This window comes from Pseudomonas sp. FP453 (assembly GCF_030687495.1).
Taxonomy (GTDB): domain Bacteria; phylum Pseudomonadota; class Gammaproteobacteria; order Pseudomonadales; family Pseudomonadaceae; genus Aquipseudomonas.
In genome coordinates this window covers 5,147,581-5,258,892 of the sequence record NZ_CP117435.1, presented here as the reverse complement: position 1 = coordinate 5,258,892, position 111,312 = coordinate 5,147,581, and the positions used below count along the sequence as shown (strand labels likewise).

General features: G+C 61.5%; 108 protein-coding genes and 5 pseudogenes (2 of these 113 cut by a window edge). 62 read left to right on the top strand and 51 right to left on the bottom strand.

Translation table 11 applies throughout. The features are described 5' to 3' along the window. From recC to PSH87_RS23910, 6 genes and pseudogenes are all read left to right on the top strand, one after another. A pseudogene (gene recC / locus PSH87_RS23935) lies at window positions 1-1,735 on the top strand (exodeoxyribonuclease V subunit gamma); it begins 1,719 nt to the left of the window's first position. Then, window positions 1,732-5,406 carry an exodeoxyribonuclease V subunit beta gene (recB, locus tag PSH87_RS23930; RefSeq protein ID WP_305431381.1) on the top strand — a complete coding sequence of 1,225 codons (3,675 nt, stop codon included), beginning with the start codon at window positions 1,732-1,734 and terminating at the stop codon, window positions 5,404-5,406. The pseudogene recC and the gene recB overlap by 4 nt, the downstream one beginning before the upstream one ends. Beyond that, the gene (gene recD / locus PSH87_RS23925; RefSeq protein ID WP_305431380.1) at window positions 5,403-7,475 is read left to right on the top strand and encodes an exodeoxyribonuclease V subunit alpha; all 2,073 of its coding nucleotides are present in this window, start codon (window positions 5,403-5,405) and stop codon (window positions 7,473-7,475) included. The genes recB and recD overlap by 4 nt, the downstream gene beginning before the upstream one ends. A gap of 89 nt (window positions 7,476-7,564) precedes the next feature. Next, entirely contained in the window at window positions 7,565-8,131 is a 567-nt protein-coding gene (locus PSH87_RS23920; protein WP_026137000.1) for a YfiR family protein, read from the top strand. Further along, complete coding sequence (locus tag PSH87_RS23915) at window positions 8,128-9,390, top strand: diguanylate cyclase domain-containing protein (protein ID WP_305431379.1); 1,263 nt, start codon at window positions 8,128-8,130, stop codon at window positions 9,388-9,390. The genes PSH87_RS23920 and PSH87_RS23915 overlap by 4 nt, the downstream gene beginning before the upstream one ends. A gap of 4 nt (window positions 9,391-9,394) precedes the next feature. Further along, window positions 9,395-9,886 carry an OmpA family protein gene (locus PSH87_RS23910; RefSeq protein ID WP_305431378.1) on the top strand — a complete coding sequence of 164 codons (492 nt, stop codon included), beginning with the start codon at window positions 9,395-9,397 and terminating at the stop codon, window positions 9,884-9,886. A gap of 65 nt (window positions 9,887-9,951) precedes the next feature. Here PSH87_RS23910 and PSH87_RS23905 read toward each other — a convergent pair whose 3' ends face one another. After that, window positions 9,952-10,908: a LysR family transcriptional regulator gene (locus PSH87_RS23905; RefSeq protein WP_305431376.1), complete on the bottom strand. Its 957-nt coding sequence runs from the start codon at window positions 10,906-10,908 to the stop codon at window positions 9,952-9,954. Between the two features lie 132 nt (window positions 10,909-11,040). Between PSH87_RS23905 and PSH87_RS23900 the strand changes: the two genes are divergently transcribed. The 4 genes from PSH87_RS23900 (at window position 11,041) to PSH87_RS23885 (ending at window position 14,283) form a co-directional block, all read left to right on the top strand. Next, window positions 11,041-12,558, top strand: coding sequence for a CoA-acylating methylmalonate-semialdehyde dehydrogenase (locus tag PSH87_RS23900; protein ID WP_305431374.1), 1,518 nt, complete (start codon window positions 11,041-11,043; stop codon window positions 12,556-12,558). 15 nt (window positions 12,559-12,573) lie between these two features. Further along, window positions 12,574-13,467 (top strand): 3-hydroxyisobutyrate dehydrogenase, encoded by an 894-nt coding sequence (gene mmsB / locus PSH87_RS23895; RefSeq protein WP_017738405.1) that lies wholly within the window; start codon window positions 12,574-12,576, stop codon window positions 13,465-13,467. Between the two features lie 69 nt (window positions 13,468-13,536). Next, a complete protein-coding gene (locus PSH87_RS23890) occupies window positions 13,537-14,073 on the top strand; it encodes a hypothetical protein (protein ID WP_017738406.1) in 537 nt (178 codons plus the stop codon). A gap of 39 nt (window positions 14,074-14,112) precedes the next feature. Then, entirely contained in the window at window positions 14,113-14,283 is a 171-nt protein-coding gene (locus PSH87_RS23885; RefSeq protein WP_177325351.1) for a hypothetical protein, read from the top strand. 65 nt (window positions 14,284-14,348) lie between these two features. On the opposite strand, the gene PSH87_RS23880 is transcribed toward PSH87_RS23885, so the two are convergent. Then, window positions 14,349-14,693 carry a cupin domain-containing protein gene (locus PSH87_RS23880; RefSeq protein WP_015885872.1) on the bottom strand — a complete coding sequence of 115 codons (345 nt, stop codon included), beginning with the start codon at window positions 14,691-14,693 and terminating at the stop codon, window positions 14,349-14,351. Between the two features lie 375 nt (window positions 14,694-15,068). Here PSH87_RS23880 and kynB point away from each other — a divergent pair, with 375 nt between their 5' ends. Continuing rightward, window positions 15,069-15,719: an arylformamidase gene (gene kynB / locus PSH87_RS23875; protein WP_026137001.1), complete on the top strand. Its 651-nt coding sequence runs from the start codon at window positions 15,069-15,071 to the stop codon at window positions 15,717-15,719. Then, on the top strand, window positions 15,716-16,573 hold the full coding sequence (gene kynA / locus PSH87_RS23870) for a tryptophan 2,3-dioxygenase (protein ID WP_017738408.1): 858 nt from the start codon (window positions 15,716-15,718) through the stop codon (window positions 16,571-16,573). Before kynB ends, kynA begins: the two co-directional genes overlap by 4 nt. 147 nt (window positions 16,574-16,720) lie before the next feature. Here kynA and PSH87_RS23865 read toward each other — a convergent pair whose 3' ends face one another. From PSH87_RS23865 to antA, 4 genes are all read right to left on the bottom strand, one after another. Next, window positions 16,721-18,121 carry an amino acid permease gene (locus PSH87_RS23865; protein ID WP_017738409.1) on the bottom strand — a complete coding sequence of 467 codons (1,401 nt, stop codon included), beginning with the start codon at window positions 18,119-18,121 and terminating at the stop codon, window positions 16,721-16,723. 71 nt (window positions 18,122-18,192) lie between these two features. Next, window positions 18,193-19,200, bottom strand: coding sequence for an anthranilate 1,2-dioxygenase electron transfer component AntC (gene antC / locus PSH87_RS23860; RefSeq protein ID WP_305431372.1), 1,008 nt, complete (start codon window positions 19,198-19,200; stop codon window positions 18,193-18,195). Window positions 19,201-19,218: 18 nt separating this feature from the next. Further along, window positions 19,219-19,710 carry an anthranilate 1,2-dioxygenase small subunit gene (gene antB / locus PSH87_RS23855; protein WP_305431371.1) on the bottom strand — a complete coding sequence of 164 codons (492 nt, stop codon included), beginning with the start codon at window positions 19,708-19,710 and terminating at the stop codon, window positions 19,219-19,221. Beyond that, window positions 19,710-21,101: an anthranilate 1,2-dioxygenase large subunit gene (gene antA, locus PSH87_RS23850; RefSeq protein WP_305431370.1), complete on the bottom strand. Its 1,392-nt coding sequence runs from the start codon at window positions 21,099-21,101 to the stop codon at window positions 19,710-19,712. Before antA ends, antB begins: the two co-directional genes overlap by 1 nt. Before the next feature lie 316 nt (window positions 21,102-21,417). On the opposite strand from antA, the gene PSH87_RS23845 reads away from it, so the two are divergent. Further along, window positions 21,418-22,398, top strand: a complete 981-nt coding sequence (locus PSH87_RS23845; protein WP_305431369.1) for a helix-turn-helix domain-containing protein — start codon at window positions 21,418-21,420, stop codon at window positions 22,396-22,398. 148 nt (window positions 22,399-22,546) lie between these two features. On the opposite strand, the gene PSH87_RS23840 is transcribed toward PSH87_RS23845, so the two are convergent. After that, window positions 22,547-23,422 carry a LysR family transcriptional regulator gene (locus PSH87_RS23840; RefSeq protein ID WP_305431368.1) on the bottom strand — a complete coding sequence of 292 codons (876 nt, stop codon included), beginning with the start codon at window positions 23,420-23,422 and terminating at the stop codon, window positions 22,547-22,549. Between the two features lie 114 nt (window positions 23,423-23,536). Here PSH87_RS23840 and PSH87_RS23835 point away from each other — a divergent pair, with 114 nt between their 5' ends. The 3 genes and pseudogenes from PSH87_RS23835 (at window position 23,537) to catA (ending at window position 25,941) form a co-directional block, all read left to right on the top strand. Further along, complete coding sequence (locus PSH87_RS23835; protein WP_305431367.1) at window positions 23,537-24,664, top strand: muconate cycloisomerase family protein; 1,128 nt, start codon at window positions 23,537-23,539, stop codon at window positions 24,662-24,664. Window positions 24,665-24,676: 12 nt separating this feature from the next. Continuing rightward, window positions 24,677-24,969, top strand: a pseudogene (gene catC / locus PSH87_RS23830) (muconolactone Delta-isomerase). A gap of 42 nt (window positions 24,970-25,011) precedes the next feature. Next, on the top strand, window positions 25,012-25,941 hold the full coding sequence (gene catA, locus PSH87_RS23825) for a catechol 1,2-dioxygenase (protein WP_305431366.1): 930 nt from the start codon (window positions 25,012-25,014) through the stop codon (window positions 25,939-25,941). 141 nt (window positions 25,942-26,082) lie between these two features. Here catA and PSH87_RS23820 read toward each other — a convergent pair whose 3' ends face one another. Next, complete coding sequence (locus PSH87_RS23820; RefSeq protein WP_058420006.1) at window positions 26,083-26,556, bottom strand: Lrp/AsnC family transcriptional regulator; 474 nt, start codon at window positions 26,554-26,556, stop codon at window positions 26,083-26,085. A 144-nt stretch (window positions 26,557-26,700) separates the two neighbouring features. Between PSH87_RS23820 and kynU the strand changes: the two genes are divergently transcribed. Together kynU and PSH87_RS23810 are read left to right on the top strand one after the other, a co-directional pair. Then, on the top strand, window positions 26,701-27,951 hold the full coding sequence (gene kynU, locus PSH87_RS23815; protein ID WP_305431365.1) for a kynureninase: 1,251 nt from the start codon (window positions 26,701-26,703) through the stop codon (window positions 27,949-27,951). A 137-nt stretch (window positions 27,952-28,088) separates the two neighbouring features. Further along, entirely contained in the window at window positions 28,089-29,495 is a 1,407-nt protein-coding gene (locus PSH87_RS23810) for an amino acid permease (protein ID WP_305431364.1), read from the top strand. On the opposite strand, the gene PSH87_RS23805 is transcribed toward PSH87_RS23810, so the two are convergent. Then, window positions 29,441-30,337: a LysR substrate-binding domain-containing protein gene (locus PSH87_RS23805; protein ID WP_017735008.1), complete on the bottom strand. Its 897-nt coding sequence runs from the start codon at window positions 30,335-30,337 to the stop codon at window positions 29,441-29,443. The two genes, PSH87_RS23810 and PSH87_RS23805, sit on opposite strands and share 55 nt — an antisense overlap. Before the next feature lie 190 nt (window positions 30,338-30,527). On the opposite strand from PSH87_RS23805, the gene PSH87_RS23800 reads away from it, so the two are divergent. From PSH87_RS23800 to PSH87_RS23780, 5 genes are all read left to right on the top strand, one after another. Then, window positions 30,528-31,292, top strand: coding sequence for a sulfite exporter TauE/SafE family protein (locus PSH87_RS23800; RefSeq protein ID WP_305431363.1), 765 nt, complete (start codon window positions 30,528-30,530; stop codon window positions 31,290-31,292). A 118-nt stretch (window positions 31,293-31,410) separates the two neighbouring features. Next, the gene (locus PSH87_RS23795) at window positions 31,411-32,001 is read left to right on the top strand and encodes an NAD(P)H-dependent oxidoreductase (protein ID WP_305431361.1); all 591 of its coding nucleotides are present in this window, start codon (window positions 31,411-31,413) and stop codon (window positions 31,999-32,001) included. Between the two features lie 30 nt (window positions 32,002-32,031). After that, on the top strand, window positions 32,032-32,928 hold the full coding sequence (locus PSH87_RS23790) for a LysR family transcriptional regulator (protein ID WP_017735011.1): 897 nt from the start codon (window positions 32,032-32,034) through the stop codon (window positions 32,926-32,928). Window positions 32,929-33,031: 103 nt separating this feature from the next. Further along, window positions 33,032-33,925: an NAD-dependent epimerase/dehydratase family protein gene (locus PSH87_RS23785; RefSeq protein ID WP_305431360.1), complete on the top strand. Its 894-nt coding sequence runs from the start codon at window positions 33,032-33,034 to the stop codon at window positions 33,923-33,925. A gap of 200 nt (window positions 33,926-34,125) precedes the next feature. Next, the gene (locus tag PSH87_RS23780) at window positions 34,126-35,571 is read left to right on the top strand and encodes a SulP family inorganic anion transporter (RefSeq protein WP_305431358.1); all 1,446 of its coding nucleotides are present in this window, start codon (window positions 34,126-34,128) and stop codon (window positions 35,569-35,571) included. Window positions 35,572-35,700: 129 nt separating this feature from the next. Here PSH87_RS23780 and PSH87_RS23775 read toward each other — a convergent pair whose 3' ends face one another. Next, on the bottom strand, window positions 35,701-36,081 hold the full coding sequence (locus PSH87_RS23775; protein WP_305431356.1) for a lysozyme inhibitor LprI family protein: 381 nt from the start codon (window positions 36,079-36,081) through the stop codon (window positions 35,701-35,703). Between the two features lie 249 nt (window positions 36,082-36,330). On the opposite strand from PSH87_RS23775, the gene PSH87_RS23770 reads away from it, so the two are divergent. From PSH87_RS23770 to PSH87_RS23755, 4 genes are read left to right on the top strand one after another with little or no spacing between them, the layout of a single operon-like run. Then, a complete protein-coding gene (locus PSH87_RS23770) occupies window positions 36,331-37,680 on the top strand; it encodes a gluconate:H+ symporter (protein WP_256204094.1) in 1,350 nt (449 codons plus the stop codon). Window positions 37,681-37,692: 12 nt separating this feature from the next. Next, window positions 37,693-38,553 carry a MurR/RpiR family transcriptional regulator gene (locus PSH87_RS23765; RefSeq protein WP_305431354.1) on the top strand — a complete coding sequence of 287 codons (861 nt, stop codon included), beginning with the start codon at window positions 37,693-37,695 and terminating at the stop codon, window positions 38,551-38,553. 1 nt (window position 38,554) lies between these two features. Continuing rightward, a complete protein-coding gene (locus PSH87_RS23760) occupies window positions 38,555-40,018 on the top strand; it encodes an amidohydrolase family protein (RefSeq protein WP_017735017.1) in 1,464 nt (487 codons plus the stop codon). A 30-nt stretch (window positions 40,019-40,048) separates the two neighbouring features. Beyond that, window positions 40,049-40,417 carry a glyoxalase superfamily protein gene (locus PSH87_RS23755; protein ID WP_305431352.1) on the top strand — a complete coding sequence of 123 codons (369 nt, stop codon included), beginning with the start codon at window positions 40,049-40,051 and terminating at the stop codon, window positions 40,415-40,417. 599 nt (window positions 40,418-41,016) lie between these two features. Here the strand turns inward: PSH87_RS23755 and PSH87_RS28940 are convergent. The 3 genes from PSH87_RS28940 to PSH87_RS28930 are packed head-to-tail and all read right to left on the bottom strand — an operon-like array spanning window position 41,017 to window position 42,938. Beyond that, the gene (locus PSH87_RS28940; RefSeq protein WP_370695284.1) at window positions 41,017-41,655 is read right to left on the bottom strand and encodes a methyl-accepting chemotaxis protein; all 639 of its coding nucleotides are present in this window, start codon (window positions 41,653-41,655) and stop codon (window positions 41,017-41,019) included. Further along, complete coding sequence (locus tag PSH87_RS28935; protein ID WP_370695283.1) at window positions 41,585-41,974, bottom strand: methyl-accepting chemotaxis protein; 390 nt, start codon at window positions 41,972-41,974, stop codon at window positions 41,585-41,587. The genes PSH87_RS28940 and PSH87_RS28935 overlap by 71 nt, the downstream gene beginning before the upstream one ends. Further along, window positions 41,916-42,938, bottom strand: coding sequence for a methyl-accepting chemotaxis protein (locus PSH87_RS28930; protein ID WP_370695282.1), 1,023 nt, complete (start codon window positions 42,936-42,938; stop codon window positions 41,916-41,918). The genes PSH87_RS28935 and PSH87_RS28930 overlap by 59 nt, the downstream gene beginning before the upstream one ends. 311 nt (window positions 42,939-43,249) lie before the next feature. Between PSH87_RS28930 and PSH87_RS23745 the strand changes: the two genes are divergently transcribed. Next, window positions 43,250-43,867 (top strand): FKBP-type peptidyl-prolyl cis-trans isomerase, encoded by a 618-nt coding sequence (locus PSH87_RS23745; protein ID WP_017477811.1) that lies wholly within the window; start codon window positions 43,250-43,252, stop codon window positions 43,865-43,867. A gap of 141 nt (window positions 43,868-44,008) precedes the next feature. Here the strand turns inward: PSH87_RS23745 and PSH87_RS23740 are convergent, their stop codons facing one another. The 3 genes from PSH87_RS23740 to PSH87_RS23730 form a co-directional block, all read right to left on the bottom strand. Further along, window positions 44,009-44,266: a hypothetical protein gene (locus tag PSH87_RS23740; protein WP_017735021.1), complete on the bottom strand. Its 258-nt coding sequence runs from the start codon at window positions 44,264-44,266 to the stop codon at window positions 44,009-44,011. A 159-nt stretch (window positions 44,267-44,425) separates the two neighbouring features. Further along, a complete protein-coding gene (locus PSH87_RS23735) occupies window positions 44,426-44,767 on the bottom strand; it encodes a zinc ribbon domain-containing protein YjdM (RefSeq protein ID WP_017735022.1) in 342 nt (113 codons plus the stop codon). Between the two features lie 118 nt (window positions 44,768-44,885). After that, window positions 44,886-45,854 (bottom strand): polyprenyl synthetase family protein, encoded by a 969-nt coding sequence (locus PSH87_RS23730; protein WP_305431349.1) that lies wholly within the window; start codon window positions 45,852-45,854, stop codon window positions 44,886-44,888. 239 nt (window positions 45,855-46,093) lie between these two features. Here PSH87_RS23730 and rplU point away from each other — a divergent pair, with 239 nt between their 5' ends. From rplU to PSH87_RS23695, 7 genes are all read left to right on the top strand, one after another. Further along, window positions 46,094-46,408: a 50S ribosomal protein L21 gene (gene rplU / locus PSH87_RS23725; RefSeq protein WP_003176051.1), complete on the top strand. Its 315-nt coding sequence runs from the start codon at window positions 46,094-46,096 to the stop codon at window positions 46,406-46,408. Window positions 46,409-46,442: 34 nt separating this feature from the next. Further along, entirely contained in the window at window positions 46,443-46,700 is a 258-nt protein-coding gene (rpmA, locus tag PSH87_RS23720; protein ID WP_003176049.1) for a 50S ribosomal protein L27, read from the top strand. A gap of 193 nt (window positions 46,701-46,893) precedes the next feature. Continuing rightward, window positions 46,894-48,117: an Obg family GTPase CgtA gene (gene cgtA, locus PSH87_RS23715; protein WP_017735024.1), complete on the top strand. Its 1,224-nt coding sequence runs from the start codon at window positions 46,894-46,896 to the stop codon at window positions 48,115-48,117. A gap of 111 nt (window positions 48,118-48,228) precedes the next feature. Beyond that, the gene (gene proB / locus PSH87_RS23710) at window positions 48,229-49,347 is read left to right on the top strand and encodes a glutamate 5-kinase (RefSeq protein WP_017735025.1); all 1,119 of its coding nucleotides are present in this window, start codon (window positions 48,229-48,231) and stop codon (window positions 49,345-49,347) included. A 15-nt stretch (window positions 49,348-49,362) separates the two neighbouring features. Beyond that, window positions 49,363-49,827 (top strand): CreA family protein, encoded by a 465-nt coding sequence (locus tag PSH87_RS23705; RefSeq protein ID WP_015885841.1) that lies wholly within the window; start codon window positions 49,363-49,365, stop codon window positions 49,825-49,827. 101 nt (window positions 49,828-49,928) lie between these two features. Next, window positions 49,929-50,411, top strand: a complete 483-nt coding sequence (locus tag PSH87_RS23700; RefSeq protein WP_017735027.1) for a glutathione peroxidase — start codon at window positions 49,929-49,931, stop codon at window positions 50,409-50,411. A 215-nt stretch (window positions 50,412-50,626) separates the two neighbouring features. Further along, window positions 50,627-51,730 (top strand): NADH:flavin oxidoreductase, encoded by a 1,104-nt coding sequence (locus PSH87_RS23695; protein WP_305431346.1) that lies wholly within the window; start codon window positions 50,627-50,629, stop codon window positions 51,728-51,730. A gap of 110 nt (window positions 51,731-51,840) precedes the next feature. Here the strand turns inward: PSH87_RS23695 and PSH87_RS23690 are convergent, their stop codons facing one another. The 3 genes from PSH87_RS23690 to cysZ form a co-directional block, all read right to left on the bottom strand. Continuing rightward, a complete protein-coding gene (locus tag PSH87_RS23690) occupies window positions 51,841-52,557 on the bottom strand; it encodes a hypothetical protein (protein ID WP_305431344.1) in 717 nt (238 codons plus the stop codon). A 265-nt stretch (window positions 52,558-52,822) separates the two neighbouring features. After that, a complete protein-coding gene (locus PSH87_RS23685; RefSeq protein ID WP_305431342.1) occupies window positions 52,823-54,001 on the bottom strand; it encodes a glycosyltransferase family 1 protein in 1,179 nt (392 codons plus the stop codon). 54 nt (window positions 54,002-54,055) lie between these two features. Next, window positions 54,056-54,805, bottom strand: a complete 750-nt coding sequence (gene cysZ / locus PSH87_RS23680) for a sulfate transporter CysZ (RefSeq protein WP_017735030.1) — start codon at window positions 54,803-54,805, stop codon at window positions 54,056-54,058. Here cysZ and PSH87_RS23675 point away from each other — a divergent pair. Together PSH87_RS23675 and trxB are read left to right on the top strand one after the other, a co-directional pair. Beyond that, the gene (locus PSH87_RS23675) at window positions 54,804-54,959 is read left to right on the top strand and encodes a hypothetical protein (protein ID WP_305431339.1); all 156 of its coding nucleotides are present in this window, start codon (window positions 54,804-54,806) and stop codon (window positions 54,957-54,959) included. The genes cysZ and PSH87_RS23675 overlap by 2 nt on opposite strands. 128 nt (window positions 54,960-55,087) lie before the next feature. Further along, window positions 55,088-56,032, top strand: coding sequence for a thioredoxin-disulfide reductase (gene trxB / locus PSH87_RS23670; protein ID WP_017735032.1), 945 nt, complete (start codon window positions 55,088-55,090; stop codon window positions 56,030-56,032). A gap of 190 nt (window positions 56,033-56,222) precedes the next feature. Here trxB and PSH87_RS23665 read toward each other — a convergent pair whose 3' ends face one another. From PSH87_RS23665 to PSH87_RS23640, 6 genes are read right to left on the bottom strand one after another with little or no spacing between them, the layout of a single operon-like run. Beyond that, the gene (locus tag PSH87_RS23665) at window positions 56,223-56,561 is read right to left on the bottom strand and encodes a HopJ type III effector protein (protein WP_017735033.1); all 339 of its coding nucleotides are present in this window, start codon (window positions 56,559-56,561) and stop codon (window positions 56,223-56,225) included. Then, entirely contained in the window at window positions 56,554-56,850 is a 297-nt protein-coding gene (locus PSH87_RS23660) for a DUF1244 domain-containing protein (RefSeq protein ID WP_010206472.1), read from the bottom strand. Before PSH87_RS23660 ends, PSH87_RS23665 begins: the two co-directional genes overlap by 8 nt. Window positions 56,851-56,873: 23 nt before the next feature. Further along, window positions 56,874-57,245, bottom strand: a complete 372-nt coding sequence (folX, locus tag PSH87_RS23655; protein WP_003176029.1) for a dihydroneopterin triphosphate 2'-epimerase — start codon at window positions 57,243-57,245, stop codon at window positions 56,874-56,876. 2 nt (window positions 57,246-57,247) lie between these two features. Continuing rightward, entirely contained in the window at window positions 57,248-57,808 is a 561-nt protein-coding gene (folE, locus tag PSH87_RS23650) for a GTP cyclohydrolase I FolE (protein WP_017735035.1), read from the bottom strand. 20 nt (window positions 57,809-57,828) lie between these two features. After that, window positions 57,829-58,539: a dihydromonapterin reductase gene (folM, locus tag PSH87_RS23645; RefSeq protein ID WP_017735036.1), complete on the bottom strand. Its 711-nt coding sequence runs from the start codon at window positions 58,537-58,539 to the stop codon at window positions 57,829-57,831. Between the two features lie 57 nt (window positions 58,540-58,596). Continuing rightward, the gene (locus tag PSH87_RS23640) at window positions 58,597-59,157 is read right to left on the bottom strand and encodes an antibiotic biosynthesis monooxygenase (protein WP_017735037.1); all 561 of its coding nucleotides are present in this window, start codon (window positions 59,155-59,157) and stop codon (window positions 58,597-58,599) included. A 212-nt stretch (window positions 59,158-59,369) separates the two neighbouring features. On the opposite strand from PSH87_RS23640, the gene PSH87_RS23635 reads away from it, so the two are divergent. Further along, on the top strand, window positions 59,370-60,329 hold the full coding sequence (locus tag PSH87_RS23635; RefSeq protein WP_305431334.1) for a MerR family transcriptional regulator: 960 nt from the start codon (window positions 59,370-59,372) through the stop codon (window positions 60,327-60,329). Window positions 60,330-60,331: 2 nt separating this feature from the next. On the opposite strand, the gene PSH87_RS23630 is transcribed toward PSH87_RS23635, so the two are convergent. Together PSH87_RS23630 and PSH87_RS23625 are read right to left on the bottom strand one after the other, a co-directional pair. Next, window positions 60,332-60,937 carry a hypothetical protein gene (locus PSH87_RS23630; protein ID WP_017735039.1) on the bottom strand — a complete coding sequence of 202 codons (606 nt, stop codon included), beginning with the start codon at window positions 60,935-60,937 and terminating at the stop codon, window positions 60,332-60,334. A 60-nt stretch (window positions 60,938-60,997) separates the two neighbouring features. After that, complete coding sequence (locus tag PSH87_RS23625; RefSeq protein WP_017735040.1) at window positions 60,998-61,465, bottom strand: PAS domain-containing protein; 468 nt, start codon at window positions 61,463-61,465, stop codon at window positions 60,998-61,000. A gap of 129 nt (window positions 61,466-61,594) precedes the next feature. On the opposite strand from PSH87_RS23625, the gene PSH87_RS23620 reads away from it, so the two are divergent. The 7 genes and pseudogenes from PSH87_RS23620 (at window position 61,595) to PSH87_RS23590 (ending at window position 71,503) form a co-directional block, all read left to right on the top strand. Continuing rightward, window positions 61,595-62,050 (top strand): flavodoxin, encoded by a 456-nt coding sequence (locus tag PSH87_RS23620; RefSeq protein WP_257782556.1) that lies wholly within the window; start codon window positions 61,595-61,597, stop codon window positions 62,048-62,050. A gap of 214 nt (window positions 62,051-62,264) precedes the next feature. Then, window positions 62,265-63,047, top strand: coding sequence for a class II aldolase/adducin family protein (locus tag PSH87_RS23615; protein ID WP_305431332.1), 783 nt, complete (start codon window positions 62,265-62,267; stop codon window positions 63,045-63,047). Further along, window positions 63,047-63,949, top strand: coding sequence for an alpha/beta fold hydrolase (locus PSH87_RS23610; protein ID WP_305431330.1), 903 nt, complete (start codon window positions 63,047-63,049; stop codon window positions 63,947-63,949). The genes PSH87_RS23615 and PSH87_RS23610 overlap by 1 nt, the downstream gene beginning before the upstream one ends. Before the next feature lie 129 nt (window positions 63,950-64,078). Then, window positions 64,079-64,990 (top strand): annotated as a pseudogene (locus PSH87_RS23605) (SDR family oxidoreductase). A gap of 546 nt (window positions 64,991-65,536) precedes the next feature. Further along, window positions 65,537-67,330, top strand: a complete 1,794-nt coding sequence (locus tag PSH87_RS23600) for a DUF1302 domain-containing protein (RefSeq protein WP_305431328.1) — start codon at window positions 65,537-65,539, stop codon at window positions 67,328-67,330. A 26-nt stretch (window positions 67,331-67,356) separates the two neighbouring features. Further along, window positions 67,357-68,715 carry a DUF1329 domain-containing protein gene (locus tag PSH87_RS23595; RefSeq protein ID WP_026136567.1) on the top strand — a complete coding sequence of 453 codons (1,359 nt, stop codon included), beginning with the start codon at window positions 67,357-67,359 and terminating at the stop codon, window positions 68,713-68,715. 286 nt (window positions 68,716-69,001) lie between these two features. Then, window positions 69,002-71,503: a LuxR C-terminal-related transcriptional regulator gene (locus PSH87_RS23590; RefSeq protein WP_305431327.1), complete on the top strand. Its 2,502-nt coding sequence runs from the start codon at window positions 69,002-69,004 to the stop codon at window positions 71,501-71,503. Here PSH87_RS23590 and PSH87_RS23585 read toward each other — a convergent pair. Further along, a complete protein-coding gene (locus PSH87_RS23585) occupies window positions 71,500-72,375 on the bottom strand; it encodes a helix-turn-helix domain-containing protein (protein WP_305431326.1) in 876 nt (291 codons plus the stop codon). The two genes, PSH87_RS23590 and PSH87_RS23585, sit on opposite strands and share 4 nt — an antisense overlap. Before the next feature lie 138 nt (window positions 72,376-72,513). Here PSH87_RS23585 and PSH87_RS23580 point away from each other — a divergent pair, with 138 nt between their 5' ends. Beyond that, window positions 72,514-73,416, top strand: a complete 903-nt coding sequence (locus tag PSH87_RS23580; RefSeq protein WP_305431324.1) for a DMT family transporter — start codon at window positions 72,514-72,516, stop codon at window positions 73,414-73,416. Between the two features lie 132 nt (window positions 73,417-73,548). Here PSH87_RS23580 and norR read toward each other — a convergent pair whose 3' ends face one another. Continuing rightward, complete coding sequence (gene norR, locus PSH87_RS23575; protein WP_305431322.1) at window positions 73,549-75,072, bottom strand: nitric oxide reductase transcriptional regulator NorR; 1,524 nt, start codon at window positions 75,070-75,072, stop codon at window positions 73,549-73,551. Window positions 75,073-75,219: 147 nt separating this feature from the next. On the opposite strand from norR, the gene hmpA reads away from it, so the two are divergent. The 8 genes from hmpA (at window position 75,220) to PSH87_RS23535 (ending at window position 84,004) form a co-directional block, all read left to right on the top strand. Then, window positions 75,220-76,401 carry an NO-inducible flavohemoprotein gene (hmpA, locus tag PSH87_RS23570; RefSeq protein WP_305431320.1) on the top strand — a complete coding sequence of 394 codons (1,182 nt, stop codon included), beginning with the start codon at window positions 75,220-75,222 and terminating at the stop codon, window positions 76,399-76,401. 228 nt (window positions 76,402-76,629) lie between these two features. Beyond that, the gene (locus PSH87_RS23565; RefSeq protein WP_305431319.1) at window positions 76,630-77,136 is read left to right on the top strand and encodes a disulfide bond formation protein B; all 507 of its coding nucleotides are present in this window, start codon (window positions 76,630-76,632) and stop codon (window positions 77,134-77,136) included. A gap of 794 nt (window positions 77,137-77,930) precedes the next feature. Beyond that, window positions 77,931-78,872, top strand: coding sequence for a ubiquinol oxidase subunit II (cyoA, locus tag PSH87_RS23560; protein WP_026136523.1), 942 nt, complete (start codon window positions 77,931-77,933; stop codon window positions 78,870-78,872). A 3-nt stretch (window positions 78,873-78,875) separates the two neighbouring features. Beyond that, window positions 78,876-80,894, top strand: coding sequence for a cytochrome o ubiquinol oxidase subunit I (cyoB, locus tag PSH87_RS23555; RefSeq protein ID WP_017734787.1), 2,019 nt, complete (start codon window positions 78,876-78,878; stop codon window positions 80,892-80,894). A gap of 3 nt (window positions 80,895-80,897) precedes the next feature. Then, window positions 80,898-81,524 carry a cytochrome o ubiquinol oxidase subunit III gene (locus PSH87_RS23550; protein WP_017734786.1) on the top strand — a complete coding sequence of 209 codons (627 nt, stop codon included), beginning with the start codon at window positions 80,898-80,900 and terminating at the stop codon, window positions 81,522-81,524. Continuing rightward, window positions 81,524-81,865, top strand: a complete 342-nt coding sequence (gene cyoD, locus PSH87_RS23545; protein ID WP_017734785.1) for a cytochrome o ubiquinol oxidase subunit IV — start codon at window positions 81,524-81,526, stop codon at window positions 81,863-81,865. Before PSH87_RS23550 ends, cyoD begins: the two co-directional genes overlap by 1 nt. An 11-nt stretch (window positions 81,866-81,876) precedes the next feature. Next, window positions 81,877-82,764, top strand: coding sequence for a heme o synthase (gene cyoE / locus PSH87_RS23540; RefSeq protein ID WP_003194050.1), 888 nt, complete (start codon window positions 81,877-81,879; stop codon window positions 82,762-82,764). Window positions 82,765-82,909: 145 nt separating this feature from the next. Then, entirely contained in the window at window positions 82,910-84,004 is a 1,095-nt protein-coding gene (locus tag PSH87_RS23535) for a pyridoxal phosphate-dependent aminotransferase (RefSeq protein WP_305431318.1), read from the top strand. A 164-nt stretch (window positions 84,005-84,168) separates the two neighbouring features. On the opposite strand, the gene PSH87_RS23530 is transcribed toward PSH87_RS23535, so the two are convergent. Beyond that, a complete protein-coding gene (locus tag PSH87_RS23530) occupies window positions 84,169-84,873 on the bottom strand; it encodes a hypothetical protein (protein WP_017734783.1) in 705 nt (234 codons plus the stop codon). A gap of 71 nt (window positions 84,874-84,944) precedes the next feature. Then, window positions 84,945-85,448 (bottom strand): DUF6622 family protein, encoded by a 504-nt coding sequence (locus PSH87_RS23525; RefSeq protein WP_305431316.1) that lies wholly within the window; start codon window positions 85,446-85,448, stop codon window positions 84,945-84,947. 202 nt (window positions 85,449-85,650) lie between these two features. On the opposite strand from PSH87_RS23525, the pseudogene PSH87_RS23520 reads away from it, so the two are divergent. After that, window positions 85,651-87,673: pseudogene (locus PSH87_RS23520) on the top strand (c-type cytochrome). Here the strand turns inward: PSH87_RS23520 and PSH87_RS23515 are convergent. Beyond that, window positions 87,670-88,920: an aspartate aminotransferase family protein gene (locus PSH87_RS23515; protein ID WP_305431315.1), complete on the bottom strand. Its 1,251-nt coding sequence runs from the start codon at window positions 88,918-88,920 to the stop codon at window positions 87,670-87,672. The pseudogene PSH87_RS23520 and the gene PSH87_RS23515 overlap by 4 nt on opposite strands. A 186-nt stretch (window positions 88,921-89,106) precedes the next feature. On the opposite strand from PSH87_RS23515, the pseudogene PSH87_RS23510 reads away from it, so the two are divergent. Further along, window positions 89,107-90,134: pseudogene (locus PSH87_RS23510) on the top strand (amino acid ABC transporter substrate-binding protein). Between the two features lie 124 nt (window positions 90,135-90,258). On the opposite strand, the gene PSH87_RS23505 reads toward PSH87_RS23510, so the two are convergent. The 8 genes from PSH87_RS23505 to PSH87_RS23470 form a co-directional block, all read right to left on the bottom strand. Continuing rightward, on the bottom strand, window positions 90,259-91,272 hold the full coding sequence (locus PSH87_RS23505) for a diguanylate cyclase domain-containing protein (protein WP_017734778.1): 1,014 nt from the start codon (window positions 91,270-91,272) through the stop codon (window positions 90,259-90,261). Window positions 91,273-91,388: 116 nt separating this feature from the next. Beyond that, window positions 91,389-91,712, bottom strand: a complete 324-nt coding sequence (locus PSH87_RS23500; RefSeq protein ID WP_017734777.1) for an XRE family transcriptional regulator — start codon at window positions 91,710-91,712, stop codon at window positions 91,389-91,391. 10 nt (window positions 91,713-91,722) lie between these two features. Continuing rightward, complete coding sequence (locus tag PSH87_RS23495) at window positions 91,723-92,064, bottom strand: type II toxin-antitoxin system RelE/ParE family toxin (RefSeq protein ID WP_017734776.1); 342 nt, start codon at window positions 92,062-92,064, stop codon at window positions 91,723-91,725. Window positions 92,065-92,255: 191 nt separating this feature from the next. Then, entirely contained in the window at window positions 92,256-94,133 is a 1,878-nt protein-coding gene (locus tag PSH87_RS23490; protein WP_305431313.1) for an alkaline phosphatase D family protein, read from the bottom strand. Between the two features lie 114 nt (window positions 94,134-94,247). After that, window positions 94,248-94,433 (bottom strand): hypothetical protein, encoded by a 186-nt coding sequence (locus PSH87_RS23485; protein WP_305431312.1) that lies wholly within the window; start codon window positions 94,431-94,433, stop codon window positions 94,248-94,250. A 122-nt stretch (window positions 94,434-94,555) separates the two neighbouring features. Beyond that, entirely contained in the window at window positions 94,556-96,799 is a 2,244-nt protein-coding gene (locus tag PSH87_RS23480; RefSeq protein ID WP_305431311.1) for an ATP-binding protein, read from the bottom strand. Next, entirely contained in the window at window positions 96,796-97,410 is a 615-nt protein-coding gene (locus tag PSH87_RS23475; RefSeq protein WP_305431310.1) for a biliverdin-producing heme oxygenase, read from the bottom strand. The genes PSH87_RS23480 and PSH87_RS23475 overlap by 4 nt, the downstream gene beginning before the upstream one ends. Window positions 97,411-97,605: 195 nt before the next feature. Further along, window positions 97,606-97,986, bottom strand: a complete 381-nt coding sequence (locus PSH87_RS23470; protein ID WP_207041663.1) for a response regulator — start codon at window positions 97,984-97,986, stop codon at window positions 97,606-97,608. A gap of 210 nt (window positions 97,987-98,196) precedes the next feature. Between PSH87_RS23470 and PSH87_RS23465 the strand changes: the two genes are divergently transcribed. Beyond that, window positions 98,197-98,571: a cytochrome c family protein gene (locus PSH87_RS23465; protein WP_305431309.1), complete on the top strand. Its 375-nt coding sequence runs from the start codon at window positions 98,197-98,199 to the stop codon at window positions 98,569-98,571. On the opposite strand, the gene PSH87_RS23460 is transcribed toward PSH87_RS23465, so the two are convergent. The 5 genes from PSH87_RS23460 to PSH87_RS23440 all read right to left on the bottom strand — a co-directional run bounded on the left by PSH87_RS23460 (window position 98,572) and on the right by PSH87_RS23440 (window position 103,375). Next, entirely contained in the window at window positions 98,572-100,593 is a 2,022-nt protein-coding gene (locus PSH87_RS23460; protein WP_305431308.1) for an LTA synthase family protein, read from the bottom strand. It abuts the gene before it with no gap. Between the two features lie 98 nt (window positions 100,594-100,691). Beyond that, a complete protein-coding gene (locus tag PSH87_RS23455; RefSeq protein WP_017736860.1) occupies window positions 100,692-101,273 on the bottom strand; it encodes a hypothetical protein in 582 nt (193 codons plus the stop codon). Beyond that, a complete protein-coding gene (locus PSH87_RS23450) occupies window positions 101,273-102,541 on the bottom strand; it encodes an exo-alpha-sialidase (RefSeq protein ID WP_017736859.1) in 1,269 nt (422 codons plus the stop codon). Before PSH87_RS23450 ends, PSH87_RS23455 begins: the two co-directional genes overlap by 1 nt. A 22-nt stretch (window positions 102,542-102,563) precedes the next feature. Next, entirely contained in the window at window positions 102,564-103,109 is a 546-nt protein-coding gene (locus tag PSH87_RS23445) for a cytochrome b/b6 domain-containing protein (RefSeq protein WP_305431306.1), read from the bottom strand. Next, window positions 103,109-103,375 (bottom strand): PepSY domain-containing protein, encoded by a 267-nt coding sequence (locus PSH87_RS23440; protein ID WP_017736857.1) that lies wholly within the window; start codon window positions 103,373-103,375, stop codon window positions 103,109-103,111. The genes PSH87_RS23445 and PSH87_RS23440 overlap by 1 nt, the downstream gene beginning before the upstream one ends. Before the next feature lie 146 nt (window positions 103,376-103,521). Between PSH87_RS23440 and PSH87_RS23435 the strand changes: the two genes are divergently transcribed. Further along, a complete protein-coding gene (locus PSH87_RS23435; protein WP_305431305.1) occupies window positions 103,522-104,184 on the top strand; it encodes a response regulator in 663 nt (220 codons plus the stop codon). Further along, a complete protein-coding gene (locus PSH87_RS23430) occupies window positions 104,181-105,524 on the top strand; it encodes a sensor histidine kinase (protein ID WP_305431304.1) in 1,344 nt (447 codons plus the stop codon). Before PSH87_RS23435 ends, PSH87_RS23430 begins: the two co-directional genes overlap by 4 nt. 147 nt (window positions 105,525-105,671) lie before the next feature. Here PSH87_RS23430 and PSH87_RS23425 read toward each other — a convergent pair whose 3' ends face one another. Genes PSH87_RS23425 through PSH87_RS23415 form a run of 3 tightly spaced genes read right to left on the bottom strand, consistent with a single transcriptional unit; the run spans window position 105,672 to window position 107,696 of the window. Then, window positions 105,672-106,316, bottom strand: coding sequence for a DUF3916 domain-containing protein (locus tag PSH87_RS23425; RefSeq protein ID WP_305431302.1), 645 nt, complete (start codon window positions 106,314-106,316; stop codon window positions 105,672-105,674). A 25-nt stretch (window positions 106,317-106,341) separates the two neighbouring features. Beyond that, entirely contained in the window at window positions 106,342-106,566 is a 225-nt protein-coding gene (locus PSH87_RS23420; protein WP_017736853.1) for a pyocin S6 family toxin immunity protein, read from the bottom strand. After that, entirely contained in the window at window positions 106,563-107,696 is a 1,134-nt protein-coding gene (locus PSH87_RS23415) for a colicin E3/pyocin S6 family cytotoxin (RefSeq protein WP_305431301.1), read from the bottom strand. Before PSH87_RS23415 ends, PSH87_RS23420 begins: the two co-directional genes overlap by 4 nt. A 332-nt stretch (window positions 107,697-108,028) precedes the next feature. Here PSH87_RS23415 and PSH87_RS23410 point away from each other — a divergent pair, with 332 nt between their 5' ends. Continuing rightward, on the top strand, window positions 108,029-108,244 hold the full coding sequence (locus tag PSH87_RS23410; RefSeq protein WP_305431300.1) for a hypothetical protein: 216 nt from the start codon (window positions 108,029-108,031) through the stop codon (window positions 108,242-108,244). A 575-nt stretch (window positions 108,245-108,819) separates the two neighbouring features. Beyond that, complete coding sequence (locus PSH87_RS23405) at window positions 108,820-109,125, top strand: DUF3077 domain-containing protein (protein WP_305431298.1); 306 nt, start codon at window positions 108,820-108,822, stop codon at window positions 109,123-109,125. 137 nt (window positions 109,126-109,262) lie between these two features. On the opposite strand, the gene PSH87_RS23400 is transcribed toward PSH87_RS23405, so the two are convergent. Together PSH87_RS23400 and PSH87_RS23395 are read right to left on the bottom strand one after the other, a co-directional pair. After that, the gene (locus PSH87_RS23400) at window positions 109,263-109,634 is read right to left on the bottom strand and encodes a PH domain-containing protein (RefSeq protein WP_017736847.1); all 372 of its coding nucleotides are present in this window, start codon (window positions 109,632-109,634) and stop codon (window positions 109,263-109,265) included. A 26-nt stretch (window positions 109,635-109,660) separates the two neighbouring features. Continuing rightward, complete coding sequence (locus PSH87_RS23395) at window positions 109,661-110,377, bottom strand: NBR1-Ig-like domain-containing protein (protein ID WP_305431296.1); 717 nt, start codon at window positions 110,375-110,377, stop codon at window positions 109,661-109,663. A 116-nt stretch (window positions 110,378-110,493) separates the two neighbouring features. On the opposite strand from PSH87_RS23395, the gene PSH87_RS23390 reads away from it, so the two are divergent. Further along, complete coding sequence (locus PSH87_RS23390) at window positions 110,494-111,141, top strand: LysE/ArgO family amino acid transporter (protein WP_305431294.1); 648 nt, start codon at window positions 110,494-110,496, stop codon at window positions 111,139-111,141. On the opposite strand, the gene PSH87_RS23385 is transcribed toward PSH87_RS23390, so the two are convergent. Continuing rightward, window positions 111,091-111,312: the 3' portion of a hypothetical protein gene (locus PSH87_RS23385; protein ID WP_305431293.1), read on the bottom strand. The gene runs 108 nt beyond the window's last position; 222 of the gene's 330 nt are visible here — the last part of the coding sequence; the start codon falls outside the window, past its right edge; its stop codon occupies window positions 111,091-111,093. The two genes, PSH87_RS23390 and PSH87_RS23385, sit on opposite strands and share 51 nt — an antisense overlap.

The window sequence follows — 111,312 nt, the reverse complement described above, 5'->3', positions numbered from 1 at the left end:
CGCTGCGCTGATCGGCCCGTTGGTTGCGTTGCTCGATGCACTGCATGACGCCCACCAGACCCTGTCCCAGCCGGCCGCTCCGCAAGCGTGGGGCGAGCGCCTGCAACGCCTGATGCAACTGTTCTTCCTGCCCAGCAGTGAACACGACGACTACCTGCTCGGCCAACTCGAACAACTGCGCGAAACCTGGCTGGAAACCTGCGAGTCCGTCGGCCTGCAAGACGAGTTACCGCTCACCGTCGTCCGTGAAGCCTGGCTCGCCGGCCTGGACCAAGGCCGCCTGTCCCAGCGCTTCCTCGCCGGAGCTGTCAATTTTTGCACCCTGATGCCCATGCGCGCGATCCCGTTCAAGCTCGTCTGCCTGCTCGGCATGAACGACGGCGACTACCCACGCGCCCAGCCACCGCTGGACTTCGACCTGATGGGCAGCGACTACCGCCCCGGCGACCGTTCACGCCGTGAAGACGACCGCTACCTGCTGCTCGAAGCCTTGCTCTCAGCCCGCGATCAGCTCTATATCAGCTGGGTTGGCCGCAGCATCCGCGACAACAGCGAGCGCCCGGCCTCGGTCCTGATCGGCCAATTACGCGATCATCTCGCCAGCGGCTGGCACCACGCCCAAAGCGAGGAGCCGCTCCTCGAAGCGATGACCCAAGAGCATCCACTGCAACCCTTCAGTGCCCGCTACTTCCACGAAGGCGACCCGCTGTTCAGTTACGCCCGCGAATGGCAGTTGCTGCACGAAGCATCCGATGCCGAACCCACAGCAGACGAGCTGCCAGAGCACCAACAAGAAGAGCCCCTGAGCCTTGGCCAGCTCCAAGATTTCCTACGCAACCCGGTCAAACACTTCTTCAGCCAGCGCCTGAAAGTGTTCTTTGAAGCGGCCGAAGTGCCCCTGGCCGATGAAGAACCCTTCGTCCTCGACGCGCTGCAACGCTACGGCCTCAGCGACAGCCTGTTGAACGCGGCGCTGGCCCAACCCGAACATCTCGACCAGGCCCTCAACGCCCAGGCCTTGCGCCTGCAAGGCAGCGGCCTGCTGCCGATGGTCGGTTTCGGCGAATGCCTGCGCAACGAATTGATCGAACCCTTGCCGGACCTGCTGCAACGCTACCAACAGTTGCTGGCCCTTTGGCCGACGCCACACACCGGTGCCGAACCGATCAGTTTTGAGCATCAAGGTATTCAGCTGGAAGGCTGGATCAGCGGCCTGCACCGGCGCAGTGATGGCGGTTTGCTTAGCGTGACCACCATCCCCAACAGCATCGGTTCGATCAAGACACGTAAATGGCATCGCCTGATCCGGCCTTGGGTCAATCATGTGGTCGCGTGTGCCTGCGGGCTTTCGTTGAGCACCGGCTTGGTGGCCAGCGATGACACCTTGCTACTGCCGCCTCTGGAAACAAGCACCGCTCAGGAAATCCTCGGTAATCTGCTGCTGGCTTGGCACTCAGGTATGAAAAAGCCACTCCCCGTGGCAGTCAAAACCGCGTTCGCTTGGTTGAGCCAGATCGATCCCGACAAGGCCAACGCCGCCGCCAGCAAAGCCTACGAAGGCGACGGCGTAAACACCGACGGCGAGCGCCGCGAAACTCCCGCGCTCACCCGCCAATTCCCCGACTACGCCACGCTCGTCGCCAGCGAAGAGTTCGACGGCTGGTGCGAAACCCTGTATCGCCCGCTGATCAACGCCCCGTGGCGCTCACTCACCAGCGAGGAGGCCCGCGCATGAGCAGCAAACCCTTGGCCCTGGCCTTCCCGCTAAAAGGCAGCCAGCTGATTGAAGCCAGCGCCGGCACGGGCAAAACCTTCACCATCTCGGCGCTCTACTTGCGCCTGGTACTGGGTAACGGTGGCGATGAATCCGGTTTTGGCCGCGAACTGCTACCGCCACAAATCCTCGTGGTGACGTTTACCGACGCCGCGACCAAGGAACTGCGTGAGCGCATTCGCATCCGGCTGGCCGAAGCGGCGCGTTTCTTCCGCAGTGAAATCGACAAACTTGACCCACTGATCACCGAACTGCGCGACCAATACGCAGCGGAGCAATGGCCCGCCTGCGCCAACCGCCTGGACATCGCCGCGCAGTGGATGGACGAGGCGGCCGTCTCGACCATCCACAGTTGGTGCCAGCGCATGCTGCGCGAACACGCCTTCGATAGCGGCAGCCTGTTCACCCAGACCCTGGAAACCGACCACAGCGACCTGCTTGGCGAAGTCCTGCGCGATTACTGGCGGCTGTTCTGCTACCCGATGCACGACGACGCGCTCACCTGGGTGCGCAACAACTGGGGTGGCCCCGCCGCGTTGATGCCACGGGTGCGCGCCCTGTTCGGCAGCGAACGCCCCAGCGGGGAAACCCGCGACCCTGCCGAACTGATCAACACCTGCCTGCAAGAGCGCCGCGAAGCGCTGAGGGAGCTCAAGGCACCCTGGCAGCAATGGGCCGTCGAGTTACGCGACATCTGCCTACAAGCCGTGGCCGCCAAAACCGTCGACGGCCGTAAGATGCAGGCGCGTTACTTCGAGCCCTGGTTCGAAAAGATCAGCGCCTGGGCCGCTGACGAAACCCTTGAACAACTCGACATCGGCACCGGCTTTACCCGCCTGACCCCCGATGGCATGGCCGAAGCCTGGAAGGGCGACCCGCCGCATCACCCCGGTATCGATGCCATGGCCGGCCTCAAGGCCGCGCTAGACGCACTGCCCACTCCCGACGCCGCCGTGCTGCAACACGCCGCCGGCTGGGTCGGCAAACGCTTCGAAGAAGAAAAGCGTCGCCGCGCTGAAATGGGCTTCGACGACATGCTCACCCGCCTCAACACCGCCCTCCAGGCCGACGGCGGCGAGCGCTTGGCGAGTGTGATCCGTGAGCAGTTCCCCGTCGCGCTGATCGACGAATTCCAAGACACGGACCCGGTGCAATACAGCATCTTCGACCGCATCTACCGCATCGAAGAAAACCACCCCGACAGTGGCCTGTTCCTGATCGGCGACCCCAAGCAGGCGATCTATGCCTTCCGTGGCGCCGACATCTACACCTACCTGCGCGCACGCGCGGCTACCACCGGGCGCCATCACACCCTGGGCACCAACTTCCGCTCCAGCCATGCGATGGTCGAGGCGGTCAACCATGTGTTCCAACGTGCCGAAACCGGGCGTGGCGCGTTCCTGTTCCGCAAGCCGGACGGTGACAACCCGGTGCCGTTCCAGCCGGTATTGTCCCAGGGCCGCAAAGAGCAATTGCAAGTCGATGGCCAAACGCTGCCGGCGATGAACCTGTGGCACCTGCCCACCGACCAGCCGATTTCCAATCTGGTGTACCGCCAACAACTGGCCGCCGCCTGTGCCACGCAGATTGTTGATTTGCTCAACGGCGGGCAGCAGGGCACTGCGGGTTTCCTGCAAGCGGATGACAGTTTCATCGGCGTGCTGCCGTCAGACATTGCCATCCTCGTACGCGACGGCAAGGAAGCCCAAGCCGTACGCGCCGAACTGGCCGCCCGTGGCGTGCGCAGCGTGTACCTGTCGGACAAGGATTCGGTGTTCGCCGCCCAGGAAGCCCACGACCTGCTGGCCTGGCTCAAGGCCTGCGCCGAGCCGGACGTCGAACGCCCACTGCGCGCCGCCTTGGCCTGCGTGACCCTGAACCTGTCACTGCCGGAACTGGAGCGTCTGAACCAGGACGAACTGGCGTGGGAAACCCGCGTGATGCAGTTCCGTGGCTACCGCGCGATCTGGCGCAACCAAGGCGTGCTGCCGATGCTGCGCCGCCTGCTCCATGACTTCAAACTGCCGCAAACCCTGATCGCCCGCAGCGATGGCGAGCGTGTGTTGACCAACCTGCTGCACCTCAGCGAGTTGCTGCAACAGGCCGCCTCGGAGCTGGAAGGCGAGCAAGCGCTGATCCGTCACCTGGCCGAACACCTGGCACTGTCAGGGCAGGCCGGTGAAGAACAGATCCTGCGCCTGGAAAGTGATGAGCAACTGGTCAAGGTCGTAACGATCCACAAGTCCAAGGGCCTGGAATACGACCTGGTCTTCCTGCCCTTCATCTGCTCGGCCAAACCGGTGGATGGCAGCCGCTTGCCGCTGCACTACCACGATGAAATCGGCAAACCCCAAGTCAGCCTGCGCCCCACCGCCGAGCTGATCGCCCAGGCCGACGACGAGCGTTTGGCCGAAGACCTGCGCCTGTTCTATGTCGCCCTGACCCGCGCCAAGCACGCCTGCTGGCTGGGCATTGCCGACCTCAAGCGCGGCAATAGCAGCAGTTCCGTGCTGCACTTGTCTGCACTGGGCTACCTGCTCGGCGCCGGCGCTTCGTTGGGCGAGTCCGCCGCCCAGGCGCGCTGGCTACTGGACTTGCAGGACGGCTGCCCCGCCATGCATTACAGCCACGTGCCCGGGGCGCAAGACATCCTCTTCCACCCGCCGCGCAACGAAGCCACGCTGCTCGCGCCGCTGCTGCCCAAGCGCAAGGCTGCGGAGAACTGGTGGATCGCCTCCTACAGCGCCTTGCGCATTGGCGACAGCATGAGCGTGGCCACGCCGGAAGCGCCGGAAAGCCCACAAGCGCAAAAGCTGTTCGATGACGAGCGTCTCGATCCCGACGCACCGCGCGAAGTGGCGGCGTCCGGCGGTGATATTCACCGTTTCCCACGCGGCCCGAATCCGGGGACCTTCCTCCATGGCCTGTTGGAGTGGGCCGGCGAAGACGGCTTCAACGTCACGGCTGAAGCCATCGAAAAAGCTGTCGGCGCGCGCTGCAACCGCCGTAACTGGGAAGGCTGGATCACCACCCTCAGCGGTTGGCTCGGCCAGTTGCTGCAAACGCCGCTGCCGGTGGATAACGGCCAGGTCACCCTCAGCAGCTTGCAGCAGTACCAGATCGAGATGGAGTTCTGGTTCGCCAGCCACAAGGTCGACGTGCTCGCCCTCGATAAACTGGTGTGCCAGCACACCCACAACGGCGTGTCGCGGGTTGCCGCCGAACCGGTGTTGCTCAACGGTATGTTCAAGGGCTTTATCGACCTGACGTTTGAACACGACGGCCGCTATTACGTGGCGGACTACAAATCCAACTGGCTTGGCCCCGACGATTCTGCTTACACACTGGAAGCCATGGAACAGTCGATCCTCGATCATCGGTACGACCTGCAATACGTCCTTTACCTGCTGGCCCTGCACCGCCAACTGAAGGCGCGCCTGCCGGACTATGACTACGACCGCCACGTCGGCGGCGCGCTGTACGTGTTCCTGCGCGGCGTGCAATCCGCCAGCCGGGGCGCGTACTTCACACGCCCGCCCCGTGAACTGATCGAAAGCCTGGACCTGCTGTTCCAGGGCAAGCCCATCCCGCCCAAGGTTGAGCCCGCCTGGGAACAAGGAGTCCTGTTATGAGCCTGTCGCCCCCGCCGCTTGAGGCGTTGGAACCCCTCAGCCATGCCGCCGACCTCGTGCAACTGCTGGAGCGCTGGGTCGACCGTGGCTGGCTGCGCGCCCTGGACAAGGCTTTCGTCGGCTTCCTCCACGAACTCGACCCCCAGGCCGACCCCGTGGTGCTGCTGGCCGCCGCCTTGACCAGTCACCAACTGGGTCACGGTCACGTGTGCCTAGACCTGGTCGAAACCCTCAAGGCGCCGGACTTCGCCCTGTCCTTGCCGCCCGAAGGCGACCTGCAAACCGGCGCGATGTTGCTGCCGTCGCAACTGCTCAACGGCCTCGACGGCGCCCGCTGGTGCGCGGCCCTGGCCGCCAGTCGCCTGGTTGCGCTGGGCGGCGATGACAGCGAGTCGGCCCACAGCCGTTCGCTGGTGTTGTCCGGCACGCGCCTGTACCTGCGCCGCTACTGGACCTACGAGCGGCGCATCGACAGCGCCTTGCGCCGCCGCCTCGCTACCGAGGAAAGCGTCGCCGCCGACTTGCCCCAGCGCCTCAACGGCCTGTTCGACCAGCCGCCGCCCGATGGCGTGATCGACTGGCAAAAACTTGCCTGCGCCCTGGCCACACGCAGCGCATTCAGCATCGTCACCGGCGGCCCCGGCACCGGCAAGACCACCACCGTGGTGCGCTTGCTCGCACTGTTGCAGGCCCCAGCGGTGGAAGCCGGCAGCCCGTTGCGCATCCGCCTCGCCGCACCCACCGGCAAAGCCGCCGCACGCCTCACCGAGTCCATCAGCCAGCAAGTGCAGTCGCTGACGGTGCCCGACACTGTGCGCGAAAAAATCCCGACCCAGGTCACCACCGTTCACCGCCTGCTGGGCAGCCGTCCGGGCACGCGCCACTTCCGCCATCACCTGGGCAACCCCTTGCCCCTGGATGTGCTGGTGGTGGATGAAGCCTCGATGATCGACCTGGAAATGATGGCCAACCTGCTGGACGCCTTGCCGCCGCACGCGCGCCTGGTGCTGCTGGGCGACAAGGACCAACTCGCCTCGGTCGAGGCCGGCGCCGTACTCGGCGACCTGTGCCGCGACGCCGAAGCCGGCTGGTACAGCGCCGAGACCCGGCAATGGCTGCAAGCGGTCAGCGGCGAAGACCTCAGCACCAGTGGCTTGCAAGAAGACCTCGATGGCAGCCACCCGCTGGCCCAGCAAGTGGTGATGCTGCGCTACTCGCGGCGGTTTGGCGAAGGCAGCGGCATCGGCCAACTGGCGCGTCTGGTCAACCAGCAAAACGCCGAGCAAGCCCGGCAACTGTTGAACGCCGGCAGTCACAAAGACCTGGCCTGCGTCCGGCTCAAGGGTGAACACGACCACGCCCTGGAGCGCCTGGTGCTGGACGGGCAGGGCAGCGACGGTGCCCAGGGTTATCGCTACTACCTCGACCTGCTGCGCAGCGCGCGTCCGGCCCTCGACACCCCGCGCGAAGACGCGGCCTGGACCCACTGGGCGCAACAACTGCTGCAAGCCTTCGACGCGTTCCAACTGCTCTGCGCGGTGCGCAAAGGCCCGTGGGGCGTGGAAGGGCTGAACCTGCGCATCACTGCCGCCTTGCGCAAAGTGCGGCTGATCGACGGCGATGAGCAATGGTACGAAGGCCGCCCGGTGCTGATGACCCGCAACGACTACGGCCTGGGCTTGATGAACGGCGATATCGGCATCGCCCTCAAATTGCCGGAAAGCGACGGCGGGCCCCACGTGCTGCGGGTAGCTTTCCCACGTAACGATGGCCAGGGCGGTGTGCGCTTTGTACTGCCTAGCCGTCTGAATGATGTGGAAACCGTGTACGCCATGACCGTGCACAAATCCCAGGGCTCGGAATTCACCCACACCGCGTTGATCCTGCCGGACGCGCTGAACCCCGTGCTGACCAAAGAACTGATCTACACCGGCATCACCCGGGCCAAGCAATGGTTCAGCCTGATCGAGCCCCGTGGCGGGGTGTTTGAAGAGGCCGTGGCGCGCAAGGTCAAGCGCTTGAGCGGGCTGATGCTGGAGTTGGAGCATGACGCGGAAAAATCTGACTGATAGGTCATTTTTGGCGCCATATCGCGGGGGTTTCCGTCGCTGTGCTATCGTTGCGGCATCATCTTGAAAAGACCTGAGAGAATCGCTGCATGAAGGTGGCTGGCTCGTCCACAGAGCGTAGTTTGAGCTGGAGACGCATGTTACTGGTGGCGGTTCTTGGCCTGCTCGCGCCCCGCGTTTTTGCCCAGGCGCCGAGCCCGGCAGATCACCGTGCCCAGGCGGTGACCCAGGTGGTCCTCGGCATCCTCAGTTATGCCCGTTGGCCGGTGGAACCGGCGCAATTGCGCCTGTGCATCGTCGGGCCGACCCAGTACACCGACGACCTGATCAAAGGCACCACCCAGGCCACCGGTCGGCCGGTGCTGGTGCAGCGGTTGCTGGCGGACCACCCGGATATCGTCAATGCCTGCAACGCCGTGTATATCGGCAAGCTCAGCGGCGATGAGCGCAGCAAACTGTTTGCCTCGCTGATCGGTCACCCGGTGCTCAGCATCAGTGAAGGCGGCGACCAATGCACGGTGGGCAGCCTGTTCTGCCTGCGCGTGGGGGATGAGCAAGTGTCGTTCGAGGTCAATCTCGACTCCGTGGCGCGCAGCGGCGTGCGCATTCATCCGAGCGTGCTGCAACTGTCGCGCCGCCGAGCGCCTGAGCCATGAGCGCGCTGAACGTGCGCCCGACCCTGCGCTCGGTGATCGGGCGTGGGCACATGATCCTGGCGCTGGTGGCGGTGAGCCTGGCCAGCGTGTCCCTGACCCTGCTCGGCGTGCTGGCGCTGCGGGTCTACGCCGAGCACAACCTGCACCTGATCGCGCGCTCGATCAACTACACCGTGGAAGCGGCGGTGGTGTTCAACGACAGCGCCGCCGCCACCGAAGCCCTGAGCCTGATCGCCTCCACCGAAGAAGTGGCCCGGGCCGAAGTCTTCGACGCCAACGGCAAGCTGCTGGCGCAGTGGGTACGCCCGGACACCGGCATGCTCTCGCGGGTTGAACTGGAACTGGCGCATACCCTGCTCGAACAGCCCATCAGCCAGCCGATCCTCCATCAAGGGCGCACCGTGGGCAGCATCCACCTGACCGGTCACGGCGCCAGCCTGCTGCGCTTTTTGCTCAGCGGCCTGGCCGGCATCCTGATTTGTACCGCCCTCAGCGCCTGGGTCGCCCTGCACCTGGCGCAGCGCCTGCTGCGCGGCATCACCGGCCCGCTGCAAAGCCTCGCCGCCGTGGCCCACGCCGCACGCAGCGAGCGTGATTTCGACCGGCGCGTGCCACCGGCGCGAATCGCCGAACTCGACAGCCTGGGCAGCGACTTCAATGCCTTGCTCGGCGAGATGGAAGCCTGGCAAAGCCACCTGCAAAGCGAAAACGAAACCCTCGCGCACCAGGCCAACCACGACAGCCTCACCGGCCTGCCCAACCGTGCCTTTTTCGAAGGCCGCCTGATCCGTGCCCTGCGCAGCGCCGCCAAACTCAACGAGCGGGTCGCCGTGTTGTTCCTCGACAGCGACCGCTTCAAGGACATCAACGACAACTTCGGCCACGCTGCCGGCGATGCCGTCCTGGTCGCCGTGGCCGAGCGCGTGCGTGCGCAATTGCGCGAAGATGACTTGGTCGCGCGTTTGGGGGGCGATGAGTTCGCCATCCTGCTGGCGCCCCTGCACAAGCTGGAAGATGCCCAGCGCATCGCCGACAAAATCATCGCCAGCATGGACCAGCCGATCCCGGTGCCGGGCAACACCCAGGTGTTGACTTCACTCAGTATCGGCATCGCCATCTACCCCGATCATGGCGCCACCCCTGGCACCTTGCTCAACGCCGCCGACGCAGCGATGTACCAGGCCAAGCGCCTGTCGCTCGGCGGCCAGCAAACGGCGGAGCCGGAGAGCCCCGTCGTCAATGTTCAACACAGGAGTTGACCCCTTGTTCTCGACCGCACGTTTCATGTTTATCACCCTGCTGGTGGCACTGCTCGCCCTCGGCGGCTGCCAGACGGCCCCACCCAAAGGCCTGACCCCGGCGCAAGTCGCCGTGCTCAAGCAACAGGGTTTTGAACTCACCGACGAAGGCTGGGCGTTTGGCTTGTCCGGCAAAGTGCTGTTTGGCAGTGACGTCGAAGCGCTCAACCAACCCAGCACCGATATCGTCGAACGCATCGGCAAGGCCTTGCTGGGTGTCGGCATCGAACGCGTGCGCGTGGACGGCCACACCGATGCCTCGGGTAAAGAAGCCTACAACCAGCAACTGTCCCTGCGCCGCGCCAAGAGCGTGGCCAAAGTGTTGACAGGCGTAGGAATGAAGGAAGAAAACATCCTGCTGCGTGGCCTGGGCAGCAGCGAACCGGTGGCGCCGAACACCACGGTGGCAGGGCGTACGGAGAATCGGCGGGTGTCGATTGTAGTGATCGCGGACTGAGTCAGTCCCCCCTTTCAATTTGAAACCCAATCAACTGTGGGAGCAGGCAAGCCAGCTCCCACACTTTACTTGGGGTGAGCTTTAAATCGCATCTCCCGCGTCTGCCCCATCAACAACCCCTGGTTCTGCTCCGTCACCTCGCGGATGTAATCCCACAACAACGTAATCCGCTTCAACTTGCGCAAATCCTCCCGGCAATACATCCAGAACTGCCGCGTAATCGTTATCTCCTCCCCCAGCACCGGCAACAGCCGTGGGTCCTGCGCCGCCAAAAAGCACGGCAATATCGCCATCGACCGGCCTTGCTGCGCCGCCACGTACTGCGCAATCACGCTGGTGCTGCGCAAACTGGCGCTGGCGCCGGGCACCACATTCGCCAGGTACAGCAGCTCCGAGCTGAAGGCCAGATCATCCACATAACTGATAAACGGATGCTCGGCCAAATCCGCGGGCTTGCGGATCGGCGGGTGTTGGTCGAGGTAGTCCTGGGTCGCGTACAGCTGCAGTTTGTAGTCGCACAGTTTGCAGCACACGTAGGGCCCGTGTTCCGGGCGTTCCAGGGCGATGACGATGTCGGCTTCGCGCTTGGACAGGCTGATGAAGTGGGGCAGGGGCAGGATGTCCACCGAGATCGCCGGGTAGGTGTCGACAAAATGGCTCAACTGCGGGGTGACGAAGAAACTGCCGAAGCCTTCGGTGCAGCCCATGCGTACATGGCCGGACAGCGCCACACCGGAGCCGGAGACTTGCTCGCAGGCCATATGCAAGGTGCTTTCGATGGACTCCGCGTAACCCAGCAAACGCTGGCCCTCGGGGGTGAGGACGAAACCGCTGGTGCGGGATTTTTCGAACAACAGCGTGCCGAGGGAGACCTCCAGCGAACTGATGCGCCGCGACACCGTGGTGTAGTCCACCGCCAGGCGCTTGGCGGCGACGCTGGCCTTGCGGGTGCGGGCCACTTCGAGGAAAAACTTCAGGTCATCCCAGTTCAGGGAGCCCAGTGACGTGATGTTTTTTTGCATATTGGACCGGCTTTTATGTGCGTTCTTATTAGAAGTTTGCACATCTATACTCCAAAAACAGTCCGAACGCCTCATTCTTCAAGGCGGTTCAACGCCTTGGTTCTCTGCATATCAATAAGAATTGGAGACCCTATGAACGCATCTGCCGATATTTCCGCACAACAGGTCAAGTTGCTGATCAACGGTGAATGGGTCGAGTCCAAGACCACCGAATGGCACGACATCGTCAACCCGGCCACCCAAGAGGTGCTGGCCAAAGTCCCGTTCGCCACGGCCGATGAAGTCAATGCCGCCATCGACGCCGCCCACCGCGCCTTCCAGACCTGGAAGCTGACCCCGATCGGCGCGCGCATGCGCATCATGCTCAAGCTGCAAGCGCTGATCCGCGAACATTCCAAACGCATCGCCGTCGTCCTCAGCGCCGAGCAGGGCAAGACCATTGCCGATGCCGAAGGCGATATTTTCCGTGGCCTGGAAGTGGTCGAGCACGCGTGCTCCATCGGCACCTTGCAGATGGGCGAATTCGCCGAAAACGTCGCCGGTGGCGTAGATACCTACACCCTGCGCCAACCCATCGGCGTGTGCGCCGGGATTACGCCGTTCAACTTCCCGGCGATGATTCCGCTGTGGATGTTCCCGATGGCGATTGCCTGCGGTAACACCTTCGTGCTCAAACCGTCCGAACAGGACCCGCTGTCCACCGTGCTGCTGGTGGAGCTGGCGCTCGAAGCGGGTGTTCCGCCTGGCGTGCTCAACGTGGTCCACGGCGGCAAGGATGTGGTGGATGCGCTGTGCACCCATAAAGACATCAAGGCCGTGTCCTTCGTCGGTTCGACCGCCGTCGGTACCCACGTCTACGACCTGGCCGGCAAACACGGCAAGCGCGTGCAATCGATGATGGGCGCGAAAAACCACGCCGTGGTGCTGCCCGATGCCAACCGCGAACACACCCTCAACGCCCTGGTCGGTGCCGGTTTTGGCGCGGCAGGCCAGCGCTGCATGGCCACCTCGGTGGTGGTGCTGGTGGGCGCGGCCAAGCAATGGCTGCCGGACCTCAAGGCGCTGGCGCAGAAACTCAAGGTCAATGCCGGCAGCGAAGCCGGCACGGATGTCGGCCCAGTGATCTCCAAGCGCGCCAAGGCACGCATCCTGGACTTGATCGAAAGCGGCGTGAAAGAAGGCGCCAAGCTGGAGCTGGACGGTCGCGATATCAAGGTGCCGGGCTACGAGCACGGCAACTTCGTCGGCCCGACCCTGTTCTCGGGCGTGACCACCGATATGCAGATCTACACCCAGGAAATCTTCGGCCCGGTGCTGGTGGTGCTCGAAGTTGCGACCCTCGATGAAGCCATCGCGCTGGTCAACGCCAACCCGTTCGGCAACGGCACCGGCCTGTTCACCCAAAGCGGTGCGGCGGCGCGTAAGTTCCAGAGTGAAATCGATGTAGGCCAAGTCGGCATCAACATCCCGATCCCGGTGCCGGTGCCGTTCTTCAGCTTCACCGGTTCCCGGGGTTCAAAGCTCGGCGACCTCGGCCCGTACGGCAAGCAAGTGGTGCAGTTCTACACCCAGACCAAGACCGTCACCAGCCGCTGGTTCGATGACGACACGGTCAACGATGGCGTCAACACCACCATCAACCTGCGCTGATTCCGGGAGACGACCATGAAGATTGCATTTATCGGCCTGGGCAACATGGGCGCGCCCATGGCCCGCAACCTGATCAAGGCCGGGCACGCGCTGAGCCTGTTCGACCTGAACCAGACGGTCCTCAAGGAACTGGCCGAACTGGGCGGCAGCATCAGCGCTTCACCGCGTGATGCCGCAAGCGGCGCGGAACTGGTGATCACCATGCTGCCGGCGGCGGCCCATGTGCGCAGCGTCTGGCTCGGTGAAGACGGCGTATTGGCCGGCATCGGCCAAGGTGTGCCGGCTGTGGATTGCAGCACCATCGATCCGCAGACCATCCGCGATGTCGCCGCTGCGGCGGCCAAGCATAGCGTTGCAGTCGCCGACGCACCGGTCTCCGGCGGCACTGGCGGCGCCGCAGCAGGGACGCTGACCTTCATGGTCGGCGCCAACCCGGAACTGTTCGCCACCCTGCAACCGGTGCTGGCGCAGATGGGCCGCAACATCGTGCACTGCGGCGACGTCGGCACCGGCCAGATCGCCAAGATCTGCAACAACCTGCTGCTGGGCATCAGCATGGTCGGCGTCAGCGAAGCCATGGCTTTGGGCGATGCACTGGGCATCGACACCCAGGTGCTGGCGGGGATCATCAACAGCTCCACCGGGCGTTGCTGGAGTTCTGATACCTACAACCCATGGCCGGGCGTGATTGAAACCGCGCCGTCGTCCCGTGGTTATACCGGTGGGTTTGGTGCTGATCTGATGCTCAAGGATCTGGGGCTGGCGACTGAAGCGGCACGCCAGGCTAAGCAACCTGTGATTCTGGGCGCGGTGGCGCAGCAGTTGTATCAAGCGATGAGCCAGCGTGGGGAAGGGGGCAAGGACTTCTCGGCGATTATCAACAGCTATCGCAAACCTGAAAAACCTTGAATTCATACTGAACTCAAGGCAACGCTCGATCTTGGTATCGTTTCCGCCGTTTCCAAGAATCTGATCGTTATGGCACGCCGATACTCGAACGCCCTCAAGTATTTGATCTTCCAATCGCAGTCGAAAAAATCGGCGCTGGCCGCATTCGCTGACCAATGGACTGAGTTGGGAGATCAATCACTCGATGCTTCAAAAGTCCGCCTTGATGTCATTGATGCTTGTGCCATTGAGGCCTTCAACCGTTGGGGAGGAGATGCTCAGTTTCCCTGGGAGGATGTACCTGACTGGAAGGCCCTGGATGTCAAAGGATTTGATTTGTCCATCTGGCATGATGAGCAGCTATGTGGCCTTTGTTACGCCACACCTCGCGACAGCAAAGTCACCATTAAAATTGTGCTTCTGGAAGGGAGCCCGGATAGCCAACATCCTTTGAAGGGCCTGATTGCCGCGCTTGCCCTGGCTGCCATCGACGCATATGCGCGTGTCATTGGTTGCTCGTGTATCGAGATTCAGGAACCGCTGCCAGATGCCATGGCTACTTATGCGCGGCTTGGCTTCGAATATGACGATAAGCAGCGCCTTGTGATTTCAGTCGAGCGCTCCTAGTATTGGGCACACATACAAGGCTTGCAGAGGCTTGGTTTGATGAAAACGACTACCCGGAAAACAAATGCGCAATTGGTCGCAGATTTTTCTGCCGAGGCAAAAAAGCTCGGTGGATTGATGTCAGCCAATCAAAAGAGATTTTTCAGCATTGCGATTGAACATGGCAAAGACATGGAGCCAGCAGGCCCCTTGGCTGGCAAGAGTCGCTGAGCCTTATGAAAGAAAACCGCCATTCACGGCGGTTTTTTTGTTTGTGAACTCGACTGACGATTCAATCAAGCAAACACAAAATACTTACGCACCGTCTCAACCACTTCCCACGTCCCCTTCATCCCCGGCTCCACCACAAAGATATCCCCAGCCCGCAGGTGAATCGGCTCCATCCCTTCTGGGGTGATGATGCAGTAGCCTTCCTGGAAGTGGCAGTATTCCCACTTCACATAGTCCACGTACCACTTGCCCGGTGTGCAGATCCAGGTGCCCATGATCTTGCTGCCGTCTTCGCTGGTGTAGGCGTTGAGGTTGACGGTGTGCGGGTCGCCTTCGAGCTTTTCCCATTTGCAGGCATCCAGGACCGGCAAGGGATGGGTGTCACGCAGTACGGTGATGGGCTTGGACATGATGTCTCCGAGGCAGGGAATGGAAAGGTCCACCCTAAGGCCTTGGGCGCAGGGCCAGTGGTCTGAACTCGACATCGGGATGTCCAGAAGCGCAGCCCGATGGTGATCCCACCAACACCACAGATCTCTGTGGGAGCCGGGCTTGCCCGCGATGGCGGCGGCCCATCTTGCATCTTTATTGCCTGATACACCGCTATTGAGGGCAAGCCCGGCTCCCACAGGGGATTGGGGTGTGCCCGAGCGATAGGTTTGTGCGTAAATCAGCCATTTCCTCGCAGTAAGTGCGAAAGATTTCCCACTCCACGCCAGAATTCGCAAGAAAATTCGCAGCAGGCCCTCGTATCATTCACTCCAGTAACCGCCGAGAGCCTTGAAATGAACCCAATAAAAACGTGGTGGGATATCAGCCCGCCCTTGAGTACGGCGACCCCGACCTGGCCGGGTGACACGCCGTTCCAGGAAGAGCGCGTGTGGCAGTTTGGCCCGGAGTGCCCGGTGAATGTCGGGCGCATTACCCTGTCGCCGCATACTGGCGCCCATGTGGATGCGCCGCTGCATTACAGCGCGGACGGTGCGCCGATCGGCGAGGTGTCGCTGGACGTGTACATGGGCCCGTGCCGCGTGTTGCATTGCCTGGACAGCGGCGCGCTGGTGCAGCCGCATCAGCTCGAAGGCCGTGTGGATAACGTGCCCGAGCGTGTGCTGCTGCGCACTTATCCACAAGCGCCGCTCACCGAATGGGATGTGAACTTCACCGCCATCGCCCCGCAAACCATCGAGTTGCTGGCCAGCCTGGGTGTGCGTTTGATCGGCATCGACACACCCTCCCTGGACCCGCAACAGTCGAAGACCATGGATTCCCACAACGCCGTGGCGCGTCATGGCATGGCGATTCTCGAAGGCATCGTGCTCGACGACGTGCCGGAGGGCGACTATGAACTGATCGCCCTGCCGCTGCGCTTTGCCAACCTCGACGCGAGCCCGGTCCGCGCCATTCTCCGCCCGCTCAAGGAGCCCACGCGATGAGCCAATGTCCCTTCTCTGCCGATTACCAACCGCCCGAAGAATGGCACAACGCCGAACTGAATTTTTCCGAGTCCATGAGCTACGGCGACTACCTGGACCTGGGCAAAGTCCTCAGCGCCCAGCACCCGCTGTCGCCGGACCACAACGAAATGCTCTTCATCATCCAGCACCAGACCTCTGAGCTGTGGATGAAACTGATGCTCCACGAACTCAAGGCCGCCCGCGAACACGTGCGCCTGGGGGAATTGCCGCCGGCGTTCAAGATGCTCGCGCGGGTGTCGCGCATCTTTGATCAACTGGTGCATGCCTGGGCGGTGCTGGCGACGATGACCCCGTCGGAATACAAGGCGATCCGCCCGTTCCTCGGGCAGTCGTCGGGGTTCCAGTCGTTCCAGTACCGGGAGATCGAATTTATCCTCGGCAATAAAAGCGCGGCGCTGCTTCGGCCCCACGCGCATCGGCCAGAACTGCTGAACGAGTTGAAAGTGGCGATTGCCACGCCGTCGCTGTATGACGAGGCGATCAATCTGATGCTCAAGGCCGGCCTGGCGATTGATCCAAAACGCGCCGAGCGCGACCCGACGGCCGCGACGGTGCACGATGAATCGGTGGAAGCGGCATGGCGCGAGGTGTATCGCGATCCGAGCCGGTATTGGGATTTGTATCAGTTGGCCGAGAAGTTTATCGACCTGGAGGATTCGTTCCGCCAGTGGCGTTTCCGCCATGTGACCACGGTGGAGCGGATCATTGGCTTCCAGCCGGGGACCGGCGGCACTGAAGGTGTGGGGTATTTGCGCAAGATGCTCGACACGGTGCTGTTCCCCGAGTTGTGGCGAGTACGCTCAACCCTCTAAACAAAAAAGCCCCGGATTACCGGGGCTTCTTCATTTTGGAATGCGATCAACACTGTGGGAGCTGGCTTGCCTGCGATAGCGGTACATCAGCCAGCACATCGGGTGACTGACACACCGCTATCGCGGGCAAGCCCGCTCCCACAGGGGTTACTGGGTCACTGCTACTTTCGTGTTGCGCACCCGCAACCGATAGGCAATGAAGATAATCCCCACCCACACCGGCATCGCAAACACCGAATTGCGAATCCCCGGAATCGCCAGCATCACGCTGATGATCACCACCATGAACGCCAGGCACAGGTAGTTGCTGAACGGGAACCAGAAGGTCTTGAACGACGGCGTCACGCCTTGCTCGCCCATGGCCTTGCGGAACTTGATGTGGGTGAGGCTGATCAGTGCCCAGTTGATCATCAGCGAGGCAACCACCAGCGCAAACAACAACTCCAGCGCACTGTGGGGTGCCACGTAGTTGACCACCACGCACAGCATCGTCACCAGGGCCGAAATCGCCAGGGCGCGCAGCGGTACGCCTTGTTTGTTCAGCTTCATCAGCGCTTTCGGCGCATCGCCTTGCTCGGCCAGGCCGAACAGCATGCGGCTGTTGCAGTACACGCCGCTGTTGTACACCGACAACGCCGCGGTCAGCACCACGAAGTTGAGGATGTGCGCTGCGGTGTCATTGCCGATCAGCGAGAAGATCTGCACAAACGGGCTGCCGCTGTAGGCATCGCCCGACGCGCCGAGGGTTTGCAGCAGTTGGTCCCATGGGTACAGCGACAGCAGCACGGTGAGGGCGCCGACGTAGAAAATCAGGATCCGGTACACCACCTGGTTGATCGCTTTCGGGATCACCTTGCGTGGCTCGCTGGCCTCGGCGGCAGTGATGCCCACCAGTTCCAGGCCACCAAACGAGAACATGATGAACGCCATCGACATCAACAGCCCCATGCCGCCGTTCGGGAAGAACCCGCCGTGGCTCCACAGGTTGCTGATGGACGCCTGCGGGCCGCCGGTGCCGCTGAACAGCAGGTAGCAGCCGAGCACGATCATGCCGACAATCGCCACCACCTTGATGATCGCGAACCAGAACTCGGCTTCACCAAAGAACTTCACGTTCAGGGTGTTTATCAGGTTCACCGCGACAAAAAACACCAGCGCACTGACCCAGGTCGGAATCTCCGGCCACCAGAACTGGATGTACTTGCCCACCGCCGTCAGTTCGGCCATGCCCACCAGGACGTAGAGCACCCAGTAGTTCCAGCCCGCGAGGAAGCCTGCGTAACCGCCCCAGTATTTGTGGGCGAAGTGGCTGAAGGAGCCGGCGACCGGTTCTTCGACAATCATCTCGCCGAGCTGGCGCATGATCAAAAACGCGATGAATCCCGCGATTGCGTAGCCGAGGATCATCGACGGGCCCGCCGACTTGAGCACCCCGGCCGAGCCGAGGAACAACCCCGTGCCAATCGCCCCTCCCAAGGCGATCAGCTGAATGTGCCGGTTCTTCAGGCCTCGCTTGAGGCCTACCGGGTTAACCATGTCATCCGCCATTAACATTCCCTTCTACTTGTTTTTCTCAGGGTTGAGTGCACGCCGCATCAGCCCCTCAGAAGTGCTGAGGGTCAGATATTACTCTGCGTAAACTTTTCGTAATACAACTGAACGCCAACAAGTGCCTGATCCGCCAGCCATTGTTGGATGGATTCGACCATTGGCGGGGGGCCGCACAGGTACATATCGGCCGAACTGTCCCGCAATTCGGCCAGGTCGAAATGGTCGGTGAGGTAGCCGCGTTTGCCGAGCCATTGCGGCGCGGGCGCGCTGAGGACCTCGGTGTAGCGAAACCCCGGGATTTTTTCGGCATAGGCCTGGATGCGCGGCCCTTCGCACAAGTCCTCGGCACCGCGTACGCCGTAATACAGATGCACCGGTTGGTCGCAACCGTTGGCGGCCAGCTCATCCAGCATGCCGAGCAAGGCCGACAACCCGGTGCCGCCGGCCACCAGCACCAGCGGCTTGGTCACGTGGCGCAGGTAAAAGGCCCCCAGCGGCGCTTCCATCACCAGTTCATCGCCCACTTGGCAACGCTCGCGCAAATAGTTGCTCATCACCCCGTCGGGCAGCAGGCGCACTAGAAATTGCAGCTGGGTGCCCGGCCGGTTGGCAAACGAGTACGAGCGCCAACTGTCCGTGCCCGGCACCGCAATACGCGCATATTGGCCGGGCAGGAAATCCAGCGCCTGGTCCAGCTGCACGTGCAGGATCGCCGTGCTGGCCGAGACCTGCTCCACCGCGCTCACCGTCCCGCGTACCTGCACCGGCCCCGGCGCGTTGCACAGGCTCGAATCGAAGTCGAAGTAGAAGGTCGCGTCGGACTGCACCCGCGTCTGGCAACTGAGCATCTTGCGCTGTTGCAGGTCGAGGCTGGACAAGGCTTCTTCGTCCACATAGTCCTGGCTGTAATCGCCGGATTCGCAGCGGCCCTGGCAGGTGCCGCACACGCCTTCGCGGCAATCCAGGGGGATCTTGATGCCATTGCGCAATGCCGCATCCAGCAGGATTTCATGGCTGCCCACGGGAAAGAACAGGGTCTTGCCGTCGGCAAAACTGAACGCCACTTTGTGATTCATCAACAACACTCCCGGTGCCTAGAGGTGATAGAAATCCAGCACCGAATTGATCGTGTCGTTGAGCAACAACGCATGCTTGCGCGTGATCAACCAACTGCCGCCATGGGGCTTGAGGCTATAAGTGGCATGGCCGTAGAACTGCTCCGAGGTGGCCAGGCGATAAAACAGCGTGTGCCAGTTCAACTTCACTTGCAGCGTGCCGTCGGCCTGTTCGGCAATGCGCACGTTGTTGATCAGGTGCAAGGTGCGCGGCATCGGTGTCGCCGACGCGGCCTTGCCGGTGCGCAGGCGGAACACGCGGTCTTCCAGGCCCGAGCGGTTGGCGTAGTAGATCAGCGACATCTCGCGCTTGGGGTCGCGGGTGTAGACGTGTTCCGAGTCCCACTGCGGCAGATGGAATTCACTGTGGGGGTCGAACAGTTGCACGTAGGCGTCCCAGTCCTGGGCGTCGCACAGCTCGGACTTGCGGTAGAAGAACTGCTCGATCTGGTACTGCAATGCGGCATTCATCATTCCACCTCCCGCAGTGTCAGCGCTTGTTTGTCGAGGCCATTGAGGAGGAAGCGTTGCCAGTTGCGGTGCTGGTTCACGTACAGGCCTTCGTGGGTGAATTCGGTGCCGGTCATCGCCGGTTGGATGCCAATGGCTTCGCTGTTGGGCGTGGGCCCGGTCTCCCAGCGGTGGCTGCCGCGGGAGATATCGCTCCAGCGTTCCAGCCGGCCCTGGAAGCCGCGCTGGGCTTCGCGGAACTCCACGAGGTCGTCCGGCGTGCCCATGCCGGAGACGTTGAAGAAATCTTCAAACTGGCGGATGCGGTTTTCGCGATCGGCATCGGACTCGCCCTTGACCCCCAGGCATTGGCTGATGATCTCGGTCTTGTTCCACGCCACCGGGCGGATGATGCGCAGTTGCGAGCTGATCTGGTCGAGAAAGAACAGGCTCGGGTAGATGTTCAGGTTGCGCAGGCGGTGCATCATCCACTCGGCTTTTTGCTGGCCGTGTTCCGCGACGAGACGCGGCATGATGGTGGCGTAGCCGGAGCGCACGCTCGGGTTGGGCATGTCGCTGAACAGCACGCTGTGGCCGTTGTTGAAGGCAAACCAGCCGTCATCGGTATTCGCATCGCCGGCGCCGAGTTTGCTGTAGTCCAGCGTGCTGCCGGAGCCGGTGCCGTTTTCCGTATTCACCTGCTGGCGATGCTGCACCGTGGCCACGTAGTTGTAGTGCACGGTGCTGACGTGATAACCGTCCAGGCCGTTTTCGTTTTGCAGCTTCCAGTTGCCGTCGTAGGTGTAGGCGGACTTGCCCGGCAGCACTTCCAGCTCACCGCTGGCGGACTGGGCGACCATCATGTCGAAGAACACCTTGGCGTCGCCGAGGAAGTCTTCCAGGCGGTCGGTGCCATTCACATCGAGGCTGATGAATACAAAACCCTTGTAGCTGTCGATACGGGCTTTTTTCAGGCCGCGCGTCGCCTTGTCGAAACCTTCCGGGTATTCCCCCGGCGCCTTGACCTTTACCAGCCGGCCATCGCTCTTGTAGCACCAGGCGTGGAACGGGCAGGTAAAGGTCGACTGGTTGCCCTTGCCAACCCGCGTCAACGTGGTGCCGCGATGCTGGCAGGCGTTGATCAGCGCATTCAGCTGGCCCTCGCCGTCGCGGGTGATGATCATCGGCTGGCGTCCGGCGCGCATCGTCACGAAGTCGTGGTTGTTGGCGAGTTCGCTTTCGTGGCAGGCGTAGATCCAGTTTTTCTCGAAGATCAGTTCCATCTCCAGGTCGAACAGCTGCGGCTCGGTGAACATGTCGCGGGCGATGCGGAACACCTCATCGGCCGGGCGAAAATCCAGGCAACCTTCGATAAACGTTTTCCACTGCTCGACGCTTCTTGCACCACTCATGGGAGGCACCTTTTTTGATAGGGGCTAATCGGTGGTTTATTAGAGGCAGCGGGGCAGGGCGCGGGCTATCCGCTTAATCGGGGAAGGTGCGCCGGATAATTGGGCAGCAAATACCCACGGCGGTGCAGGGCGGTGACGCAATGCGCTACTGTCTTGGCGGGCAATTGCCGGAATAGTCCTACGTTTATCCACATAGTCCGCCGGTGCTATCCACTCAGTGGCAATGCCCCCGGCGTGGCGTGGAACTTGCTGTCGAACACTAACAATGACGCGCCGCCAGAGCGCGCGAACGCCTAACCGCCGTGGGTGCATCCTGATGAGCAGCCAAACGATTCAACGTTTCGACCTGGAGGGCGCCCGCAGCTGGATGTCCGGTATCTGCGGGCCCCATCGCCTGACCACCGCCACACCCGAGCGCTTGCGCTTCCACCACAGCGCCAATGTGCTCAAGTCCCGCGCCACCACCTTGGGCGTGATCGAATATGGCACCGACGTGACCATCGACATTGAAGACGCCGAGCACTTCAGCAGCTACAGCCTGAGCCTGCCGCTGGAAGGCGAGCAGGAACTGAGCAAGAACGGCGAGCGCCTGAGTTCCAACCGTGACCAAGGCGTGATCATCTCGCCCAACGAACACCAGGTGCTGGCGATTTCCGGCGACTGCCGCAAGTTGCAGGTGGTGATCACGCGGGCGGCGATGAGTGAGTCCCTGGAGGGTTTGCTGCAACGCCCGATTGACACGCCGCTGCGCTTTGAATCGGTGATGGATGCGGTGGAAGGCGCGTCGGCGTCGTGGTGGCGCATGGCGCGCTACTTTATTGCCGAGTTGGAATGCAGCAGCGAACTGTATGAACAGGCGGCGTTTACCCGCGACCTGGAAAGCTCGCTGATCAAGGGCTTGATCCTCGCGCAGCCGAACAACTATTCAGAGGAACTGCGCGATGTGCTGGGGGTGAAACTGCCGCACTACCTGATCCGGGCGCGGCAGTTTATCCACGACAACGCCCGCGAAGCGGTGCACCTGGAAGACCTGGAAGCTGCGGCTGGGGTGTCGCGGTTCAAGTTGTTTGATGCGTTTCGCAAGTATTTTGCCTTGTCGCCCATGGTCTATTTGAAGAAGTACCGGTTGAGTGCGGTGCGCCAGGAGATTCTTGAGCTTGGTGCGACGCGGACCATTTCCGAGATTGCCTTGGGGTGGGGGTTTACGCACTTGGGGCGGTTCTCGGCGGAGTACCGCAAGTTGTTTGACGAGTCCCCCAGCCAGACGCTGCAACGCAAGCGCTTGCGCGGTACCTGAAAACTATGGAGATCAAACTGTGGGAGCTGGCTTGCCTGCGATGGCGGTGGATCAGCTTGCATATGTGTTTCTGACCCGCCGCCATCGCAGGCAAGCCAGCTCCCACACAAGCCAGGTCCCACATTGGATTTGGGGTGTTTTTGAAAGCTCAGATCAGCTCCTCTACCAACTGCAAACAATGCCTCAGCCCCAGCGACTGATCATTCACCCGTCGGCTGAGGATAATCGGCGACGTCGCCGTGGCCTCCACCACCGGCGTATAGCCAATATCCGCCCGGTGCAGCACCTGCACCGACGCCGGCACCAGCGTCACGCCCATCCCGGCGCCGACCAGGCCGATGGCGGTCTGCAACTCGTTGGTCCACTGCGCCACCTGGAGGCTCAAGCCATGGGCGTCAAACAAGGCAATCACGTGGTCGGCATAGCTGGGGCGCGGGTTGCCGGGGTAGAGCACAAACGGCTCGGCGGCCAACTGCGCCAGCGTGGCGGGCGCGGCGAGCAACGGGTGACCGGCGGGGAGCACAGCCACCAGGCGGTCTTCCACCAACACGCGCTGGACGATGGCCGGGTCGTCGATGCGAATCCGCCCGAAGCCCACATCGATGCGCCCGGCCTTGAGTGCTTCGACCTGCTGCAAGGTGGTCATCTCCGACAGCCCCAGCTCCAGCTCCAGCGCCTCGTGGTTGCGCAGGCGGCGGATCAACTCCGGCAGCACGCCGTACAGCGTCGAGGGTGCGAAACCGATGCCCAGCCAGGTCTTCTCGCCCTGGCCAATGCGGCGGGTGTTGTCGCACACCTTGTGCAGTTGCTCCAGCAACACATTGGCGTGTTCATAGAAAAACCGCCCGGCCTCGGTCAGCCGCAGCGGGCGGCCGCGCTCCAGCAGGATCACGCCCAGTTCCTCTTCCAATTGCTGGATCTGCCGGCTCAGCGGCGGTTGGGCGATGTGCAGGCGTTCGGCGGCGCGGGTGAAGTTGAGGGTTTCGCCCAGCACCTGGAAATAGCGCAGGTGACGCAGTTCCATGTCAGCTCCCTTCATACCTTGAGAGTATTGTTTGAGACTAATTCTATATTGGAACCCAGAAAAAATGCGGGACAGAATCGACGCAAATCTATAAAGAACCCAGCGGGTATTGCCATGCCGATTTGCGCCATCGAGTCGATCGAGACGATTATTGTCGATCTGCCTACCATCCGCCCGCACAAGCTGGCGATGCACACCCTGCAAAACCAGACGCTGGTGATCATCCGCCTGCGCTGCGCCGATGGCCTCGAAGGCATCGGCGAAGCCACCACCATCGGCGGCTTGAGCTATGGCAACGAAAGCCCGGACAGCATCAAGGTCAACATCGACCGCCACTTCGCCCCGCTGTTGATCGGCCAGGATGCGAGCAATATCAACGCCGCCATGTTGCGCCTGGAGCGCAGCATCCGAGGCAACACCTTTGCCAAGTCCGGCATTGAAAGCGCCTTGCTCGACGCCTTGGGCAAACGCCTGAACCTGCCGGTCAGCGAACTGCTCGGCGGCCGTGTGCGCGATGCGCTGCCGGTGGCCTGGACGCTGGCCAGCGGTAACACCGAAAAGGACATCGCCGAGGCTGAGAAGATGCTCGACTTGCGCCGTCACCGCATCTTCAAACTGAAGATCGGTGCTGGTGAAGTCAGCCAGGATCTGGCCCATGTGATCGCGATCAAAAAAGCCCTGGGCGACCGCGCCAGTGTGCGCGTGGACGTCAATCAGGCCTGGGATGAAGCCGTCGCCCTGCGCGCTTGCAAGGTGTTGGGCGACAACGGTATTGACCTGATCGAGCAGCCGATTTCGCGCAACAACCGGGGCGGCATGGCCCGGCTCAACCTGTCCAGCCCGGCGCCGATCATGGCGGATGAGTCCATCGAGTGCGTGGAAGACGCTTTCAACCTGGCCCGCGAAGGCGCGGCCTCGGTGTTCGCCCTCAAGATCGCCAAGAACGGCGGCCCGCGCGCCGTGTTGCGCACCGCCGCGATTGCCGAAGCGGCCGGCATCGGCCTGTACGGCGGCACCATGCTCGAAGGCGGCATCGGCACCCTGGCCTCGGCCCATGCGTTCCTGACGTTGAACAAACTGGCGTGGGACACCGAGCTGTTCGGCCCGCTGCTGCTGACCGAAGACATCCTCGCCGAGCCGCTGGTGTATCGCGATTTCCACTTGCATGTCTCCACTGCCCCGGGCCTGGGCCTGGCCATTGATGAAGAGCGCCTGGCGTTCTTCCGTCGTGACACACACTAAGAGGCGCCTGACATGTTGTTCCACGTAAAAATGACCGTGAACCTGCCATTGGACATGCACCCCGAGCGTGCCCGCCGCCCTCAAGGCCTGAAGAGAAGGCGTTGGCCCAGCGCCTGCAACACGAGGGCAAATGGCGTCACCTGTGGCGCATCGCCGGGCTCTACGCCAACTACAGCGTGTTCGATGTCGACAGCGTGCAAGAACTGCACGACCTGCTGATGCAACTGCCGCTTTACCCCTACATGGCCATCGAAGTGAACGCGCTGTGCCGGCACCCTTCGTCGATCCATGAGGACGACCGTTAAGCCCGTTTTCAACACTAATAATGACAAGATGAGGATTGCACCATGTCCATCCGAATTTCCCAGACTGCCCATGCCCAACGGTTTCTCGAAGAAGTCAGCGGCAACCTCAACGACGGCGGCAACCCACGCACCAAGGCGCTGATCTACCGAATCCTGCGGGACACGGTGAATATCATCGAAGACCTGGAAGTGACCCCGGAAGAGTTCTGGACGGCGGTCAACTACCTCAACGAATTGGGCAAGCACCAGGAAGCCGGTCTGCTCGCCGCCGGATTGGGCCTGGAGCACTACCTGGACTTGCTGATGGACGCCGCCGACGAAGAAGCCGGCAAATCCGGCGGCACGCCGCGCACCATCGAAGGCCCGCTGTACGTGGCCGGCGCGCCGCTCTCCAAGTTCGAGGCGCGGCTGGACGATGGCACCGACGCGGCGGCGCCGCTGTTTATGCGCGGCCAGGTGCGCGACACCGACGGCAAGCCGTTGGCCGGGGCGATTGTCGATGTGTGGCAGGCCAATTCGGGTGGGACTTACTCGTGGTTTGACCCTTCCCAGTCCGCGTTCAACCTGCGCCGCCGCATCGAGACCGATGCCCAGGGCAACTACCGGTTCCGCAGCATTGTGCCGTCGGGCTACGGTTGCCCGCCGACCGGGCCGACCCAGCAGTTGCTCGATCAACTGGGCCGCCACGGGCAGCGGCCGGCGCATATTCACTTCTTTATCTCGGCGCCGGGCCATCGGCACCTGACCACGCAGATCAACCTGTCGGATGATCCGTACCTGCATGATGACTTTGCCTATGCGACGCGGGATGAGTTGATTGCCGAGATTCGTTTCAGTGACGATCAGCAACTGGCGCGGGAGTTTGGGGTAGAAGGGCGGTTTGCGCAGATTGATTTTGACTTTGAGTTGCAGTCGTCGGCTGCGCCGGTAGAGCAAAAGCGCATGCAGCGCGTGCGTGCCCTGGAAGACTGAATAACACGGTCCAAAATGTCGGAACTGGACCCTGTGGGAGCTGGCTTGCCTGCGATAGCTATGTAACATTCACCACCGCTATCGCAGGCAAGCCAGCTCCCACAGGGTCCAGTTTTTGCAGGTTTTTTTGTGGTGTTGCGACTATTTGCGGATGACCAGGTCCAACACCTCATCCCGATCCTTGATCTTCTGCAACACAATCTCCGAACGGATATCCATCACCCCCGCCGTGCGGTTCAGGTGGTTCACGATGAAGTCCGAAAAGTGCTTGAGGTTGCGCGCCTGCACCCGCAGCACATAGTTGCTCGCGCCGGTGATCACATAGGCACTGGCCACTTCCGGCCAGCCTTGCACCTTCTTGATAAACGTCTCATGCCAATCCTCCACATCCTGGCGCAGGGACAGGTGCACGATGGCCTCCAACTCGATGCCCAACTGCTCGGCATTCAGCACGGCGCGGTAGCCACTGATCACGCCTTCGCTTTCCAGCAGGCGCAAGCGGCGCAGGCACGCGGACGGTGACAGCGCGACTTTCTCTGCCAGTTCCTGGTTGCTGATACGCCCATCCTGTTGCAGGAAATGCAGGAGGCGCAGGTCGGTGGCGTCGAGAATCATGCTTAGAATAAATCCGCGTGTTTAGAGGTTTAATTCGAATTTCCTACAGCTTAATTAGCTTGTTACCCGTCACTTTGCACGAAAATTCTCTAAATCTTCGTTCATTATTTGGTCCATCTTCACTTATAAAAACCAGGACAGACCATGACCACCCGAAGCCATTGCCAAACCCTCGACGATCAAGACCTGCTGGCGCCGCTGCGCCAGCAGTTCGCCTTGCCCGACGGCGTCATCTACCTCGACGGCAACTCCCTCGGCGCCCGCCCGGTAGCGGCGCTGGCGCGGGCGCAACAGGTGATCAGCGAGGAGTGGGGCAATGGCTTGATCCGCAGCTGGAACAGCGCCGGCTGGGCGGAGTTGTCCCAGCGCCTGGGCAATCGCCTGGCCCCGCTGATCGGTGCGCGCGATGGCGAAGTGGTGATCACCGATACCACCTCGATCAACCTGTTCAAGGTGCTCAGCGCCGCGTTGACGGTACAGCGCCAGCGCCAACCGCAGCGCAAGGTGATCGTCAGCGAAGCGAGCAACTTTCCCACCGACTTGTACATCGCCGAAGGCCTGGCCGAGCTGCTGCAACAGGGTTATTCCCTGCGGCTGGTCAACAGCCCGGACGAGTTGCCGCACGCCATCGACGCCGACGTGGCGGTGGTGATGCTCACCCACGTCAACTACAAGACCGGCTACATGTACGACATGCAGGCGCTGACCGCGTTGAGCCACGAATGCGGTGCGCTGAGTATCTGGGACTTGGCGCATTCGGCGGGCGCGGTGCCCATCGACCTGCACCAGGCCGAGGCGGATTACGCGATTGGTTGCACCTACAAATACCTCAATGGCGGCCCCGGCTCCCAGGCGTTTGTGTGGGTCAACCCGGCGCTGGTGGACCTGGTGCGCCAGCCGTTGTCGGGCTGGTTTGGGCACACGCGCCAGTTCGCCATGGAGTCGACCTATGCGCCGAGCGCCGGGATTGCCCGTTACCTGTGCGGCACCCAGCCGATCACCTCGCTGGCCATGGTGGAATGCGGCCTGGAGATTTTTGCGCAGACCGATATGGCCAGCTTGCGCACAAAGTCCCTGGCGTTGACCGACTTGTTTATCGCGTTGGTCGAAGCGCGTTGCGCCGCCCATGGCCTGGCGCTGATCACCCCGCGTGAACACGCCAAGCGCGGCAGTCATGTGAGTTTTGAACATCCCGAAGGGTACGCGGTGATCCAGGCGCTGATCGCCCGGGGCGTGATCGGTGACTACCGCGAGCCGCGCATCATGCGGTTTGGGTTTACGCCGTTGTACACCAGCTTTACCGAGGTATTCGATGCCGTGGAAATCCTCGGTGAAATCCTCGACAACAACACCTGGAACCAGCCGCAATTCAAAGTCCGCAACAGCGTGACCTGACACAACACCGATCAAACTGTGGGAGCTGGCTTGCCTGCGATAGCGGTGGAACATTCACCACCGCTATCGCAGGCAAGCCAGCTCCCACAGGGTTCAGCGCCAGCAACAACAATCACAATAATAAAGGGGCACACCACGTGACCACGCCAGACACCGGCTTTGCAGAAATCACCCAACGCGAACTGGGCCTCAGGCGCCAGCTCACTTCCGGCCAGATGAGCATGATCGCCATCGGCGGCGCCATTGGCACCGGGCTGTTCATGGGCAGCGCCTACGCCATCGGCTACGCCGGGCCCAGCGTACTGGTGAGCTACGCCATCGGCGCGTTGATCACCTTGCTGTTGATGGGCTGCCTGGCGGAGATGACGGTGGCCCATTCCACCTCCGGCTCCTTTGGCGCGTATGCCGAGTTCTATATCAGCCCACTGGCCGGGTTCCTGGTGCGCTACGCCTACTGGGCGGCGATTGTGCTGGCGGTGGGCGCCGAGGTCACGGCGGTGGCGATGTACATGAAGTACTGGTTCGCCAACGTGCCGGAGTGGGTGTGGATCGTGTCGTTTTCCAGCGTGCTGATCGTGCTCAACGCCATCAGCGTGAAGACCTTCGGCAACTTCGAATACTGGTTCTCGACGATCAAGATCAGCGCCATTGTCGGTTTCATCATCCTCGGGGTGTACGTGGTGTTCGGTTCCGGCAACCCGGAATACGGCGTGCAGAACTACACGGCCCACGACGGCTTTTTCCCCCATGGCCTGAGCGGCATGTGGATGGCGGTGATCGTGTCGATCTTCAGCTACCTGAGCGTGGAGATGATCGCCGTGGCGGCCGGTGAAGCGGCCGACCCGGAGCAGGCGGTGAAAAAAGCCTTCCGCGCCACCATCGTGCGGCTGGTGGTGTTTTACCTGCTGACCCTGGCGCTGATGCTCGCCATCGTGCCGTGGAACCAGGCCGGGCAGACCCAGAGCCCGTTCGTCACGGTGATGCAGACCATCGGCATTCCCGGTGCCACCGGGGTGATGAACTTCGTGATCCTCATCGCAGCGCTGTCGGCGATGAACAGCCAGCTGTATATCACCACGCGCATGATGTTCAGCCTGTCCCGCGCTGGCTTCGCACCCAAATCCATGGGCGCGTTGAGCAAGAGCGGCATCCCGTTGAACGCGCTGTTGCTGTCCAGCTCGGGCATTGCCCTGGCGACCCTGCTCAACGTGGTGTACCCGGAAAGCTCGTTCACCCTGATGATGGCCATCTCGATGTTTGGCGCGATCTTCACCTGGTTCATGATCTTTCTCACGCACCTGTTCTTCCGCCGCTATCGCAAGCGCCATGGCGGGCCGAAGCTGTCGTTCCAGCTGCGCCTGTTTCCCTACAGCACGCTGCTGGGCCTGGTGCTGATGGGCGCGGTGATGATCACCACGTACTTCACCGAGGCGTTCAAGATGACCCTGGTGTTTGGCGTGCCGTTCCTGCTGATTCTGTCGGCGGTGTATTACGGGTTCTTCCGCAAGGGCCGGGCCAAGGCGGCAGACAAGGCTCTGGCGTAACCGGGCAATTGTTCGAACGAGCGTGCGGCTAACAGCAAGCGGCGACGGGCCCAGGCCTCATTGAGCGGCTGGGCCTTGAAACGCTGCGCCGCCGGCCAACGCTGCAGGGCGGCCTGGGGCACGATGCCCAGGCCGACGCCGCCGGCGACCATGCGGATCACCCCGTCAAACCCTTCGGCGCGAATTCGGGTTTGCAGGCGAAACCCCGCGTGCAGCGCCTGTTCCTCCAGGTACACCGCCAGTGCGCTGCTGGCGGCCAGGCCGACGTAGTCGTGTTGCAGGCTGTCGATAAAACTCACGCTGCCCGTGGCCAGGGGATGGTCCAGCGGCATGATCAACACCAGCGGGTCGTCGCGAAAGGGCTGGGTCTGCAAACCGTGGGTGTCGACGGCGTCGGAAATGATCCCGAGGTCCGCCGTGCCCTGGCGCAACGCCTGGGTGATGCGCAGGCTGGGCAGCTCTTGCAGGTCGATATCGAGGTTGGGGTGTTCGCGCAGAAAGTCTGCGAGCAATTCTGGCAGGTATTCGCTGAGGGCCGTGGTGTTGCACAGCAGGCGCACCTGGCCTTTGCTGCCGTTGGCGTATTCCGCGAGGTCCTGTTGCAGGTGTTCGGCCTGTTGCAGCAGCAGGCGGGCGTGACGGGCGAGGGCAATGCCGGCGGGTGTCGGGGTGACGCCCCGGCGACCGCGTTCGAGGAATTCGATGCCCAGCGAGGCTTCCATGGCGCGGATGCGCGCGCTCGAGGCGGCCAGGGATAAATGGCTGCGGGCGGCGCCGGCGGTGATGTTGCCGGTGTCGAGGATGTGCAGGTAGAGGCGTAGGTCGATCAGGTCAAAGTGCATGGCTTGGGGTTCTCGGGTGATTGGGCTGGCCTCATCGCGGGCAAGCCCGCTCCCACATTTTGATTTGTGAATACTTTCAAAGGTGGGAGCTGGCTTGCCTGCGATAGCGATCTCAGCCTCACACAAAACAAGAGGCTGCCTCAGTATATGGCGAATTCCCAACCCCGCCCCAACCCCGCACAATCGCCCCATGAATACCTTCCTCGCGTTCTACCAAGACATCGGCCCCGCCCTGACCCTGCTGGTGTTCGCCACCTTCCTGCTGGCCGGCACGGTCAAGGGCGTGATCGGCCTGGGCCTGCCCACCGTCGCCATGGGCCTGCTCGGTCTGGCTATGCTGCCGGCGCAGGCTGCGGCGCTGCTGATCATTCCCTCGACGGTCACCAACCTCTGGCAACTGGCTTTCGGCGGTCACTTGAGTGCCTTGCTCAAACGCCTGTGGCCGATGCTGTTGCTGATTTCGCTCGGCACCGGGTTTGGCACGGTGTGGCTGGGGATGGACGGCGGCGGTTGGGTCGTTCACGCATTGGGCGGGGCATTGCTGATGTATGCGTTGAGCGGGTTGTTCTTGCCCACGTTCAGGATCAAGCCCGCCAATGAGCGCTGGCTGGGCCCGTTATGTGGTGTGATCACCGGCGTCATTACCTCGGCCACTGGCGTGTTTGTGATTCCGGCGGTGCCGTATCTGCAAGCGCTGGGCTTGAATCGCGATCAGTTGGTGCAGGCGCTGGGGTTGTCATTCACCGTCTCGACCTTGGCGCTGGCCGCCGGGTTGGCCTGGCGCGGTACGTTGGGCGGCGGTGAGATCAACGCCTCACTGCTGGCGCTGGTCCCGGCTTTGTTGGGCATGTGGCTCGGCCAGGTGGTGCGTCAGCGCATCAGCGCGCAGTTGTTCAAGCGTGTTTTTTTTATCGGCATGGCGCTGTTGGGCGCTCATCTGCTGATCAGTGGTTAACAATCGCCAAGGGATTCGTGCATTTCAGTCAAATGTATTTTGCGGCGCGGCCGCTTATTCCGAGGGGCCGAGGTCGTTAGTCTGCGTCCAGACATTTTCAACCTCTGGACACCCTCCCATGAAAAAAGTACTCCTGCTCAACGGCGGCAAACAGTTCGCCCACTCCGATGGCCGCTACAACACCACCCTGCATGACACCGCCCTGGCCGTGCTGGACCGTGGCGGTATCGACGTCAAGGTCACCCATATCGACGCCGGCTACGACGTGGCTGAAGAGGTCGCCAAGTTTCTCTGGGCCGACGTAATCGTCTACCAGATGCCCGGCTGGTGGATGGGCGCGCCGTGGATCGTGAAGAAGTACATCGACGAAGTCTTCACCGAAGGCCACGGCAGCCTGTATGCCAGCGACGGTCGCACCCGTTCCGATGCGTCGCAGAAATACGGCAGCGGCGGCCTGATCCAGGGCAAGCAGTACATGCTGTCGCTGACCTGGAACGCACCGCAGCAAGCCTTCGACGACCCGAGCGACTTCTTCGAAGCCAAGGGCGTGGACGCCGTGTACTTCCCGTTCCACAAGGCCAACGAATTCCTCGGCATGACCGCCTTGCCGACCTTCCTCTGTGTGGACGTGATGAAACGCCCGGCCATCGACGCCGATGTGGCGCGCTACGAGCAGCACTTGGCGCAGGTGTTCAACCTCTCGGTGTAAGCTGCGGCGAACCGATAACGAGGACCGCCCGTGAAAGCCCGATCCGACGAGCTACAAATCTTTGTCAGCGTGATTGAGTGCGGCTCGATTTCCGCGGCGGCGGAGCAGGTCGGGCAGACGCCGTCGGCGGTCAGCCGCACGCTGTCGCGCCTGGAGGCCAAGCTCGACACCACGCTGATCAACCGCACCACGCGGCGCATGGACCTGACCGAAGAGGGCAAGTACTTCTTCGAGCAGGCCAAGGTGATCCTGGCGCAGATGGATGAGCTGGAAGAACGCCTGTCGTCGCGCCAGAAAAACCCGGCCGGGCGCCTGCGTATCAACGCGGCGGTGCCGTTCATGCTGCATGGGATCGTGCCGTACATCGCCGAATTTCGCCGTTTGTACCCGGACATCCAGCTGGAGCTGAACAGCGATGACTTGATCATCGACCTGCTGGAACAGAGCACCGACATTGCGATCCGTATCGGTGTGTTGGCCGACTCCACCCTGCATGCCCGTTCCCTCGGCTGTACGCCGCTGCATATCCTTGCCAGCCCCGACTACCTCGCGCAATTCGGCGCGCCGACCACGGTGGCCGAGCTGGCCGATCACACCCTGCTCGGCTTCACCCAGACCGAAACCCTCAACCATTGGCCGCTGCGCCATGTGGAAGGCGACCGCTGGCTGATCCAGCCGAGCGTTTCTGCCTCCAGCGGCGAAACCGTGCGCCAGTTGGCGCTGGAAGGGCAGGGCATTTGCTGCCTGTCGAACTTCATGACCAGCGCCGACATCGACGCCGGGCGCCTGGTGCCGGTGCTGGAGGCGTTCAACAGCGGTTATCGCCAGCCGATCCACGCGGTGTATTACCGTAACTCGCAGTTGGCGCTGCGTATCCAGTGCTTCCTCGACTTTATCCAGGCCAAACTGGCGCGGTATGCCTGCTGATTCGTGACCGCCGCGCAAGAGTGAATTGGGCGGCAGGGGCTTATTCGTCAAGGATCGGCCCTTGATACTGGGCTCATCACTTACTCAGTCAGGAGAACGCTCCATGAACGTATTCGTTACCGGCGCCGCAGGTTTTATCGGTGGCTCCATCGCCACTGGCCTGGTCAAGGCTGGCCACACCGTCACCGGCCTGGTGCGCAGCGCCGAGCAGGCGGCGGAAATGACCGCCTTGGGCATCACCCCGGTGATCGGCAGCCTGGACGACGCGGCCGTATTGACCGAGCAGGCGCAGAAGGCTGACGCGGTGATCAACGCCGCGAGCAGCGACCATCGCGCAGCAGTGGAAACCTTGCTGGCGGCGCTGAAAGGGTCGAACAAACCGTTCCTGCACACCAGCGGTTCGAGCATCGTCGGTGATGCGTCGGGCGGCAAAGCCAGCGAGGTCATCTACTTCGAAGACAACTTGCCGGAACCAACGGTGGATAAAGCCGCCCGCGTCGCCATCGACAACCTGATCCTGGCCGCCGCCCACGACGGCGTGAATTCGGCGGTGATCTGCAACACCCTGATCTACGGCCACAGCCTGGGCGTGAAGCGCGACAGCGTGCAATTGCCGCGCTTGCTCAAGCAGGCGCGCAAGAGTGGGGTGGTGCGCCATGTGGGGACGGGGCAGAACATCTGGTCCAACGTGCATATTGAAGACGTGGTGGCCTTGTATTTGCTGGCGCTGACCAAGAATGTGCCGGGCACGTTCTACTTTGTCGAAAGCAGCGAGGCGTCGTTTATCGACATGACCACGGCGATTGCGGAAGCCTTGAACCTGGGTCAACCGCAGGATTGGCCGTTGGCCGAGGCTGAGGCTGAGTGGGGGTATGAAATGGCCAACTATGGCTTGGGTTCCAACAGCCGGGTGCGCGGCCAGCGGGCGCGGGAGGTGTTGGGGTGGGTGCCGAAGCGCACGTCGGTGGTTGAGTGGATTCGGGGTGAGATGGTTTGATGTTCGCTTGAGACCGAGTCGCGGCCATCGCAGGCAAGCCAGCTCCCACACAAGCCAGCGCCCACATTTTGATTTGTGAATACACTCAAAGGTGGGAGCTGGCTTGCCTGCGATGAAGGCCACTCGGTCTCCAGACTAGCCCCACCCCGCTCAATTCCGTACCATCCCCCGCCTTATCCCCCGCATTACCCTGGTACCTCATGAACCTCACCCGTCTGCGCGCCGATGCCCTGGCCGGCCTCACCACGTCTTTTGCGCTGCTGCCCGAATGCATCGCCTTTGCCCTGGTGGCCCACCTCAACCCGCTGATGGGGCTCTACGGCGCCTTTATCATCTGCACCCTCACCGCGCTGTTCGGTGGTCGGCCCGGCATGGTCTCGGGTGCGGCGGGCTCGATGGCGGTGGTGATCGTCGCGCTGGTGGTGCAACACGGCGTCGAATACCTGCTGGCCACGGTGCTGCTGGGCGGGTTGATCATGATCGCGTTCGGCCTGTTGCGCCTGGGCAAGCTGGTGCGCATGGTGCCGCACCCGGTGATGCTCGGGTTTGTGAATGGCTTGGCGATCATCATTGCGCTGGCGCAACTGGAGCATTTCAAGAGCGGTGAGCACTGGCTCAGCGGCACGCCGTTGTACGTGATGATCGGCCTGGTGCTGGTGACCATGGCCATTGTCTACCTGCTGCCGCGCATCACCCGTGCGGTGCCGCCGGCGCTGGTGGCGATCCTCGGCGTCGGCCTCGCGGTGTACCTGCTCGGCCTGCCGACCCGCACGTTGGGCGACATGGCCCACATCGCCGGCGGCCTGCCCACCTTTGCCCTGCCGCAAATCCCCTGGACCCTGGAAACCCTCGGCATCATCGCGCCATACGCGTTCCTGATGGCCATGGTCGGCCTGCTGGAAACCCTGCTCACCCTCAACCTCACCGACGAAATCACCGAGACCCGTGGCTACCCCGACCGCGAAAGCGTGGCCCTGGGCGCGGCGAACATGGTCTCTGGCGTGTTTGGCGGCATGGGCGGTTGCGCGATGATCGGGCAAACCGTGATCAACTTGAGCTCCGGTGGGCGCGGGCGGTTCTCCGGGGTGTTTGCCGGGGTGATGATCCTGTTGTTTATCTTGTTTCTGTCGCCGTTTATCGAGCGGATTCCGCTGGCGGCGCTGGTCGGGGTGATGTTTGTGGTATCCCAGCAGACGTTCGCCTGGGCGTCGTTGCGGGTGATCAACAAGGTGCCGTTCAACGATGTGCTGGTGATTATCGCGGTGACGGTGATCACGGTATTCACCGACCTGGCCACGGCGGTGTTGTGCGGGATTGTGATTGCGGCGCTGAACTTCGCCTGGCAGCAGGCGCGGGAGCTGTATGCCGATGAGCACCTGGAGGCCGATGGCAGCAAGCTCTATCGCCTGCATGGCACGTTGTTCTTTGCCTCGACCACGCCGTTCCTGAACCAGTTCGACCCGGCCAACGACCCGGCCCAGGTGACGCTGGATTGCCGTCACCTGAGCTTTGTCGATTACTCGGCGATTGCCGCGCTGATGACCCTGCGCGAGCGCTACGCCAAGGCCGGCAAGCATCTGCGGGTGCTGCATTTGTCGGAGCGCTGCAAGAAGCTGCTCAAGCGCGCCAAGGTTCACCCCGACTGATTGAGTGGTGAGCTGGATTGGAATACTTGTGGCGAGGGAGCTTGCTCCCGCTGGGCTGCGTAGCGGCCCCAAAAAACTTGGGAGCGCTGCGCACTACAGCGGGAGCAAGCTCCCTCGCCACAAATAGTTTCATGGCCCGACCAGGTCTTCCAGCTCCTGGGCGCGGGTCTGGGTCATGTCCAGCACGCAGCCGGAGCCGTTGACCTGATCGATGCTGCCACCGGTGGCGCTGCCGGCAAAGGCGCAGTTGGCATCGCGGTACTTTATCCACAGGCGCTGCACGTCTTGCAGTTGCTGCTTGCGCGCCCCTTCCTGAGCGGCGAGGGCGGTCTTGTAGGCCGTGTTCAGGCGCTTGTCCTGCACCTTGGTTTCCCGGGTGTTGCAATTGACCATGTCGGCGGTGGTGTTGGCGCCGTCCATGCATTTTTTCAGCGCCGCGTTATCGGCGGCCGAGGCGCTGCCACACAGGGCGAGCAGTAGGGCGCTGGCGGCGAGGGATGTGCGAATCATGGGCGGTTTTCCTGGCTGTTGGGTGGTTGCGCATTCTATGACTGGATGGCGCCGCTTGAGTTTCCGCCATCCTCTGATCTTCATGTAAGAACACCCCCCGAATTTTCATCAGTGGCCGTCGGGCATATCCCAACGCGACAGCGCGTGTCTGTGGGCGAAAATTACTTTCATAAAAATTGAAAATACTCATCGGTAATGATTTATGAGTTTCACAACCAATTCGACGTGACCCTTTCCGAGGAGTACCGCATGGCCGCATCACTGGGCTTCGGGCTGTTGGCATACGCTGCCATCGCCATCATTGCTTTGATCGTGCTGATTGCACGTTACCGGCTCAACCCGTTTATCGTCATCACCCTGGTGTCCATCGGCCTGGCGCTGGTGGCCGGGATGCCGGCAGACACCATCATGGGCTCCTACGAAGCGGGCGTCGGCAAGACCCTGGGGCATATCGCCCTGGTCGTCGCGTTGGGCACCATGCTCGGCAAGATGATGGCCGAGTCCGGCGGCGCCGAGCAGGTGGCGCGCACCCTGATCAACCGCTTTGGCGAGCGCAACGCGCACTGGGCGATGGTGTGCATCGCGTTCCTGGTGGGTTTGCCGCTGTTTTTCGAGGTCGGTTTTGTGTTGCTGGTGCCGATTGCCTTTACCGTGGCGCGGCGTGTGGGCGTGTCGATCCTGATGGTCGGCTTGCCCATGGTGGCCGGCTTGTCGGTGGTGCATGCGCTGGTGCCGCCACACCCGGCGGCGATGATGGCGGTGCTGGCGTATAACGCGTCGGTGGGGCAGACCGTGCTGTATGCGATTTTGATCGGCATCCCGACGGCGATCATCGCCGGCCCGGTGTACGCCAAATTCATCGTGCCGCGCATTCACCTGCCGGCGGAAAACCCGCTGGAACGCCAGTTCATCGAGCGTGAACCGCGCACCCGCCTGCCGAGCTTTGCGCTGACCATGGGCACCATCCTGTTGCCGGTGGTGCTGATGATGATCGGCGGTTGGGCCAACGTGCTTTCCACGCCGGGCAGCGGTTTCAACCAGTTCCTGTTGTTTATCGGCAACTCGGTGATCGCGCTGCTGCTGGCGACCTTGGTGAGTTTCTGGACCTTGGGCATCGCCCAGGGCTTCAACCGCGAGTCGATCCTCAAGTTCACCAACGAATGCCTGGCGCCGACCGCCAGCATCACCTTGCTGGTGGGCGCGGGCGGTGGCTTGAACCGGATTCTGGTGGATGCCGGCGTCACCAACGAAATCCTCGGCCTGGCCCACGCCTTCCAGCTGTCGCCGTTGGTGATGGGCTGGCTGTTCGCCGCACTAATGCGTATCGCCACGGGTTCGGCGACGGTGGCCATGACCACCGCCTCCGGCGTGGTCGCGCCAGTGGCCATGGGCCTGGGTTATCCCCACCCGGAACTGTTGGTGCTGGCCACTGGTGCGGGCTCGGTGATCTTTTCCCACGTCAACGACGGCGGCTTCTGGCTGATCAAGGAATACTTCAATATGACGGTGATCCAGACCTTCAAGACCTGGACCGTGCTGGAAACCCTGATTTCAGTGGTGGCGTTCGGTCTTACCTATGGTCTGTCCTGCATTCTGTAACCCGGAGACCCCATGGACATCCTCTACCAGATCCGCGCCCGCCAGGATTCCTTCAGCGCTGGCGAAGGCCGTATCGCCAAGCTGATGCTCGATGACGTGGGTTTTGCCGCGTCGGCCAGCCTGGAAGAGTTGTCCCAGCGGGCCGAGGTCAGCACCGCCACGCTGTCGCGGTTTGCCCGCAGTGTTGGCTGCCGCGATTTACGCGACCTGCGCCTGCAACTGGCCCAGGCGAGTGGCGTGGGCAGCCGCTTCCTCGACCCGGCGGGCAAGCCGGAACAGTCGGCGTTTCATCGGCAGATTCTCTGCGATATCGAGGCGACGTTGCGTCAGCACCTGTCCGGCTTCAATCAGGCGGGGTTTGTCGATGCAGTGAGCCTGCTGGGCCAGGCGCGGATGATCCACGCGTTTGGCATGGGCGGCCCGTCGAGCCTGTGCAGCGATGAGTTGCAGGTGCGCCTGGTGCGCCTGGGCTATCCGATAGCGGCCTGCCATGACCCGGTGATGATGCGCGTCACGGCGGCAACCCTGGGCGCGGCGCATGTGTTGATCGTGTGCTCCCTGACCGGCCGCACCCCCGAGTTGCTCGACGTGGTGGCGCTGGCGCGCAACTACGACGCGCGCATCATCGCCATCACCCTGGCCGATTCACCCCTGGCGGAGTTGGCCGACGTGCTGCTGCCGCTGCAACCGGCCGAAACCAGTTTTATCTACAAACCCACGGCGGCGCGCTACGGCATGCTGCTGGCCATCGACCTGCTCGCCACCGAGCTGGCGCTGGCCATGCCGGACGACAACCGGGAACGCCTGCGCCGGATCAAGCTGGCCCTCGACGATTACCGCGGCGGCCCTGACAGCCTGCCGCTTGGAGACTGAAATGAAGTACGACACGTTGATTCGCCAGGCGCTGATCATTGATGGCAGCAACACCCCCGGCTACCTCGCCGATGTGGGGCTGCGTGCGGGGCGCATCGCGGCGATCGGCGACCTCTCGGCAGCGACGGCCGAGCATGAGGTCGACGCCAGCGGCCGCGTGTTGGCGCCGGGTTTTATCGACGTGCACACCCACGATGACACGGTGGTGATCCGCCAACCGCAGATGCTGCCCAAGCTGAGCCAGGGCGTGACCACGGTGATTGTCGGCAATTGCGGCATTAGCGCCTCGCCGGTGAGTTTGCGCAGTGATCCGCCGGACCCGATGAATTTGCTCGGCAGCGCTTCGGCGTTTGTTTATCCGCGTTTCAGCGACTATCGAGCGGCCGTCGAACGCGCCCATCCGGCGGTCAACGTCGCCGCCCTGATCGGCCATACGGCGCTGCGCAGCAACCACATGGACGACCTGCACCGCACGGCCACGCCGGATGAAATCGCTGCCATGCGCGTGCAGCTGCAAGAAAGCCTCGAAGCCGGCGCGCTCGGGTTATCCACAGGGCTGGCGTACGCCAGCGCGTTCAATGCCGAGACCGATGAGGTGCTGCAACTCACTGAAGAACTGACGGCGTTCGGTGCGGTGTACACCACCCATTTGCGCAGTGAATTCGAACCGGTGCTGGAGGCCATGGATGAAGCGTTCCTGATCGGCCGGCATGCCAAGGTGCCGGTGATCATTTCCCACCTTAAATGTGCCGGCGCGGGGAACTGGGGGCGTAGTCCGCAGCTGTTGGCGGCGTTGGAATTGGCGGCGAAAACCCACCCGGTGGGGTGTGATTGTTATCCCTATGCGGCCAGCTCTTCGACCCTGGACCTCAAGCAGGTCACCGATGCGTTTCGTATCACCATTACCTGGTCAACACCGCACCCTGAACTGGGCGGGCGCGACTTGCAGGACATCGCCGCCGAGTGGGACGTTTCGCTGATGGACGCGGCGCGTCGCCTGCAACCGGCGGGGGCGGTGTACTACGGGATGGATGAGGCGGATGTGCGACGTATCCTCGCGCATCCGCTGTCGATGGTGGGCTCGGATGGGTTGCCGGAAGATCCGTTCCCCCACCCGCGCTTGTGGGGCGCGTTTCCACGGGTGTTGGGGCATTTCAGCCGGGATGTGGGCTTGTTCCCGTTGCACACGGCGGTGCACAAGATGACCGGGTTGTCGGCGGCGCGGTTTGGCTTGGCCGAGCGGGGTGAGATTCGCGAGGGGCATTGGGCCGACCTGGTGTTGTTTGATCCCATGCGTGTGCGTGACGTGGCCGACTTCAAGGATCCGCAGCGCGCGGCGGAAGGGATCGACGGGGTGTGGATCAATGGTGTGTTGAGCTACTGCGACGGCCAGGCCAATGGCCAACGGCCGGGTCGGTTCCTGGCGCGTAGCGGGGATTTGCGCAAGGGGTTTTCGTCTCTATAGTGGGTGCTTTTCATACACGGAGCGGTTGCCATGCACTTAGGAAAAGTCACCCCCATCTTGCGGATTTTCGACGAGGCCAAGGCGCTGGAATTTTACGTCGACTTCCTGGGGTTCACGGTGGATTGGCAGCATCGCTTCGAGGCGAATTTCCCGCTGTATTTGCAGGTGTCGTTGGGTGAGTGCGTGCTGCATTTGTCCGAGCATCATGGCGATGCGTCGCCGGGGGCGGCGGTGCGGATTCAGGCGCAAGGGGTGGACGGTTACCAGCAGCAGTTGGCGGGCAAGGATTACCGTTATGCCAAGCCTGAGGTTGAACAGACGCCTTGGGGCTCGCGGGAGATGAGCATCAAGGACCCGTTTGGGAATCGGCTGGTGTTTGTTGAAGAAGGTGAGGGCTGAGGAGTAAATCGCAGGCAATAAAAAACCGCCTTCGTTAAGGCGGTTTTTTATTGCAATCCCAGTTTGCGGTTGGGTTGCTGTTTCACAGGACCACTGACCTGTTGGTGATATTACTGCTGCTCGAAGGTGCTAAGCAAGCCTTGACGATGGGCGGTTTTCATTTCTACAAGCCAAGCTAACTTGGTAAATATGCATGTAAAAAACGGCAACAATTTTAAGGATAATCTGGCGTTGCTTGTCACACCTTGGCTTGGAGGGCTGAGTTAGTATCGCCCTCGTTCCGTGTTCGTCGTGATGGAGATTGGCTGGGTTAGCGCGCAGATATTTGGACCGACCGCCACGGGTTTTGCACCCCGTGCCGGATTCATGCGGAAGGCCCATAAACCCAGCCACCTCACAGGACCATTGACCTGCGTCCGAAGGCCCACATGTTCCGGTAAGTGCGCTGGAGGTAAGGCCCAACTCACGGAGGGCCGAGTATGTCTAAGTTTGCCTGTGGCGAGGGAGCTTGCTCCCGCTGGAGTGCGAAGCGCTCCCAATATTGTTGGGGCCGCTGCGCGACCCAGCGGGAGCAAGCTCCCTCGCCACAATGATGTTGCTTACACCCGGAAGTGACTGACCATCTGCTGCAACTGGCTGCCCAAACGCGCCAATTCAACACTCGACTTGGCGGTCTCGTCACTCGCCGTAGCCGTCTGCTCCGACACATCCCGCACATTCACGATACTGCGGCTGATCTCTTCCGCCACGGCACTCTGCTGCTCGGCTGCGGCGGCGATCTGCTGGTTCATCGACTGGATATTCGACACCGTGCGGGTGATGTTTTCCAGGGACACACCGGCCTTGCGCGTCAGCTCGACGCTGCTGTCCGTGAGGCTGCGGCTGTTGTTCATCACCGTGGCCACTTGCTGGGTGCCATTTTGCAGGCCGGCCACCAGGCCTTCGATTTCCTCGGTGGATTTCTGTGTGCGCTGGGCCAGGCCACGCACTTCGTCGGCGACCACGGCAAAGCCGCGACCGGCCTCACCGGCACGTGCGGCTTCAATGGCCGCGTTGAGCGCCAACAGGTTGGTCTGCTCGGCCACGGCCTTGATCACGTCCATCACGCTGCCGATCTTGTTGCTCTCTTGTTGCAGGTGCGCCATGGCGTCGGTGGAGCGTGCCACTTCAGCGGCGAGGCGTTCGATCTGGGCGATGGCTTCGGCCACCACCTTGTCGCCCTTCGCGGGCTTGGCCATCGGCGTCGGAAGCGGCTTGGGAGGCCTGTTCGGCGTTGCGCGCGACTTCCTGCACGGTGGCGGTCATCTCGTGCATGGCGGTGGCGACCTGATCGGTTTCGATCTTCTGGCTGTTCACCCCGGCGCTGGTCTGCTCGGTCACGGCCGACAACTCTTCGGCGGCGCTGGCGATTTGCGTCACACCGTCACGGATCCCGCTGATCAATTCGCGCAGGGTCGTGCCCATGCGCTGGATGCCTTGTTGCAGCACGCCCAGTTCATCACGACGGGTGACCTGGATGTTGTGGCTCAAATCGCCGGAAGCAATGCGTTCCACCACGGCCAGGGTTTCTTGCAGTGGGCGGGTGATCTGGCGGGTGATGACCAGGGCCGCGATGATTCCGACCAGCAGGGCCAGCAACGTGCTGATCAATTGCAGGCTGCGGGCCTGGGGCGCTTTCGGCGTCACGGCGGTCCAGCTGGATGTCGTAGAGCTTGTCGCTGATGGTGACGATATCGGCGCCTTGGGTGGTCATTTCGGCACGGGCGCTGACGATGTTGGCGTTGGCGGCCTTGTAGCTTTGTACCGCCGTGCGGTAGGCGCCGAGGGCGGTTTCCAGCGCGGTCAGCGCGGTTTGCTGGTCGGCGCCAAAAACTGCGCTGAGTTTTTTCAGGCCACCGAGGGCTTTTTCGATCTGTGCGGCGGCGCGGGCTTCGGTGTCGGCGTTGACGTTATTGGTGTAGCCGCGTACTTCGTAACGAGCCAGCTGGAAGTCTTCCTTGGCCTGGGTCACGGCCTGGAACTGGGTGAAGCGCTCCGGGCTGTCGGCCATTTGCTGCACGCTGGTGTCGAGTGCATTGATCTGGGCATTGGCGATGTCGGCCTTGTCGCCCATGACCTGACGTGCGGCGTTGCCGTTACGGTAGGCCTCGCGCATTTTGCTCAGGGACTGCTGGTAGGCGGTGATGACGGCTTTCTGCTCGTTGAGCAGCTTGAGGTTTTCCGGGCTCTTGAAGCTGTCCAGCAGTTTCTGCTGCTGGGCGGCGAAGGCATCCAGGCTGGTCTGGACGTTTTGTGCCACGGTTTCGTCGCCGTTGGCCAGCATGTATTGCAGGCGCACGATGCGCAGCTTGGTCAGCGAAGCGTTGAGCTGGGTGATGTCGCTCATCCAATTGCTGCGGTCAATCAGACCGCTCAGGCTGGTCCAGCCGGTAAGGGCCAGGATCGAGGTGAGGACCAGCACCAGACCAAAGCCCAGGCCCAGTTTGAGATTGACGCTAATGTTGCCGAACCAGCTATTCATCGAATGCTCCGCAAAGGTGATATCTGTTTGCTGGACGGTATTGTTGTTTGAGCCAGCCAAAGTATGTAGGTGGGTATCGGCGGCGCGACGTGAATCTGAAATGGCTTTTTCGCCGTTAGGCGCAAACAGCGGATCTGCCCGATGAATGGGCAGGGTGGGGGGCACGTGTCTGGTTGTAGATAGGTACGCCGGGGCGCTCATCAAGGCCGGGTGTTGTGTGCTAGTCTGCTGGCCCTTTTAGTTTTGGGCGACAGGAAAAGTGCGGCCTTCGTGCGGCTTTTTTGTGTGTCGTCCTACAGCGGAGCACCTTCATGTCCGAAGTCAATCTGTCCACCGATGAAACCCGCGTCAGCTACGGCATCGGCCGTCAACTGGGCGACCAACTGCGCGACAACCCGCCGCCGGGCGTGAGCCTGGACGCAATCCTGGCCGGCCTGACTGACGCCTTCGCCGGCAAGCCAAGCCGTGTTGACCAAGAGCAAATGGCTGCCAGCTTCAAGGTTATCCGTGAAATCATGCAAGCCGAAGCCGCTGCCAAGGCAGAAGCTGCGGCGGGCGAAGGCCTGGCTTTCCTGGCTGAAAACGCCAAGCGTGATGGCATCACCACCCTGGCTTCGGGCCTGCAATTTGAAGTGCTGACTGCCGGTGATGGCGCCAAGCCAACCCGTGAAGATCAAGTGCGCACTCACTACCACGGAACCCTGATCGACGGCACTGTGTTCGACAGCTCCTACGAGCGTGGCCAGCCTGCAGAATTCCCGGTTGGCGGCGTGATCGCTGGCTGGACCGAAGCCCTGCAACTGATGAATGCCGGCAGCAAATGGCGTCTGTACGTGCCGAGCGAACTGGCTTACGGCGCTCAAGGCGTTGGCAGCATCCCGCCGCACAGCGTTCTGGTGTTCGACGTCGAGCTGCTCGACGTTCTGTAAGACCCGGTAGCATTGGCTTTATGTGGGAGCTGGCTTGCCTGCGATAGCATCACCTCGGTAGCAGGGTTGACCGAGTCGTCTGCATCGCGGGCAAGCCCGGCTCCCACATAAAGCCGGTGCATTCAGGCTTTGCGGGTATTTTCATGGATGAAACTTGCCATGCAGCTCCGTGGCCGGGCGCAACGCTCGGGCATAGCAGAACAGAAACAGATTGCGCACCACCTCCTTCAACACCCCCGGTTCACTCGAACTCAAGCCATTTACGTCCAGGTCGCCCTGGTCTTGTAGCTCGTTGAGCGCTTCTTCTTCCAGCACCGCACAGACTTCGCCGGTTTCCCGGTGCAGGATGCGCAGGTAAGGGTGTGGGCGGTCGAGCCAGGCATCGATCAAATAAGTCATGGTGGTTCTCCTTGATAAGTTTCAATGAGAATAATTCTTATTCGTAGAATAGCAAGTGCCTATTGGCGGTTTGTGGTTTTTTCTGTGTGGATATTGCGCGGAGTCAAACGGGAGGGCAAAACGCCATCCCGCGGCGGGCGCGGGATGGAAGCAGCAGGTTCAGACCTTGCGTACGAACTCGGACTTGAGTTTCATCGGGCCGATACCGTCGATCTTGCAATCGATATCGTGGTCGCCGTCGCACAGGCGGATGTTCTTGACCTTGGTGCCGACCTTGACCACCAGGGAGGTACCCTTGACCTTGAGGTCCTTGATCACGGTGATGGTGTCGCCGTCCTGCAGGACGTTGCCCACAGAGTCTTTCTTCACGGTTTCATCGCCGGCTGCTTCGGTCTCGCCATTGGCGGACCACTCATGGGCGCATTCCGGGCAGATCAGCTGGGCGCCGTCTTCGTAGGTGTATTCGGAATTGCATTTCGGGCAGGGTGGCAACGTGCTCACTAAAGCTCCTTGAGAGTCAGGGATGGCTAAAAGTCGCACATTATATAGGGTTTTAGCGGTGGGTGGAGCTTGACTGGGTCTAATGTGGGAGCTGGCTCCCACATTGATCAGTGTGCAATCAGTGGGTACGCGCGACCGCAAACTCGCTCAGCTCAACCAGGGCATCCCGGTATTCGCTGGCCGGCAGGGCTTCCAGGCATTTGATCGCACGGGCCACGTAGTCACGTGCCAACTGCGCGGTGTAGTCCAGCGAGCCCGAGGCTTCCACGGCTTCGCGGATGCTTTCCAGGTCTTCGATCCCGCCTTTCTGGATCGCCTTGCGCACCAGGGTCGCCTGTTCCGGCGTGCCTTCGCGCATGGTGTAGATCAGCGGCAAGGTCGGCTTGCCCTCGGCCAGGTCGTCACCGACGTTCTTGCCCAGGGTTTCGGCGTCGCCACGGTAGTCGAGCAGGTCGTCGACCAATTGGAACGCCACGCCCAGGTGGTCGCCAAAGGTGCGTAGGGCTTCGGCCTGTTCGGCGGTCGCGCCACACAGTGCGGCGGCGCTGTGGGTGGAGGCTTCGAAGAGCATCGCGGTTTTGCCGCGAATCACTTCCATGTAGGTTTCTTCGGTGGTGCTGGCGTCGCGCACCTTGGACAGCTGCAACACTTCGCCTTCGGCGATGATGCGCGTGGCCTGGGACAGAATCTTCATCACCGGCATCGAGCCCAGTTCGACCATCATCTCGAACGAGCGCGAATACAGGAAGTCGCCCACCAATACGCTCGGGGCGTTGCCCCACATGGCGTTGGCGGTCTCACGGCCACGGCGCATGCCGGACATGTCGACCACGTCGTCATGCAGCAGGGTGGCGGTGTGCAGGAATTCGATGGTGGCGGCCAGCAGGCGCAGGTCATCGCCTTCGCGGCCCAGGGCCTTGCCACACAGCAACACTAATAAAGGACGCAGACGTTTGCCGCCGGCCGACGTAATGTAGTCGCCAATTTTGGAGACCAGCGGCACTTTAGAAGTCAGCTGCTTCTTGATGATGCCATCGACGGCGCTAAAATCGTCCGCGACCGCGCGGTAGAAGGCTTGGGGTTGCATCAGCGACAGTCGCTCCAGAAGGGTTGCGCGGCATGCTAGGACCCTCACCCCCGGGTGTCAAGGCGCGATGGGCGGCCACTTGCAACAGCCATTTACCTTGCGTACAATCGCGCACCCTGAACTTCCTGGGCAGCACCTGCCTTACGCAATTGCATTCGGGACGTCCATCCCATGCAGCCATGCCAGCCAATACCTCTTCTTATAAAGAGCTGGGTGAGCAGGATTATCGGAGAAATACCATGTCGTACGCAGTAATTGTTACTGGTGGCAAGCAATACAAGGTCGCCCCAGGTGAATACCTGAAGATCGAAAAACTGGAAATCGCTACCGGCGAATCCGTTACTTTTGATCGCGTTCTGTTGGTCGCCAATGGCGATGACGTGAACATCGGCGCTCCAGTTGTTGCTGGCGCTACCGTTGTGGCTGAAGTGATCTCCCAAGGTCGTCACGATAAAGTCCGCATCATCAAGTTCCGTCGTCGTAAGCACCACATGAAGCGTATGGGCCACCGCCAGTGGTACACCGAGATCAAAATCACCGGTATTCAGGCTTAATTTCAGCCTAATTCCTCACTAGGAGAATTGACTCATGGCACACAAAAAAGCTGGTGGTAGTACCCGTAACGGTCGCGATTCAGAAGCCAAACGCCTTGGCGTCAAGATGTATGGCGGCCAGAAAATCATTCCGGGCAACATCATCGTGCGTCAGCGCGGCACCCAATTCCACGCCGGTTACGGTGTAGGCATGGGTAAAGATCACACCCTCTTCGCGAAAATCGAAGGCGTGATCAAGTTTGAAGTAAAAGGCGCGTTCAACCGCCGTTACGTGAGCGTTGTCGCAGCTTAATTGCGAGATCGCTGGAAAAGCCCTGTCTTGCGACGGGGCTTTTTCGTTTGTGGAGTGAGTCTCTTGCAAAGCTGTTTGTAATGAGCTCAAGCGCTGGATATGCGGTCGCTGATTGAGGTCGCTGCGCTCATTTTTGCAAGAGTCTTATGTCTTGGTTTCTTAAGCTCGTCCGTGCGGCGAGAGGCGTTTTGTTATGAAGTTCGTTGATGAAGTTTCCATCCGAGTAAAAGCAGGCGACGGCGGTAACGGTTGCATGAGTTTCCGTCGCGAAAAGTTCATCGAAAACGGTGGCCCGAACGGCGGTGACGGCGGTGACGGCGGTTCCATCTACATGATGGCCGACGAAAACCTCAACACCCTGGTCGACTACCGTTACACCCGGCACTTCGATGCCGAGCGTGGTTCCAACGGCGGCAGCACCGACTGCACCGGTAAAAAAGGCGAAGACCTGGTACTGCGTGTACCGGTCGGCACCACCATTATCGACTCCGCTACCCAGGAAGTGATTGGCGACCTGACCAAGGCCGGCCAGAAGCTGATGGTTGTGCAGGGCGGCTGGCACGGTCTGGGTAACACCCGATTCAAGTCCAGTACCAACCGTGCGCCACGCCAGACCACGCCAGGCAAGCCGGGCGAGCAGCGTGACCTCAAGCTGGAAATGAAAGTACTGGCCGACGTTGGCCTGCTGGGCTTGCCGAACGCCGGTAAAAGTACCTTCATCCGCTCGGTGTCGGCCGCCAAGCCGAAAGTCGCCGATTACCCGTTCACCACCCTGGTGCCAAACCTGGGCGTGGTCAGCGTGGATCGCTGGAAAAGCTTCGTGGTCGCCGACATTCCCGGCCTGATCGAAGGTGCTTCCGACGGCGCTGGCCTGGGCATTCGCTTCCTCAAGCACTTGTCCCGCACCCGTTTGCTGCTGCACCTCGTGGACATGGCGCCGCTGGATGACACCAGCGCACCGGACGCCGCTGAAGTGATCGTCAGCGAGCTGACCAAGTTCAGCCCGGCCCTGGCCGAGCGTGATCGCTGGTTGGTCCTGAACAAGTGCGACCAGATCCTCGAAGAAGAGCACGAAGAGCGCGTCAAGGAAATCGTCGATCGCCTGGAGTGGGAAGGTCCGGTCTACGTGATCTCGGCCATCGCCAAAGAAGGCACCGAGCGCCTGACCCGCGACATCATGCGCTACCTCGAAGACCGCGCCGACCGCCTGGCGGCCGACCCTGTGTTCAAGGCCGAGCTGGCTGAACTCGATCAGCAGATCGAAGACGAAGCCCGCGCCCAGTTGCAGGCCCTGGATGACCAGCGTGCCCTGCGCCGCAGCGGCGTGAAGTCGGTCCATGACATCGGCGACGACGATTGGGACGAAGAAGACGTGGATGATGAAGACGGTCCGGAAATCATTTACGTGCGCGACTGATCCGTTGCGATAAACTTGAACGCCGCTCCCTTTAGAGCGGCGTTTTAGTATCCGGGTTTAACGTTATGGGCCGCGCTGGGTCGCGCAGCCCTCAATCTAAGGTTGAAGATGATGCGGAGCAAAGTGACAGGTGCGCAGCGCTGGGTCGTAAAGATCGGAAGTGCGCTGCTGACGGCGGATGGCAAGGGGCTCGATCGCGCAGCCATGAGCGTCTGGGTCGAGCAGATGGTGGCCTTGCATGAGGCTGGCGTCGAGTTGGTGTTGGTCTCGTCCGGGGCCGTTGCCGCCGGGATGAGCCGCCTCGGCTGGACCGCGCGACCCAGCGCGATGCACGAACTGCAAGCCGCCGCCGCCATCGGCCAGATGGGCCTGGTGCAAGCCTGGGAATCCAGCTTTGCCGAGCATGGCCGCCACACGGCGCAGATCCTGCTGACCCACGACGACCTGTCCGACCGCAAGCGCTACCTCAACGCCCGCAGCACCTTGCGCGCGCTGGTGGAGCTGAAAGTCATCCCGGTGATCAACGAAAACGACACCGTGGTCACCGACGAAATCCGCTTCGGCGACAACGACACCCTGGCCGCCCTCGTCGCCAACCTGGTGGAAGCCGACCTGTTGGTGATCCTCACCGACCGCGACGGCATGTTCGACGCCGACCCGCGCAACAACCCAGACGCCCAGCTGATCTACGAGGCGCGCGCCGATGACCCGGCGCTGGACGCCGTGGCCGGCAGCGTCGGCGGTGCCCTCGGTCGTGGCGGCATGCAGACCAAGTTGCGCGCTGCGCGCCTGGCCGCGCGTTCCGGCGCCCACACCATCATCGTCGGCGGGCGCATCGAGCGCGTGCTGGACCGGCTCAAGGCGGGCGAGCGCATCGGTACGCTGCTGTCGCCAGAACGCGGCATGCTGGCGGCGCGCAAGCAGTGGCTGGCCGGGCACCTGCAAACCCGTGGCACCCTGGTGCTGGACGAGGGCGCGGTATCGGCGCTGTCCCAAGGCAACAAGAGCTTGCTGCCGGTGGGCGTCAAGTTGGTGCAAGGCAGCTTCCGCCGTGGCGAGATGGTGGTGTGCGTCGCGCCGGACGGTCGTGAGATCGCCCGTGGCCTGGCCAACTACAGCGCCCTGGAAGCGCAGAAAATCATTGGACAATCTTCTGATGCGATTGTCGGACTATTGGGTTACATGGCGGAACCGGAGCTGGTTCACCGCGACAACCTGATACTGGTCTAACCAAAGGAATACACGATGCGCGTAATGAAGGGATTGCTCGGCCTGCTGCTGGCCATGCCACTGCTGGCCTCGGCCGAAGAAATCGGCCAGGTGTCGACCGTGTTCAAGTTCGTCGGCCCCAACGACCGGATCGTCGTCGAAGCCTTTGACGACCCCAAGGTCGATGGCGTGACCTGCTACCTGTCGCGCGCCAAGACCGGCGGCGTCAAAGGCGGCCTGGGCCTGGCCGAAGACCGCGCCGAAGCCTCGATCGCCTGCCGCCAGGTCGGCCCGATCCGCTTCAAGGGCGAGCTCAAGGACGGCGACGAAGTGTTCAAGGAACGCACCTCGCTGGTGTTCAAGACCATGCAGGTGGTGCGCTTCCTCGACAAGAAGCGCAATACCCTGGTTTACCTGGTGTACAGCGACCGCCTGATCGAAGGCAGCCCGCAGAACGCCGTGACCGCGATTCCGATTTTGCCGTGGCCGACCGCTCAGTAACCCGCAGGCGGGTTTTGTAATCGGCGTCTATGATTGCAGGCTTGCGGGTTGTAATCTCGACGAGCCGCTTTGCCAAGAACATGGGATATCTGGAGTTCGTCATGAGTGCTTTCCACGACCTGAAACTCAAAGCTTTGGACGGACAAGAGCTGCCACTGGCGCCCTTCAAGGGCCAGGTGGTGCTGGTGGTCAACGTGGCCTCCAAGTGTGGCTTGACCCCGCAATACGCGGCGCTGGAAAACCTCTACCAGCAATACAAGGACCAGGGTTTCACCGTGCTTGGCCTGCCGTGCAATCAGTTTGCGGGGCAGGAGCCGGGCAGCGAAGAGGAAATCCGCGAGTTCTGCAGCCTCAACTACGGCGTGACGTTCCCGTTGGGCAGCAAGCTCGACGTCAACGGGCCGGATCGTCACCAGCTGTATCGGCTGCTGGCGGGGGAGGGTGCCGAGTTTCCTGGGGATATCACCTGGAACTTCGAAAAATTCCTGCTGGGTAAAGATGGGCGCGTGCTGGCGCGCTTCTCTCCACGCACGGCACCGGACGATCCCACCATCGTCCAGGCCATCGAAAAAGCCCTGAGCTGAACCCATCACCGGTGGCGAGGGAGCTTGCTCCCGCTGGAGTGCGAAGCGCTCCCAATATTTTGGGGCCGCTACGCAGCCCAGCGGGAGCAAGCTCCCTCGCCACAGTTGTCCATCCTAGCTTTTATCCCTTAATCACCCAAATCAATAGTGATATTCAAGCCTGTGCGTGGCCAATATTATCCACGTCATAAACCCGCCTTACGTGGAGTACACCCATGCCTGTTCAAGCCTTGTTCAAACCCTTCCAGCTCGGTGCTCTGCAACTGTCCACCCGTGTGGTCATGGCGCCGATGACCCGCTCGTTCTCGCCGGGCGGCGTGCCCAACTCCAAGGTGATCGAGTACTACCGTCGCCGCGCCGCCGCCGGTGTGGGGCTGATCATCACCGAAGGCACCGTGGTCGGCCATCAGGCCTCCAACGGTTACCCCAACGTCCCGCACTTCTACGGCGAAGCGGCCCTGGCCGGCTGGAAGAAAGTGGTCGACGCCGTGCACGCAGAAGGCGGCAAGATCGTCCCGCAGTTGTGGCATGTCGGCAGCGTGCGCCGTATCGGTACCGAGCCTGATGCCAGCGTGCCGGCCTATGGCCCGACGGAAAAACTCAAGGACGGCAACGTGGTCGTCCACGGCATGACCATCCAGGACATCAAGGACGTGATCAACGCCTTCGCCCAGGCCGCCAAGGATGCCCAGAGCATCGGCATGGACGGCGTAGAGATCCACGGTGCCCACGGCTACCTGGTGGACCAGTTCTTCTGGGAAGGCAGCAACCAGCGCACCGACGAGTACGGTGGCAGCCTGGCCAACCGCTCGCGTTTTGCCATAGAACTGATCCAGGCTACCCGCGCCGCCGTAGGCCCGGACTTCCCGATCATTTTCCGTTTCTCCCAGTGGAAACAACAGGATTACACCGCGCGCCTGGTGCAAACCCCCGAGGCATTGGGTGAGTTCCTCAAGCCACTGTCTGACGCCGGTGTGGATATTTTCCACTGTTCTACACGGCGTTTCTGGGAGCCGGAATTCGAAGGGTCCGACCTCAACCTGGCCGGCTGGACGCGCCAGCTCACCGACAAGCCGACCATCACGGTGGGCAGCGTCGGCCTGGATGGCGAGTTCCTGCAATTTATGGTCAATACCGACAAGGTCGCGCAACCGGCCAGCCTGGAGAAGCTGCTGGAGCGCCTGAACAACGATGAATTCGACCTCGTTGCTGTGGGCCGTGCGCTGCTGGTGGACCCGGATTGGGCGGTCAAGGTACGTGAAGGACGCGAGGGGGATATCTTGCCGTTCAGTCGTGAGGCGTTGATGACGCTGGTTTGAAGTGGATGCTGAACGCTATTCCCGCTATCTGACGGGGGCTGGGTAGGGATACCCAGCCCCCGTCTGGTTTCAGATCGTCACTGATTCCAAGGCGTGTGGTTTGTTGTCGGTCAAGATGGGTTAGGCGTGAGGGAGTTCATCCGCCTGTTCGATGTAAAGGGCTGATAGGGAAAGGTCCGGTTCAGTATGTACGGACGATCCTGGGGCTGTGGCTGATATTCGTCGTAAGCGGTGGTCTGGTAGTCCGGGCGTTGGGGTTGTGCAGGGTTCCAGTCGTTTTCCGGGCGGTAGGGTTGCGGACGGTGGCAATTGGTGTCCGGTTGTTGGGGTTGTGCAGGGTGCCAGCCGTTGTCCGGGCGGTAGGGTTGCGGACGGTGCCAGCTGTTGTCCGGGCGCTGGGGTTGCGCAGGTTGCCAAGTGTTATCCGGGCGGTAGGGTTGCGGACGGTGCCAGCTGTTGTCCGGGCGTTGGGGTTGCGCAGGTTGCCAGCTGTTATCCGGGCGTTGGGGTTGCGCAGGTTGCCAGCTGTTATCCGGGCGGTAGGGTTGCGGGCGGTGCCAGCTGTTGTCCGGGCGCTGGGTTTGCGCAGGTTGCCAGCTGTTATCCGGGCGGTTGGGCTGCGGACGGTGCCAGCTGTTGTCCGGGCGTTGGGGTTGCGCAGGCTGCCAGCTGTTACCCGGGCGGTTGGGTTGCGGGCGGTGCCAACTGGTATCTGGGCGATGGGGCTGCGGGCGGTCTCGGCCGTGATCGATCTGCGGGCTTGTGGATGTGTAAGCATCTGCCGGCCGCTGAGTTGGCGTGTGATGAGGTAGGAGTTGTAGTGCCATTGATCCGTTTATCAGTGTGGACATAGTGCGCTCTATTAATGTTTCGTCATAAGTGACCTGCCTTTTCTGGGGGGGCTCCATCGGGAGGACACCCCTCGTACGGCAGGTGTCATGTAGGTGGTGATAGTTGGCGCGACGTTCCTGAAATATCCCGTTGTGGCATGCCGATTCAGACGGCGCCTCGGGAAAACTCCTAGTGTCTGGGCCATTGCGCGCGGGCTAGGCTGGCAGGAGGGCGAACCGACTCACGTTATCTGCTGACCATTCAACGAGCGTAAGGCACTGTTGGTGCAGCCAAATGTTCCTTGCACACACCCCGTAACTGGTTCTCGAATTGCTCGATAATCGCCGGCCAGCCCTGACGGCTGGCGTGCTGGCGAGCATTGAGCCGTGCCCTGCGCAAATTCTCTCGCTCTTCCAGCAGCCAGTTGGCCGCATCGCAAAACGCCTCCTCATCCCCGGGCATCGCCAGCACGCCGTTGTAGCCGTGGCGGATATGCTGGGTCGCGGCCGCCTGGTCATACGCCACCACGCCCAACCCCGAAGCCATGGCCTCCAGCACCACATTGCCGAAGGTTTCGGTCAGGCTGGGAAACAGGAACAGGTCACCCGACGCATAATGCCGCGCCAGCTCTTCGCCGCGCTGGGTGCCGCAGAACACCGCGTCGGGCAGTTCACGCTCCAGCAGCGGGCGTTGCGGGCCATCGCCGACGATGATCAGTTTCAGCCGCCGCTGTGGGTAAGTGCTGCGCAGGGAGTCAAAGCAGCGCTTGAGCACGCCGAGGTTCTTTTCCTGGGCGAGGCGCCCTACATGCAGCACGGCAATATCGTCATTGCCCAGGCCCCAGTTCTCTCTCAGTGCATTGTTACGCTTGGCTGGGTGGAACAGCTGGCTGTCCACCCCGCGCGACAGCATCCCCAAGCGCTCGAAATGCCGGCGCTCCAGTTCCAGGCGTTGGCTGGCGCTGGGTACCAGGGTCAGGGTCGAACGGTTATGGAACCAGCGCAGGTAGTGGGTGACCACTCGGCTCAGCAGGCTCAAGCCGTATTGGTTCGAATACTGCTGGAAATTGGTATGAAACCCGCTGACCACGCTGATCCCCAGGCGCCGTGCCGCGCGCAAGGCCGATAAGCCCAGCGGCCCTTCCGTGGCGATGTACAGCACGTCCGGGCGTTGGCGCGTCCAACGCCTGAGCAACTTGTGCATCGACGACTGGCCCCACTGCAGGCCCGGGTAGCCCGGTAATGGCCAGCCACGGCACAGCAGCAATTCGTTATCGCTGGTGCGACTCTGGTCGCTGCCCTGGCGCGGGCGCACCAGCTCGACTTGATGGCCGCGCGCGCGCAAACCGTCGCACAGGCGGCCAAGGGTATTGGCCACCCCGTTGATCTCAGGCGGGAAGGTTTCGGTAATCAGGGTGATGTGAAGCGAGGCTGTCGTCATGACCCACAGTGTCACTGTGGGCCGTGTCGTCATTGTGTCATTGGGATGATGGATTTATGACTTGGCCATCGTCTCGGCACCCTGCTCACGCACCCAGAACAACGTGGCCCCGGCCACCGCTGCCGGCATCATCAGCAGGTTGACCACCGGCACCAGCAGCACCAGGTAGACAATCCCGCCGAAGCTCATGCTCTGCCAGCGTTTCTGGCGCAGCCAGGCGAGCATTTCGTTCCAGCCCAGCTTGTGGTTGTCCGCCGGATAGTCAATGTATTGGATCGCCATCATCCATACCCCGAACAGCAGCCACAGCGGCGCGGCGATCAGGTTGACCACCGGAATGAACGACAGGATAAACAGGCCGATGGCCCGCGGCAGGAAGTAACCCAGCTTGCGCATTTCCCGGGCCAAGGTGCGTGGCACCATGGCGATCAGTTCGCCCCAGCTGAACGCCGGGAAGTCATCGGTGCCGCGCACCACCACTTCGACTTTCTCCGAGAGAAAACCGTTGAACGGCGCGGCGATGATATTGGCCAGCATGGTGAAGGTGAAAAACACCATCAGTACCACCAGCACCACAAACAACGGCCACAGCAGGTAATTCAGAAAACTCAGCCAGCTTGGCAGCGTCGGCATCAAGTGATCGACCCACAGGCTGAACTGATGGCCGGCGAAATAGATCAGGCCGACGAACAGCACCAGGTTGATCGCCAGCGGCAGCAAGACAAACAGGCGCAGGCCAGGGCTGAGCACCAGTTTGAGGCCTTCACGCAGGTATTGCGGGCCGGAAAGAGCGGGGGCAGGCATGGACAACTCCGAGCAAAGGGACGAACGCGCCGACCTTACCGGCTTTGTAACCTGGGTGAAAGCGGCGACATCAGCGGTAACAAAGGCGTCGATCAACCACGCCAACTGCATAGAGACCGCCTATGAGCTGGATTGTTATTCCGTATTTCCTTAATCTTGCCCCCCTCTATACGCTGCACCCATTATTTTTCAGGACGTGCGAGTTCAAGCCTTCCCCAAGTGCTTCGCGGTCCTTTTTTATTCCAGCCACCTTGTTGTCCGGGTGGTCGATAGGAGTGAGTCATGTCTGATACCCGTCATTCGCGAGTGATTATTCTCGGTTCCGGCCCCGCCGGTTACAGCGCTGCCGTCTACGCTGCCCGGGCCAACCTCAAGCCGCTGCTGATCACCGGCATGCAGGCGGGCGGCCAGTTGACCACCACCACCGAAGTCGACAACTGGCCCGGCGACGTGCACGGCCTGACCGGCCCGGTGCTGATGGAGCGCATGAAAGAACACGCCGAGCGCTTTGAAACCGAGATCGTCTTCGACCACATCAATAAAGTCGATTTCTCGAAAAAGCCTTACAGCCTGACCGGCGACAGCGGCGTCTACACCTGTGACGCGCTGATTATCGCCACCGGCGCCAGCGCCCGTTACCTGGGCCTGCCGTCGGAAGAAGCGTTCATGGGCAAAGGCGTTTCCGCCTGCGCGACCTGCGACGGTTTCTTCTACCGCAACAAACCGGTCGCCGTGGTCGGTGGCGGCAACACCGCCGTGGAAGAAGCGCTGTACCTGGCCAACATCGCCAGCACCGTGACCCTGGTTCACCGCCGCGAGACCTTCCGCGCCGAGAAGATCCTGATCGACAAGCTGCACGCCCGTGTGGCTGAAGGCAAGATCATCCTCAAGCTCAACGCCACCCTGGACGAAGTCCTGGGCGACAACATGGGCGTGACCGGTGCCCGCCTGAAAAACAACGACGGCAGCTTCGACGAGCTGACAGTCGACGGCGTATTCATCGCCATCGGCCACACGCCGAATACCTCGCTGTTCGAAGGCCAGCTGGAATTGAAAGACGGTTATCTGATCGTGCAGGGCGGCCGTGAAGGCAACGCCACTGCCACCAGCATTGAAGGTATCTTTGCCGCCGGTGACGTGGCTGACCACGTGTACCGTCAGGCCATCACCTCGGCCGGCGCTGGTTGCATGGCGGCATTGGATGCCGAGCGTTACCTCGACGACTGAGGCGCGCTGCAACATAAAAAAACCGGCTGAGAGGCCGGTTTTTTTATGTTCGCGATTCAAGCAACACCCAGTTCTTCAGGTGTTGACCCAATCCCTGTGGGAGCTGGCTTGCCTGCGATAGCGGTGTATCCGCCACCACCGCCATCGCGGGCAAGCCCGGCTCCCACATTGATCGTGTTCCGCTGTTGGATCAGCGGCGAGTCAGGGGTTGTGCGGTGAACTTCACGCCGGCCAGGCCATGGGCGATCAACGCCCGAATGTTGCCGTGGTCGCTGCCCTCAGGCGTGGCCACCACCGAACGGTAATGCTCACCAAATGCCAGCAGCGCTTCCTGATCGCTCAAGCCTTCCAGCACAGCCAGGCCCAGGGTCTTGCACGAGCCCTCGTTCTGCCCGGCGGCGTTTTCCACCTCGCCATTGGTAAAGGCTTGTGGTTGGTAGTCATAACCTGCGGCAACAAAAGCCAAGGTATCGGCAAAAACATGTTCGCCACTGTTAAGGCTGGCGCGCAGGGTATTCAAATCAGTCATGGGTTTTTCCTTTGGCGAACGCCGCCTGTTGGTCGGCGCTGGCTTCTTTCTGGTATTGGGCTTTCCACTCGGCGTACGGCATGCCGTACACCACTTCACGGGCGTCATCGAGGCTCAGCTCGATCTGGCGCTCATCGGCCTCGGCCTTGTACCACTTGGACAAGCAGTTGCGGCAGAAACCGGAGAGGTTCATCAGGTCGATGTTCTGCACATCCTTGCGGCTGTCCAGGTGGGCCACCAGCCGGCGGAAGGCGGCGGCTTCGAGTTCGAGGCGTTGTTGGTCGTTCATAGGGCTCACGCAAATCTCAGGGGTTAGCGGCTGGCCGCCAGGGTAATCGACACCGATTCGGCAAAGCGCAGCGCATGGGGCTTGTCCACTTCGACTTCGGCGTACAGCACCGATTCATTGCTCATCACCAGGTCCAGCAGCTCCTGGGTCAGACGCTCCAGCAAGGCAAAGCGGTTGCCTTCGACGTGGGCAATGATGGCCTTGGTGATGGTGCGGTAGTTCAGCGCGTGGTCGATGTCATTGTCGCGCACGGCTTCCTGGGCGGCATACAGGATGGTCAGGTTGATCAGCACATCCTGCTTGTTGAGGATCTCGTCCTCGTTGATGCCGATGTAGGTGCGCAGGCACAGGTCCTTGACCCGGATGCGCGCCATGCCTGGTTGAAGTTGTGGCATTGCTACTTGCTCCGTCCGATCAGTTGCAGGAACTCCATGCGCGTGGTGTTCGACTCGCGGAACGCGCCGAGCATCACCGAGGTGTTCATGGTTGAATTCTGTTTCTCCACGCCGCGCATCATCATGCACATGTGCCTGGCTTCGATCACCACCGCCACGCCGGCGGCCTGGGTCACTTGCTGGATGGCGTCGGCGATTTGCCGCGTGAGGTTTTCCTGGATCTGCAGGCGCCGCGCATACATATCGACGATGCGCGCCAGCTTCGACAGGCCGAGCACCTTGCCGGTCGGAATATAGGCCACATGGGCCTTGCCGATAAAGGGCAGCAGGTGGTGCTCGCACAGCGAGTACAACTCGATGTCCTTGAGGATCACCATCTCGTCATTGTCGGAGGTGAACAGTGCGCCGTTGACGATGTCATCCAGGTTCTGTTCGTAGCCGTGGCACAGGTACTGCATCGCCTTGGCCGCGCGCTTGGGGGTGTCGAGCAAACCTTCACGCTCCGGGTCTTCGCCCAGGCTCTTGAGGATCTCGCGGTAGTGTTGGGGCAGGGACAAGGTCATACAACATCCTCACAAACGGCTTACTTGATATGCCGCCCGCCGTTGACGGTCAGGGTGGTACCGGTGACATAGGGGTTGTCCAGCAGGTAACGCACGCTCTGGTAGATCACCTCGGGCCCGGGTTCGGTGCCCAGTGCGGACTTGGCCAGCACCTTGGCACGGTAGGCCGCGTCGTCGCCGTCGTTGAACATCACCATCGCCGGGGCGATGCCGTTGACCTTGATCAGCGGCGCGAACTGCGCGGCGAACGACAGCGTGAGGCTGTCGAGCCCGGCCTTGGTGGCGCAATAGGCAATGTGCTGGCGGCTGCCCTTGCGCACCACGTCATCGCTGATATGCACGATGTCGGCTGGCGTGGAGCGTTGCAGCAAAGGTGAACAATGCAGGTTGATCAGGTACGGCGCAAGCATGTGCACGCTGAACATGTCGGTAAAGGCGCGGCTTTCGTCGCCGGGTGTTTCCGCGACCCAGGCCGAGGCGTTGTGGATGATCGCGCGCAGGCTTTGGGTATGGCTGTTCAGTTCGGCGATAAATGCCATGACGCCGGCTTCGCTGGAGAAATCGGCAAACACACCGATCGCCCCGCGCTCGCGCAGGGCCTGCACGCCAGGGCGTTCGCTGCGGTAGCTGAAAATCACCGCGTGGCCGTCGTCCAGCAGACGCTGGGCGCAATGCAGGCCGACACGCTGGCCGGCGCCGGTGATCAGGATCGGGGCGTGTGTTGCAGTCATTGGGGGGCTCGATTCGCTGGCAGGCTCAAATCATACCAGCGCTGCGGCCCCCTGTACTCACGCGGCGGCTTCGCTGGCCTTGCGCGGTGCGGGCACGGGATGCAGCCAGTTGGCCAGCAGGTGGGTCGACAGCGGAATGAACAGGTAAACCATCAGCGGCGTCAGGGCCAGGGTGCTGACCAGCACACGCGGGACCAACTCCAACTCGGCGAGCAACGGGCCCAGCGCAAAGTTGAAGATCAACGACACCGGGAAAAATGCCAGCCAGATCGCCACGGCCTGCTTCCAGCGCGGCGGTCGTGCGCCGATGGCGCCAAACCAGCCATCAATGCCACTCACACGATGCTCGGACGGGTCGGCGAACAGCTCGCTGCCACGGCCCAGCCAGGCACTGCGGGACGCGGAAAACTCCCAGGCATGCAGGGTTTTTTCGTCGGCAAAGCGGAAGATGATCTGGAATTCGTCATCATTGGGCGGCGGCGCAAGCACGCCTGAACCCAGGTAACCGGGAAAGTCCGTGGCCAATTGCTCGCCTTCGCGCAGCCAGGCCATCAACTCTTCGTAGCGACCTTTGGCCACGCGGCGCGCAACCATCAGGGTGACTGGTGAGGTAGACATTGTGTATCTCCAAATATACGGGTGCGCTGGGCCGGGTAGGCGGCGCACGAACATGGCGGCGGGGTAGTGCCGCTATGTAAAAACAGGCAAGGATTATTCCTGTTTTGCAAAAATACGCCAGTGGCATTGGTCCGAAGCTTGGGGAACTTGAAAAAGACAGGTCTTAAGGCGTTAAATGGCGACCCCAATTGCCATTGGTTTTTTGGTCTCAAATGCCCGTGATTACTGCTCCGCTTGATAGCATTTTGCATCTGGATGCGACTGATCCCGATGAGCTGTTTCCGATTCGTGAAGTGTCGAGATTGACAGGCATAAACCCGGTCACCTTGCGTGCCTGGGAGCGGCGCTACGGCCTGATCCAGCCCACTCGCACCGAAAGCGGGCATCGCCTCTATTCCAAGGCCGATATCGAGACGGTCAATCGCATCCTCGACTGGATCGAACGGGGCGTTGCCGTCAGCAAGGTCGGCAAGATCCTGGCCCGCGACGACCAGCAGGCGCACGCCGTTCGTGGCGAGCGCGACATGGTCGAGGAGACCGAGTGGCCGCAATGGCAAGCAAGGTTGAGGCAGGCCGTGAGTGCCTTTGACGACCGGCGTCTGGAGCACCTGTACGGGCAGATCTTTGCGACCTACCCCCTCAGCGTGGCATTCCAGGACATCCTGATGCCCCTCTGGCACGATCTGCTTCGTCATCAGGGCCGCTTTGGCCAGGCCAGCGAATGGTTGTTCTTCGATGCCTTTTTGCGGGTGCAGGCCTGGCAGCGCCTGAATGTCGGCTGTGCGTCATCGGCCCCGCGCGTGTTGCTGGCGGCCATGCCCGGTGAGTGCCGTAAATTGGAGCTGCTGGTGGCAGCCCTAATGATCGGTCGCGATGACCTGGCGGTGAAGGTGATCGCCATGGGCCAGCCTGTGGATGAGTTGATGCTGCTGTGTGAAAAGACCCGGCCCCAGGCGCTGATCGTGTATTCCAACCACTCCCATGGCCAGGATTTGGCCGGTCGCCTCAACCGCTTGGCGCTGACCCTGGATTGCCCGTTGTTCCTGGCGGGGGCGGCATCGGACCTGGCCGAGGACGATCTGGCCGGTTCTTCCGTCGGTTGCCTGGGCAATGAAGGACGCTTGATGCAGCGCCGCCTGCAACAGTTTCTCAGTGGTCGGCTGGATACCTGAGATCAGGCGTGCACGTGCGGGTGGACCAGGCGGTGCTGGTGCAGGATGAATTGGCGCAGGCGCTCGATTTCATCCGCATCACTCTGGTTCAGGCGATAGGCGAACAGGCCGCGCGCGGTTTCCCGCTCCAGCGTGCCGCGTAGCGCAATGCGTTCGTAGCCGGAAGGGCTGAACCACAGGGCAAAGGTCTTGGGCGCCTTGACCCGGCCACGGATCTCCACCAACACCCCCTTGAACGACACTTCGTGTACCCACAAAGCACCGGGTGTGCCCTTGATGTTCTCCAGTGCTACTGGCGTTTCGAGCGCCAGGCGCCATGGGCGGATCATCGGGCCGTCTTCGAAAATGCTCGGCACCCCCAGACGCAGATGCACCGCATGAAACTCATCTTCCACTAGATGCAGGGGGAAGGTGAGTTGCTGGTTATCGAACTGCGCCTGGATGGTGACATGGTCGTGGGCGGCCAGTCGGGTCAGCAAATCGCGGATCTGCGCACCGCCGTTGACCGTCAGGCTCGACGAAGCATCCCGCAGGTTGAGCTGGGGGTTGTGCTGCATGTTCTGAATGAAGTCCAGCTCATCCTGGGTCAGAAGCGCGTCGCGGTGCATTGATCTTGCTCAATGGGGAGGGTGTTAAAATGCCATTATCCTCTCTACTGACCCCGTTTTCTAAATTTTGTTAGATCCGCTCGTCGCTTTGAGGGCGGCCAGCTCGGCCTTGACCTCGGCCAATTCCCGTTCCAACTGGGCCACGCGTTGCTGGGCCTGGACCTGGAGGGTGACGTCTTTTTGCACACCGACAAAGTAGGTCTGCTTGTCGGCCGCGTTGTACACCGTCGAAAGCGACAGTTCGTTAAAGAAGTGTGTGCCATCTTTGCGGTAGTTGCGCAGGATCTCACGGCACGCACCGCCGCTGTCCAGCGCCTCACGAATGGCCATCAGCCCCGGTTGATCGCGGTCACCCGACTGCAGGAATCGGCAGTCCTGATAGAGGATGTCGTCCAGGGTGTAGCCGGTCAGCCGTTCGAATGCCGGGTTGACGTAGATCAGCGGCTTGTCCTTGCCTTCCCGTTCGGCGACGACGATGCCGTCGTTGGAGGCGTTGACGACCAGTTGCATCAGTTTGGCGTTAATCATTGAGCGGTCCATGGCTTGTTTTTGGCGATTGGAGTGTATGGCAACGCTTGAATGTTGCACGTGGCTCACTGAAAAATTTGTGTCAGCTGCTAATATCCCACGCTTTCACTCAACTACAGGATCAGATTGATGAAAGTCGCCATCCTTTCCGGCTCGGTCTACGGCACCGCTGAAGAAGTCGCCCGCCATGCCGCCGGTATCCTCAACGCCGCCGGTTTTGAAGCCTGGCACAACCCGCGCGCCACCCTGGCAGACGTGCAGGCCTTCGCTCCCGACGCGTTCCTGGCGGTGACATCGACCACCGGCATGGGTGAGTTGCCCGACAACCTGCAACCGCTGTATTCGAGCATCCGCGATCAATTGCCCGCCGCCTGGCGCGGCCTGCCAGGCGCGGTGATCGGCCTGGGCGACGCCAGCTACGGCGACACCTTCTGCGGCGGTGGCGAGCAACTGCGTGAACTGTTCGGCGAGTTGGGCGTGCGCGAAGTCCTGCCGATGCTGCGCCTGGACGCCAGCGAAAGCGTCACCCCGGAAGCCGACGCCGAGCCGTGGCTGGCTGAACTGGTCACTGCACTGCGCGGCTGATCGGAGACTCGCGCAGCCCCCCGCCTGTCGAGGCGCCGCGCCTTTATTGGCGGCGCTTCTCTGACGCTGCGTGCACGGATTTGAACTATTCTCTTGGCTGACTCGTTCGGTCACCAAGCTGGCTGCGAAGGCGACTCCTTCCGTCATGAGGTCTGGCTAGACTGGCCCTTCACTCAAAAAAACAATAAGAAAGTGCGCCAAGGAGGTCGTTGCCGTGAGCCTAGCCCCCGTTCTATCGCCGCAAAATGTCCAAGACCAGGTCAGCGCTGCCGAATGGCAAGCCCGTGTCGACCTGGCAGCCTGCTATCGCCTGGTGGCGTTGCATGGCTGGGATGACCTGATCTTCACTCACATCTCGGCCAAGGTGCCGGGCACCGATGATTTCCTGATCAATCCGTACGGGCTGATGTTTCACGAGATCACCGCGTCGAGCCTGGTCAAGGTCGATCAGGCCGGCAACAAGCTGATGGACAGCCCCTACGAGATCAACCCGGCGGGCTACACCATCCACAGCGCGATCCATGAAGTGCGCCATGACGTAAGCTGTGTGCTGCATACCCACACCGCCGCCGGTGTCGCGGTAGCGGCGCAGAAACAGGGCGTGCTGCCGATCAGCCAGCAATCGATCTTCGTGCTGGCGAGCCTGGCCTATCACGCCTACGAAGGCGTGGCGCTGAACCACGAAGAAAAGGCGCGTTTGCAGGCCGACCTGGGTGACAACAATTTCCTGATGCTGCACAACCACGGCCTGCTGACCTGCGGCAGCACCATCGCCGACACCTTCTTGATGATGTTCACCTTCCAGCGTGCCTGTGACATCCAGGTGCTGGCGCAAAACGGCGGCGCCGAGTTGATCCCGATCGGCCCGCAGATCCTGGCCGGGGCCAAGGCGATGGTGGCGGCCGTCACCAAGAGTGCACAAGGGATGGGGGGCGCGCTGGCCTGGCCGGCGTTGCTGCGCAAGTTGGACAGCATCGATCCTGGGTATACAACCTGATGCCACTCGCCGAGATCCCGCTCAGCGCCTGGCGCAAGCGCAGCCAGAGTTTTGTCTTCCGTGGCCGTACCCTCCGTTATTGGGTGGCGGGGCAGGGCGAGCCGCTACTGCTGATCCATGGCTTCCCCACGGCCAGCTGGGACTGGCATTACCTGTGGCAGCCCCTGGCCCAGCGCAACCTGGTGATTGCCTGCGACATGCTCGGTTTTGGCGATTCGGACAAACCCGTCGATCACGAGTATTGCCTGCTGGAGCAGGCCGATGTGCAACAGGCGTTGCTGGAGCACTTGAGTGTGGATCAGCCGGTGCATGTGCTGGCCCATGACTACGGCGACAGCGTTGCCCAGGAATTGCTCGCGCGGCATTACGAAGGCCGCTTCCAGATGGCCAGTTGCGTGTTTCTCAACGGCGGCCTGTTCCCCGAAACCCATCGGCCGGCGCTGGTGCAGAAACTCCTGCTCAGCCCGCTCGGCTGGATGATCGGCCGCGCCTTTGGGCGCAATGCCTTGTCCGACAGCTTCCGGCAGATCTTCGGCCCGGCGACGCGCCCCAGCGAAAGCGCCCTGGATGATTTCTGGAGCCTGCTCAACTGCAACGATGGCACGCGGATTCTGCACAAGCTGATCGCCTATATCCCCCAGCGTCGCCGCTTGCGTGACCGTTGGGTGGAGGCGATGCAGCGCGGGGATGTGCCGTTGCGGGTGATCGACGGGGAGGCTGATCCGATTTCCGGTGCGCATATGGTGGAGCGTTACCAGCAACTGGTGCCCGAGGCCGATACGGTGTTGCTGGCGAACATTGGCCACTACCCGCAGATCGAAGCGCCGGTGCAGGTGCTCAAGCACTACCTGGCGTTTCGCGAGCGGATCGCCGGGCCGATGCCCTACATGGCCTATTCCTGAGCGCTTCGACTCATTAGCCATCATCCCCCAGCCTTATCGCGCACCATTCAGCCCTGGCTGACTTTATTGTGACCAAACGCCCCGTGCCTGACACTCAACCCATTCCCATTGTCGCCAGCGGAGTTCGGTATGAGTGAGTCAGTGCAGTTCCAGGATAAGGTCGTGATCGTCACCGGTGCCGGCGGCGGGTTGGGCCGGGCCCATGCGCTGCTGTTCGCCCGGCACGGCGCCAAGGTGTTGGTCAATGACCTGGGCGGCTCGACCCAGGGCGAAGGCGCCAATGCCTCGGCGGCCGACCGCGTGGTCGCGGAAATCCGCCGCTGGCGGTACTGCCGAAGCCAACCATGACTCTGTCACCGACGGTGACAAGATCGTGCAGCACGCGCTGGACGTGTTCGGCCGCATCGACGTGGTGGTCAACAACGCCGGCATCCTGCGCGACAAGACCTTCCACAAAATGGACGACAGCGACTGGGACCTGGTTTACCGGGTGCATGTCGAAGGCGCCTACAAAGTCACACCCGCGCCGCCTGGCCGCACATGCGCGAGCAAGGTTATGGCCGGGTGATCTTCACCGCCTCCACCTCGGGCATCTACGGCAACTTCGGCCAGTCCAACTACGGCATGGCCAAGCTCGGCCTGTATGGCCTGACCCGCACCCTGGCGCTGGAAGGGCGCAAGAACAATATCCTGGTCAACGCCATCGCCCCGACTGGCGGCACGCGCATGACCGAAGGCCTGATCCCGCCGCAGGTGTTCGAGCGCCTCAAGCCGGAGCTGGTCAGCCCGCTGGTGGTGTACCTGGGCAGCGAGGCGTGCGAGGAAACCGCCGGCCTGTTCGAAGTGGGCGGCGGCTGGATCGGCAAGACCCGCTGGGAGCGCAGCCTGGGTGTGGGGTTCGACCCGGAAGCGGGCTTCTCGCCCGACGACGTGGCCGCGCACTGGCAACAGATCTGCGACTTCGAAGGCGCTGCTCACCCCAAGGACAACATCGAGGCCCTGAAGGAAATGATGGCCAACTTGCAGAAGTACAGCCTCTGATCGTTGCTGTAAAAACATTGAATACTGCGGGGCGCTGACGGCGCCCCGTTTTATTGCGGGCATAAAAAAGGCCGCTGCATAGGCAGCGGCCGAAGTAAGACGTTGGATCAAGGAGCAACAAATCCACGTCAGTGAACACGGGTAACAGATTGAAAACAGGCATCAATCCAGCTGAGTCTGGCTGTTCTTCCTGTTGCGGAAGCGGGCTGTTTGCCCTGAAAGCGCGCTAAGAATAGTCGGTTGTAACAAAATGAGTAATAGCGCTTCAGGACAAGGACTGTTACCAATTCAGCAATGATCGTTCCCACGCTCTGCGTGGGAATGCATCTGTGACGCTCTGCGTCACCCGCGCGAGCGGCTCAGTGGGACGCGTCATCCATTGGCCTGATAAGCCACCATCCATTCGATCCATACCCCCGCCCAAACCCGCGGCCTGCGCGGCCGCTCATCCTTTCGAGCGACAACACGAATCCCTCCTTGGTGCGCTTATCGCTCCTGATGCGCGGCAGTAGGGTGGGGCCTTCTGTCACTCACCGGGGAAGACGCATGACAAAAACAACAATGCGCGCCATCTTCACGCCTCAGGCGCTGGCCGCTGCGGTTGCACTGGGTTGCTGTGCGCAGGCGCAGGCTGTTTCGTTCAACATTGGCGATGAGATCGAAGGGCAATTCGACTCCTCGCTGTCGGTCGGCGCGAGTTGGGGCATGCGCGATGCCGATAAGAAACTGGTGGGCACCGTCAATGGTGGCACCGGGCAGGCGTCTACCGGGGATGACGGACGGCTGAACTTCAAGAAGGGCGAAACCTTCTCCAAGATCTTCAAAGGCCTGCACGACCTGGAACTCAAGTACGGCGACAGCGGCATGTTTTTGCGTGGCAAGTACTGGTACGACTTCGAACTGCAGGACGAAGACCGCGAATTCAAACAGATCAGCAACCACCACCGCGACGAAGGCGCGCGCTCGTCCGGTTATCAACTGCTGGATGCCTTCGTCTATCACAACTATTCCATTGGCGACCAACCGGGCAACGTGCGCCTGGGCAAGCAGGTGGTGAGCTGGGGCGAGAGCACCTTTATCGGTAACTCCATCAACAGCATCAACCCCATCGACGTGTCGGCCTTCCGCCGCCCCGGCGCGGAGATCAAGGAAGGGCTGATCCCGGTGAACATGCTGTTCGGCTCCCAAAGCCTGACCAACCAACTGACGGTGGAGGGCTTCTACCAGTTGAACTGGCAGAACACCGTGCTGGATAACTGCGGCACCTTCTTTGGTGGCGACGTCGCGGCCCATGGTTGCAACGGCAACTACACCGTGGGCAACCCGGCGATTGCACCGTTGCAACCGGTGGCCGCTGCGTTCGGGCAGGGCTTTCAAGTGACCCGTGAAGGGGTGATCGTGCAGCGCGCCCGGGACCGCGAGGCCCGTGACGGCGGCCAGTTCGGCGCGGCCCTGCGCTGGCTGGGGGATGATACCGAGTACGGCCTGTACTTCATGAACTACCACAGCCGCACGCCGACCGTGGGCACCATCACCAACACCACCACGCTGGCCAGGCTCGGCGCCATCTCCGGCGCAGCCAACGGCATCGCGCCCGGCACCGGCTCAGGGCTGGTCCAAAGCCTGATGCTCGGCCGTGGCCAGTACTACCTCGACTACCCGGAAAACATCCGCCTGTTCGGCGCCAGTTTCTCCACCACCTTGCCCACCGGCACCGCGTGGACCGGCGAAATCAGCTACCGCCCGAACGCGCCGGTGCAGCTCAACACCACCGACCTGACCCTGGCCCTGATCAACCCGGTCGCCGGCCAAGCGGCATCACCGATCCGCAGCAACTTCGGCGACGACAACAAAGGCTACCGCCGCAAGGAAATCACCCAGATCCAAAGCACCATGACCCAATTCTTCGACCAGGTGCTGGGCGCCGAACGCCTGACGTTGGTCGGTGAAGCGGCCTTTGTGCACGTCGCCGGGCTGGAAGACAAATCCAAACTGCGTTACGGCCGCGACTCGGTCTACGGCGCCTACGGCTTCCAGGGTGACACCGACGGTTTTGTCACGGCCAACTCCTGGGGCTACCGCGCCCGGGCGATCCTTGACTACAACAACGCGATTTTCGGGGTGAACCTCAAGCCCAACCTGTCGTGGTCCCACGACGTCGCCGGCTACGGCCCCAACGGCCTGTTCAACAAGGGCGCCAAGGCCATCAGCGTCGGCGTGGATGCGGACTACCGCAGCACCTACACCGCCAGCCTGAGCTACACCGACTTTTTCGGCGGCGACTACAACACCCTCACCGACCGTGACTTCCTCGCCCTCAGCTTCGGCGTGAACTTCTGATCTGGCTAAAAGAAGGACAAGACTCCATGCGTAAGACACTTGCTGTATTGGCTCTGAGTTTGCTGGCGGCCCATGTCATGGCCGCCGTATCGCCCGAAGAAGCCGCCAAGCTCGGCACCAGCTTGACCCCGGTGGGCGCCGAAAAAGCCGGCAACGCCGACGGCTCGATCCCGGCCTGGACGGGCGGCATTCCTGCAAATGCCGGCGCGGTGGACAGCAAAGGCTTCCTCGCCGACCCGTTCGCCAATGAAAAACCGCTGTTCGTGATCACCGCTGCTACCGTCGACAAGTACAAGGACAAGCTGTCCGAAGGCCAGGTGGCGATGTTCAAGCGCTACCCCGAGACCTACAAGATCCCGGTGTACACCACCCATCGCACGGTCAACTTGCCGGCGGATATCTATGAGTCGATCAAGCGCAGTGCGCTGAACGTCAAGCCGATCAACGACGGCAACGGCCTGGAAAACTTCACCGGCAACCGCTACTACGCCTTCCCGATTCCAAAAAATGGCGTGGAAGTGCTGTGGAACCACATCACCCGTTACCACGGCGGTAACCTGCGCCGCATCATTACCCAGGCCACGCCGCAGACCAACGGCAGCTACACGCCGATCCGCTTCGAAGAAGAAGTGGCGGTGCCGCAACTGATCCCCGACATGGACCCGGCCAAGGCGGCCAACGTGCTGACCTTCTTCAAGCAATCGGTGACCGCGCCGGCGCGGCTGGCGGGCAACGTGCTGCTGGTGCACGAAACCCTCGACCAGGTGAAGGAACCGCGCCTGGCGTGGATCTACAACGCTGGCCAACGCCGCGTACGCCGTGCGCCGCAAGTGGCGTATGACGGGCCGGGCACTGCGTCCGACGGCCTGCGTACGTCCGACAACTTCGACATGTTCTCCGGCGCCCCCGACCGCTACGACTGGAAACTGGTGGGCAAGAAGGAGATGTACATCCCCTACAACAGCTACAAACTGGACCAGCCGACCCTCAAGTACGACGACATCATCAAGGCCGGCCACATCAACCAGGACCTGACCCGCTACGAACTGCACCGCGTGTGGGAAGTGGTCGGCACGGTCAAGCCGAGCGAGCGGCACATCTACGCCAAGCGCCACATGTACATCGACGAAGACAGCTGGCAAGTGGCGCTGGTGGATCACTACGACGGCCGTGGCCAACTGTGGCGGGTGGCGGAAGGGCATGCGCAGTTCTACTACAACCACCAGACCCCGGCGTACACCGTGGAAACCCTGTACGACATCATCGCCGGGCGCTACATCGCGCTGGGCATGAAGAACGAGGAGAAGAGCAGCTTCGTGTTTGGCTTCAATGCCAAGGCGGCGGACTACACCCCGGCGGCATTGAGGGCTGAAGGCGTACGCTGATTCTTCAACTCTACAACCTAGTGGGAGCCGCTTTATGTGGGAGCTGGCTTGTGTGGGAGCTGGCTTGCCTGCGATGCAGACACCTCGGTATGTCGTTCGGACCGAGGTGATGCTATCGCAGGCAAGCCAGCTCCCACATAAGCCAAAGCTCCCACACAAAGCAGCTCCCACATTTGCTTTTGTGCATGGCCGCCAATCACCCCGCTGAATACTTCTTCAACAACCCTTAGCCACAGGACTAGGGTACGCATCAGGTTGCATAACAATAAAAAAGCAGGATGCAGCAATGACCGCCATGACACGCTGCCTGGACCGTCCTGGATTCATGCCCCGGCTGTCCGCCCACCATCTGCTGCGCCCGCGCCTGGCCGCGCCGTTGTTGGCGGCGCAGGCCCGGGTCAAGCTGCTCTGCGCCCCCGGCGGCAGCGGCAAGAGCGCGTTGCTCGCCGAGTGCGCCTTGCAGGCGCCCAACGGTTGCCAGGTGTATTGGCTGCCGCTCAATGGCATCACCCTCAGCCCGCTGGAATTATGCCAGCGCCTCGCCCTGAATCTGGGCCTGACCTTTACCGATGAAGCCACGCTGCTGCTCGACCTCGCTCGTTGGCAGGCCCCGGCGTGGTTGTTCCTCGATGATTTCAGCCGCCTGCCCGCGCCCGAGCTGGACGCGTTGCTCGACCGCCTGCTCACCGCCAGCAGCCCGGCGTTGACCTGGTGGCTCGGCGCCCGGCGCCGGCCGCTGTGCAACTGGCCGCGCTTGCTGCTCGACGATGAATTGCTGGAATGCAGCAGCAGCGAATTGGCCTTCAGCGCGGCGGAAATCCAGCTGCTGCTGAGCCCCGGGCACAGCGTGGACAGCGTCATGCAGTTCAGCGCCGGGTGGTGCGCCGGTGTGCGCATCGCCTTGCTCGGCGACGGGCACCCGGACAAGACCCTGCTCGATTACCTGCAACACGAACTCTTCAGCACTTTGCCAGCCGAGCTCGCCGAGGCCTGGCGCGTGCTCGCCCATCTGCCGCGTTTCAACGCCGGCTTGTGCGAGCACCTGTTCGGCTTTGGCGACGGCGATCAGTACCTGCACGACTTGCAGGCCCTCGGCGCCTACATCCAACCGTGGGAAGACGCCGCCGACTGGCTGCAAGTGTTCCCGCCCCTGGCGCACTTGTTGCGCGATGAACCCTGGCCAGCCAAACGCTCCTGGCACCGGCGGGCGTGCCAGTGGTTCACCGCCGAACAGGACTGGCAAGCGGCGTTCGAGCAAGCGCTGCTGGCCGAAGAGTACGAGGTGGCGGTGAGCCTGTTGCAGCACTTCAGCTTCGAAGACCTGTTTCGCCAGCAGAACGCCGTGCTGCTGTTGCGCCTGCATGAGCAGCATGGCGATGAATTGATGCTCGGTTCGGCGCAATTGGTCGGCTTGGTCACGGCGGCGTTGCTGTTTGCCGGGCGCTTCGACCAGGCGGCGCTGTGCATCGATCAGTTGGCGCGTTTTGCGCCGCAACCCACAGCGGCGCAACAGGCCTATCTGCTGGGGCGCTGGCAGGCGCAGTGGGGCTGGTTGCTGCACCTGCGCGGCGATGCCGACGGCGCGCGCGAGCATTTCCTCGAAGCCCTGCAAGCGTTGCCCGACAGCGCCTGGACATCGCGCCTGATGTGCCTGTCGGGGCTGACCCAGCAGGCCTTGCTGCGCGGCGAGTTGGACGTGGCCCAGGCCTTGAGCCGCGAGGCGCTGTGCCTGGCCCGTGCCCATGGTTCGTTGGTGCTGGAAGCGTTGCTGGAGTTGGACCACGCCCAGTTGCTGGAGCAGCGTGGCGCGCCTTACCGCGCACAAAGCCTGCTGGAAGGGGTGCAGGCGATGTTGCTCAAGCAGCGCCTCAAGGCCGGGCCGCTGGTGGGGCGGATTGCCTTGCGCCGTGGGCATCTGGCGTTGCGCCAAGGGCAGGACGTGCTGGCCGCCGAGTGTTTCGACGCCGGCTTGCCGATGTGCCTGCACAGCCAGGACAAGCGGGTGCTCTACGGTTTTCTCGGCCTGGCGCTGTTGGCAGCCAACCGTGGCGATTACGCCCAGGCCTTTGTCCAACTGCGTGACGCCGAGCGGCTGATGCAGCAGCGCTTGGTGCCGGAATCGGTGTATCGCGCGGTGTTGCTGTTGGTCAGTGGGCACTTCTGGTTGCAGCAGGGCCGCGCCGAGTTGACGGTGGAAGCGGTGCGCCGGGTGCTGCGCCATTTCCGTGGGCCGCAGGCCAAGCAGGCGCCGCCGGCGACCTTGGAGTTGATACCGCGCCTGGAATATCTGCTGGTGCTGGCCGAGGTCAAACTGGGCTGTGCCGAGCAACCGCTGGAGCGCTTGAGTGCCTTGCTGGCGACCGTCCAGCAGCGCGGCATGTTGTGCCTGGAAACCGAACTGCACCTGGTGCTGGGCGAGGTGGCCTGGCAACTCGGCGACTTGGCCTTGGCGCGGCGTTCGTTGCAGGCCGGCTTGGAACTGGCGGCGCGTTGCCAGGTGCAGCAGGCGATTCGTGAGCTGCGTTTGCGCTCGCCGGGGTTGTTGAGTGACGTGGGGCTTGAAGCGCCAGTGTCGCCGGCCGGGACGGCGGAAAACCCCCTGAGCCAGCGCGAACTGGAAGTGCTGCAACTGATTGCCCAAGGCAGCTCCAACCTGGAAATCGCCGACCGCCTGTTTATCTCCCTGCACACGGTCAAGACCCACGCGCGGCGCATCCACAGCAAGCTCGGCGTGGAGCGGCGCACGCAAGCCGTGGCCAAGGCGAAGACGCTGGGCTTGATGGTCTAGGCGCAGAACGCCTGGCGGTATTCGCCGGGCGTGGCGCCCATGGCCTGGCGAAAGCGGCTGGTGAAGTGGCTGGCGCTGGAAAAACCGCACATCAGGGCGATCTCGCCCAGGGGCAGGGCGCCGCCGCGCAGCAGCGACTGGGCGCGGGTCAAGCGGCGCGCCAGCAGGTACTGATGAGGTGGCAGGCCGAAGCTTTGGCGGAACATCCGCGCGAAATGGTATTCCGACAGCGCGCACAACCCGGCCAATTGGCCGAGGCTGATGGGGTCTTCCAAGTGTTGGTCGATGTACTCCACCAACAATCGCCGCTGGTACGCCGCCAACCCGCCTTTCAACCGTAGGCCGTCGCGTGCGCCGACCTGGCTGAGCAGGGTGTGGCTGAGCATTTCATGGGCCAGGCTGCTGGTCAGCAGGCGTTCGGCGGGTTCGTGCCAGTTGAGGGCGATCAACTGGTGGAAGCGCCGGGCCTGGCTGGCGTCCTCCAGGAAGGTGCTTTCGCGCAGTTGCAGCGTGCGCGGCTCGCGGTCGAGCAAGGTGACGCAACCGAGGGCGAACTGTTCCGGGCTGAAATACACGTGGGCCAGGCGGATCTCGCCGTTGATCACCCAGGCCGACTGATGCTCGGCCGGCAGGATGCACAGCTTGTCGGGGCCGCCCTTGGTGCCGGGCTGGTCACGGCGGAATGTACCGGTGCCCCCACCGATGTAGCAGGACAAGGTGTGGTGGCTCGGCGCCTGGTAATCCTGGGCGTCGTGATGGTTGCTCCACAAGGCCGCAGACAAACCGTCACCGAGCTCGGCGCAGGCTTCAAGGCGTGCGTTGGGCGAGCGGTTAAGGGCTTGGAAGACTTGCAGGGATTCCAGTTCGGGCATGGTGAGCACTCGTTGACGCCTTGCATCCTACTCCGCGGCGCTGGCGCTGTGATCCCGCTGGGCGACAAAAGCGCAAGAATCTGCAAGAGACTTGCCCGGGATGGGCGCGACACTGAGGCTCAATCGATGGAGCCCGCTATGAACCTTTCCCTGTATTTACTCACCGTGCTGATCTGGGGCACCACCTGGATTGCCCTCAAATGGCAGCTGGGCGTGGTGGCGATCCCAGTGTCCATCGTCTATCGCTTCGGCCTCGCCGCGCTGGTGCTGTTCGCGCTGTTGCTGCTCAGCCGCAAGCTGCAGGTGATGAACCGGCGCGGGCATTTGATCTGCCTGGCCCAGGGCTTGTGCCTGTTTTGCGTGAACTTCATGTGCTTCTTGACGGCCAGCCAGTGGATCCCCAGCGGCCTGGTGGCGGTGGTGTTTTCCACGGCCACGTTGTGGAACGCGCTGAACGCCCGGGTGTTTTTCGGCCAGCGGGTGGCGCGCAACGTGCTGATGGGCGGCGGTCTGGGTTTGGCCGGTTTGGGCTTTTTATTCTGGCCGGAGCTGGTCGGGCACACCGCCAGCCCGCAGACCTTGCTGGGGTTGGGTTTGGCATTGCTGGGGACCATGTGCTTCTCGGCGGGCAACATGCTGTCGAGCCTGCAACAGAAGGCCGGGCTCAAGCCGCTGACCACCAACGCCTGGGGCATGGCCTATGGGGCGGCGATGTTGGCGACCTATTGCGCGGTGCGTGGGATTCCGTTCGAGATGGACTGGAGCGCGCGGTACATCGGCGCGTTGTGGTACCTGGTGATTCCGGGCTCGGTGATCGGGTTTACCGCGTACCTGACGTTGGTCGGGCGCATGGGGCCGGAGCGTGCGGCGTATTGCACGGTGCTGTTCCCGGTGGTGGCGCTGAATGTGTCGGCGTTTGCCGAGGGCTACCAATGGACTGGGCCGGCGTTGGTGGGGTTGGTGCTGGTGATGTTGGGGAATGTGTTGGTGTTCAGAAAGCCCAAGCCCGTCACCCCGGTCCTCAAGGCACAGCAAATCTAATGTGGGGCTGGCTTGTGTGGGAGCGGGCTTGCCCGCGAAGGCGGCCTGTCAGTTAACACAGATACAGCTGACCTACCGCTATCGCAGGCAAGCCAGCTCCCACACAAGCCAGCTCCCACAGTTACCGCGTCACTATTTGAGACCGAGGCGCTTGGCCATGCGGCCGAGGTTGGCGCGGTCGAGGCCCAGTTCGCGGGCCGCACTGGCCCAGTTGTGCTGGTGGCGCTCCAGGCAGGCGCTGATGATCTGGCGCTGAAAGTGCTCGGTGGCCTGGCGCAAATCGCCGGTTACCACGGGCATCACGTCGGCCGGGGCTTCAATGGCGGGCGCGGTGACGTCCGGCAAGTCGAGGTCCTGGGCGCTGAGGCTGAGAATCTTCGGCCGCTCGCGGCAGTTGCCCAGGGCTTTCAGCGCGCTGCGGCCGATCAGGTGTTCCAGTTCGCGCACATTGCCCGGCCAGTTGTAGGCCAGCAGCGCCGCCTGCGCGTCGCTGGTCAGGCGCAGGCTGCCCAGGCCCATGCGTGAGCGGTTCTGTTCGAGGAAGAAACCGGCCAGCAGCAACACATCCCGCCCGCGTTCGCGCAGGGCCGGCACTTGCAGCGGGTACACGCTGAGGCGGTGGTAGAAGTCGGCGCGGTAGCGGCCGTTGCGCACTTCTTCGGCGAGGTCGCGGTTGGTGGCGGCGATCAGGCGCACGTCGACGTGATGCTCCTTGTCCGAGCCCAGGCGTTGCAACTGACCGCTTTGCAGCACGCGCAGCAGCTTGGCCTGCACGGTCAGGGACAGCTCACCCACCTCATCGAGGAACAGCGTGCCGCCATTGGCCAGTTCGAACTTGCCGCGGCGCTCGTTCAATGCGCCGGTGAACGCGCCGCGCACATGGCCGAACAGCTCGCTTTCCACCAGGGTTTCCGGCAGGGCCGCGCAGTTGAGGCTGATCAGCGGTTTGTCCGCACGGGGCGAGGCGGCGTGGATCGCCTGGGCGACCAACTCCTTGCCCACGCCGGTTTCGCCGGTGATCAGCACGGTGAGGTCGCTGCCGCCCACCAGCTTGCTCTCTTCCACCAGGCGCTTGTGGGGTTTGCTCTGGCCGATCATTTCCTTGTGCTGCTGGCCGCTGGCTTCGCGGTAGATTTCGGCGCGCAGGGTCAGGTGCTCGATCCGTTCGGCGACGTTGACGGTGGCGGCGGCGAGGCTGGCGAAGGCTTGCAGGGCGTCCAGTTCGACCCGTTCGAAGCGCTCGGTGTCGAGGGCGTCGAGGGTCAGCAGGCCCCAGGGTTGGTCGTCGACAAACAGCGGGCAGCCCATGCAGTCGTGGACTTCCAGCTGCCCATGCAGGCCGGCGACCAGGCCGTCGTAGGGGTCGGGCAATTCGCTGTCGCTGTCAAAGCGCGTCGGCCCGGGGCTGCTCAACAGCACCTCAAAACGCGGGTGCTCGCTGACTTTGAAACGCCGGCCAAGGGTGTCGGGGCTCAAACCGTCCACCGCCAGCGGCACCAGCCACTCACCGTCCAGGCGCAACAGCGCGGCGGCATCGCAGGGCAGCAGGGCGCGCATGGCTTGCAACAAGCGGCGGTAGCGCTCGCCTTCGGGCAGTTCGCGGGACAGGTCGGCGACCAGGGGCAGCAGGGTGGTGAGCAGGGATTGCGCAGTCATAATGACTCCTTGTAGTCCTTATGACTATAAAGCGTAGGAAGTCATACTGACTACATATTATTCAAGTCATTGAAATATAAGGGTTTATAACTTGGCATGAATACTGATTAGGTAAAGGCAATCAGTAAAAAGACCCAGGAGTCTGCCATGCTTAGTGCCCAAGACCGTGCCATCGTCAAATCCACTGTGCCCCTGCTGGAAAGCGGCGGCGAAGCGCTGATCACCCATTTCTACCGCATGATGCTGTCCGAGTACCCCGAGGTGCGCCCGCTGTTCAACCAGGCCCACCAGGCCAGTGGCGACCAGCCGCGCGCGCTGGCCAATGGCGTGCTGATGTATGCGCGGCATATCGATCAGTTGGACCAGCTGGGCGACTTGGTGGCGAAGATCATCAACAAGCACGTGGCCTTGCAGATCCTGCCGGAGCATTACCCGATCGTCGGCGCGTGCCTGCTGCGCGCCATTTCCGAAGTGCTGGGCAGCGAGATTGCCACCCCTGAGGTGATGAGTGCCTGGGGCGCGGCCTATGGTCAGCTGGCGGATATCCTGATCGGTGCCGAAGCAGCCATCTACGACGAGAAAGCCCAGGCCCCCGGTGGCTGGCGCGGTGCGCGGGCGTTCACGCTGGTCAAGCGGGTGGAGGAGAGCGCCGAGATCATTTCCTTCTACTTTGCGCCGGTGGATAACGGCCCGATCCTGGCGGCGGCGCCGGGGCAGTACATCGGCATGAAGCTGGTGCTCGATGGCGAGGAAGTGCGCCGCAACTATTCCCTGTCGGCCTTGAGCGATGCCGGGCAGTACCGCATCAGCGTCAAGCGCGAGGCGGGTGGGCGGGTGTCGAACTATCTGCATGATCAAGTGCCGGTCGGCGCGACCATCGACTTGTTCCCGCCGTCGGGGGAATTCACCCTGGCCGCTGGCGACAAACCGCTGGTGTTGATCAGCGGCGGGGTGGGCATCACGCCAACCTTGCCGATGCTTGAAGCGGCGCTGGCGAGCGGGCGGCCGGTGCACTTTATCCACTGTGCGCGTAATGGCGGGGTGCATGCGTTCCGTGATTGGGTGGATGGCCTGGCGGCGAAGCACCCGCAGCTCCAGCGCTTTTATTGCTATGCCGAGGATGATGGCGTGAGCCCGGCGGCGGATAAGGTTGGGCTGTTGAGCCAGGAACAATTGGCGGCGTGGTTGCCTGAACAGCGCGACATCGATGCCTACTTCCTTGGGCCAAAAGGCTTTATGGGTGCGATCAAGCGCCACCTGAAGGCGTTGGGTGTGCCGGAGAAGCAAAGCCGGTATGAGTTCTTTGGCCCGGCTGCGGCGCTGGAATAACACGGTCAAAAAATGTGGGAGCTGGCTTGCCTGCGATAGCATTACCTCGGTTTACCTGAACCACCGAGGTGCCTGCATCGCAGGCAAGCCAGCTCCCACAAAAGCCCGGCTCCCACATTTTCGTTTTGCATTTCTCCAGATTAATCTCCTGTTAACCCCCTTCTGTTTAAACCTCTCTCTGTGTGTAAACTTGCGGCCATTGGCACGACCAGACAAAGGGAAACTGAGATGAGTGACGAATTGCGTTTAGGCAGGGAGCGGCGCTTTCTGGTGTTGCTGGGCATCATCTGCCTGGCGCTGATCGGCGGTGCGCTGTATATGCAGGTGGTGCTGGGCGAGGCACCGTGCCCGCTGTGCATCCTGCAACGCTATGCGCTGCTGCTGATCGCGATCTTCGCCTTCATCGGCGCGGCCATGCGCGGTAAAGGGGCGGTCACCCTGTTCGAAGGCCTGGTGGTGCTCAGCGCCCTCGGCGGCGTCGCAGCAGCCGGCCATCATGTGTACACCCAGTTCTTCCCCCAGGTCAGCTGTGGCATTGATGTGCTGCAGCCCATCGTCGACGACCTGCCCCTGGCCAAGGTGTTCCCCCTGGGCTTCCAGGTCGATGGTTTCTGCAGCACGCCGTACCCGCCGGTGCTGGGCCTGTCCCTGGCGCAATGGGCGCTGGTGGCGTTCGTGCTGACCGTGATCCTGGTGCCCCTGGGCATTTACCGTAACCGTCAACGCCAGGCCTGAACCCATCGGGCAAAACGCCCCGGTCTTCCTGAGGGAAGGCCGGGGGCGTTTTTGTTTGTAGGGTTTTGTGAAGGGAGCGTGACGCCGGACAATTACGGGTGCGCGCAGCGTGCGACATGTTGTCACACGGAAGCTGCCGCAGGACGTTTCCCGCTCGCGGATTGCCCCATTAAATTTGCCTAAAACGCGCAATTTGTGCTGTCAGTTCGTGGTCTGGGCGGGGCCGCGCACCTCACGCCGCCCAAGCCTTTGCGTGATGTCCGAATGCCTTGTTTTATGGGGACTTTGCTGCCTTTTGCATGCCCTTACAAGGCGTAAGGGCTGTGACAGATCCAGCAATAACACGGCAATTTTTGTGGTTTTTTGTTGAGAATCGAACACGATAAGATCGCGAACCTTTGCGGTTTTGGTGAAGGATTGTTGCTGGAATCGATAAAAATTATTTCTTTATAAGACATGGTTTATACATCGCTAGCTAACTACAATCGCCCGCACTGAATGTCCGGTGCTGTTCAATATTTGAGCACTGGAGCGGTCGAGGGGCAGATGGACGGCTCTGTGCGACCCCAAGGTTCCGGCAGCCTTTCAACTATCCGCACCAAATGGAATTGGTCTGTAACAAGGCCTTTAACCACGAAATCGAATAAGAACTCACCGCAGGTCCGTGAAACGCGCCGTTATGGCGTGATGGGCAGGCTCTTATTCAATCGAAGAGAAATGCCAACCCTTGGCAGGGTGAAGTGTTGGCGATCAAAACCCAACTGCATTGCGCAAGCTGCTTTAGAGGTCGTGAGATGAGTAAAAACAGGTACCCCCGATTACTAGGCTTTTTGCCGCTGATTGGCATGCTGTTAATGCTGGGAGGCTGCAAGTGGACCTTGATGGACCCTAAAGGACAGATCGGTCTGGATCAACGAAACCTGATCATCACCGCTACCCTGCTGATGCTGCTGGTCGTGGTCCCTGTGATCATCATGACCTTCGCCTTCGCCTGGAAATACCGCGCGTCGAACACCAGCGCGACCTACGCGCCGAAGTGGTCGCACTCCACCAAGATTGAAATCGCGGTGTGGCTGGTTCCGGTCCTCATCATCATCGCCCTGGGTTACATCACCTATAAGTCGACCCACGAGCTGGACCCGTACCGTCCGCTGGTCTCCGACGTCAAGCCGATCAACATCGAAGTGGTCGCGCTGGACTGGAAGTGGCTGTTCATCTACCCGGACCTGGGTATCGCCACCGTCAACGAGATCCAGTTCCCGGAGAACACCCCGCTTAACTTCCGGATCACCTCCGACGCCGTGATGAACTCGTTCTTCATCCCAGCCCTGGGCGGTCAGATCTACGCGATGGCAGGCATGCAGACTCGCCTGCACCTGATCGCCAACGAAAAAGCTGTAATGGAAGGCATCTCCGCGAACTACAGCGGCGCTGGCTTCACCGGCATGAAATTCAAAGCGATCTCGACAAGCCAGGAAGATTTCAACGCCTGGGTCGCCGAAGTCAAGGCCGCACCTAAACAGCTTGATCAAGCTGAATACGACGCCCTGACCAAACCAAGCCAGAACAACCCTGTCGCCCTGTACTCCACGTACGAGCCGGACCTGTTTCAGAAAATCGTCGACAAGTACGAAGGTATGAAGCCAGGCAAGCCGGTCAAGCACGAGAAGAAAGAAGTGGCCGCGGTTGAAGGTTCTGACACGGGCTCGCATTCAACTGCTGGGGCAGAGGAGTAAACGATGTTTGGTAAATTAAGTTGGGATGCGATCCCGTTCCACGAGCCGATTGTGATGATTACCATCGCCATGATCGCGCTGGGTGGTCTGGGGCTGTTTGCGGCAATCACTTATTTCAAGAAGTGGACCTACCTGTGGACCGAGTGGCTGACTTCGGTTGACCACAAGAAAATCGGTGTCATGTACATCATCGTGGCCATGGTCATGCTGCTGCGCGGCTTTGCCGACGCCATCATGATGCGTACCCAGCTGGCCATGGCCACCGAGGGTTCGCCTGGCTACCTGCCACCTGAACACTATGACCAGATCTTCACCGCCCACGGTGTGATCATGATCATCTTCATGGCGATGCCATTCTTCACCGGCCTGATGAACCTTGCAGTGCCGCTGCAGATCGGCGCGCGTGACGTTGCCTACCCGTTCCTGAACTCCCTGAGCTTCTGGCTGCTGGTGTCCGGCGTGGTGCTGATCAACGTATCCCTGGGCGTCGGCGAATTCGCCAAGACCGGTTGGGTTGCGTATCCGCCATTGTCGGGCCTGCAATACAGCCCTGGCGTGGGTGTGGACTACTACATCTGGGCCCTACAGCTATCAGGACTCGGGACGACGCTGACGGGGGTCAACTTCCTGGCCACCGTGCTGAAAATGCGCGCCCCTGGCATGAAACTGATGGACATGCCGATCTTCACCTGGACCTGCACCTGGGCCAACGTCCTGATCGTGGCTTCGTTCCCGATCCTGGCCGCCACCATGGCGCTGCTGTCGCTTGACCGTTACCTGGATTTCCACATTTTCACCAATGAACTTGGTGGCAATCCAATGATGTACGTGAACCTGTTCTGGGCATGGGGTCACCCTGAGGTGTACATCCTGATCCTGCCAGCGTTCGGTATCTTCTCCGAAGTGATCTCGACCTTTACCGGCAAGCGCCTGTTCGGTCACCACTCGATGGTTTACGCATCGGGCGCAATCTCTGTACTGGGCTTCATGGTTTGGCTGCACCACTTCTTCACCATGGGTTCGGGGGCCAGCGTCAACGCCTTCTTCGGCCTGGCGACGATGCTGATTTCCATCCCGACGGGGGTGAAGCTATTCAACTGGCTATTCACCATCTACCACGGTCGTCTGCGCATGACCAGCCAGGTTCTGTGGACCCTGGGCTTCATGGTGACCTTCGCCATCGGCGGCATGACTGGCGTACTGCTGGCCATCCCGGGTGCTGACTTCGTCCTGCACAACAGCCTGTTCGTGATCGCGCACTTCCATAACGTGATCATCGGTGGTGCGGTATTCGGTTACATCGCTGGTTTCAGCTTCTACTTCCCGAAAGCGTTCGGCTTCAAGCTGCACGAAGGCTGGGGCAAGGCTGCATTCTGGTTCTGGATCTCGGGCTTCTTCGTCGCGTTCATGCCGCTCTATGCACTGGGCTTCATGGGCATGACCCGTCGTCTGAACGCTACTACCAACCCTGAGTGGGTACCGTACCTGTACGTTGCCATGTTCGGTGCGATCATGATCGCGGTCGGTATCGCCTGCCAGCTGATCCAGCTGTACGTGAGTATCCGTGACCGTAAGCAGAACGCTTGCGACTCCGGCGACCCATGGAATGGCCACACCCTGGAATGGTCGACTTCGTCGCCACCACCGTTCTACAACTTCGCCGTGATCCCGACTGCGAACACCATTGATGCGTTCACCGAAGCCAAGGAAGACGGTACTGCGTACCAGAAGCCGGCCAAGTACGAACCGATCCACATGCCAAGCAACACCGCCACTGGCGTGGTGATGGGTGCGCTGTTGACCGTGTTCGGTTTCGCGATGATCTGGCACATCTGGTGGCTGGCAATCGCGAGCCTGGTTGGCACTATCGGTTACTTCATCGTTCACGCAGCCCGTGACGATCAAGGCTACATGGTGCCGGTCGAAGAGATCGAACGCATCGAAGCCGAGCAGCACGCTCGCCTGGTAGCCGAGAAGAAGATCCCGGCCAACCGTGTTGAAACCTCGTTGGAACAGGCTTAAACCATGTCGAACTTAGTGACCAATGCTGGACACGCCCATGTCGATGACCATGGGCACGATGACCATCACCACGACTCGGGGCCGATGACCGTTTTCGGTTTCTGGCTCTACCTGATGACCGACTGCATCTTGTTTGCGTCGATCTTCGCGGTGTACGCGGTACTGGTAAACAACGTAGCGGGTGGCCCGTCGGGCCACGACATCTTCGAACTGCCTTACGTGCTCGGTGAAACCGCCTTGCTGTTGTTCAGTTCGATCACCTACGGCTTCGCCATGTTGGCCTTCTACAAGGGCAACAAGAAAGGCGTACTGAGCTGGTTGGGCCTGACCTTCCTGTTCGGCCTGGGCTTCATCGGCATGGAGATCAACGAGTTCCACCTGCTGATCTCCGAAGGCTACGGTCCGCACCGTAGTGGCTTCCTGTCCGCGTTCTTCACGCTGGTAGGCACCCACGGTCTGCACGTAACGGCCGGCCTGCTGTGGATGGCGGTGATGATGTATCAGGTCAATAAACACGGCCTGACCAACACCAACAAGACTCGCCTGAGCTGCCTGAGCCTGTTCTGGCACTTCCTGGACGTGGTCTGGATCTGCGTCTTCACCGTTGTTTACCTGATGGGGACTCTGTAATGGCTAATGCACACTCCCATGACCATGACAGCCATGATTCGAGCCACGGCAGCGTCAAGTCGTACGCCATCGGCTTCATCCTGTCGGTAATCCTGACGCTCATCCCGTTTGGTCTGGTGATGTACCCGACCCTGCCGAAATCGATCACCTTGATGATCGTGCTGGCATTCGCGGTGATTCAGGTTCTGGTTCACCTGGTGTACTTCCTGCACCTGGATCGTTCCAAAGAGCAGCGCGATAACGTGATTGCGTTTGTGTTCGCAGGGTTGGTAATCCTGCTGCTGGTTGGCCTGTCGATATGGATCATGTTCAGCATCCATACGTTCATGATGGCGAAGTGAGGTAAGACCCGATGTCGCTTAAGCACTTTATCCAAATCACCAAACCGGGGATCATTTTCGGTAACGTGCTTTCTGTGGCGGGCGGTTTCTTCCTGGCCTCCAAGGGACATGTCGATCTGGCCATTTTCCTGGCTGCGATGATCGGTACGTCCCTGGTGGTTGCTTCCGGTTGCGTGTTCAACAACTGCATCGACCGTGACATCGATATCAAGATGGAGCGCACCAAGAATCGCGTGCTGGTCCAGGGCCTTATCTCCCTGAAACTGGCACTGATCTATGCGACCGTCCTCGGTGTTGCCGGCGTGGCGTTGTTGTACAAGGTGGCCAACCCGCTGGCGGCGCTGTTTGCCGTGATCGGGTTTGTCATCTACGTCGGCCTCTACAGCCTGTACCTCAAGCGCAAGTCGGTTCACGGCACGCTGGTGGGCAGTCTGTCGGGGGCGATGCCGCCGGTGATTGGTTATGTGGCTGTGACCAATAGCTTCGACATGGCCGCGCTGACGCTACTGGTGATGTTCAGCCTGTGGCAGATGCCGCACTCCTACGCCATTGCGATCTTCCGCTTCAATGACTACCTGGCTGCGTCGATTCCGGTTCTGCCGGTCAAGCGTGGCATCCAGGTGGCCAAGAAACACATCCTGCTGTACATCCTGGCCTTCCTTGTGGCGACCTTGATGTTGACCTTCAGTGGCTACGCCGGCATGAGCTACCTCGCCGTCGCTGCCGCCATGGGCATGTACTGGTTGTACATGGCCTGGACCGGCTACAAGGCGGTGGATGACACCGTCTGGGCGCGCAAGCTGTTCGTGTTCTCGATCTTCACCATCACCGCGCTCAGCGTGATGATGTCCCTGGATTTCCAAGTGCCGAAAGAGCTGTTGCTGACCTACGCTCACTGAGTGGTCCCGCAGTGAAAGAGCCCCGCCTTCGACAGAAGCGCGGGGCTTTTTCTTGGGCGCGCGGTTAAATCGGACTACGCTTTTCTCGTCATACCCCTCTGTACGAGTTGTGCGAATCCATCCCCGCCTTACAAGGAGTTACCCCATGGTCAGCGTTAGTCGTCGGTCCCTTCTCGCCGTGGGCGCTGCCCTGCCATTGTTGGGGCGCCTGGATTGGGCGGTGGCCAGCCCCAAGCCGGGCAAGGCGGACAAGGTGCGGCTCAACTACAACGAAAGCCCCTACGGCCCCTCAGGCGCGGCGCGTGAGGCGATGCAGCGCGGCATTGCCACGGCCGGGTTGTATCCCTACGGCCACATGTACGCGTTGGCCGGGCTGTTTGCCCAGCAGCAAGGGATTGCCGAGGACCAGGTGGCGGTGTTTGCCGGCTCCATGGCGGCCCTGCGCTTTGCGGTGCTGGCGTTCACCAACGAAAGCCGTGGCCTGGTGATGGCCACGCCGTCCTACGAAGTGCCGCGCCAGGCGGCCGAGTCGCGCAAGGCGCCGGTGCAGGAGGTCAGCCTCAACGCCGAACACGCCCACGACGTGCCCGCGATGCTGGCGGCCGATCCCCAGGCAGGCATGCTCTACCTGTGCAACCCCAACAACCCCACGGGCACCATGACCCCCACCGAATCGATCCGCCAGGCCCTTGCGAACAAACCCAAGGGCAGCGTGCTGGTGGTGGACGAGGCCTACATCGACTTCTCCGACGCCCCCAGCGTGATCAGTTGGGTCAAGGACCACGATGACCTGCTGGTGTTGCGCACTTTTTCGAAAATCTACGGCATGGCCGGCGCCCGTGTGGGCCTGGCGATCGGCCATCCGGCCTTGTTGGAACAACTGGCGGTGTTCGGCGGCGACAACGTCCCGGCCGGTTCCGGCCTGCTTGGTGCCAAGGCCAGCCTGGAAGACGTCAAGCTGCTGCCCCAGCGCAAGGCGCTCAATGCGCAACTGCGCGACGAGACCGTGGCCTGGCTGAAGGGGCGTGGTTTTACTTGCACCGTGTCGCAGAGCAACTGCTTCATGATTGACGTGAAGCAACCGGCCGAACAGGTCATCGAACGCTTGGCGGAGCAGGGCGTGATGGTCGGGCGGGTGTGGAAAAACTGGCCGCAGTGGGTGCGAGTGACGGTGGGGAACAAGCAGGATATGCAGCGGTTTCGGCAGGCGTTTGAGGCGCAGGATGTGCGGGCTGTGTAATCCGCTACAAAAACAGATGTGGGAGCGGGCTTGTGTGGGAGCTGGCTTGTCGGGTCGCCGCATCGCTGCGATGCGGACACCTCGGTACATCAGTTGCACTGAGGTGATGCCATCGCAGGCAAGCCAGCTCCCACATTGGGTTCAACAGTGTTGCGGGCTAAGCGTTACTGCTGCGCGATGCTGTAACCCTCAAACGCACTCTGCTGCTGCAGCGCAGCAATCACCGTCTTGCGGCTGAGCGGCTGCTCGGCGCCGGTGTTGTCCACAAAGCTTTCCACTTCCAGCTCGGCTTCATCGCCTTCACCGACAAAGCTGAAACCGAGGAATTCGAACGCCTCGCGATCAACGTTCAGCTTCGAGCGCGGTGTACGCAATGGCAGGGTGACGCTGATGCCGTCCTTGCTGATTACAAACACTTCGGCTTCTTTCTTCGGACGGGAGGCCTTGCTCTTGCCGGCGCTTGGGTTGCTGATGGCCTGGTGGCTCTGGTTCAGCACTTTCAACGCCAGGCCGTAGACCAGCTCCTGGAACTCGGGGTCGTCCTTGAAGCTGGACAGGATGCGGCTGATGGAGAACTTGCTGCTCAGGTCTTCCAGGGCAATGCTGTCGGCGGCTTCGGCGTCCTTGAGTTGCTTGAGCTGGCCCATCAGGTCGTAGGCTTTGTCATCGTCAAAGGCGTCGTGGGCCTGGCGGATGGCCACGCGCAGCTCGCGGATCTGGTCGCTTTCCTTGGAGGTGTGAAACGCATCCAGCACCATCTCGCTGATGATCTTGGCGGCGGGCACATGCTGTGAAAGATTGATGGCGTTTTCGTATTCAGCTTTGGATTGCAAGGCGACTACGGATTCTTCGTGGTGGGAATCAGACATTGAAATTTCACTACTTCAGTAAACGGGAGACAAAAAAGCGTCGCGCATTTTCAAGGCGTGGGGGGATCAGGTCAAGGCAGCACATTGCCCTCATCGCGGCGCAAGGCGGCAAGCGCCCGCTGCAGCGTGATGGCCCGCCCGCAAAACAGACCTACGGTAAATCCCGAGACCGCGCCGATGGCTGCCACCATGTCCGGTGTGCTCAGCAGCAACGGATGCACCGCCTGCTGGTAGCCGAAGTAATACTTCACGGCGAAGAACAACTGCGAGATCAGCAGGGTCTTCCAGGTGCCTGGCAGGACCAGGGTTTCGCCATGGGCGTCGAGGCGGGCGCCGTGGGCATTGAACAGCAGCATCCCCACCAGGCTGCCGACCACCGCGCCGCCGGCCCAGGCGCTGCTCGACAGCAGTGAAGGCGCCAGCGACATCAGCGACCACACCACCAGCACCACCGGCAGGATCAGCAGCGAGCGCCGATTCTCGCGCCCGCCCAGGCAGGCCTTGACGCCGTAGTAGCAAATCCACAGGTAAACCGCGTAAACCCAGAGGGGCGTGCCTTGGAGGATGTCGAGCATGGTGCGCTTCCGTGCGAGAGAGGTAAGCGCTGGATAGTCGTTGAGCCCTCGTCCTCTTGTCCATCGTTTTGCCCCTGACCCATATCAACCCCCCCCGCCGGTAAATCCGTTACAACAGCCAAAGCCTGATGAACCCATAAAAACGACAACTGACCTGCGCCGAGGGGACCACCCCAGGCCAGGTGATTAAAGGACTAACACGATGGCGCTTTCTCTTGCACGCCTGGCCATGCTGGGGGCGACGCTGTGTCTGGCGCTTCCCCTGCACGCCAACCCCGCCGACACCCCGCTGATCGAACACGGCAAGTACGTCGCGCAACTGGGCGACTGCATCGCCTGCCACACCGCCAAGCAAGGCCAGGTGATGGCGGGCGGGCTGGAACTGAGTACGCCGATGGGCAGGATCTTCTCCAGCAATATCACGCCCGACCGTGAAACCGGCATCGGCAACTACAGCTTCGAGCAATTCGACCGGGTCATGCGCGAAGGCGTTACGCCGAGCGGTAACCTGTACCCGGCGATGCCGTATCCGTCCTACGCGAAGATGAGCGAGGAGGATATGCGTGCCCTGTACGCCTACCTGATGCAAGGCGTCGAGCCGGTGCAGCAGGCCAACCTCGAAGCGGACATGGGTTTCCCGTTCAACCAGCGCCTGGGGCCTGGCGCTGTGGAATTTCGCCTTTCTCGATAAACGGCCGTTCGCACCTGACCCGACGCGGGATGCGTCGCTCAACCGTGGCGCCTACCTGGTCCAGGGCCTGGGCCATTGCGGTTCCTGTCACACGCCGCGCGGCATCGCCTTCCAGGAAAAAGTCCTGAGCGATGAAGGCAGCAGCGGCCAGCATTACCTGGCCGGTGAAACCGTCGAGCACTGGCGCGCCTTGAGCCTGCGCAACCTGTGGACCGTGGAAGACACCGTGCAATTGCTCAAGACCGGGCAAAACCGCTTCGCCACGGTCGCCGGCAACATGGCCGATGTGATTCACCACAGCACCCAGCACTTCAGCGATGACGACCTCACGGCCATCGCCCGCTACCTCAAATCCCTGCCGCCGGGCAAAGACGACCTGCCGATGCCGTCCGTGGCCCACGCACCTGCTGCGCCGCCGGCGGACCTGTTCACCAGCCGTGGTGGCCTGGGTTACATGCAGTTCTGCAGCGACTGCCATCGCAGCGACGGCGCAGGCGTCAAAGGCCTGTTCCCGCCACTGGCGGGCAACCCGAGCATTGCGTCCAGCAACCCGACGTCGCTGCTGCATATCACCCTCACCGGTTGGGAAACCGCGCAAACGGCCGCCCATCCACGGGTCTACACCATGCCCGGATTTGCCCGCCTGGCGGATCAGGAAATCGCCGAAATCCTCAGCTTTGTGCGCACGCGCTGGGGCAACGAGGGCACGCCCATCAGCGCCGCCCAGGTGAAAAAACTGCGCGAGCAACTCAACCCGGCCACCACCGATTCATCGGCGTTCGAAACCCCGCGCCTGGCCGACCTGCTCGCCGCGCCCAACGCCGACCAAGTGGTGCGGGGCATGCGCCTGCACCTGCAAACCAAGGCGCTGCTGCCCGACAACGTGGGCAATGCGCTCAATTGCACCAGTTGCCATCTCAACGCCGGCACCGTGGCGGACGGCTCGCCGTTTGTCGGCGTGTCGGCCTTCTTCCCCAGCTACGCCCCACGTGCCGGCAAGGTGGTGACCCTGGAAGAGCGCATCAACGGCTGCTTCCGCCGCTCGATGAACGGCAAGCCACTCGCGCCGCAATCGGCGGATATGCAAGCGATGGTCGCCTACTTCGACTGGATGAAAAACAACACCCGTCCCGAAGACAAAGTTGCCGGGCGTGGCGTGGGCAAGGTCGACCCGGCGATCAAGCCGGACTTGGCCAATGGCCAGGCGGTGTACGCCAAGCAATGCGCGGTGTGCCATGGCGACAACGGCCAGGGCCTGGCGCGCGCCGACGGTGAGCTGATCTACCCGCCGCTGTGGGGCGAGCAATCGTTCAATATCGGCGCCGGCATGGCTCGCACGTATACGGCGGCGGCGTTCGTCAAACGCAATATGCCGATTGGCTTCCATGAGCAATTTCCGCTGGGCCAGGGCGGTTTGTCCGACCAGGACGCGGTAGACGTGGCGGCCTACTTCTCGGGGCAACCGCGCCCGGACTTCCCGGACAAGGTCAAGGACTGGCCCAACGGCGGCAAGCCCGTGGATGCCCGCTACTAGGTCAACTGCCGCAGGCAGGCCTCGAGGATATCCAGGCCTTCCTCCAGCACCGCTGGCTCAATCGTCAGCGGTGCGAGCAAACGGATGATATGCCGCGACTTGCCGCTGGGCATCAGCAGCAAGCCGGCATCCCGCGCCAGGCCCAGCAATTGGGCTAGTTGCTGTGGGGCGGGCGTGCCGTCGGCGTGGGCCAATTCGATACCGCGCATGGCGCCGACACCGGTCATGCGGCCCAGGTAGGGTGACAGGCCTTGTGCCCGCCAGCGTGCATAGCGGCTGACGATGGCTTCTTCCTGTTGTGCACCCCAGCTTTTCAGGTGGTCATCGCTCATTGCGTCAAGGGTAGCCAAGGCCGCCGCGCACGCGATGGGGTTGCCGGAATAGGTGCCGCCCAGTCCGCCCTTGGGCAGGTTGTCGAGCAACGCTTGGCGCCCGACCACCGCGCCCAACGGCACGCCACCGGCGATGCTTTTACCGAGCAGGATCAGGTCCGGCTCGATACCCAACCGCGAGAAGGCAAAGCGCTGGCCAGTCCGGCCAAAGCCCGATTGGATTTCATCGGCAATCAGCAGGATGTTTTTCTCATCGCAGAAGCGCCGCAGGGCTTGGGCGAATTCCCTGTCCAGGGCGAGGAAACCGCCTTCGCCCTGCACCGGCTCGAGGATGAAACAGGCCACGTCATTGACGTCGATTTCCACGCTGAACAGGCGGTCCATGGCCTTCAGGGCTTCGGCGCAGGTCACGTCGTTATCGGCACTGGGATAGGGCAGGTGATACACAGGGCCGGGTAATACGCCGACCTTTTGCTTGTAGGGCGCCACCTTGCCATTGAGGTTCAGGGTGGCCAGGGTGCGGCCGTGAAAGGCGCCGTCAAACGCGACCACCGCCGTACGGCCAGTGGCGCCGCGTACGATCTTCAAGGCGTTTTCCGCCGCTTCCGCGCCGCTGTTGGTGAGCATGCCGCTGACCGGGTAATCCACCGGGATAAACGCGGTGAGACGTTCCATCAGCTCGATGTAAGGCGCGTGGGGCGCCGCGTTGAAGGCGTAGTGGGTCAACTTCGTCGCTTGCTCACGAATCGCATCCACCACGCCGGGGTGGCAATGGCCGAGGTTGAGCACGCCAATGCCGCCGACAAAATCGATATAGCGCTTGCCCGTGCTGTCCCAGACCTCGGCGTTCTTGCCGTGGCTGAGGGTGATGGGGTGGACGATGGAAATCGATTGGCTGATGGTTGCGCGGCTCATGAATCCTCGACTCGGCGGTGGCGGGCTTCTTTTTATCTAAGCTGCGCGCCGGGCCTGGGCACAAACGAAATAAAGTCGCCGGGTCATTCCAAATCGGAACGAGTTGTTGCCGAAAGGTCGTTTGTGGCAATGGGCTCACGGGACTGATACTGCCCGACCAATAAGAATCGACAGGGAGAGTTGCCCATGAAATACCTCAAGAACACCTTGGTCGCCATCGCCATCGCCTGCGCTTGGGCGGCGAGCGCCCAGGCGGGCGTGACCCTGGAGGCGATCCAGAAGAAAGGCTTTATCCAGTGCGGCGTCAGTGATGGCCTGCCGGGCTTTGGCGTGCCGGACAGCACGGGCAAGATGACCGGCATCGATGTGGACGTGTGCCATGCGGTCGCGGCGGCCGTGTTCGGCGATGCGTCAAAGGTGAAGTTCAGCCAGTTGACCGCCAAGGAGCGTTTCACTGCGTTGCAGTCCGGCGAAATCGACCTGATCTCGCGCAACACCACCTGGACCAGCTCCCGCGATGCGGGGCATGGGCCTGGTGTTCACCGGTGTGACCTACTACGACGGCATCGGCTTTCTGGTGAACAACAAGCTGGGGGTGACCGGGGCCAAGCAGTTGGATGGCGCCACCGTGTGCATCCAGGCGGGCACCACCACCGAGCTCAACGTCGCCGACTACTTCCTTCCGCACCCATGGCATGAAGTACACGCCGATCACCTTCGACACCGCCGATGAAAGCGCCAAGGGCCTTGAAGCCGGGCGCTGCGACGTGTTGACCACCGACCAGTCGGGCCTGTACGCCCAGCGCATCAAGATGGCTCACCCGGACGAGTTTGTGGTGTTGCCGGAGATTATCTCCAAGGAACCCCTGGGCCCGCTGGTACGCAAGGGCGATGACGAGTGGTTCAGCATCGTCAAGTGGACCCTGTTTGCCATGCTCAATGCCGAAGAAATGGGCATCACCTCGCAGAATGTCGAGGAACAGGCGAAGACCACCAAGAACCCGGACGTCGCCCGTTTGCTCGGCGCCGACGGCGAGTACGGCAAGGACCTCAAGCTGCGCAGGGATTGGGTGGTGCAGATCGTCAAGCAGGTGGGCAACTACGGCGAAGTGTTCGAGCGCAACATCGGCCAGGGCAGCGTGCTGAAGATCAAGCGCGGGCTCAATGCGCTGTGGAACAACGGCGGCATCCAGTACGCGCCGCCGGTCAGGTAAGTACTTGGGCGTCAATACTGACGCCATCGCAGGCAAGCCAGCTCCCACAGTTTGACCGCAATTCCCTGTAGGAGCGGGCTTGCCCGCGATGGCGGCACTACAGCCAATAGAGATACCGGCTGATCTACTCCGAAACCACATCCTTGCCCGCCGCCTTGGACCGGTACAACGCCTGATCGGCCCGCGCCATCAGCGCCGCCGGAGACTCGCCGGGGTGACGCTGCACCACCCCCAGGCTCAGGCTCACGTTGAAGCTGCCCAGGGTGGGCATCTGCGCGATCTTTTCGCGAATGCGCTCGGCCAGTGCCCTTGCCGTTTCCAGGTTGCCTTGAGGCAGCACCACCATGAACTCATCACCGCCCCAGCGCGCCAGCAGGTCGGCAGGGCGTAGGCAGGTTTCCAGGTTTTCGACCACCTGCACCAGCGTCTGATCGCCCACGGCGTGGCCGTAGCGGTCATTGATCGGCTTGAAATCATCGATATCCATGGCCACCAGTGCCAGCGGCAGGCGGAAACGCTCGGCGCGGTCGCATTCTTCCAGCAGCACTTTTTCCAGGCGATAGCGGTTGGCCACGCGGGTGAGCGTGTCGCGCTCGGCCAGCGAGCGATTTTCGTCCAGTTGCAGCTGCAGCTGTTGGTTGACCCGTGACAGTTCACGGGTGCGCTCGGCCACCAGGGCTTCAAGGGATTGATTGCGCCGTTCCAACTGCTCGAGTGAGCATTTACGCGTATGAATATCGCGATGGGCGCCAACCATGCGCGCGACCGAACCGTCGGGGTTGCGCGTAACGATGTAGCCACGGTCTTCGATCCACAGGTAAGTGCCGTCGGCTTTGCGGCAGCGGTACTCGGCTTGGTAGTGCGGGGCGTGTTGGTGGATGTAGTTGTCAAACACCGTCATCACCTGGGGGTAATCCTCGGGATGGATCACGTTCTCCCAGGTGAACACGCTGTTATCCAGGGAGTGGCGGGGGTAGCCGAGCATTTCGTACCAGCCGGGGTTGCGGTACACAAAACCGGTGTTGGCGTTCCAGTCCCAGATCCCGTCGCTGACCAACTCCATGACCGCGTGCAGCATGTCGGCGTTCAGGTCGGCAAAGTCATTCTTCATCGGCTTGCTGCTGGATGTATCGTCCATATGCGCTTCCTGCGTGGGCTGGCTTCCAAGGCCAGTCATGGTTGACGCCGATACTCCGTGGCTGGGGCTACTGTACATCGCGGCTTGCGGGGTTTGAATAGGGTGGGGGAGGTGCTTTAGTGGGGGTAGCGATGGGCTATCATCGTGTCTGTATCGGAGTCTGGCACCAGGCGTACTTCCACACGATGGCCCAATGCTCTTGCCGCACTCGCCAAAGTGGCCAGTGTCATGCCTGCATCATTTTGGTCCAGTGCCCGATCTACGGCCGTGCGGCTGGTATGCATGCGTTCCGCCAGGGCTTTTTTACTGACCTTTTGCGACTTCATGGCCTCTGCCAACTGCCAGGCGATAACGCGTTTCAATGCGCCAGCAGAGACTTCTTCGATCAGGCCATCCTCGTTGAGGAAATCATCGAAGTTGGAGCCAATGTGTTTGTTCATGGGGTGTTCCTCATAGCTTGCTTTTACGCTGTCTGGCGGTAGCTAATTCGACCTGCGGTGTTTTCTGAGTCTTTTTGATGAAGCCGTGCAGTAACACGATTTCGCTATCAACCAACGTGAAAATGACCCGCGAAATGTTTTCACCGAGGTCGGTTCGGATTTCCCAGAGCCGATGCTCCAGCTTTCGAACCAGCGGCATCCCCAGCGGCCATGCAAATTGGACCGACTTGATGTCCGTGCCGATGCGTTTTCTTGACTCCCTGGGTAGTTCCATCAGCCATTCACGCACGGGCTCGTTGCCAGCCTCCGTTCGGAAAAAAGCGACGTTCAACACGAGATGTATGTCGTTCACAGAGGGTGCACCAAAATAGGTTCATGTGGCAATCGGCGATTGATGGGGCTTTTCGCAAAGAGCGGTAAGAGCCTGGCACTTTTTTTGTGAACGGCGGGGGTTGGAAATTTTCAAAAAATTTCAGAAAAAATAAGTGTTTATGATAATTCTGAAAAGAAGGTACGAAGGTGGCTTTGCATGCGTAGGAACGTTTACTGCGGCGCCACCATCCTCGTCCGTGGCGTCCCATCCGCGTTGTGCTGGTAAATCGCCTCAGGCTGGCCCTGTTCGTTGAAGAACACCTGGCCAATCCCCGCCGAGTTCCACAACCGTTCACCCGCTTCGGCGTGCTCCGGGATGTGCGGTACCACCTGCATGGTGCGCCGGCGCGTGAACCAGTTGAGTGGCGAACGCGGTGAGTAGAGCCAGCGGTTGAGGCGGTCGAACCATTCCAGCAAACGTGGCGGGAATTCGTTCTTGATGCCGCTGCTGGTGATTTGCCAGATCTTCGGGCCGGCGTTGCGGTGGCGGATCAGCACTTCGTAGACAAACGAGTAGTGCACGTCCCCCGAGAGGATCACGTAGTTACCCGGCGTGCGGGAGTGGCGGAAGATATTGAGGATCACCTGGGCCGCGCCGCGATGGGCCATCCAGTTTTCGGCGTCCACCAGCAGCGGGTAGCCGCACCAGCTGAACACCTTTTGTATGGTCTCGATCAGCTTCACGCCAAAGATCGGCGCGGGCGAAACGATGATTGCGCTCGGATGATCCAGCAGTGCCTGTTGCAGTTCGCTCAAGGCTTCCCAGTCCAGCAGGCCGGAGGGTTGCGTAAGGTTGAACTCGCTGCGCCAGCGGCGGGTGCGGGTATCGAGCACCACCAGGGCGGGCGTGGTGGGCAGTACGTAGTGCCAGTGCTGGAATTTCAGCAGGGCTTCGAGCAGTGCATCCTGTTTGTTCGCGTCGAGGTGATTGCCCTGGGTCTCGGTGGTGAGTGCTTGGACCTGGCCCAGCAGCTCGCCGAAGGCATCCGGCTGGTTGCCCCAGCCTTGGCACAGCAGATAGGCCAGCAATGCGTTGCCGATAATGCGCTTGGAAAACGGGTGGCCGTAGGCGGTTTCTTCCCACTGGGCGCTGAGGTTCCAGTCGTCGGTGATGTCGTGGTCGTCGAAGATCATCAGGGTGGACAGGTGCGCGAATACCCGCGCGGCCCCCGGCAGCCCATCGCGGAAGCGCTCGACCTGCACCTGTTCGCGGGCATAACGCTGTTGTTCTTCAACGCTCAGTTGCGGCGGTTCCAGGGTGATCAGCGTCCAGGGCGTGGGCGACCACACCAACAAATACATGGCGATGACTTCGGCGAAGGTCACCAAGTGGTTGTCGGCGGTGCTGCTGGTGAAGATCGGCTTCTTTACGCCGCCAAAAAAACGCTCGCGCAGGGTCTTGTTGCTGTCCAGCGCCGGCAGCAGGTCGGCGCGATGGTAGTAGCTGGCACGATGCCCGTAGAGGCTAGAGCTGTCCTCTACCACGGCACCGTCGAGGGATTCGTCGAACAGGCCCAGCCGCTCGATCAGCGCATGAATCGCCCGCAGCATCGGCCCGGCGACATCGTCGGCGTAGATCTGGTCGCCACTCATCATCAACAGGGCCGGGCGTTCGGCCGGGGTGTGGGCGCTGGCCAGCAGGCGGTCTACGCACAGCAGGCCTTCGTCGGCACGGTGGTGCGGTTTACGGCAGGAGCCATGCACCAGTTGGTGGATGCGGCTGTGGAGAATGAAGTTCGGGGTCGCGCCATACAGCAAGTGCGGTGCCCACTCGGCAATGCCGCTGCCGTCGATCAGCAGGTCGTAGCCGATGACTACGTCCTGGGGCAGCGCTTCGTCCAGCCGTACGTCGATCAGGTGGATGAAGGCATGACGCCCCACGGGTACGACTTCGCAGTGGTCCTGGTCCAGGACGATCTCCAGGGGCTGCCCGATGACGTGCAGTCGGAGGGTCAGCGACAGCTGGCGACTGCCTACCAGCCATAACACCAGGCGTTGGGGTTCGAGTCGGCGCAGAAGCGGTCCAGCAAGGACGGCCGGTTGAAACATAAGGATGAAGGCCCTGTGCAAGGTAAACACGCAGGTTAACCTGGCGGATGTCAGTATTTTGTTGAAATGGTACGAAAGGGAGCTGCTTGCAGCAGCCCCCTTTGCAGGCGCTCGTCAGAGGAGCACTCCACCACCCAGGCTGTCCATGTTGCTCTTTCTACTCGTGTTTGTGCCGCTGAAATCGACGGTAGCGTTCTGCGTGGGCTGTGGCTGTTGAACGGGGGCGGGAGGCACCGGTGTGTTGTTGGTCTGCTGGATGCTGTTCACGAAGCTTGAAGTAGCGCTGAAAAAAATTTCCATCAGGTATTCCTCTGTAGGTTCGGCGGGCGTCGTGATTGGTTTGCATCCACCACGACGCCCGCCGAACCTACAGAGCCTGAGACGGCTAGCCTATAAACACCTCGCCTCAAAACGTTACGCCATCAGGTATGGGAATCCCCAGTCACCTTGGGCACCGTAAAGCGGAACTCACTGCCGCGCCCCACCTCACTTTCCGCAACAATCTTGCCGCCATGGGCCTGGATGATGCCTTGGGTGATGTACAGCCCCAAGCCACTGCCGGTGGGGTTGTTTTCGGTTTGGGTCCAATAGCGATCAAACACGTGCCGCAGTTGCTCCGGCGCAATGCCTTCCCCGGAGTCGCGCACCGAGAACACGATCTCCTCGCCATTGCTCATGGCGCTGATGCCGATATTGCCCTGGCGCGGGGTGAACTTGATGGCGTTGCCGATGAGGTTGGACAGCACCTGGAACAGGCGCTCCGGGTCGGCGTTGATCTGCAGGCCAGGCTCGGTGTTGAACGACAGGTCGATGCCTTTCTCCATCGCCAGGGGCGCCAGCAGGGAATAGGCCTCTTCAAAGATCTGGCTGACATCCAGCGCCACCGGCTTGACCACGTAGCGACCGGCCTCGATCTTCGAGGTGTCGAGCAAATCTTCCAGCAACACATTCATGCGCCCCGCGGCCTGTTGCATGGTGTCGATGGCCGAGGAAATCCGCCGCGAGGTATGGGGGCCATCGGAGCTGAACGCTTTTTGCATCATGCCGCAGAGCATGGAGATGACCGTCATCGGGTTGCGCAGGTCGTGGGAAACCACCGCGACCAGCTCATCACGGGCGCGCACCGCCTGTTGCTCGCGCAGCACCTGGCGCGCCAGGTCGTTTTCCAGGGCGGAACGGCGCAGGTCGTTGGCGGCGAAGCGGTCGCCATGGCTCCACTTGGTGGAGATGCCGGCCATTTCCACCTTCCAGATTTCGAACGAGGTGCGTGGGCGAAGGCGCAGGCCGGCGTCGGAGTTTTCCAGATCCAGCGGTTTTTTAGGGTCACCGCTCCAGTTGATGTTCTCTTTCACTTCCGGGCGGAACCACAGCACGCCGTTATCCACAGGCTTGGGCAGGCTCATGGCCAGGACGCCACTAGCGACCTGCTGGAACTCGGCCGCCGGCGGGTACACCGAGGCCAGGTTATGGCTGGAAAACACCGGCTCGCCGCTCTCTTGCAGCCACTTGTGCAAGGCGCGAATCTGCGCCGGCTCCGGGCAGTTGCCGTAGCGGTGCAGTTGCTTGTCTTCGATGATCGCCACGCCACCGGACAGGGTCAGGTCCATCAGCAACTGGCCTCGCTGGGCCAGGCCGTCGAACACGTTTTGTTCGGACGCTTTCATCGCTTGATCCAGCAGGGCCAGGGCCTCGACTTTTTCCTCGCGCTGGCGGCTCAGGTCCAGGGCTTCCATGGCGCTGATCTGCAACGACAGCACCTGGCCGATGGTCTGGCAGGCGGTACGCAGGTCGTTGGGCACCAACAGGGGCTCGCGGTTGCCGCAACTGATCAGGCCCCACAGCTTGTCGCCCTTCATCAGCGAGATGCTCATGGACGACAGCACGCCCATGTTCTGCATGTACTGGCAGTGGATCGGCGACACGCTGCGCAGGGTGGCGAAGCTCAAATCCAGTGGCTGGCCCGTGTCCGGGCGCAGCTTGGGCAGCAGCGGCACCGGCTCATACGCCGCGTTGGGGATGATGCGCAGCCAGTTGGTGCGATACAGCTCGCGGGCCTGCTCGGGAATGTCGGACGCCGGGAAGAACAGCCCGTTGAACAGCTCCATGCTCGGCGCCGACGCTTCGGCGATCACCTGGCCATGGCCTTCGTCTTCGAAGCGGTAGATCAGCACGCGGTCGTAACCGGTCATGGCCTGGATTTCATTCACGCTGATTTCGTACAGCGCTTGCAGGGTTTTCGCCGCCTGCAAACGTTGCAGCATCTTGCCCAGGTCACTGGTGCGACCGTTCAACGCCCGTGGGCGGAAATCCCTGAGCAGCGGTTCGAACTCCAGCACCAGCACGTGCTGATGGCGATGCAGCAAGCCTTCGAACTCCGCGCCGTTGAAGGTCACGTGCAGCGGTGGGGCATCGAAAAACGTGTTGTTTTCGGCCATGGCCGCAACAGCCTGGGCTTGTTCGCTGCCAATCAGCGTGTGCAGCGGCTGGCCCAGCAGTGCCTCGGGCGTGTGGCCGAACAAGGTGCCGACGTTGGCGCTGACCTGGATGATCGTAAGGTCTGGCTCCGACAAGGTCAGCAGCACGCCGTGAGGCTGGATCGCCCCCGGAAAGCGAATGGGCTCGTCGGCACAGTTGGCAAGCAGCTCTTCAAAATCTTCGGGTTTCATAGCAGTACCTCCTGGCTGTCGAGCCATTGCTCAAAACAGCTGAATGTTGAACGGGCTGCCGCTACCGCGCGCTGTTTTGCACAAGCATCCAGCGGCTGACGGCCCAGGTAATCGAGAAAATCCTTCCAGCGCCGACCGGTCTCGGCGCCGTATACATTGAGAAACGCGCCGCCGTTTTCGGCGTCCAGGTCCAGACGCTGGGCCATTTCCCGGCGCAATACCTGGCCGCCCAGGGTCGCGCCTTCCAGTACATACAGGGCGCCGAGGCAGGCTTCGGGGGTGTTAAACGTCGGGAGTGCGTCGCAGCTGGGCAGGGCGCAGAGGGTTGTGTCACTCAGGCCCAAGGCGCGCAGATCATTCAACAGCGTCGGCGTTTTCACGCGAAGCACTGGGTCGAATCCTTCCGGGATCAAGCCAATGTCATACAGCGCTGCTTCCATCGGCGCGTAAAAGCCGTAATACGCTCGAAGCAGGCGCCCGTACCACTCGGCATCCAGGCGCTCGGAGAAAAACGGCAGGCGTTTCTCCAGCGCGACGTGCAGCAGGGCAGTGCCTGTGCGCAACGCTTCCAGCAAGGTGGGCGCACCAACGTCAGGGGCCTGTGAATGCATTCAATAAGCTCGAACTGTGGGCCTTCCGGCCATGAATGACGCGTGGAAATGGGCGACGATTCTACACACCTCAAGGCCGTCAGCTGTGCGCACAAGGCGAAAAGGCTGACCAGCGGATCAGAAAAGTCGCTCCATGCCTCATTAATGACCGTAGAGCGTGTCGCGAAGTTCGGTTTGGGTGATGTCGTGAAGCTATCAATGCATGGACGGCCCCTGCGGGGTCAGCGCCGTTTGCACCTGTTCCAGCAAATGTTCGGCGCTCCACGGCTTGGGCAGAAACCGTACGGAACCACCCAGTTGCGCCGCCAGCTTGGTATTGCCGGACGTCAGCAACACCGGCACCCCCGGCCAGCGATGAGCCACCACTCGACTCAGGTCATAACCGTTGAGCAAACCCGGCATCTGAATATCACTGACAATCAGGTCCACCGGCTCATCGCCTCGTTCCAGGTAAATCATCCCTTCATCCGCCGAAGGAAACGACGTCACCAACGCCCCGAATTCCTCCAGCACATCCACCATTAACGAACGAATGATCTCGTCGTCTTCCAGCACTAAAATCGATGGCTGAGCCATGATCCTTACTCCACCATCAGGGTTCATAGGGGTGGAGTAGAACACGCCTGCATAGGTTCGATTGGATGTGTTTGGGGCGATGGGTGGTCATAAGAATACTGCTGCTGGATGCTCCGCCCACCTCACGGCCTCTCCCGCAAGTGATCTGGATGGGCATGCGTTCCTGACAAACAGGCATAATCCCCCGCGACACCTGAAGGGGAGCCCAGCATGAAGTACACCTTGATCACCCTCGCCCTGATCCTCGGCACCAGCCCCGCCTTCGCGGCCGGCGATGCCGAGGCGGGCGGCAAACTCTTCACCAAGACCTGCGGCGGCTGCCACAGCGTCGGCGAAGGCGCGCGGGGCGGGTTTGGCCCGGAGTTGAACGGCATCATCGGCCGACCTGCCGGCACCACCACCGACTATCAATACTCCGACGCGATGAAAAACTCCGGCGTGGTCTGGACCCGCGACAAGCTCGCCGCCTATATCGAGGCGCCGAAAAAAGTCGTGAGCGGCACGCGGATGATCTTCTGGGGCATCAGCGACCCGGAAAAGATCGACAACATCCTGGCCTACCTCGAAACCTTCCAGCCCAAGTAGTCACTCGCGCACATTCCTGAACAACATCATCCGCGCACTTTCATGCAGCCCCCGGGTCAGCCCCTGCAAGCGCTGAAACTCTTGGGGATGCTGCGCGGCCACGTCCTCGCGCGGGGTTGGCGAGGCCAGGTCATGCAGGGTCGGTGAACTGCCGTCGTGCTGCATCTGCAACAGGAAGTGTTGGGTCACGCCGCCGATGATGGGGAAGGTGCCTTCGCGCAGGACCAGCGGCACCACGCGTTCGCCCTCGGGCGCGGGCTGCTGGATGTCGCGGCCCAGCGCGCCATTGCGAAACGGCATGCCCGCCATGCCGGCCACGGTGGGCAGCAAGTCCGCCAGGCCCACGGCTTCCTCGATCACCCGTGGCGCCAGGCCGGGGGCGTGGATCAGCAGCGGCACGTTATTACTCTCCAAACCCAGCTGTTCAAAGGCCGGCGCCATGTGCGGGATCTGGCTGATGCGCGTGTTGTGGTCGCCGAAGAACACAAAGATGCTGTTGTCGTACCAACCGCCGGCCTTGGCGATCTCCATCAGGCGACCGATGTTGTAGTCCAGCAGGCGCACCGCGTTGTACTGCTCGACGCTGCGTGAACCGGCGGCCTGGACGTGTTCCAGGGTCACGTCGGCGACCTGGAACCCATCATTGTGCTGGGGGATGGTGAACGGTCGATGGTTGCCGGAGGTTTGCAGGTAGGCGAAGAACGGCTGGTCCCTTGGCACGGCGCGCAGCAATTGGTCGCCTTCCTTGAACAGGTCCAGGTCGGAAATGCCCCACACATCCACCCGCGGCGAGCGCCAGTGGCTTTCTTCATAGAGCTGCACACCGTCGATGCTCTGGCGGATCAGCGCGTTGATGTTCGCCCAGCCGGCATTGCCGCCGATCATGTAGAACTTCTGGTACCCCGCGAACGCGTTGATCAGCGTGTGTTGCCGGGTGATCAGCGGGTTGCGCGTGGCGGTCTCCTGGCGAGTCACGTCCGGCACGCCGCTGATGCTGGCCCACACGGTTTTGGCGGTGCCGGTGACGGGCACGTAGAAGTGTTTGAAGAACCAGCTTTGCGTGGCCAGTTTGTCCAGGTTCGGCGTGGGGTTCAGCGGGTTGCCGTAGGCGCCGACGGCACTGGTGCCGAGGGATTCGAGCATCACGAAAATCACGTTGGGCGGGCGTTCGCCGGCCAGCCGATAGGGCTGTACGCCTTGTTCGCGGATGAAATTCAGTGCTTGTGAATCGGGTAGATCAACGCTCAGGTAGTCGGCAATTTGCGGGTAGTGCTCGCGCACCTTGTGTTCATCGAATTGCGATTGGCCGACCTTGACGGTGTCGTACAAAAACAGCACCGGGTTCAGGCCCACGGCGGCCAATTGGCTGTTGCCGGAAAAGAACGCATCGCTCCAGCGCAGGGGCACCGGGTTTTCCAGGTTGAGGTTGGCGACGCGGCCGAGCAGGGCCAGCAGCACGGCGATAACGCCGATCACACAGATGGGCACCAGCGCCCATTTGCGCATGGGGCGGGCCGGTCGATCCAGGGTCAAGCGCTCCAGGCACACCAGTGCCCACACCCACAGCGCCACCGCCGCCAGCCAGCAGGCCGTTATCCACAGCACCGGGTAGGTTTCCCACACCATCTGCTGGGAAATCTGCGCGTCTTGCAGGTAACGCAACACCGTCGCGTTGAGGCGTACGCCGAGGTAGGCGTAGTGGCCGAAGTCGATGATGTAGACCAGGCCGACCACGGCCAAGGCCACCACCAGATAACCGCGCGCCAGCCAGCGCAGGGCGGGCAGGGTGATGAGGTTCCAGCGCGGCAGCCAGGCCAGCACGGCCAGGGGCAGCAGGAGCAGCACCGCCAGGCGCAGGTCGAAACGCAGGCCGATGCCGAGGGTTTCCAACAGGTGCGGCGTGTTTAGCGGCAGGCCGGAAAAGCCCAGCACAAACACCAGCCGCAACGCCGCCAGCAATACAAACACCAAGCCGATCGCGCCTACGCCGTAGCGCAGGCGGCGTGATTGCAACGCAGTCATTTTTTTTCCCATTCCTTAAATCGACGCAAAGCCCATGTGGGAGCGGGCTTGCCCGCGATAGCGGTGGTTCAGTTGAAGCAGCGGTGGCTGATACACCGCTATCGCGGGCAAGCCCGCTCCCACAGTTTGATCTGCATTAATCCGGCGATGACGCAGTAGGTCGCCAGGAGCGGATCGACCAGATAATCCCAGTAGTTCTCCGACGCCTTCAGCCGCAGCGCAAACGCCAGCGTGCCCACCGCCAGCATCCAAACCACCAGCGTGTTGCGCAGGGCCAGCATCAGCAGTGTCAACGCCGCCACCCACACAATCATCGGCCGTGGGTTGAACCCCCAGCGGTACGGATCCACATACGTCAGCCCCATCGTCGCCGGGTACAGCACCACGGCCAGCACACCGAACAACAGCAACAGTTGCACGCGGTGCGGCCGAGCAAGCGGCTGCACCACGCCCAATCGGCTCAAGGCAACCCACGCCAGCAACACCAGCGTGCTGATCGCCAAATCATCGGTAAAGCTGCGCACATACGCCGCCAACGGCAGCTCATTGACCGGGATAAAACTCAGCGCCACCAACACCGGCAGCAGCCACGGGCGCCACGGCTGGGTGAGACGCAGCGCGCACAGCGCCACAAACCCCAGCAACACAAAACTCAAATGGGCCTGCCACAGGGAAACCATCACAGACGCTCCGCCAGCCAGGCTTCGTTGAAGCTGACATGTTTGATAAAGGTGTTATTCCACGAATAGACCAGGTGGTAAGTACCGTCCGGGCTGCGGCTGAAATACGGGTACTCGTACTCGAAATCGCAGCCACGGGGTTTGCACACGCGGTAATCCAGGTTGCTCAGGAAGCGCTGTTCCAGAGGCAAGCGTTGCGCGCCGCTGGAGGCGCGGAAGCCTTCGCCGATGATCTCTTTGTAGGCCTCGGGGGAGAACGGCGCGCCCAGCGGGTCCGGCGACTGGTCCAGTTGCACCACGGTGCGCCACTGGCTGAGCTGGGCGTCGGTGCCGTAGAGGCTGAGCTTGAAGCGGCCGTCTTGCAGGTCGTTGAGGGCCACCAGCAAACCGTCGTCTTCGGTGCCCACCGCCGCCAGCGACGAGTTGGGGTTGGCCGGTTCCAGCGGGTACGGCTCGCTCCAGGTTTGCCCGGCGTCGGTGGTGCGGCTGGCCAGCACGCGGTGATGGGTGTCGCCGGCGTAACGCAGCATCGCCACGGCGCGCTGGCCGTCCAGCGGCACGATGGTCGGTTGCAACGAATGCTTGCCGCGGCTGATGCGGAATTTGTCGATCACCGCGCCATCGGCGCTCAGGTACAGGTACTCGGCAAACTTGCCCATGAACTCGTGATACACCGGCAAACCGATGGAGCCGTCGGCGTGGAACACCGGCGCGGCGCGCACCAGGGTGCTGATATTGAAGAACGGCGACGTCACCAGTTGCCTTGGCGCCGACCAGCTGGCGCCGAGGTCATCCGAGACCATCACATTGATCGCACTGGCGGCCCAGCCACCGACTGACACCGATACGTAAAACATCCACAGGCGTTTGTCCGGCGCGAGGGCGATCACCGGGTTGCCGAGCTTGCGGATATAGCGCTGGGTGCCGTCGCGGGTGCTTTCCCGCGTGGCCAGCACTTGCTCGGCGCCCCATTCGCCGCTGTGGGCATCGAAGCGCGCGGTGCGCACCTGCACATCGGCGGCGCCTTCGCGGGAGCCGGCGAACCACACCGCCATCAGGTCGCCGCCGGGCAGGGCGGTGACGGAGGAGGAGTGCACAAAGTCCGTCAACTGCGTCGACACAAAGCGGCTGGTGTACTGCGGGGTCGCTGCGACCTTCGCGGTATTCGGGCTGGCCTGGGCAAACGGCGCCAGCACATGGGGCGGATGGCTTTGCCAGGCGGCGAAAAACACCGCGAGCACGCTGCAAATCAATAAGGCGGAGCGCATAGAAGACCTGTGGATAAAAGGATTACTGCCCACGTTCATCCGGCAGGCGCTTCCTGCGACCGGTGAGCATGGATAACGGCAGGTTGTCGCGCATCTGGACACTTTCAAACAGCGCCGCCAGCACATGGATGCACACCAGGCCCAGCAGCCCATTCGCGGCGGTCTCGTGGATTTGTTGCGGCCAGTCGGCGCCCCACAGGGCATCGACTTCCTGCATCAAGAAGCCGCTGACGCCGATAGTGAGCAGCGCGAGCAACATCAACAGCATCACCAGCGCGCCAATCGGCGAATGGCCTAGCCGATGTTGCGGCCGGCGATTGAGCAGCGAACGCAGGTGGGCATTCAGCCGTTTGGGTGTAGGCCAAAAGTCCGCCCAACGTGCGCTGCGCGGCCCGACGAATCCCCACACCACGCGCACCAGCAGCCAGGCCATGGCGTAGTAGCCCAGCCAGACATGCCAGTCATCGCCTGCTTCGTTAAAGAAGTAATTGGCGATGAAAACCCCGGCGATCGACAGATGAAACAGCCGCACCAACGGGTCCCACAGGCGCAGGGATTCGCCTGGCATCAACCTTTGATCTCAGTCTTCACGGCTTTGCCGGTGACCGGGTCGTGGTAGATCTCGACCTTGCGCTTGTCTTTGTCGAAGCCGTAGATCTCGTAGCAGTTGCCGTCGGTGACCTTGAACTTGCTGATCGTGTAGCCCTCGGCCTTGAGCTTGTCCTGGAAGGCTTTTTCGTCTTGCCATTGCGAGCGCTCGGCGGTGGTGCACTGCGGGCCGGCGAGGGCCAGGGGGCTGGCGAGGACGAGGGACAACAGCAGAATTTTGCGCATGGAAAAGCTCTCAGCAGAGGTGGGAGATTTCACAGTGCTAAACCAACCTTAGGGCAACCTTAGTTGGCAACGCGCCGTAACATCTTTGCCAGCGTTACGCCGCTGAAACCCGGCATGATTTCGCCGTTTCCTACAGAGATTTCGTAATGCGCCTACTCCTTGTCGAAGATGATCGCGCCCTCGGCCAGGGGATTCGCGTGGCCTTGGGCGTCGAAGGCTACACCCTCGACTGGCTGCAAGATGGCGTGGCGGCCCTGCATGCGCTGCGCACGGAATCGTTCGACCTGCTCCTGCTCGACCTTGGCCTGCCACGCCTCGACGGCCTCGACCTGTTGCAGCAACTGCGCGCCGAACAGCACGACGTGCCGGTGCTGATCCTCACCGCCCGCGACGGCACGGCCGAACGCATCGCCGGCCTCGACGCCGGCGCCGACGACTACCTGGTCAAACCCTTCGACGTCGAAGAACTCAAGGCCCGCGTACGCGCCCTGTTGCGCCGCAGCCAGGGCCGCGCGCAACCGCTGCTGGAACACGCCGGCATCAGCCTCGACCCGGCCACCCAGCAAGTGCGCTATCAAGAGGGGGAAGTCATCGTCACGCCGATGGAGTACCAACTGCTGCACCAACTGATGGTGCGCCCCGGCAAAGTGGTGACCCGCGAGCGATTGTCCCGTGCGTTGTACGGCTGGCAGGACCGGGTCGAGAGCAACACCCTGGAAGTGCTGATCCATAACCTGCGCAAGAAGTTATCCACAGAGCTGATCCGCACCGTGCGCGGTGTTGGCTACGTGCTGGTGCTCACGCCATGAGCTCGGTGCGCGCACGCATCCTCATCCCGGTATTGGTGCTGATCCTGCTGGGCGACGCGCTGATCAGCTGGCTGGTGCTGCGCGACAGCCACCACGAAATCGAAGAAGTCTACGACGCCCAACTCGCCCAAAGCGCGCGCCTGCTGCAAGGCGTGCTGCGTCAACGCGACCCTGGCGAAGCCGACTGGAACAGGTTGCATGAGGCCTTTGACCAAGCCATGAGCCGCGTGGGGGAAGAGGGCGTGGCCCATCCCTATGAAACCCGCCTGACCTTCCAGATCTGGCGCGCTGACGGCCAACTGCTGGTGCGCTCCGCCGAAGCGCCGGTGCTGGCCGCGCCGCCGGCGACGCTTGGCTCCCATGACCTGATGGACAACGGCAACGACTGGTGCGCGTTCCTTCTCGCCGACCCGCAGCAGGGCTTATTGATTTGGGTGGGCGAGCGCGACGACATTCGCCAGGACGTGATCCAGCGCATCATGCGCCACACCCTCTGGCCCACGTTGATCGGCGTGCCGCTGCTGGCGGTGTTGATCTGGCTGGTCATCGGCTGGGGCTTCAAACCGCTGCGCGCCATGGCCCTGTCGATTCGCGGGCGCAATACCGACACCTTGCAACCGCTGCACTTGGCGCCACTGCCTAGCGACCTGGAACCCATGCAAACCGCGCTGAACCGGCTGCTCGTGCAAGTGGATGACCTCTTGGAACGCGAACGCCGCTTCATCGCCGACGCCGCCCACGAACTGCGCACACCGTTGGCGATCCTGCGCATCCACGCACAAAACGCACAAAGCGCCGAGACCCCGGAGCAACGCCGGGAAGCCCTGGAGTTTCTGGTCAACGGCGTCGACCGCGCCACCCGCATCGGCAGCCAACTGCTGACCATGGCGCGTATTGAGCCGCAACTGAGCAACCCGGTGCGCAGCCGGGTGCAACTGACCGAGCTGGTGCGCGAGGAGTTGGCCGAGCTGGCGCCGTTGGCCATGGAGAAAGGCGTGGAGTTGGTGCTGGAAGGCGAGGAAGAGGTGTGGGTGGAGACCGAGCCTGTTGCGTTGGCGATTGCGTTGCAGAACCTGGTGACCAATGCGCTGAACTTTTCACCTGCTGGCAGTGAAGTGAGGGTGGTGATTGGTGCCAACTGCTTGAGCGTGGAAGACCAGGGGCCGGGGATTGATGAAGCGGAGTTGGGGCGATTGTTTGAGCGGTTTTACAGCCGGGGGAATGCCAACGGCGCGGGGTTGGGGTTGGCGATTGTGGAGATGATTGTTGGCAAGATTGGGAGTCGGTTGGCGTTGCACAACCGCGAACACGGCGGCTTGAGCGCCCGCCTGGAGTTCTGACCCGACGCCAATCCCCTGTGGGAGCGGGCTTGCCCGCGAAGGCGGCGTGTCAGCTGATATAAGTGCTGGCTGATCCACCGCTATCGCAGGCAAGCCAGCTCCCACACTTAGACCTGCGCCAGACTCGGGAAATGACTGCGCCACCAATCACTTTTGGGAAATGTCGAGGCCTAGCATAGCGGCAAACGAATCCGGGTTTTGCGCCCGAAATGATTTGAAGGTCTGGTACTTCCAACGCTCACCGCCCTTGTCGTCATCAGTGGTACTGACTTCGCCAAAGTACCAGTGCTCTGATTCATAGGTCTCTCCATCCTCGTCCACATACACAAAGTGAAAGCCAACCTCATGAAGCCCCGGCGGAACCGTCAGGCCCCATTCACTGGCCAGACTTCGACCGATGATGCGGGTTTGACGAAAGTGTTCGTACTCAAACGGCTGAGTGGCCCCCAGGTAGCGGCTTTCATCTGTGTAGACACAGACTTCGCTGGAGAACATATCGGGAATCATAATGTTGGCGACTACCCAGCACTCGGGAGCTTCGTCGGGTCTGGCCTCAAGCAAGTAGCCGGCGGCCCTGATCAATTGTTGCGCGCAGTGCGCCAGGATTTCCGGTGTGGTTTGTTTGCCTTCGACAAGGGACTCGATCACGGGGATTTTTTCGTTTTCGAATCCGCGGTCCAGTGGTAGTTCTGAGTAGAAGCTGCCTTCGAAGCTGTCGGCCCAGCGGGTTAGGGCTCTGAGGCGGCGGGGGATGTTGCGGAGTTTTTTGTTGGACAGTGAAAGTCGGCGCATGAGGTTGGAATGCTCTGTGGCTATATTAGTCGTGTGATGTAAGAAACAAATCAAGGTGAGTGGGCAGCTTTAGCGCACTTGCTTCTTCTATTTTGAGTATTTGTTCTTTCGTCAATTGATAGTCAGATATGCAGTCCTCAGGTTTTTCCCATCCCATGATTTCCATCAGGTCTTGAATGGATAGAGGTAACACTTGTTCAAACGATGCAAAGTCCTCGTTAGGCAAAACGCCCATAATTGAATGGTTCATGGCTCTACCGTCCTTCCAGGTTTAGCTGGCTTACGTTGTTTACCGGTCAAATGATCAAACTCGCCGAGATGAATTCCGTGCTTGGTGTACTTTTCCACTGCGCCGTGTTGAGCGTCCCATTCATAGATCGTCCCGTCGGGGTCTTTCCATCTGGGACGTTTGCCGCCCCCCTTCATTGGTGTTTTCGAACGAGCCCATTTTGCTTTTGGAAACGCGGCTAAGAGCTTTGGTTTGGGGTGATATGTGTGGTCCCCAGCCCTAACACTCACCACCACATACAACGGCCCAACCCCCGACTCCACCGGGAACACCAGAATAAAATCCCGATACTTCGGTGGATAAACCGGGTTCACCAAAATCTGCGCAGCCTTCTGCGTCGGCGGATAAATCCAGATCACCGGCGCTTGCGGCGCCGCCTCCAACGCTGGGATTCCCAAGGTGTCCCCCGGATCAACCGCAGGCGTCCAGATCAGTTCCACACCCTCGCCCAAATCCGCCACAAACCGATCGCCACGGTTTTGGAACTGCACCACATCGATCATCTGCCAGTCGGCGTTACGGCCGGTGTAAAACCCATAGCCCTTGAGCGTGCCGTCCTCCAACTGCTCGATATGCAAACGCATCTGCGAGCGCGCCCGCTGCATCGAACGCAATTGCTCATCGGTGTAGAGCGCGCTATCGCCCAACGCTGCTGGCCACGCCAGCCCGACCAATCCCGCTAGCAACCCACTCGCTACCGTGCCAGCCGCAACAGCCGCCGACTCCACCACCGTCGCCCGCAATGCCAACGATCCCAAGCCGACAGGCAGTGCACTGCCGCTGATTTTGCTCAAGGCAACCGCGCCTTGGTCATCCACCTCACGGCCGCCCAAAAGGCTGAAATGGCCGTATTCCCTGATCAGCTCAAGAGGGACGTAACCGGTTGGATCGTTGTAGTGAATCAGCCCGTCGGGCAGTTGGCAGGGTTTGAGGAATGTGCAACCGGGAGGTTTGGTGGGTGCAGGGTTTGCGGGTGGGAGAAGGGCGAGCAAGTCGATGGGCGGCGAATGGGGCACGCGCTTTGGTTGCGGGATCAGGATGCGGCGTTTGAGTTGTTCTTCTTCGGTGATGGGGTAGGCGCGTTCTGACATGGCCGGCTCACTTCCTTGTGTGGGGGGAGTGAGCCTACGAGGGGCAAGCAAGCGCCTGGAATCAGGGTTGTTCGATGGTTTTCGTCGGAAAAGTCAGCTGGCTTGGCGCGACATTGAAAGTGCCTATTTGAGCGCTTTCATCTGCCTGCGGGAGGCGTGTGCGCTTTGGACTTCAGGCAAACCGTGTACGCAAGTAGGACCGCTCTGATTTTCGTCTGCCTCCTCTTTGCCGACGAGGCGTTTGCTACGGTCACGTGGTTGGTTTTTTCGATTCTAGGGCATGTTCTCGGATTGTCACGAGTCCGGATAAATCTGGTTTTGGAGTTCTTCATATGGTGATCAAAGAGGTTGGATTTGCTGTCCTGGTGGTAGCTGTAGCGGCTGGATTGTTTAACGGAGTGGTGGTTGCAGTATCTGCGTACTTTGGGCCGTTTTATGAAAGTGATGCGGAGCAGAGTCGGAATTTTGGGCTTTGGTGGGTGGGAAATGGTTTGGTGGTTGTGGGGGCGTTGGTAGGGCGCGTGTTGCTGATGGATGGGAGAGGATGATGGGGCCGTTTAGTGGTGTTGGGATTCAGCTTTGCAAAATTGGGCGACGGAGAAGGGTTCGGTTCATGTTTAGGATCTTGCTGAAAAAGCGGCGGGAGATTCAGAGCCAAGAAGCGATGGAAGCACTAGTGCGTCAGGCTCAGGAGTTGGGGATGGGGTATGACTTGAAGGAATACAGACGCTGACCCTGTTTCGTGTGCATGGCTGAAATTTTTAGCCATAACCTCCCGCTTTCTGACTGTTGCTCGTTCGAGCTATCTTTTCTCGTCGCTTCCACCCCAGCGACCGGACTTGAGAATCCGAGAAACAATAGGCGCATAGGCGCCACCATCCATTAGACTGTTGGCGCTTTTTTGTGCCCGCATTGTTTGTGTCATGGCGGCTATGCGTGGGAGACCTTCGGGTCTGCCGGGTTCCTATTGTCCCGGTTTCTCAGCCCGCGCATAGCTGCCACCCATTCGCATGAGAAACGAACGTGGCAGCTCTACATTAGGAGCTAAAGCAATGAACGTTTCTGATAGGCGATACCCACGCAACACTACAAGCCACACCCCCGCCCCGTGCGGAGGTGCCCAATGATCAACCCACCTCTCAACAAAACCCTCGGCATCATCACCTTCTCCACCTGCGGTACACCGCCCAATCATCACCACCTGTTCCGCATCAATGCCGGCGTCCCCATCCGCGAAGCCCTGGAGCATGCCTCCGAGTTGTTGCACTGTTCCAAGCTGCTGGCGCTGGACGCTGCCATGGACAAGAGCGCCGACCGCTATGCCTGGGCTGCGCATTATTTGGGGGAGATGGCCAAGGCAGTGGTGGATGATTTGGCGAATGGGATGTTGCCGAATGGGGTTACTGACGTGGATGGGGTTGCTGTGTAAGGCTGTGGTTTGAGGGTGTGGGGGCGGGCGTCTTCGCGGGCAAGCCCGCTCCCACATTTTTGATCCGGTACATTCGTTGGATCGTGTAGGCAGTAAAAAAGACCTTGGGGCGCCAAGGTCTTTTTTTTGCCCGCCGATTAGCTCAGCAAATGCTTGGAAATCAACCGGGAGATTTCCACAATCGAAGTCTTGCCGGTGAATTCAAACTTCACTTTTCCCAACGACGAAAAGTAAATCTCCAACTCCGAATCCAGGTCAAACGTCCCGGAGGTTTCCACCGAGTAGGCGACGATATTTTTGTACGGCAGTGACGTGAAGTCTTTCTTGCTGCCGGTAATCCCCTGCACGTTCACGGCGATGATGCGTTTGTTGGTGAAGACCACGCCGTCGCGCATGGACTTGTACGCGTCGATCACTGTTTCGCCGTCCAGCAGCAAGGCTGATACGCGTTCGGCGTATTCGTTGTTTTGTTTGAGTTTGAAGAAGCCTTTGTTGTTGAAGTCGATCACAGAGCAATCCTTTTGTGGGGCAGCGCTCAGCGCGCCATGACGTTGACGATGACATGCAGGATAAACGCAGGTCCATAACAGGGCTGGCCGTGTTCATCTTCTATGCGCCAGATGGACGTGACGGTGCAGGTTTCCTTAGGCGCGGCGAAGGTCACCGAGAGGTGCACCGGCTGGCCGGGTAGGGTGTCCGCAACGGGGATTTCGTGGGTGAGGCTGCGTAGGTGGCTGTCCATCACCACTTCCAGTGGGGCACCAGCGTCGGTGCGGCGCGCTATGACGTACTCGCTGTCTACCCGCACCAGCCGGCGGCCGCGCCAGGGGCGGCTGCCGAGGTTTTGAATTTCCCAGGTTTTTTGGAAGGTCTCGCCGGGTAGCACCACGGTTTGGTCCGGGGTGGTGACGTCAGCGTTGAAGACGGCGACGTCGCTAGGGTCATGCAGGCCGATGGCGCGGTTGGTGGTTGCCATTGAATGGATATCAACGGGCGCGCCTGCCAGGTCGGCGAAGTAGCGGAACAGCAGCAACGGCGAAACCTGGAGTGCCTTCGCAAGTTTGATCAGGGTGCGTACCGACGGATCTTGGGAGGCTCCGCCGGCCAGGCCGTAGAGGTAGGTTCGGGAGATCCCCGACTCTTTCGCTAACGAGGTCATGGATTTGCCCAGCTCTCGGCTGCGTCGGGCGATCAGCGCACTGAGGGTGATGTTCATGGACGACCTTTGTTCGTCAAAAAGGACAGCCTGCATGCCGCCACGGTTAGTCGGCCATGCACACTGCAAACCGCTGCCAGTTTCGTTGTTTCCCACAGCGTTGCGAATACGGCGTGTGTTGCATTCCTTTACATCTGCCTTGAAGAGTCACCATGACACCTTACTTCACCGAAGGCCTGGTGCTGGGCCTCTGCCTATTCGCCGCCCCCGGCCCCAAAGACACCTTGGTCATCCGCCAAGGTGTCAGCCGTGGGCCCATCTGGGGTGTGGTCGCTATCTGCGTGCTCGCCGATATCCTGTTGATCGCGCTGGGCATCACAGGTCTAGGTTCGCTATTGGAAAGTAAGCCAACGCTGGTCGCACTCTTGCTAACCTCCGGTGCGGCCTACCTGTTGTGGTTCGGCGCCCAGCGTCTGTTGGCCTGCCTGCGTGACCAGTCCATGCCGGACACCCAAAGCGGTCAATCGCAACGAGGACTGTTGCGGACGGCGGTTGTGTTGGGTTTCGCCAATCCTTACGCCTGGCTCGATACCGTCGTGCTGATCGGCTCCATCGGCGCAACAAAACCCTTGAACCAGCAAGCACTGTTCGCGACCGGTGCCATGACCGCGTCGCTGCTGTGGTTTGTGTTCTTGGCGTTGGGGTGTCAGCGGTTAACCCGACTGTTTCGCACACCTGTGGTGTGGCGCTGGCTGGACGCAGGCGTTGCAGTGTTGATGGTGTACCTGGCAGCTATGCTGATCAGTGACTCACTGGATGTCTTTAAGGTAATCCTTGAGGGTCGTCAGTGGCACAGGTAGTTCATCGAGCTGATGGACGTTTTGTACATCAGCCGCCAACCTTTGCAGCTCACGCCCCAACACCGTGTCGGCCCCACCCAGAGCATTCAACGCCTGCCCCACACACTCATCCACCTTCCCCAAAACCCCAGCCAAATCCCCCTGCCGCACCAACAACCCAAACACCTCCCG

What these genes read in the sequence shown, in the direction of transcription:
- norR (WP_305431322.1), bottom strand. Translation starts at nt 75,072, where the DNA reads ATGACTGCGCAATCCCTGCTCACCACCCTGCTGCCCCTGGTCGCCGAC.
- PSH87_RS23795 (WP_305431361.1), top strand. Translation starts at nt 31,411, where the DNA reads ATGAAAAAAGTACTCCTGCTCAACGGCGGCAAACAGTTCGCCCACTCC.
- recD (WP_305431380.1), top strand. Translation starts at nt 5,403, where the DNA reads ATGAGCCTGTCGCCCCCGCCGCTTGAGGCGTTGGAACCCCTCAGCCAT.
- PSH87_RS23460 (WP_305431308.1), bottom strand. Translation starts at nt 100,593, where the DNA reads ATGACTGCGTTGCAATCACGCCGCCTGCGCTACGGCGTAGGCGCGATC.
- PSH87_RS23800 (WP_305431363.1), top strand. Translation starts at nt 30,528, where the DNA reads ATGAATACCTTCCTCGCGTTCTACCAAGACATCGGCCCCGCCCTGACC.
- PSH87_RS23920 (WP_026137000.1), top strand. Translation starts at nt 7,565, where the DNA reads ATGAAGGTGGCTGGCTCGTCCACAGAGCGTAGTTTGAGCTGGAGACGC.
- PSH87_RS23675 (WP_305431339.1), top strand. Translation starts at nt 54,804, where the DNA reads ATGGACAACTCCGAGCAAAGGGACGAACGCGCCGACCTTACCGGCTTT.
- PSH87_RS23820 (WP_058420006.1), bottom strand. Translation starts at nt 26,556, where the DNA reads ATGATTCTCGACGCCACCGACCTGCGCCTCCTGCATTTCCTGCAACAG.
- PSH87_RS23740 (WP_017735021.1), bottom strand. Translation starts at nt 44,266, where the DNA reads ATGACTTATTTGATCGATGCCTGGCTCGACCGCCCACACCCTTACCTG.
- PSH87_RS23480 (WP_305431311.1), bottom strand. Translation starts at nt 96,799, where the DNA reads ATGAAACCCGAAGATTTTGAAGAGCTGCTTGCCAACTGTGCCGACGAG.
- kynU (WP_305431365.1), top strand. Translation starts at nt 26,701, where the DNA reads ATGACCACCCGAAGCCATTGCCAAACCCTCGACGATCAAGACCTGCTG.
- PSH87_RS23765 (WP_305431354.1), top strand. Translation starts at nt 37,693, where the DNA reads ATGGACATCCTCTACCAGATCCGCGCCCGCCAGGATTCCTTCAGCGCT.
- PSH87_RS23405 (WP_305431298.1), top strand. Translation starts at nt 108,820, where the DNA reads ATGATCAACCCACCTCTCAACAAAACCCTCGGCATCATCACCTTCTCC.
- PSH87_RS23390 (WP_305431294.1), top strand. Translation starts at nt 110,494, where the DNA reads ATGACACCTTACTTCACCGAAGGCCTGGTGCTGGGCCTCTGCCTATTC.
- PSH87_RS23490 (WP_305431313.1), bottom strand. Translation starts at nt 94,133, where the DNA reads ATGTTTCAACCGGCCGTCCTTGCTGGACCGCTTCTGCGCCGACTCGAA.
- PSH87_RS23505 (WP_017734778.1), bottom strand. Translation starts at nt 91,272, where the DNA reads ATGGACGATACATCCAGCAGCAAGCCGATGAAGAATGACTTTGCCGAC.
- kynA (WP_017738408.1), top strand. Translation starts at nt 15,716, where the DNA reads ATGAGCCAATGTCCCTTCTCTGCCGATTACCAACCGCCCGAAGAATGG.
- antA (WP_305431370.1), bottom strand. Translation starts at nt 21,101, where the DNA reads ATGAGTGGTGCAAGAAGCGTCGAGCAGTGGAAAACGTTTATCGAAGGT.
- PSH87_RS23590 (WP_305431327.1), top strand. Translation starts at nt 69,002, where the DNA reads ATGACCGCCATGACACGCTGCCTGGACCGTCCTGGATTCATGCCCCGG.
- PSH87_RS23440 (WP_017736857.1), bottom strand. Translation starts at nt 103,375, where the DNA reads ATGCGCAAAATTCTGCTGTTGTCCCTCGTCCTCGCCAGCCCCCTGGCC.
- PSH87_RS23550 (WP_017734786.1), top strand. Translation starts at nt 80,898, where the DNA reads ATGTCGAACTTAGTGACCAATGCTGGACACGCCCATGTCGATGACCAT.
- PSH87_RS23530 (WP_017734783.1), bottom strand. Translation starts at nt 84,873, where the DNA reads ATGTCTGATTCCCACCACGAAGAATCCGTAGTCGCCTTGCAATCCAAA.
- PSH87_RS23475 (WP_305431310.1), bottom strand. Translation starts at nt 97,410, where the DNA reads ATGCATTCACAGGCCCCTGACGTTGGTGCGCCCACCTTGCTGGAAGCG.
- PSH87_RS23785 (WP_305431360.1), top strand. Translation starts at nt 33,032, where the DNA reads ATGAACGTATTCGTTACCGGCGCCGCAGGTTTTATCGGTGGCTCCATC.
- folX (WP_003176029.1), bottom strand. Translation starts at nt 57,245, where the DNA reads ATGCCACAACTTCAACCAGGCATGGCGCGCATCCGGGTCAAGGACCTG.
- antC (WP_305431372.1), bottom strand. Translation starts at nt 19,200, where the DNA reads ATGAATCACAAAGTGGCGTTCAGTTTTGCCGACGGCAAGACCCTGTTC.
- PSH87_RS23840 (WP_305431368.1), bottom strand. Translation starts at nt 23,422, where the DNA reads ATGGAACTGCGTCACCTGCGCTATTTCCAGGTGCTGGGCGAAACCCTC.
- PSH87_RS23600 (WP_305431328.1), top strand. Translation starts at nt 65,537, where the DNA reads ATGACAAAAACAACAATGCGCGCCATCTTCACGCCTCAGGCGCTGGCC.
- PSH87_RS23395 (WP_305431296.1), bottom strand. Translation starts at nt 110,377, where the DNA reads ATGCAGGCTGTCCTTTTTGACGAACAAAGGTCGTCCATGAACATCACC.
- PSH87_RS23445 (WP_305431306.1), bottom strand. Translation starts at nt 103,109, where the DNA reads ATGCCAGGCGAATCCCTGCGCCTGTGGGACCCGTTGGTGCGGCTGTTT.
- PSH87_RS23535 (WP_305431318.1), top strand. Translation starts at nt 82,910, where the DNA reads ATGGTCAGCGTTAGTCGTCGGTCCCTTCTCGCCGTGGGCGCTGCCCTG.
- PSH87_RS23745 (WP_017477811.1), top strand. Translation starts at nt 43,250, where the DNA reads ATGTCCGAAGTCAATCTGTCCACCGATGAAACCCGCGTCAGCTACGGC.
- PSH87_RS23620 (WP_257782556.1), top strand. Translation starts at nt 61,595, where the DNA reads ATGAAAGTCGCCATCCTTTCCGGCTCGGTCTACGGCACCGCTGAAGAA.
- PSH87_RS23700 (WP_017735027.1), top strand. Translation starts at nt 49,929, where the DNA reads ATGAGTGCTTTCCACGACCTGAAACTCAAAGCTTTGGACGGACAAGAG.
- PSH87_RS23435 (WP_305431305.1), top strand. Translation starts at nt 103,522, where the DNA reads ATGCGCCTACTCCTTGTCGAAGATGATCGCGCCCTCGGCCAGGGGATT.
- PSH87_RS23425 (WP_305431302.1), bottom strand. Translation starts at nt 106,316, where the DNA reads ATGCGCCGACTTTCACTGTCCAACAAAAAACTCCGCAACATCCCCCGC.
- PSH87_RS23770 (WP_256204094.1), top strand. Translation starts at nt 36,331, where the DNA reads ATGGCCGCATCACTGGGCTTCGGGCTGTTGGCATACGCTGCCATCGCC.
- PSH87_RS23565 (WP_305431319.1), top strand. Translation starts at nt 76,630, where the DNA reads ATGAGTGACGAATTGCGTTTAGGCAGGGAGCGGCGCTTTCTGGTGTTG.
- PSH87_RS23465 (WP_305431309.1), top strand. Translation starts at nt 98,197, where the DNA reads ATGAAGTACACCTTGATCACCCTCGCCCTGATCCTCGGCACCAGCCCC.
- PSH87_RS23835 (WP_305431367.1), top strand. Translation starts at nt 23,537, where the DNA reads ATGCCGATTTGCGCCATCGAGTCGATCGAGACGATTATTGTCGATCTG.
- cyoD (WP_017734785.1), top strand. Translation starts at nt 81,524, where the DNA reads ATGGCTAATGCACACTCCCATGACCATGACAGCCATGATTCGAGCCAC.
- PSH87_RS23625 (WP_017735040.1), bottom strand. Translation starts at nt 61,465, where the DNA reads ATGATTAACGCCAAACTGATGCAACTGGTCGTCAACGCCTCCAACGAC.
- PSH87_RS23630 (WP_017735039.1), bottom strand. Translation starts at nt 60,937, where the DNA reads ATGCACCGCGACGCGCTTCTGACCCAGGATGAGCTGGACTTCATTCAG.
- PSH87_RS23455 (WP_017736860.1), bottom strand. Translation starts at nt 101,273, where the DNA reads ATGGTTTCCCTGTGGCAGGCCCATTTGAGTTTTGTGTTGCTGGGGTTT.
- PSH87_RS23885 (WP_177325351.1), top strand. Translation starts at nt 14,113, where the DNA reads ATGAAAACGACTACCCGGAAAACAAATGCGCAATTGGTCGCAGATTTT.
- PSH87_RS23690 (WP_305431344.1), bottom strand. Translation starts at nt 52,557, where the DNA reads ATGGCACTACAACTCCTACCTCATCACACGCCAACTCAGCGGCCGGCA.
- cyoA (WP_026136523.1), top strand. Translation starts at nt 77,931, where the DNA reads ATGAGTAAAAACAGGTACCCCCGATTACTAGGCTTTTTGCCGCTGATT.
- PSH87_RS23915 (WP_305431379.1), top strand. Translation starts at nt 8,128, where the DNA reads ATGAGCGCGCTGAACGTGCGCCCGACCCTGCGCTCGGTGATCGGGCGT.
- PSH87_RS23515 (WP_305431315.1), bottom strand. Translation starts at nt 88,920, where the DNA reads ATGAGCCGCGCAACCATCAGCCAATCGATTTCCATCGTCCACCCCATC.
- PSH87_RS23865 (WP_017738409.1), bottom strand. Translation starts at nt 18,121, where the DNA reads ATGGCGGATGACATGGTTAACCCGGTAGGCCTCAAGCGAGGCCTGAAG.
- folE (WP_017735035.1), bottom strand. Translation starts at nt 57,808, where the DNA reads ATGACCTTGTCCCTGCCCCAACACTACCGCGAGATCCTCAAGAGCCTG.
- PSH87_RS23695 (WP_305431346.1), top strand. Translation starts at nt 50,627, where the DNA reads ATGCCTGTTCAAGCCTTGTTCAAACCCTTCCAGCTCGGTGCTCTGCAA.
- cyoE (WP_003194050.1), top strand. Translation starts at nt 81,877, where the DNA reads ATGTCGCTTAAGCACTTTATCCAAATCACCAAACCGGGGATCATTTTC.
- PSH87_RS23415 (WP_305431301.1), bottom strand. Translation starts at nt 107,696, where the DNA reads ATGTCAGAACGCGCCTACCCCATCACCGAAGAAGAACAACTCAAACGC.
- PSH87_RS23890 (WP_017738406.1), top strand. Translation starts at nt 13,537, where the DNA reads ATGGCACGCCGATACTCGAACGCCCTCAAGTATTTGATCTTCCAATCG.
- cyoB (WP_017734787.1), top strand. Translation starts at nt 78,876, where the DNA reads ATGTTTGGTAAATTAAGTTGGGATGCGATCCCGTTCCACGAGCCGATT.
- PSH87_RS23730 (WP_305431349.1), bottom strand. Translation starts at nt 45,854, where the DNA reads ATGCAACCCCAAGCCTTCTACCGCGCGGTCGCGGACGATTTTAGCGCC.
- PSH87_RS23685 (WP_305431342.1), bottom strand. Translation starts at nt 54,001, where the DNA reads ATGACGACAGCCTCGCTTCACATCACCCTGATTACCGAAACCTTCCCG.
- antB (WP_305431371.1), bottom strand. Translation starts at nt 19,710, where the DNA reads ATGAATGCCGCATTGCAGTACCAGATCGAGCAGTTCTTCTACCGCAAG.
- PSH87_RS23525 (WP_305431316.1), bottom strand. Translation starts at nt 85,448, where the DNA reads ATGCTCGACATCCTCCAAGGCACGCCCCTCTGGGTTTACGCGGTTTAC.
- PSH87_RS23845 (WP_305431369.1), top strand. Translation starts at nt 21,418, where the DNA reads ATGAGCAGCCAAACGATTCAACGTTTCGACCTGGAGGGCGCCCGCAGC.
- PSH87_RS23410 (WP_305431300.1), top strand. Translation starts at nt 108,029, where the DNA reads ATGGTGATCAAAGAGGTTGGATTTGCTGTCCTGGTGGTAGCTGTAGCG.
- PSH87_RS28940 (WP_370695284.1), bottom strand. Translation starts at nt 41,655, where the DNA reads ATGGCCAAGCCCGCGAAGGGCGACAAGGTGGTGGCCGAAGCCATCGCC.
- PSH87_RS23610 (WP_305431330.1), top strand. Translation starts at nt 63,047, where the DNA reads ATGCCACTCGCCGAGATCCCGCTCAGCGCCTGGCGCAAGCGCAGCCAG.
- recB (WP_305431381.1), top strand. Translation starts at nt 1,732, where the DNA reads ATGAGCAGCAAACCCTTGGCCCTGGCCTTCCCGCTAAAAGGCAGCCAG.
- folM (WP_017735036.1), bottom strand. Translation starts at nt 58,539, where the DNA reads ATGACTGCAACACACGCCCCGATCCTGATCACCGGCGCCGGCCAGCGT.
- PSH87_RS23760 (WP_017735017.1), top strand. Translation starts at nt 38,555, where the DNA reads ATGAAGTACGACACGTTGATTCGCCAGGCGCTGATCATTGATGGCAGC.
- PSH87_RS23905 (WP_305431376.1), bottom strand. Translation starts at nt 10,908, where the DNA reads ATGCAAAAAAACATCACGTCACTGGGCTCCCTGAACTGGGATGACCTG.
- rplU (WP_003176051.1), top strand. Translation starts at nt 46,094, where the DNA reads ATGTCGTACGCAGTAATTGTTACTGGTGGCAAGCAATACAAGGTCGCC.
- rpmA (WP_003176049.1), top strand. Translation starts at nt 46,443, where the DNA reads ATGGCACACAAAAAAGCTGGTGGTAGTACCCGTAACGGTCGCGATTCA.
- PSH87_RS23755 (WP_305431352.1), top strand. Translation starts at nt 40,049, where the DNA reads ATGCACTTAGGAAAAGTCACCCCCATCTTGCGGATTTTCGACGAGGCC.
- PSH87_RS23585 (WP_305431326.1), bottom strand. Translation starts at nt 72,375, where the DNA reads ATGCCCGAACTGGAATCCCTGCAAGTCTTCCAAGCCCTTAACCGCTCG.
- PSH87_RS23660 (WP_010206472.1), bottom strand. Translation starts at nt 56,850, where the DNA reads ATGAACGACCAACAACGCCTCGAACTCGAAGCCGCCGCCTTCCGCCGG.
- PSH87_RS23420 (WP_017736853.1), bottom strand. Translation starts at nt 106,566, where the DNA reads ATGAACCATTCAATTATGGGCGTTTTGCCTAACGAGGACTTTGCATCG.
- PSH87_RS23635 (WP_305431334.1), top strand. Translation starts at nt 59,370, where the DNA reads ATGCCCGTGATTACTGCTCCGCTTGATAGCATTTTGCATCTGGATGCG.
- PSH87_RS23430 (WP_305431304.1), top strand. Translation starts at nt 104,181, where the DNA reads ATGAGCTCGGTGCGCGCACGCATCCTCATCCCGGTATTGGTGCTGATC.
- trxB (WP_017735032.1), top strand. Translation starts at nt 55,088, where the DNA reads ATGTCTGATACCCGTCATTCGCGAGTGATTATTCTCGGTTCCGGCCCC.
- cysZ (WP_017735030.1), bottom strand. Translation starts at nt 54,805, where the DNA reads ATGCCTGCCCCCGCTCTTTCCGGCCCGCAATACCTGCGTGAAGGCCTC.
- catA (WP_305431366.1), top strand. Translation starts at nt 25,012, where the DNA reads ATGTCCATCCGAATTTCCCAGACTGCCCATGCCCAACGGTTTCTCGAA.
- PSH87_RS23485 (WP_305431312.1), bottom strand. Translation starts at nt 94,433, where the DNA reads ATGGAAATTTTTTTCAGCGCTACTTCAAGCTTCGTGAACAGCATCCAG.
- PSH87_RS23580 (WP_305431324.1), top strand. Translation starts at nt 72,514, where the DNA reads ATGAACCTTTCCCTGTATTTACTCACCGTGCTGATCTGGGGCACCACC.
- cgtA (WP_017735024.1), top strand. Translation starts at nt 46,894, where the DNA reads ATGAAGTTCGTTGATGAAGTTTCCATCCGAGTAAAAGCAGGCGACGGC.
- PSH87_RS23880 (WP_015885872.1), bottom strand. Translation starts at nt 14,693, where the DNA reads ATGTCCAAGCCCATCACCGTACTGCGTGACACCCATCCCTTGCCGGTC.
- PSH87_RS23470 (WP_207041663.1), bottom strand. Translation starts at nt 97,986, where the DNA reads ATGGCTCAGCCATCGATTTTAGTGCTGGAAGACGACGAGATCATTCGT.
- PSH87_RS23805 (WP_017735008.1), bottom strand. Translation starts at nt 30,337, where the DNA reads ATGCACTTTGACCTGATCGACCTACGCCTCTACCTGCACATCCTCGAC.
- proB (WP_017735025.1), top strand. Translation starts at nt 48,229, where the DNA reads ATGCGGAGCAAAGTGACAGGTGCGCAGCGCTGGGTCGTAAAGATCGGA.
- kynB (WP_026137001.1), top strand. Translation starts at nt 15,069, where the DNA reads ATGAACCCAATAAAAACGTGGTGGGATATCAGCCCGCCCTTGAGTACG.
- PSH87_RS23775 (WP_305431356.1), bottom strand. Translation starts at nt 36,081, where the DNA reads ATGATTCGCACATCCCTCGCCGCCAGCGCCCTACTGCTCGCCCTGTGT.
- PSH87_RS23665 (WP_017735033.1), bottom strand. Translation starts at nt 56,561, where the DNA reads ATGACTGATTTGAATACCCTGCGCGCCAGCCTTAACAGTGGCGAACAT.
- PSH87_RS23705 (WP_015885841.1), top strand. Translation starts at nt 49,363, where the DNA reads ATGCGCGTAATGAAGGGATTGCTCGGCCTGCTGCTGGCCATGCCACTG.
- PSH87_RS23780 (WP_305431358.1), top strand. Translation starts at nt 34,126, where the DNA reads ATGAACCTCACCCGTCTGCGCGCCGATGCCCTGGCCGGCCTCACCACG.
- PSH87_RS23450 (WP_017736859.1), bottom strand. Translation starts at nt 102,541, where the DNA reads ATGCGCTCCGCCTTATTGATTTGCAGCGTGCTCGCGGTGTTTTTCGCC.
- hmpA (WP_305431320.1), top strand. Translation starts at nt 75,220, where the DNA reads ATGCTTAGTGCCCAAGACCGTGCCATCGTCAAATCCACTGTGCCCCTG.
- PSH87_RS23595 (WP_026136567.1), top strand. Translation starts at nt 67,357, where the DNA reads ATGCGTAAGACACTTGCTGTATTGGCTCTGAGTTTGCTGGCGGCCCAT.
- PSH87_RS28930 (WP_370695282.1), bottom strand. Translation starts at nt 42,938, where the DNA reads ATGAATAGCTGGTTCGGCAACATTAGCGTCAATCTCAAACTGGGCCTG.
- mmsB (WP_017738405.1), top strand. Translation starts at nt 12,574, where the DNA reads ATGAAGATTGCATTTATCGGCCTGGGCAACATGGGCGCGCCCATGGCC.
- PSH87_RS23640 (WP_017735037.1), bottom strand. Translation starts at nt 59,157, where the DNA reads ATGTCTACCTCACCAGTCACCCTGATGGTTGCGCGCCGCGTGGCCAAA.
- PSH87_RS23900 (WP_305431374.1), top strand. Translation starts at nt 11,041, where the DNA reads ATGAACGCATCTGCCGATATTTCCGCACAACAGGTCAAGTTGCTGATC.
- PSH87_RS23500 (WP_017734777.1), bottom strand. Translation starts at nt 91,712, where the DNA reads ATGAACAAACACATTGGCTCCAACTTCGATGATTTCCTCAACGAGGAT.